The organism is Actinoplanes sp. URMC 104 (genome assembly GCF_051386375.1).
In the GTDB taxonomy this organism is placed as follows: domain Bacteria; phylum Actinomycetota; class Actinomycetes; order Mycobacteriales; family Micromonosporaceae; genus Actinoplanes.
In genome coordinates, this window is record NZ_JBPQTO010000002.1 from 2,642,501 (window position 1) to 2,734,212 (window position 91,712).

Genomic DNA, 91,712 nt, shown 5'->3' on the forward strand with positions numbered 1-91,712 from the left:
ATAACGGGTTGATATTCCCGTACCCGCGAAGGAACGACCCAGACGAACCCTATTATGCTAACCGCCCAAAGCGCCGGCGACCTTCGGGTCAAGGGTGTGGAGCGCGGGATCCTGGTGGGTAGTAGTTTAGTGATGGGGTGACGCAGGAAGGTAGCTGGTCCCAGGCGGTGGTTGTCCTGGGGTAAGCGTGTAGCCCGGACTATAGGCAAATCCGTAGTCCATGTGGGTGAGACGTGATGCCGAGCCGTTTCAGGTGAAGTCAGTGATCCTATGCTGCCGAGAAAAGCCTCTAGCGATGTTCCGAGCGGCCCGTACCCTAAACCGACACAGGTGGTCAGGTAGAGAATACCGAGGCGACGGGTGAACTGTGGTTAAGGAACTCGGCAAATTGCCCCCGTAACTTAGGGAGAAGGGGGGCCGGACGCGTGAAGCCCCTTGCGGGTGGAGCGTGGTATGGCCGCAGAGAGCAGGGGGAAGCGACTGTTTACTAAAAACACAGGTCCATGCCAAGTCGTAAGACGATGTATATGGACTGACGCCTGCCCGGTGCTGGAACGTTAAGGGGACCTGTTAGCCCGCAAGGGCGAGGCGGAGAACTTAAGCGCCAGTAAACGGCGGTGGTAACTATAACCATCCTAAGGTAGCGAAATTCCTTGTCGGGTAAGTTCCGACCTGCACGAATGGCGTAACGACTTCCCCACTGTCTCAACCACAGGCCCGGCGAAATTGCAGTACGAGTAAAGATGCTCGTTACGCGCGGCAGGACGGAAAGACCCCGGGACCTTTACTATAGCTTGACATTGGTATCCGAATTTAATTGTGTAGGATAGGTGGGAGCCGGTGAAGCTCGGACGCCAGTTCGGGTGGAGGCAATCTTGAAATACCACTCTGTTGGGTTTGGGTATCTAACCTGCGGCCCTGATCGGGTCGAGGGACAGTGTCTGGTGGGTAGTTTAACTGGGGCGGTTGCCTCCTAAAGGGTAACGGAGGCGCCCAAAGGTTCCCTCAGCCTGGTTGGCAATCAGGTGTTGAGTGTAAGTGCACAAGGGAGCTTGACTGTGAGACTGACGGGTCGAGCAGGGACGAAAGTCGGGACTAGTGATCCGGCACTTGCGTGTGGAAGCGGTGTCGCTCAACGGATAAAAGGTACCCCGGGGATAACAGGCTGATCTTCCCCAAGAGTCCATATCGACGGGATGGTTTGGCACCTCGATGTCGGCTCGTCGCATCCTGGGGCTGTAGCAGGTCCCAAGGGTTGGGCTGTTCGCCCATTAAAGCGGTACGCGAGCTGGGTTTAGAACGTCGTGAGACAGTTCGGTCCCTATCCGCCGTGCGCGTTGGATACTTGAGAAGGGCTGTCCCTAGTACGAGAGGACCGGGACGGACGAACCTCTGGTGTGCCAGTTGTCCCGCCAGGGGCACGGCTGGTTGGCTACGTTCGGAAGGGATAACCGCTGAAAGCATCTAAGCGGGAAGCTCGCTTCGAGATGAGGTATCCCACCACCATCGAGTGGGTAAGGCTCCCAAGAGACTATTGGGTTGATAGGCCGGAGATGTAAGCCAGGTAACTGGTTCAGTCGACCGGTACTAATAGGCCGAGGGCTTAACCACCCAAAACTTGATCCTCAACGCGTCCACTGTGTGATTCACAGCAAACGAACAACCAGAACCCATGGCCGGCGACGGTCACAGTGTTCTGCTGGTTGTTCCGCTGAAAGCTGTTTCGGTGGTCATAGCGGAGGGGAAACGCCCGGTCTCATTCCGAACCCGGAAGCTAAGCCCTCCAGCGCCGATGGTACTGCACTCGGGAGGGTGTGGGAGAGTAGGACGCCGCCGGACTCAACGTGAAACAGTAGGCCCACCCCGATCGGGGTGGGCCTACTGTCGTTTGTCGTTTCTGGGCTGTGTCGATCGCACAGCAAAGATTCAGCCGGGCGCAACCCGTACGCCAGCTCCGTCCGGAAGCGTGTCCAACCATGCGCCGTACCGCTGGGATCGTTGCCCTCGTCGCCCTGAGCACCGCCGTCGCCGCGCCGGCGCAGGCCGGTGGGAAACCGGGCGACGGAGTGCCGCAGGAGGTCACCGCCACCGTCGAGACGCCCGCGCTCTTCGACGACGAGGCCGGCGGAGATGCGGACGCCGACGACCCCGCGATCTGGGTCAACCGGGCGGACAAGGCCCGCAGCCGGGTCATCGGGACGGCCAAGAACGGCGGGCTGCGGGTCTACGACCTGGCGGGGCGTGAGGTGCAGTCGATCCTGCCGCCCGAGGGTGGGCGGTTCAACAACGTCGACCTGGTGACCGGCTTCGGGGCGGGGCGCCGCGACTACGCGGTGGTCACCGACCGCGGGCTCGACAAGCTGCGCATCTTCCGCATCGAGGCGTCCGGCAGGCTCACCGACGTGACGGCCGCCGACGTGCCGCTGCTGTTCTCGCGCGACCAGGCCGAGGTCGAGGAGCAGGCAACCGGCTACGGCCTCGCGACGTACGGGCGCTATGCCGTGGTCAGCCGCCGGCACAGCACGACGCTGGGGATCTTCCGGCTCGAGGAGCGGAAGAACGCGGTGAGCTACCGGGTCACCGACAAGCTCGACCTGCCCAAGCAGTTCCGGCTCTCCACCGGCGCGACCTGGACGCCGTGCCTCGAGCCGGGCGAGGACCCGCAGATCGAGGGCATGGTCGTCGACGCGGACGCGGGTGTGCTCTACGCCGCGCAGGAGGACGTCGCGCTGTGGAAGATCCGGCTCGACCGCGACCGGTTCGTGGGTGTGCCGCGGATCGTCGAGCGGGTGGCCGAGTTCGGCGCGCCGGGCACGTACGACCCGGAGGCCGAGGAGTGCGAGCTCGGGGAGCCCGCCGCGGAGGCCGGCCGCATCGCCGCCGACGTCGAGGGGGCCACGATCTATGCGACGGGCAAGCGCGACGGCTTCCTGATCGTGTCGAGCCAGGGCGACAGCAAGTTCTACGTGTACGACCGCCGCACCAACCGGCCGGTGAGCAGCTTCCAGGTGGTCGACGGCGCCCGCACCGACGGAGTTCAGCACTCGGACGGCGCGGCCGCCACGTCGGTGCCGCTGCCCGGATATCCGAAGGGCCTGCTCGTGCTGCACGACGGCGAGAACACGCCCGACGGGGGCCGGGTGAGCACCGACTTCAAGTACGTGGACGTGCGATCGCTCGGGCTGCGGTAGCGGCAGTCGTCAGAAGCGTTCGACGGTGACGGTTCCGACGCCCGACGTGGCGTCGATGTCGTAGCGGGCGGTGGCGCGGTCCCAGCCGTCCTGCACCCAGGTCGACCCGCCGGCGACACCGGTGCGCAGCTGCCCGTCGACGGTCACGCTGCCCGCGCCGCCTCGGGCCGACACCCGCGCCGGACCCTGACCTCCCAGCCGTACGGACAACAGGCTCGCACCGCCGCCGAGCACCACCCGTTGCGTGCCGTCGGCGGCCGGCAAGACAACCGCCGCGCGTTCGGTGCCGGCGCTGAAGTCGACGTCGCCGCCCCGCCCGCCGCTCAGGTCGACGGACTCGTCCTTGGCGCCGCCCGCGAGCCGGATCTGCCAGCGCACGTCGTCGCTGAGCACCACGGACAGCACCGCGGGGCCGCTCTTGCCGGTGTCGCGCAGCCCGGCCACCAGGTCGAGCCCCTCGAACGTCGCCGTGGGCGCCACCTCGGAGTCGTCCGGTGTGGACAGCTCGTAGAGGTCGCCGCCCAGATCGCCGACCCGTACGCGCACCACGTCGGCGCCGTCGACCAGCAGGAACCTCGACACGTCGCCGTCGCCGCGCAGCTGGTGCCGGACGGCGCCCTCGCGATCGCCCAGGACGTACCCGGGCCGGTTCTCGGGGTTGCGGTCGCGGCCGTCACCACCGGACCAGTCGCACCCGCCGAGCAGGCCGACCGCCAGCACCAGAGCCACCGTCCGGGAACGCACGAGGCACGGATACCCGCGGCGTGCTTCTCCTAGTCGTTCGACCAGCGTTTGAGATCCGGCCACGACAGCGAAGGTGTGCCGGACATCGACGGAAGCCCATCGTGGCTGCATGCGAGTCGCTCTGGTCACGGAGTCGTTCCTCCCCGATGTGAACGGCGTCGCCAACTCGGTGGTGCGTACGGCCGAACACCTGCTGCGCCGGGGGCACGAGCCGATGGTGATCGCGCCGCAGCCGCCTCCCGCGCTGCGTGACAACCCGGTCGCCGTGCCCTATCCGGTGGTCCGCATCCCGTCGCTGCCCATGCCGGGATATCCGCAGATCCGGCTGGGCCTGCCCACCCCCACGCTCACCGGGGCGCTGCGCGCGTTCGGTGCCGACCTCGTGCACCTGGCCAGCCCGTTCGTGCTCGGCGCCTGGGGCATGCTGGCCGCCCGCACGCTGCGGCTGCCCACGGTCGCGGTCTATCAGACGGACGTGGCCGCGTACGCCCGTGCCTACAAGGTCGGCATGACCGAGGGCGCTGCCTGGAGGTGGATCAGGACCGTCCACAACCTCGCTTCGCGCACGCTGGTGCCGTCGTCGGAGTCGGCCTTCGCCCTGAACGCGCACGGCGTCGAACGCGTCCACCTGTGGCGGCGCGGCGTCGACGACGAGCTGTTCCATCCGGGCCGGCGCAGCGAGGCGGTCCGCCGCCGGCTGGCGCCGGACGACGAGGTGGTGGTCGGGTTCGTCGGACGGCTGGCGGTCGAGAAGCAGGTGGATCTGCTCGCCGACGTGAGCCGCCTGCCCGGCGTACGCCTGGTGATCGTGGGAGACGGTCCCGCGGCGCCGCAGCTGCGCAAGGCTCTCCCGGCCGCGACGTTCCTCGGGGTGCGGCGCGGGCAGGAGCTCGCCGAGCTGTACGCGAGCTTCGACATCTTCGCCCACACCGGCCCGTACGAGACGTTCGGCCAGGCCGTGCAGGAGGCCATGGCAAGCGGCCTGCCGGTCGTCGCGCCCCGTGCCGGCGGGCCGGTCGACCTGGTCGCGCACGAGCGCACCGGCTACCTCGTGCCGCCGTTCGAGGCCGAGGGTTTCACCGCGGCCGTTCGTGATCTGGTGGCCGATCCCGCCCGCCGGGTGACCTTCGGGGTCGCCGGGCGCCAGGCGATCGAGGGCCGCAGCTGGTACGCCGTCGGTGAGGAGCTGCTGGGCCACTACGGCGCGGCGTGCGACGCCGGCGTTCTCGAGCGAGGGGCGGTCGCTGCGTGAGGATCGTCCGGGTGGCGAACTTCGTGACCCCCCGATCGGGAGGGCTCCGCACCGCGCTGCGCCACCTGGGCGCCGGATACCAAGCTGCCGGGCACGAGTCCGTGCTGGTGATCCCGGGCCCCGGCGAGACCGACCGGATGACGGACCAGGGGCGGGTCGTCACGCTGCCCGGCCCGCTGGTTCCCGGCATGGGCGGCTATCGCGTGCTGCTCGACCGCGGCCGGCTGAGCTCGGCGCTGCGCGGCCTGCGACCCGACCGCATCGAGGTCTCGGACCGCACGACGCTGCGCTGGCTGGGACGCTGGGCCCGGCGTCACGACGTGCCGTCGATGATGGTGTCGCACGAGAGCCTCGACGGGTTGCTGCGGCTGTTCGGCCCCGGCCCGAGCCGTCGCGCCGGCGACCTGCTCAATGCGCGTACGGCCGCCGAGCACGACCGCGTCGTCTGCACGACGCGGTGGGCCGCGGCGGAGTTCGAGCGCATCGGCGTACGGAATCTGGCGCGCGTCCCGCTCGGCGTCGACCTCGACCGGTTCACTCCGGCCAACCACGACCCGCGGATGCGTACGCTCTGGTCCGCGCCCGGCGACGTCCTGCTGCTGCACTGCGGCCGGCTCTCGCCCGAGAAGAAACCGCGCCGCTCGCTCGAGGCGCTGGCCGCGCTGCGCAGGTCGGGCGTGCCCGCCGTGCTGGTCGTGGCCGGCGGTGGCCCGCTGCGCAGCGCGCTGCAGTCCGAGGCCGCCGACCGCGGCCTGCCCGTGCGGTTCGTCGGCCACCTGACCGACCAGGCCAGGCTCGCGGCGCTGCTGGCCACAGTGGACGTGGCGCTGGCTCCCGGGCCGATCGAGACGTTCGGCCTCGCGGCCCTCGAGACCCTCGCCAGCGGCACTCCGGTGGTGGTCAGCTCCGAGAGCGCCCTGCCCGAGGTGATCGGCGACGCGGGACCGGCCGTACCGGGTGACGGCCCCGCCTACGCCGAGGCCGTGCGGACGCTGCTCGCCCGCCCGGAGTCCGCTCGCCGGGCCGCGGCCCGGACGCAGGCGGAACGCTTCCCCTGGGCGAACTCGGTGGCCGGGTTCCTCGAGGCGCACCGGGCTCCGATCGTCTCGGAGCCCGTCACCCGACCGCTGTAGCCGCTATTCGACCGGCTCGCTCAGGGCGGCCTCGGCCTCGACGGCCTGCCGGTAGAGCGCCGCCCAGGTGGCGGCCTGCGTGGAGGCGTTCAGCCGCTCGGCCTCCCACTCCTCGCGGGTGGCCTGCGACGACCCGGCGATCGTCTCCCAGTTCGTGCTGGTCGCCGTGTTCGCCGCCAGGAACACCTGGAGCCACGTCTCGGCCTGGCGCAGCGCCACCTGCTCGGCGTCGGCCCACGCCACGCGCGCCGGGCCGGTCTGGGCGCCGACCGCCGCCCAGGCGCGTGCCGCCGCGGCGCGCATCTGGGCCTGCGCCTCGCCGGCGGTCTCGCGGGCGGCCTTCTCGGCGGCCTGCGCCTCGGCCACCAGCCGCTGCGACTGCACCAGCCAGCGGCGGTTCTCGTCGGCGATCCGGTTGCGGAACGTCTGCATGTCCAGCTGGGACGCGCTGACCCAGCCGTACCGGAAGAACTCGACGACGTCGGCGTCGGTGGTGCCCGGCGCGACGGCGCGTCCGGCCCACGCGCGCACCTGGGCGCCCGGGTCCTCGGTGCTCAGCACGGTGATGTAGTCACGGTCCTGCTGGCGTACGAGGTCGGCCGCCTGCTCGTCGTCGTCGATGTCCTTCTGGTCGGCCGCCAGCGCCACCGCGTAGTCGGTGTTGACCCAGCGCTCGAGGACGTCGTCGGTGCCGTTGAGCAGCGCGCGCCGGCCCGACGCGTTGACCCGCGGGTAGTACTGGGCAGGGTGCGTGTTCACCATGCGGGTGATGAAGTTGATGTTGCGGGTCTTGTTCTGCGCCGCGCGGGCGATCGCGGCGTCCCACCCGGTGTTGATGAAGTCGGTGATCGCGGCGTCGCCCCGGCTCGACAGCAGGGCGCTGCGGGCGGCGCTGCGCACCGCCGAGCGCGGGTCGTCGGTGGAGATCCACCGCACGAACAGACGGTTGGCCTCGGCCTCGTTCCACTCGTCGGCGGCCGACACCATGGCGTGCGGCACCGCCGCGAAGGACGCGGCCGGAACGGCCACGACGCCCAAGGCGGCGACGAGCGCGAGCGCTGCTCCACGCATACGCATATTCAGTTTCCCCCGTTGGTGACCTGCGTGAGTTCCGTCCACATCGGATGCGGCGCGCATCGATACATCGAGATGCGGTGGCGACATCTAAGCACGAAACCGGGTGGCGCGGGGGGCCGGTCCAACGACGTTGGTCACAGCGTCGCGGCCTTGTGCCCGAGGGTGACGGGCGGCTAACCTACCCGCCGACATCGATCTGTATGCCTCCGCCCCGTCCGCCGGACGGCTCGAAGCCGCAGGTGACGGCGTATGGGCGGCGTGTGCAGCATTCGTATCGACCACGGGGACTAATTTCATGACATCGATGAACCGTGCCGCCTGGGCGCGGCCGCTGCTGGCTGCCGGGGTGGCCGTCGCGGCACTCACCGCCACGACGACGGGAGTCGCGCAGGCCGCGCCCCTTCCCTCCGCTCAGCCGCTCACGCGCGCCGCCCTGGCCGACGAGAGCATCGCCGACTACAACCAGAAGCTCGCGGTGGCGGTGAAGTTCGGCCTCGGCGCCGACAGCGCCCTGCTCGAGAAGGCCGACCGCGACTTCGTCGTCGGCATCTGGAACCACGTCAAGGACGACCCGGCGCACGCCGAGGTGCGGCTCGCGGCCGAGGCCGCGTTCAGCACCGAGCCGGAGCAGGAGGACTCGGTCGACCAGGCGTGCTACCAGTTCATCATCGACGGGGTGTTCGCGGCGTTCGACCGCGACGTCGCCCGGGTGAAGCGGGAGGCCGACGCGAAGCGGGCCAGCGACGTCGCCCGCAGCGCGGCCGCGGCCAGCATCGACGTCGTCGCCGACGACGCCCTGCTCAACGGCACCGACGCGGACTTCGTACGCCTGATCTGGGAGCGGGTCGCCGAGGACGCCAAGTGGCCGAAGGTCAAGGCGGCCGCCCGTGCCGCCCGCGACGGCAGCGACGAGGACCGGACGGCGTTCATCGCCGCCGGCATGGCCGAGGCCGCCGCCCAGGACGTCGACGACCGGATCGCTGCGGACGAGGCCAAGACCGAGGCCGAGAAGGCGGCCGAGCGGGCCCGCGCCGCGAAGAAGCTCGCCGCGAACCGAATCGGCCTGACCGTCACCGACGAGCTGCTCGCGCTGCCGGACCGCGACTTCGTCACCACGGTCTGGAACTTCGCGCCCGACGGCTCCGAGGTGCAGGCCGCCGCGGTCGCCGCCGCGCGCAGCCTCGACCCCGCGGTGTGGAAGGCGTTCATCGAGACGGGCATCCACACGGCCAAGGACAACGACATCCGGATCGCCCTGGAGCGCAAGGAGGCCGAGGACCGGCGCCTCGTGCAGGGCATCCTCGACCGTGCCACCGCCGCCAAGCAGCGGGGACTCGCCACCGCCGCCCGCGCCGCCCTGGCCGGCGACGCGACCGCGGTCGCCGACTTCCTGCGCGTCGGGCAGTACAAGATCGGCCCGGACGTCGTGCAGTTCGCGGTGACCACCACCCGGCTCGGCATGCTGACCGCGGACGGCACCGCGTACGTCAAGGAGGGTGGCCTCGACGCCCCCTGGGTGAAGGAATACACCAACGTCAAGCAGATCGCGCTCACCGGCAACCGGATCGGCGTGCTCACCAACGCCGGCGTGGCGCTGGTCAAGGAGGGCGGCCTCAGCGCCGGCTGGGTCCAGGAGCAGACCGGCGTCAAGCAGCTCGTGCTGACCGCCGACCGGATCGGCATCGTGCGCACCGACAACATCGCCTGGGGCAAGCAGGGCAGCCTCAGCGCCGGCTGGGTCAAGATCTACGACACCGCGGTGACGCAGCTGGCGATGTCGGGCACCCGCATCGGCGTCCTGCGCCCGGACAAGGTCGCGCTGGTCAAGGACGGCACCACCGCCTCGCAGAACTGGGTGGTCGAGCACGGCGCGGTCAAGCAGCTCGTGCTCTCGGGCACCCGGATCGGCGTGCTGCGCACCGACAACATCGCCTGGGTCAAGGAGGGTGCGCTCAACGCGAGCTGGGTGAACGAGCACAACGCCGTCGCCCAGCTGGCGCTCGCCGGCACCCGCATCGGCACCGTGCACACCGACGGCATCGTCCGGGTCAAGGAGGGCGGCCTGTCCGCCTCGTGGACCCAGGTGCGTACCGGCTCGTACGCGCTGGCCCTGGAGACCAACCGCATCGCCGTGATCGCCAACGACGGCGTCGGCTACGTCAACACCGGCGCGGTCGCGGCGCCGTTCACCACCTTCCGCACCTCGGCGAACCCGGCGTGAAAGGCATCGACCAGATGAACACCCTCCAACGTGCTGTGCTGGCCTCCGGGCTGGCGGTATCGGTCCTGATCCCGGCCCTGCCGGGCGCCGCGTTCGCCGCGCCCACCCCGGGCCCGGCGGTCGTGGCGGCGCTCGCCGCGTCCGAGGCGACCTACGACCAGAAGCTGGCCGTGGCGGTCAAGTTCGGCCGCGGCGGCGACTCCGCGCTGCTCGAGAAGGCCGACCGCGACTTCGTCATCGGCATCTGGGACGGCGTCAAGGACGATCCGGACCACATCGAGGTGCGGGTGGCCGCGGAGGCCGCCTTCGCCGCGGCGCCCGACGACACCGACCAGGCCTCCTACGACTTCATCGTCACGGAGGTGTTCGCCGCCTTCGACCGCGACGTGGAGCGCGAGCGGCTGGAGGCGGAGGCGAAGCGGACCAGCGATCTCGCCCGTAGCGCGGCCGCGGCCAGCATCGACGTCGTCGCCGACGACGCCCTGCTCGACGGCACCGACGCGGAGTTCGTACGCCTGATCTGGGAGCGGGTCGCGGACGACGCGAAGTGGCCGAAGGTCAAGGCGGCCGCCCGTGCCGCCCGCGACGGCAGCGACGAGGACCGCGCGGCGTTCATCGCGGCGGGCATGGCCGAGGCCGCCGCCCAGGACGTCGACGACCGGATCGCCGCGGACGAGGCCAAGACGGAAGCCGAGAAGGCCGCCGAGCGGGCCCGCGCCGCGAAGAAGCTCGCCGCGAACCGGATCGGCCTGACCGTCACCGACGAGCTGCTCGCGCTGCCGGACCGCGACTTCGTCATCACGGTCTGGAACTTCGCACCGGGCGGCTCCGAGGTGCAGGCCGCCGCCGTGGCTGCCGCGCGCAGCCTCGACCCCGCGGTGTGGAAGGCGTTCATCGACACCGGCATCCACACGGCCAAGGACCGCGACATCCAGATCGCGCTCGACCGCAAGTACGCCGCCGACAAGACCGCCGCCGAGGCGATCAAGACGACGGCCACGAAGAACAAGGACTTCAACCTCGTCTACTGGACCAACAAGGCGCTGGCCGGCACCCCGACCCAGCTCGACGACTTCCTGCGCGTCGGCCAGTACGACCTCGACCTGATCACCAGCTTCGACTCGGGTCAGGTCGACGTCAGCTGGTCGAACACGGCCGCCTGGACCAACGCCGTCACGAACGTGAAGGGCATCTGCTGCAGCCTCACCGGTCCCGAACTCGGTGTGCGCAACGAGGCGGGCCACACCGGCGCGAAGTCGCTGATGTACGCCGGCCTGGACGGCAGCGGCACCGCCTCGGGCAAGTCGTACGCCTACCTGAAGTCGCTGGCGCTGAGCCGCATCACGGTCAAGCCGACCACCAAGCTCAGCTACTGGATCTTCCCGCAGGCCAACACGGTGCGTCCCGAGGTCAAGCCCGCCAACAGCACCTGCGTGGCGATCGACCTGCTGTTCAGCGACGGCAAGAACCTGCGCGACAGCGGCGTCAAGGACACGAAGGGCAACCGCGCCCACCCGCTCTACCAGTGCAACAAGATCAAGGCCGGCCAGTGGAACGAGGTCGTCGTGCCGCTCGGCCCGACCCTGAACGGCAAGAAGATCTCCACCCTGGTCGTCGGCTACGACCAGCCCGCCGGCACCGGCGGCTACCGCGGCCTGATCGACGACATCAAGATCGCCGACTGACCCACCCGTAGTCAGCAGACGCGGCGCCCGGCTCCGGCCGGGCGCCGCTGTTTCTTACCGGTCCGCGATCGGTCTGCTAGTTCCGGTGTCGACCGGATGGACGCCGGCGCCGGAGGCACCTGGGTCAGCGAGCGAGCCGTCGGGGCCTTGGTGATCGCCAACCTGGTCGCCGCACCTGCCGGTTCCGACACGACGATTCCCCTCGGGTTGGCAGTTCAGGAGGACTGTCGCCGCTGTCGAAAGCTGGCGCACAAGAAACGATCGAGGCGTGGATCAAGGCGCCGCGGGAGGCATTGAGCGCCATGACCGGTGCCCGACCTCCGCTTCGTAGGCCGGCCGGACGTCGACGGTGTCGTACACGATGTGCAGGCTTCGGATCTGGCCATCAGCGTCGAGGCACGCGACATCGACCACGTCGAAGGGTGCAGCTCGTCCGGAGGGCAGTCGCCAGTCGAAGTGGAACCAGAAGCTCACCGTCCGCGCACCGGTGCTGTCCGTACCGGACATGACGGACTTCAGCACGAGGTTGGCCTGGCTCGTGTCAGCGAAGAGGGCGGGATAGAAATCCTCGGCCGGTTGTGGACCGTAGAGCGGAGAGTGAACGACGCCGTCGTCGCTGAACAGGCTGACCGCCAATGCGACGTTTCCGGTCCTGAGTGCTTGCAGATACTTTTCCGCCAGGTCATCAGCCGAAGTAGTCACACAGCAAGGCTACCCATGATCGTGGAGAGGCGTCCGTCGAAGCCTGCAACACGCGTCCTCCGGCCGCGAACCGGAGTCCTAAGCATCCGCTCATGCCGCTGACAAGACGTGCCCTGTCTCAGGCGCCCGTCACCGTGCGTGAACGGCAAGGTCGGCCGACGACGGGTGAGCGGATATCGCTGGGGGTGGGGCTCAGACCCGCGAACATCGATGTAGGGGAGATCTCGGTGGTGCCGAAACTCAGCGACATGTGGGACCCGAACTCGCGAACAAAAGCGCGTACCAGCGGTCTGACCCCTGACGGTCAGGCTCCGTTGTGCTCGCGCCAGGCGGTGAAGGTGCGGGCCAGGGAGGCCCGGGCCTCGCGGTCGACCTCGGGGGCCAGCGGCTCGGCGAGCAGCTCGTCGGCCGAGCGGCGCAGCACGGCGATGAACGACTCGCCCTCGGGGGTCAGGGCGCCCGACTCCTCGATGGCGGTGAGGCCCCGGTCGACCTGCAGGCGCGCCTCGGCGAAGCGGGCCGTCGCGACGCCGACCGCGCCGCGCAGGGCGCGCCAGGTGTCGGCTACGCCGACGAAGGCGTACACGCCCTGCAGCAGGCCGGCGAGCGGCCGCGGGTCGGTGCGCCACGGGGCGAAGTAGCGGCGGTCGTCGGCCGGGTCGGTGAGCCGGGCGAGGTCGAGCAGCGCGCTCAGCTTCGAATGCTGGAACTCGTGCACGAGCGTGACGGCGAAGTCGTGCGGGGTCGCCGGACGGGTCAGGCCGAACACCCCGAAGGCGTGGCGCAGGGTGGCGCTGCGTGCCGAGCCGTCGTCGGAGTGCGCCAGCGGCACGAGCGTCTCGAGGCCGGCAACCAGCTCGACGGCCCGCTGCGGCAGGTGCACGGCGAGCAGCTCCCAGGCCTGCTCGAACAGCGTCTGCCACCGGTCCACCTCGGCGGCGGGCAGGCGGTTGGCGGGCGGCACGTGGTAGCCGTGCCGGTAGGGGTGCAGGTCGTCCAGCCCCAGCCGGATCGACAGGCCGGCGGACGAGGCGGTCAGGGAGCGCACGGGCAGCCACGCGGGCGTCTGCTCCGCGGGAGGCACCTCGAGGACGCCGGTGCCGGTCGTGACCAGCAGCCGGCCGCCGGTGGAGGTCGCCGTCACCGAGGCGGCGCCCGGCGCGAGGAGCACGGCGCCCAGCCCGGGCAGCACGGCGCGGCCGTCGTGGACGGGGATCCGGACGGAACCGTCGACGCCCGCGGCGGCCGCGGCCACGATGGCGACGGCGGCCAGGTGGTCGCGGTCGGCGTCGGCGAGCACGTCCTGGGTCGCGGCGCGGCCGGCGATCGCGGTCCAGCCGCCCACCAGGGGGCCGCCGACGATCGCGCGGAAGCGGTCGGGCGCCGCCACGCGGGAGCGCTCGAGCAGGTCGCCCAGCGCGGCCCCGCCGTCGGGGAACTGGTCGAGCACGAAGCGGATCAGCAGCAGGTGCTTGCTGACCTGAGCGTCCTGCAGCTCGCGGATCGCCTCGGCGCCGCCGTAGCCGGTGGCGAGCCGGTCGAACGTCGCGCGGCTGAGCTGGTGGACGTCGATCATGGCCGGCTCCCGGTGAGCGAGAAGAGGTCCGCGGCGATGCGGTCGTAGACGTGGCGGATGAACACCCGCAGATCCGCGCAGTGCACGGACGGCGCGCGGAACCCCACGTCACGCCGGTAGCGGTGGGCGTAGTGGCCGCCCCCGCAGAAGGCGACGGCCGGGCACGTCAGGCACTCGTCGCAGAGCGCGGCCAGGCCGATCTGACGGGCCACGATGCCGGGATGCTCCAGGGCGGCGTCGAAGTCGTCGCGCAGCACGCTCAGCCCGGTGGCGCAGGCGCCCTGGTAGGCGCTCTTCAACGCGTCCACCTGCTCGATCGCGCCGTCCGACTCGACGACCAGCACGCCGGACGGGCTGAGCCCCACCTGTTCGCTGCGGCTGGCGCCGCCCAGCACCAGGCTCATCGTGTCGTCGAAGAGCCGGATCCGCACGGGCGACCGGTCGGCGTACCACCGGTCGAAGAAGGCGATGAGCCAATCGGCGTACGGCGTGGCGATCCCCGCGGGGCGTGCGGGCGGCTGCTCCCAGTTCGCGTGCGGGAGCAGCAGGTCGACGGCAGGCGGGTCGAAGCTCAGCAGCTGCTCGTAGCAGGCGATCGGGTCGGTGTCCGCGGCGACCGTGCACAGCAGCCCGGCGTACGCCCCCCGGTTCTCCGGCCGGCGCAACAGCTCGAGGCCCCGGGCCACCGCGGCGAAGCTACCCCGCCCGTTCGGCATGCGGCGGTGCCGGTCGTGGTCGGCCTGCCTGCCGTCGACGCTCACCCCGGCGCTGATGCCGTGCTCGACCAGCGTCGCGACCGTGGCCTCGGTCAGCAGGACGCCGTTGGTCTGCATGCCGAACTCGACCGTGCACCCCGCCGGGAAGACCGCGCGCGCCGCCGTGACCAGCTCGGCCAGCCGGGCAGCGCCGTAGAGCAGCGGCTCGCCGCCGTGCAGCACGATGCGCACGCGGGTGAGCCCGTGGCGCCGCGCGTGCTCGGCGAACCGGGCCAGGGCCGCGTCGCGCACCTCGTCGGGCATGGTGCGCGGTCGTTCCCGCCAGCTCTGGTCGGCGTGCTCGTAGACGTAGCAGTAGTCGCAGGCCAGGTTGCACCGCTGATGGATCTTGAGAACAAGCTCGCGGAACGGGACCGGCCGGTGGCCCGCGGCCCGCAGCCCGGCGACGTCGAGATCCACGTACGGCCAGGGGGCCGCCCGTACGTGTGCCGCCCTGACGTCGTCGGCGAGGGTCATCAGGACCCGGAGACGAACGACCCGAACGAGCTGATCACGCCGTCGCGGTCGTGCAGGCTGCGCAGCACCCGGCGCAACGCCTGGTCGACGAGCGGGGAGCCCTCGGCGATCGGGCGGTCGAGCGGAACCTGCGAGAGGTCGACGAGCGGGGCCCACGCCTCGCCTGGGGATGCTTCGTGGATCGATTCAACCTTCACTTTGACCTCCCCCGGGCCGCACCCGACCGGGAGCGGGGCCTGAACAACGACGTGGACGCAGGAAACCCACGTTAGGGGCAGAGTCAACAGCTCGTACCGGGAGCCACCCAGGGCTTGACAAAATTTGTCGCGCGGGTCAGGCCGACGGGACCTCGATGTCGACGACGGCCCGGGACCCGTCCGCCACCTGCGTCACCAGGCTGTGCCCCGGGCCGAAGCGCCGGCGCAGCGCGGCCAGCACCTCGTCGAGGCTGGGCGCGGTGTCGTCCTCCTCGTTGCGCGCGGCCCGGTCGGCGGCGAACCCGGCGGCCGCCAGCAGCGTGTCGAGGTGGTCCGGGCCGAACACCTCACGCGCCAGCGCGTACGCCCGGCTCGACCACGACCACGCCGACACGGGGTCGACCATAGCCACGGCGGTCGCCCTGTTGATCATGGCGAGCACGGTGAACGGGTGCCGTTCGCCGAACTGCCCGGCCAGCTCGTCGTACGCCTCGTCGAGCAGCACCTCCGCCTCGTCGACCTGCCCCTGGGCCAGGTGCACCGCGGCGGTGTTGACCTGCGCCGCCCGGACGAGCGGGTTGCGCTCGTCGAGGGCCGCGGCGTAGCCCTTGACTGCCTGCAGGCAGTAGTGCAGCGCGGTGTCGTACTGGCCGAGCGCCCGCAGCGCGTTGCCGTAGCTCATGCAGACCGCCAGCGTGAGCTCCCGGCGCGCGCCCGGCTGGTTGAGGCAGGCGTGGTAGCAGACGCCGAGCTGTTCGACGGCCGGCACCAGCTGGCCCAGCCGGCGGAACGCGACGCCCGTCATGCGCCGTGCCCGCTGCAGCTCCCGCCCGTTGGCCGACTCCACCAGCGGGGCCAGCAGGTCCACCACCTCCTCGTGGCGCCCGAGCCCGTACAGGTCCTCGGCCAGCGCGTTGGCGAGCCGGGACCGGCGGCGGTCGTCGCCGCTGCGGTCGCCGCTCAGCCGGTCGAGGTCGGCCCGGTCGGCGTCCGCGGCCTCCCGATATCTGCCCAGGAAGCGCCGGCTGACCGAGAGGTTGTAGCGGCTGGCGAGCAGCCGCAGGTCATCCTCGGCGGCGAACACCCGGGCGTGCCGCGCGTGGGTGAGCTCGTCGAGCTCGTACGCCTCCCGGTAGCGGCCCATGAGGCGCAGGTCGTGGCCGCGGCTGCGGGCGAGGTCGAGCGCGATCACGTGGTCGGGCAGGTAGGCCGGGTCCTCGTCGATCGACGCCATCGCCTCCCCGGTCAGCCGGTACGCCTCGGGATACCGGCCGTCGGCGCGCAGCGCGTTGGCCAGATCGCGCCGGATCTGCAGCACGAGCTCGTCGGTCGGCGCCAGCATCTTCTGCCGTCGTAGCGCCTCCTCCGCGTCGCTGCCGAGCCGCTGCGCCGAGCGCAGGTCTCCGGCCAGGAACAGGAAGCGGATCTGGTGGTGCAGGGTCCGGTACGCCGACGGACGCAACGACTCGACAAGCGCGGCGGGCTGCAGGTGGGGCGTGATCGCGCGGTGCCGCGCCGCGGTCTTGCGGTCCTCGGGGTGCGCGGGGTCCGCCCGGATGAGGATCTGCACGACGTCGCGCCGGTTCACCTCGCCCCACGAGCCGGGCACCAGCTCGCGCAGCACCAGCCGCACGATTGCCGGGATCGCGACCCAGTCCGCCTCGCCGCGGGCGAAGCCGATGCTGACCAGCGTGTAGAGCGTCCGCTTGAGCGCGCTCGCGTCGCTGAGGACGTGCCGGGCGGCCGCCGAGACGTCGGTGTCCGCGCCCGCCTGCAGCATCCAGAGCCAGACCGGGCTGGGCCCGAAGCCGAGCAGCAGGGTGAGCAGCGGCAGCAGTTCGGGCTCGGCGGAGAGCCGGCCGCGCAGGATCGACCGCACCTGCTCGATCTCGTCCCGCGCCGGGCGCCGGGGATCGGTGAGCACCCGGCTGCCCGGGGCGGCGAGGCGGTCGGCCACGTCCTCCCACGAGGTCGCGCGCTCCTCGTAGAGCCGGCAGGCCTCCACGAGGCCGAGCGGGGAGCGCCCGGTCACGGCCGTCACGTGCGAGATCTGCGACCGGGTCATGTGCGCGTCCTGCTTGCGCAGCAGCTGCGCCGCCTCGCCCTCGTCGAGGTCGGGCACCTCGAACCGGTCGTGCAGGCTCTCGTGGGCCCACCCGGTGTTGCGCGTCGTCACGAGCACCGTGCCGCCCCGCATGCGGATCAGCGCGCGGATGTCGCCGCTCACCACGCCGTCGAAGACCAGCAGGTACGGTCCCGACCGGGCGAGCGCGACGAGCAGCTCGTCGAACGGGCGTTGCCCGGCGACGCCGAGCCGGTCGGCGAGCCGCAGCAGCGAGTCGCGTGCCGCCTCGAGGCTGCCGGCCCGCACCCACCAGGTGATCGCGTAGTCGTCGCGGTGCTGGCGGACGTACTCGGCGGCGAGCTGCGTCTTTCCCGCGCCGATCGGGCCGTGGAGCACCAGCGGCGTCTCGGGCGAGCGGCGCAGCCGGTCCTCGATCTCGTCGAGCACGTGCTCGCGTCCGGTGAACAACGCCGCGCGGGCCGGCAGCTCCCCGTGCACGCGGATCCGGGCGACCGGCCCGGGTGGGCGAAAGGGCGGAGGCAGCTCGGCGGACGGCGGCCGGCCCACGAGCTGCGGGCGCGGCGCCCGCTCGTCCACGCTCTCGGGCAGGGAGGTCGCGCGGATCCACGTCGCATTGAGTTCGACGAGCTTCTGCCGTACGTCGACGTCCTGCTCCGACATGCTGCAGAGCGCCACGATGATCGACTTCAGTTTGGCCCAGCTGGGCACCGATTTGGCGCGCAGAACGGAATTGATCGTCTCGTGCGAAACCGTTTCGAGATCGGCCCGCTCGTCGTTGTTGCGCAGACCCGCGATGCGCAACATGGTGATGCGTTTGCTGATGATCCGGGTCGCCGGCTTGCCCGCCCGGCCGTAAAGATCGTGCAGGTGCACCACGAGGTCGCGTCGGGGGCCCGCCGGCGCCGCGTCCGGGCCTGGCAATGCGATGGGCACGCCGCACGCTCCGAACCGCGTCGCAGATCCACAATGTCAGACCACTAAGGATTCCATGCGGGCACGGCTCGAACAACGACAGATCGTGTCAGGCCGTGTCCGACAGGAACGGCCTTTTGTCATTCTGTTTCCGCGCGCGACCATTACGCCCGGTGCCACTCCCCGGTGCCGGGCTCGCGCTCGGCGACGGGCTCGAGCGAGGCGTCCTGCACGATGGTGTCACCCCCTGTCTCGTACGTGCCCTCGCCGCCCACCTCCGGGTGGGCCATGCGCAGGTGGCCGTCCATCTCGGCGTCGGGCACGTCCCGGCTTCCGGGCGGGCACAGGTTGCAGGTCGCCATCGTCGTCGCCTCTTCCGTCGGCCCGTGGTCGTAAGCCCCAGCTTGCCGCCCCGGCGCGGCGTGCGCACCGGCACGTCCGCCTCGCCGGCGCTCCGGGTCCAACAGTACGAGCCGTGAGCTTGACAGCGCGTAGCCGGTCCATCAGGGCTGCGATGCGCCGTCGCTCACAGCCGCGTTTGCTCGTCGCCGACCCTTTGACCAGTTGGCAGCGGCAGTTCGCAGAGCAGCAGATCCATTGATGGCCCCCAGGACAGCTTCGTCTCGCCGACCTCGATCCAGCCGGCCCGTCGGTAGATGCCCCGCGCGGCTGAACGCGGATCAGATGCCAACGTGGCGAAACGCTCAGGACGGTGCTCAAGCAGTTGACGGATCAAAATCTTGCCGATGCCCTCGCCGCGACGCTGAGGTGTCACGATCCATTCCATGACGGCGAACTTCGCAACCCCAAAGATCTCGGCAGGGGCCGGTCGGCTCGCGTTGGACCACCACGTTCCAGCAGACATGGTCCACCCGTAGGAGGCTCCGATCAGCGTGTCGCCCTCCCTGGCGGTGATCAGCGTGAAACCGGGACGCGCTGATTCCTCGAAGATGCCAGCACGGAATCGATCGACCTGCTCCGGACCCTCGTTGTACGGCGGTTCGGCGTAGACGACTGCGTAAAGATCGACCAACGGCGCCGCGGCAGTCCGTGAAATGGGACCCTCATGCCGCGCGTGGGTGATCACAGCAGAATGCTAGGCGACGACGCGTTCGCGCCGACGGTGCGCGGATGGGGCGGTCCGGCGACACCGTGGCAGGTATCCCCTGGTGATGGCTGAGTTCAACGTCCTGACCATCCCCGCTTGTCGGTTGGGCTACTTGTCGCAATCGGCGTGGCGACCGTACTGAAGGGCCTTTTCCTGCGCGACGCGACGAGGTCGGAAAGCGGCCAGCGCAAGGGCGAGCAGGCCCGCAGGAATGAGAGCGAACCACAGAACGGCTTGCTCATCGAGGAGGCCCATCTGCTCGGAAGCCTCAACCACCCCGCCGGTCAGCAACGCCACCCCGAGCAGCAGGCAGAACTTCACCGCATCAGATTGCTTGCGCGAAGCTCGCCGACCGCTTCCCAGCACAAGACGACGACCGGGTAGCAGCGCCCACAGCCCGAGACCGCTGAAGAACAGACCAAGCGCCATCAGGACGACGTAGACGGTGCCCATGGTTTCGAAGACTACGACGGGCGTCGGCGGAACTTCATCCACCGTCAAGTGGTGCAGTTTCGCCGGTTGGCCCTTCGCGTCGAGCTGTCAGCCTCGATCGAGCGCAGCCGCGGCGGTCGCCTTGTGAGCGTGTTGTTACGGGCCTCGCCGTTCACGAACCGGCCTGCTGTCGTCATCGTGGGCGTAGCTGATGTCGATGTCAGGCAGCTCGTTCTGGAGATCGTAGGCCAGCTGGTTCACGCTCCCCACGACCTGCCCCCGTTCGCATCGATCACCCCGTGCCACCGACGCCGGATACGCCGTCCATCCCGCGTTACGCCCCCGCCGCTGGACGGAGCGCGGGAGCTCGGCGTGGCCAGCCAAGCGGCCGACTTGCCACAGGACGCCGGCAAGGGGCCCCGCTGGGAGCATGTCCGGGGCGACCTCGCGCAACGCGCGGATATGCGAGTGCGCCAGGCCGGGAGGTGTGAGCCGTGAATCGTATTTCCGGCCTTAGGCCGGTGTGGTGAGAGGTGTCGCCAGGCCTGAGCCTGCGCGCGCGAGCATGGCGCGTACGGCGGCAATCCGTTCGGTGACCGGTTGATCGGGCTGCCAGTAGTGGACGGCCGTGCCGAGCGCGGCGACGGCGACATTGATGATCAGCATGATCTCCGGCTCGGCGAGGTGCGGGTGCCGCTCCCGTGCCCAGTCGCGCAGGTCGGCCACGAGTCGTTCGGTCATCGGTCGGCCGGAGCGGGACAGCGTGGGCGAGCCTGCCTTGAGACGCAGATGCACGACGATCTGTGCCTCGAACTCGTCGAGATACCCCAGGATGATCTCCGTCAGGGACTCCCACAGTGGCTCCCCGTCCGGCCGCTGCTGCATCAGGCGGCGCTGGAACTCCTTCTCGTGGGGGCCGTAGGTGACGACCAACTCCTCCTTGTTGTCGAAGTAGTTGAAGAACGTCCCACGGGCGACGTTCGCCGCAGCGGCGATCTGGTCGACGCTGACGGCGTCGAACCCGTGCTCCTCGAACAGGGACAGCGCCGCGGCGTGAATGGCCAGCCAGGTCTGCTCCCTCTTGCGAACACGCAGTCCCGCCGCGCGCGGGCCGCCGGTGTCGGTAGACATGGAGCTAGTCTATTCACCATCCCGCTCGCTTGTACTCAAGCCAATATTGAACCTAGTACAACATTCCTCTAGGCTGCCGTCATGCGAACGATCGAAGCGGTAATCGACATCGCGGCCACGCCCCAGCAGGTCTGGGACGTACTGATCGACTTCCCGGCGTATCCGCAGTGGACCATGTACATCCAGCAGCTCGAAGGCCGACCTGAGGCCGGGAACCGGATCAAGGTGGTCTTGGGGCCGCCGGACCGGCGGCCGTACGTGGTCCACACGCCGGTCCTCGAAGCCACGCCCGGCGTGCGGCTGGCATGGGCTGCGGTCATTCCCGGCGCGGGCTGGCTACCGCACGCCATCTACACCGGCGCGCACGAATTCTTGCTGACCGCCCTTGCCGACGGCACGACCCGGCTCACCCACCGCGAACACTTCAGCGGGTTGATCGCCCGGCTCACCAAAGAAGGACCGCGCGGAGGCGACGAGGGTTTTGACGCCTTCAACAAAGCCCTCCAGGGCCGGGTCGAATCCCTGACAGCCGATCGGCACTGAGTTCTCAGCCTCGATCCCACCCGTACGGGCACGTCAGCTCCACCGAGACGGCCGGGAGAGTCCGTCACATCTCACACCGCAGCCACCTCCCGATCTGCAAGGAGTCAGCCATGGATCACCGGATCCCTCACGACCCAGTCGGTGCGAAGCCGTCGGCCGGCACCTCCCTGCTGGCCGTCAACGGTGGCCGCATCGCGTATGGAGTAGCCGGCCGCGGACCGCTGGTCGTTCTTGCCCACGGTATGGGTCACAGCCGTGAGGCGTACCGCTTCGTGACGCCGCGTCTGATCGCCGCCGGATACCGGGTGGCCACGCCGGACCTGCGCGGTTGCGGTGAGTCGAGCGCGCAGTGGCCTTCCTACACGCGTACCGACATCGCCGCTGACCTGCTCGCGCTGGTCCGGCACCTGGGCGGCCCGGCCGTCCTGGTCGGTCACTCCATCTCCGGCGGCGCGGGCACGATCGCAGCCGCTCGAGAACCCGGCCTGATCGCTGGCCTCGTCGAAATTGCCCCTTTCACCCGCGCCCAAGCCATCAGGCTCGGCGATATGCGCGTCAAGTCGTACCGCAGGGGTGCCTATCACTTGACAGGGGCGATGTTCGGCAGCGTGTCTCATTGGCTCGGATACCTGGAGCACGCCTATCCCGGCACCAAGCCAGCCGACTGGAACCAACGACAGAAACACATCGAGGCCAATCTCCGTGAGCCCGGCCGCATGAAAGCACTCACGTCGATGCTCAGGTCCTCACCGGCCGACGCTGGAGCTCAGCTCGGCAACGTGCGCTGCCCCACTTTGATCATCGAGGGTTCGCTTGACCCCGACTGGGCCGACCCGCATGCCGAAGGCCAGGCGGTGGTCGCGGCACTACCTGCGGGCGTGGGCGAGCTCCAGATGATCGAGGGCGCCGGCCACTACCCTCACGACCAGTTCCCGGAACAGACCGCAGCGCTGGTGCTGTCGTTCTTGCGGGCGAATATCAACGCTTGAGTCCGCCGGCGCTTAGGTCTGCGGCTCGGTCATCTGGCCAGGGTGCCGATCCACTCTCTGAGCAGCGCGGCCTCGGCCGGGCTGAATCCGGCTCCCACCACGGGATCGCCGCCACGGCCGTCACCGAGCGCTGCCAGCAGGGCCAGAGCCCGCCCGGCGATGGTCGTCTCGTCACCGGCCGGTCCGGGATCGCTGACGATCGAGGCGATCACCGTGTCGCACAGGCCGGCCAGCAAGGCCGGGTCACGTTCACCCTCGGGTTGCGACAGGAGCAGCAGCACGGCGCCGGTCGTGGATGCCTCGATGTGCCGGGCGGCGGTCTCGACCGGGACGCGTAGCCGACCCTGCTGGCGGGCCCGCTCGAGCAGGTGGCGAAGGATCTGCCCGTTCTCCTGCGCGGCGGCCGGGCGCCGGCCGGGGCGCAGGTTGCCGTACATCAACGCGTAGAACGCCGGGTTCCGCAGCCCGAACTCGACGTGGATGTCCCACCCGCGGCGGATGTCGGCGATCGCGTCCGCGCTGGGTTCCAGGGCCCGCTTCTCGGCCAGGTAGCTCTCGAAGACGTAGCTGGCCAGCGCGTCGAGCAAGCCGTCCTTGTCGCCGAAGAGGCGGTACAACGCCGGCGTCTGCACCCCGGCCGCGGTGGCGACCGCCCGGGTCGAGATGGCGGCGGGGCCTTGCTCCTGAAGCAGGTGCGCGGCGGACTCCAGGATGCGCGCGCTTTGCCCGCCGCGGTCGGCGGTGAGGGTGGTCTCGGGTCTGACAGCTGGCATGTGTCGATGGTAACGCCATTTCGTTGACGTTGACATTGACGCTGTCAACGTCATAACGTTTCCATCGTCAACAGGTGGCCAGGCTTGAACCCATCGCCGTCCAGGTAGCCGGCGACCGGTACCCGGACATGACCGAGACCTCGTCCGCGCGCGAAAGCCGCTGAACCAGAACACGAACGGAACATTCATGCCCCAGATCTCCGTCGCCATCGCCTACACCTCCGGCTATGGCCACACCCGCGAATTCGCCAACAGCGTTGCCGAAGGTGCCCGTTCGGTGGCCGAGACGAGCGTCGACCTCGTCGACGTCGCCACCATCACCGACGCCGGCTGGAGCACACTCGGCAACGCCGACGCCATCATCTTCGGCACCCCGACCTACATGGGCAGCGCGTCAGGCGCCTTCCACGCTTTCGCCGAGGCCTCCTCCAAGACCTGGATGCAGCGATCCTGGCAGGACAAACTCGCCGCCGGATTCACCAACTCCGGATCAATGAGCGGTGACAAGCTGCACACCTTGCAATACCTGTCGCTGCTCGCCGCGCAGCACGGCATGCATTGGATCAGCCTCGGCCTTCTGCCCGGCTGGAACACCACGACCGCGAGCGAGCACGACGACAACCGCCTCGGCTTCTATCTGGGAGCAGGCGCCCAGTCCTGGAACGACCAGGGCCCCGACGCTGCGCACAAAGCCGACCTGAACACCGCCCGCCACCTTGGCCGGCGTGTTGCCACAGTGGGCCATACCTTCGCCGCAGGAAACTTCGTTGCGACGGCCTGACGACGACGGAGCCGCCCTTGCCCGATCGTCGAAGCAACCCATCCGGGAGACCCGGGCGAGCCGCCGAGGGTGACGTCCTGCCGATGATCCGGAGACGCTCGTGATACCTACCAGTTGGTAAGGTAAGTCATGGCGACACGACTGCAGGCCAAGGGGGCGGACACCCGCCGACGAATTCTCGACGCGGCGACGGAAGAATTCGCCGCCTACGGCATCGCCGGCGCCCGGGTCGACCGCATCGTTGCCGTGGCCCGTACCAACAAGGCGCAGATGTACAGCTATTTCGGCAACAAGGACCAGTTGTTCGACGTCGTCTTCAACCTTCATGTCGACCGGATCGTCAATGCCGTACCCGTTGACGGGGCCGACCTCCCGGGCTACGCGGTTCGCCTCTACGACGCCTATTTGGAGCATCCGGAGCTGGTGCGCCTGGTGACATGGGCGCGGCTGGAGCGCAACCCGACCGGCGACCTGTTCGGCGACGGCCGGGATCATGACGCTGGGAAGCTGGCCAACATCGAGAAGGCTCAGCAGGCCGGGCTCGTCACTGACGGTATGGCGCCAGTAGATGTGCTCGCGTTGGTGACTGCCATGTCGATGACCTGGTCGCCGGCCAGTGCGCTGATCGCCGCAGGTCCGGACGACACCGAAGAGCTGCATGACCGGCGTCGGCGGGCGCTGGCGGAGGCGGTTCGCCGAGCCTTTGAGCCCGTCCGCCATTAGGAGTCAGGGCGGCTGCGGTGGTCCTGGTGCCGGTGCCGGTGGTGGCAGTGATAGGGCGCGAGTAAATACCTACTAGTTGGTTGCAGTCGGCTCGGCATGGTGTTAGCGTCGAGCTACCAACTAGTAGGTATTACTGGAGGATTCATGTCTCTGACCGTTCTCATCACCGGGGCCGGCAGTGGATTCGGCAGGCTGACGGCCTTCGACCTGGCGCGCGCCGGTCATCGGGTCATCGCCGGCGTGCAGATCTGGCCCCAGGCCTGGGAGCTGCGCCAAGCCGCCGAGCGCGAGGGCCTGCAGCTCGAGGTCATCAAGCTCGACCTGCTCAACGAGATCGACGTGGCCCACGCGCTGACCTACGAGATCGACGTGCTGTTCAACAACGCCGGTGTGGCGCACAGCGGCACGTTGACGGACATCCCGATGTCGCTGGTACGTGCGAACTTCGAGACCAATGTGTTTGCCGCGCTGGAGCTCACGAAGCGCTTCCTGCCGGCGATGGTCGCCCGGGGAAGTGGCAGGGTCGTCTTCAACTCGTCCGACGCCGGACTGCAGACGCCGCCTTTCGGGGGCGCCTACAGCGCCACGAAGTATGCGATCGAGGCGATCGCCGCCACCATGCGTGAAGAACTGAAGCCCAAGGGCATCGCGGTGGCCACCGTCCAGCCCGGCTTCTACCTGACCGGCTTCAACGACACCGCGCTGGAGGCATCGACCTACTGGTACGACCCGGAGAAAGCGCTGCTGCCGGGCTGGGAGCCGCCGTACACCCTGCAGGGTCAGGAAGATCCGCAGGTCATGGTGGATGTCATCGTCACGGTGCTGACCGGAGAGAACCCGAAGTACCGCAACGTCTACCCGCCGGCGATGGAAAAAGAGGTTCGCGAGGCCCAGGAAGCCGAGTGGAACGTCACGGTCTGATGCACGCCGAGGTGGGCGTTCCTCGACGGCCTCGCCGGGGGAGGCCCACCCTGATCCCGGGAGACAGCATGAACGAGAAGGTTCGCCAGGCGCTGGCCATCACCCCGGCGTCGACGGCGAGGCAGCGGACAGTCGACGTCACCACCATCGGTCGACGATCAGGGCGACCGCACCGCTTCGAGACGTGGTTCTACCGCACCGATGACCGCATTTTCCTCAGTGGATTGCCCGGTCGTCGCGACTGGTACGCCAACGTGCAGGCGAATCCTCGCCTGATCTTCCACCTCAAACACGGTGTACGAGCGGACCTGCCGGCGTCGGCACGGATCGTCACCGATCCGGCCGAGCGGCGTCGCGCCTTCACACACTTCGTCGCGGACATGAACCAGCCACACAATCCCGCACGCATCGTTCAGCCGACCCATGTTGACGAGTGGATGGCGGGCAGTCCCCTCGTGGAAGTCCTCTTCGACGAAGGTCACGTCCACCGAAGTGGTGTGTGACCCGAACATTCCCGGCAATGAGAGGCCGGGGTATCGCAGATCCTTCGGACGGCCGCGCAGCGTCATCTCGGCGGTGATGACACTGCCGGCCACACGGCATCCGCGTCGCATCGGCGTACAGGGCTGGCATGCACTCATCCACGGATGAGTCATCCATGGATAAGTACGACCTTCATCCGCAGCTCCGATTCAGGCCATGCTGGGCCTGTCGAACAGGGATGCCTGCACCCAGCGACGAGGCTCGCGGCGACGCCGAGCAGCTGGCCCACCTCGTGTCGCTGGTCGACCGGGGCGAGCTGCGCGTCGAGATCGCCCGCCGGATGCAGCGGGTGGACCTACCCGTCCTGCACGCCGAAGCCGCCGCGGGCACGCTGCCCAGCGGAAAGATCATCATTACAACCAACGACTGAAGGAGATCGCACGATGATTCCCGACGACGATCCGACCCGCTCGCTGACCGTGGCGAACCCGGACGACCCGAGCACGACGTACGTCTCGCTGGTCGGCAACACCTACGCCATGCTCATCACCGGCGAGCAGACCGGCGGCCGCTACTGCCTGATCGACATGCGCGTGCCCGACGGCGGCGGCCCGCCCCCGCACCGGCACGACTTCGAGGAGATGTTCACGATCCTCGAAGGCGAGATCGAGTTCATGTTCCGCGGCGAGAAGCACACCGTACGGGCCGGGTCGACCATCAACATCCCGGCGAACGCGCCGCACAACTTCCGCAACGTCTCGGGCGCGCCGGCCCGCATGCTGTGCATGTGCACCCCGGCCGGCCAGGACGAGTACTTCCTGCGCATCGGCGACGTCATCGCCGGCAAAGACGCGCCGCCGCCGCAGCTGACCCCGGACGAGATGGCCGAGCGCCGCCGCCGCGCGGCCGAGCTCGCCGACACCTACCGCAGCGAGTTCCTGTAGGGGCCGGACGGATGGGCTGTGACTTCGGTGCACGCTGTAGCTAGGGCGCTTCGGAGGCGAGCACGCCCGTGATGAACAGCTGCACGAGTTGGGCGGCCTTGTAGCGCTGGTCGGCCGCCGCGCCGATGCAGAGGTTGCCGACGCCTTTGAGCACGTTGTACGCATCGGTGGGTAGGGCGCCGTGCTCTGTCGCCGCGCGGGCGGCGTCGAGGAGCGAACCACACACAGGGACGAGGCGGTCGACGAAGTAGGTGTGCAAGGCATCCGAACCCGAATGCTCGCCATGCAATGCGTCGGCCAGCCCGTGCTTGGTGACCAGAAAGTCCACGAACAGAGCCACCCACGCCCGCAACGCCGCCTCGGCGGTGGGACTCTCCGCCAGCAGCCGAGGGCCGGCATCCGCACACGCCTCGACCTGATGACGGTAGACCGCCACGACGAGTTCCGGGCGGGTCGGGAAGTGCCGGTAGATGGTCCCCATCCCGACCCCTGCCTTCGCCGCGATCTCGCGCACTGGGGCGTCGACGCCGGACGTGACGAATACGGCGGCCGCCGCGTCGAGGAGGGCTTGCTTGCTCCGCCGGGGACGGCCCATCTGCTTCGTTTGCGCAGCATATGGCTGCTCTTCTTCATGATCCACCATGTGACTCTCCCCATGTTGCCGCGCACTTACGTACCGGAGCATCGCTCCGTATATAGTTACGGAACGACGCTCCGAAACTTAGTATGAAGACGGAGCCCTCAGAAGGGAACATTCCATGGATTCATCAATGGTCGACGCTCTGGACGGCATCGTCGGCTCCGGCGTTCCGGTCGTCTCCGTTGCTCCGGTGGAGCTGTCCGCTCCGGGCCGCCCGGCGCCGCTGCAGGTGCGGGTCTCCGCCCCGGCGGTCGGCGCGAACCTGCCCATCGTGCTCTTCTCGCACGGCAACGGATGGCACCTGGACGGCTACGCGCCCCTCACGGCGTTCTGGGCCTCCCGCAGGTTCGTCGTGATCCAGCCGACGCACCTGGACTCGCGTCGCAACGGCTTCGGGTTCGACCACCCGGTGTTCCCGACCATCTGGACTGAACGAATCACCGACCTCAAGCGGATCCTCGACCAGCTCGACACCATCGAAGCCGCCGTGCCCGGCCTCGCCGGCCGGGTTGATCGCAGCCGCGTCGCAGCCACTGGTCATTCCTGGGGTGGCCAAACCGCCCAATCGCTGCTCGGCGCCCGGGTTCTCGACAGGGATGGCGAAGTCGGCGAGGACTTCTCCGACAGCCGCGTCACCGCCGGCATCCTGTTCGCCGCCACCGGTATGGGCGGTGAACACCTGCACCCCTTCGCGAAGGCGAACTTCCCGTTCATGTACCCCTCGTTCAAGGAGCTGACCGCACCGACGCTGGTCGTCGCCGGCGACCACGACCAGTCCAAGATGTCCAGCCGCGGACCCGACTGGTTCACCGACGCATACACGTACAGCCCAGGCGCCACCGACCTGGTCACCTTCCACGGCGCCGAACACTCGCTCGGCGGCATCGTTGGCTACGAGGTCGCGGAGACCACCGATGAAAGCCCGGAACGCGTCGCCGTCATCCAGCGCTTGAGCACCGCATACCTGCGCACCGCGCTCCACGTCGACGAAGGCAGTTGGAAGGCCGCCCGTGCCGCGTTCAGCGACGACACAGATCCGATCGGCCGCATCGACAGCAAGTAAGGCGCAACGACGAACCCCCGCCTGAGGAAGGCGGGGTTCTTGCCGGCTGATGGCCGATGCGTGAGCGGCATGATCCCTGGCGTGATGTTCGCGGCCAGTATGGGTCGCCCAAGCGACGGCGATGCCGAGTCCTGCTGCCCACCGAACCCCGGCGTCTGACAAGGGGAACTGACCTGATGCGCAGTGCTTGGACCGCGTTGCCCGAAGCCGTGACCAACGTGATTGCTGAGCGAGTCGGCGGCACCGACGTCACTCCGGCCTCGGGCGGCGACCACGCGGAGATCGCCGCCCGCGTGACCGGGATCCACGAGACGGTGTTCGTCAAGGCCGCCTCGAGCGATCTGGCAGTCCGGTCACTGCGCTACGAACTGCAGGCGAGTAGGGCCGTCACCGTGCCGTACTCGCCCGCGGTCGCGTGGGACTTCGAGACGGACGGCTGGCTGGTGGCCGCCTTCGAGTACTGCCCCGGCCCACACGCTGACCTGTCGCCAGGCAGCCCCGACCTTGGCCTGCTTCGCGCTGCCCTAAACCACCTTGGCGAGCTCCAAGCGCCGGGGCACGTGCCCTGGTTCAGCCCGGTGGCCCGGCTCGGGTTCACCGACCCGGCGATGGACGGCGACACGCTCGTGCACACCGACCTCAACCCTGCCAACCTGATCGTCACACCGGCCGGCCTACGCATCGTCGACTGGGCCTACACCACCAGAGCCGCCGCATGGCTCGAGCCGGCCCTGCTCGCCCCCTGGCTGATCGGCAGCGGCCACACCCCCGAACAAGCAGAGATTTGGCTCGCCCAAACACCGGCCTGGAGCACGACCACACCGGAAGTCCTTGATCGCTTCGCGTCGGCGAACGCCGCGAAGTGGGCGGCCAAGGCACAGCAGCTCACCGCCGCCTGGGTGCACGACCTCGCGGCATGGACCGGCCGCTGGGCAGCGCACCGCAGCACCAAGCCGGCGAGCCGTTGACGACGCCTGACGGTAACCATGCTGACCCCTCACGCTTCAGGTCAGACCCGCGAGCGGCGAGCCAGGCAGATCCATCTCTGACGGGAATGGGCATTGACCTGGGAGTCACACGTGCGCTCTGGGGTGCCCGACTGGTCCAGCCCAGCCTCCCGGGTACTCTAAGATCGCGGGCCGCTAGCTCAATGGCAGAGCTGAGGACTTTTAATCCACAGCAACGCTCCCTGACTTACTCAACGCAGGCCCTTTTAGCTGACAAAACTCCGTCGCTGTGTGTCGACTGTGGAACTTGGTCGCTCCTGTGCAGATCGCATGTTGCCTAAGCGATGTCTCGTAACTCGATACAGACGTTGCGGGTAACGGCTCTGGGGTCAGCCAGCCAGGGCGATGTTGTGGAGGTAAGCGATTCCGGCTGCGGTGACCGCGAGGGTCGAGCCGGCGCGGCGGTAGTCGCGCAGGATTTTGTAGGTCTTGAGGCGGGCCAGGGCGTGTTCGACTCGGGCGCGGAGTTTGCGGTGCCCGCTGTTGTAGTCCTGTTTCCAGGCTGCGAGTTGACTGCCGTCGCGGGGTTTGCGGTACGGGATGATCACTTGGGGGTTGCCGCGGTAGGCGCCGTCGGCCATCACCTCACGTCCGGCCAGTTGCTGGTTGATGCCGCTGCTGCGGTAGACGATGGTGTCGTTGCGTTTGCCGGGTTGCGGGTCGCCCAGGGCGATGATCATGCGGGTATCCGCGTCGATCGCGACTTGCAGGTTCGCCGAGTAGCGGTAGTTCTTGCTCTGCGCGGCGAGGCGGTGGTCGCGGGTTGGGATCAGGGTGCCGTCGACGATCGCGACCTGGCCTTTCAGTCGGCGGCGTGCCGGTGCCAGCGCGAGTAGCGGTCCGAGATTGTCGATGATCCGGTGAGCGGCGGAGTGCGAGACGCCGAACAGCGGGCCGATCTGGCGCATGGTCAGGTTCGTGCGCCAGTACACGGCCACCAGCAGAACCCGATCGGGCAGGGTGAGCGCCCACGGCCGTCCGGGCCTGCCGTCGGCGACGGCTACACCGCCACGCCGGGCGACCAAGCGCACCAGCCGGCGAAACTGGACCGGATGCAGACCGGTGAACGGGTGGATCAACTCCGGCCGGGAGCCTGACAACAACTGCACCCAACAATGATCGGCTACGGCCTGCCGCGAGTCAGCTTCGCTATGGAAGACATCACTTCAGCACGCTCCACCGACGACGGACCCACGGAGCTGAGCAACACGTCGCCACGGCCAGGTGCAACACTGCTTCGGTGACTACGGTCGGAACCGTCCGGGAATGGCACGCCGACGAGGGCTGGGGAGTCATCGACTCCGACGCCACCCCCGGCGGATGCTGGGCCGGCTTCAGCAGCGTCTTGATGAGCGGCTACCGCTTTCTCATCCCTGGGCAGACGGTCTCATTCGAGTTCGAGACTGGCTGGCAGGACGGATACGACTACCGCGCCGTCGCCGTCTGGACCGGCAATGACCGCCCAGCGGCACCCGCCCTTCAGCAACCGTCGGCGGCCTACCACAGCATCTTGCGCCTGGAGTTCGACGCACCAACAGACGGCGACGCTACGAACCGAGCAGATCAACCGCGGTAAGACTTGCCCAGGGTTCCACCGCATGGTGCGCTGCAGCCGATCGCGTAAACGCTGCAGGAGTTACGAGACATCCCTTAGATGTCGATGGCATCCGCGCCCGCCCGGAGATTAGGTGCACGTCGGAGGGCTGCCCGGAACTAGAGGATGCCCGCAGCCACCGTCGCGAACCCCGGCCTTCCGATCACTTCGGAGGCGGCTGGCGGCTCGACGGTCACCGGTACGCCGAAGTCCGAGAATTGGATCACGAACATGTCATCGGCGGACTCCCCGAATCCGCTGCTCACACGCGTTAGCCGACCGGCCGCGTCGAGTTCCGCCGCGAAGTAGCCGTCCTCGGCTTTCGCTTGCCGGACCATGGTGCCCACAAACGAGCGTTCACCAACTCGGACGACTTTCGTGCACTCGATGTTGTACGCCGTCTGCTTGATCCACTTGTTGAGCTCCTTGGGGTGGAACACCTTGTAGGGAGGCATCCGCAGGACCTTGACCCAGACGTCGTCCCGAGGCGCCGAACCACGGATCCCTCCGAGCTCGTCTCGTAAATGCCGGTGGCTGCGTCCACCGCCCCGGTCAGCCTCATCGCGCACGGCACGCCACGGGCCAGCGTGAATGTGATCCGCACGGATCCGGCGATTCGTGCGACTGCTTGTGCGTGGGGTCGCAGAAACACTGCATTGTTCGTGAACTTAATCAGCTGAGCGTTGGCGACATCGAGTCCAGTTATGGCCTGCACGTCTTCAAACGCTGCGTGCAGTCGCTCGACAAACGCTGCGTGCAGTCGCTCGACCGTGATCCGCCACGACGCGGTGAAGTACCGCTTGTCATCCCTTGAGGATAGCAATGCGGTGGGCAAGGCCCTGGGCGCCTTCGTCGTGCGGATGCGGCTAGCCAGCAACAGAAATCGAACGACGATTTGTTCCGGCGCCTGCCCTCACGAGAGCAGCGGCAGCCCGGCTTGGAGACCCTTCACCAGCAGCCCGGCACCGAGCGCGGTGACGACCAGCGCGCTGATCGCGGGCAGAATCTTCGTGCATCGCTGAGCAGCCCCTTCGAAGCGGCTGATCAGGGCGCGGGAGCGGACCAGCATGACACCCACGCCCATCAATACAGCGGCGAGGCCGAGGCTGAAGGACAGGATCAGGCCGAGGCCGAACACGGTGCGATTGACACCGACCGCGACGACCATGACGCCGAGAGCTTCGGGGCAGGGCACGAGACCGCCGGAGATGCCCATGGCGATGAGGCTGCGCGGGGTGATGCCGCCGGCGGGTAGGGCGTGGGTGTGCGGTCGGCCGCCGTGCTCATGTACGTGGCTGTGGTCGTCATGGGGGTGGCTGTGCTCGGCTCCGACGACGACCGGGTCGCGGTCGTGCACGTGAACGCGGTGCGCGACTCCGGCACGCCGGCGGCGCCGGATCAGCCGCACGCCGATGGCCAGTACCAGGACGCCAGAAATGATTTCCAGGGCTGGCACGAGCACGCCCGGTATGAGGAACCGGCTGGCGAACAAGGCAATGAGCCCGATGACGATGACCGATGCCGTGTGAGTGAAGGTGACGACCGCGCCGAGCGCCAGGGCGTTGCGGGTAGTGCCGCCGCTGCCGACCAGGTACGCCGCCATCAGGGTCTTGGCGTGCCCCGGGGTGAGGGCGTGCAGGGCGCCGAGCAGGAGCGCCATGGCCAGCGCGAACAGCACGAGGGTCATGGACAACGATGACGAGCCGAGAAGGCCCGCAAGTCGGCCGGTCGGCGCGCTTTTCGCTTCAGTCGGTGGAGGGGCGTCAACCGCCACGGCGTCGATGCGGTAGTCGATGCGGCTCTGCCGCTGTGCCTTGTCGCGGTGCTGCTTGCCCACGGACACTGACGGCTTCTTGCCGATGAGCCCGTTGACCTGATAAGTGGCGCCCTGCGGCGCGAAGTCGTTGCGAAAGACCACATTGTGGCTGCCCACGGTGGCAGGCGCGCCGGACGCTTGCGCCTGGATGCGCACCGTCCCGTACCCGGCTTGAACGGCCAGATACGACGGCACGTCGACCTTCGTGATAGTCAGCGCCAGCGTCCGATCGTCGGCGCTCACGGATACGTGCTGAAAGACCCGGCCGGCGTACGCGTCCGCCTCGGCCTGGGTGATGTGCCGGTCGTGATCGGTGTCCAGATCGGCCAGCGCAGCAGGTGCGACGAGCACGCCGGGGGTCATGGCGAGTTCGATCGCGATCGTGGACGGCGCAGGGGTGATGTACGCGGCCTGCAGATAGACGTCGAGGGGGTGCGCTGCAGCCGGCTGGGCCGGCAGCAGCGCGATGAAGAGCGGGACGATCAGCAGGAGGAGGCGGTTCACGAGCAGACCGTGCCGCCGTAGTCGTTGGTCGGGTCGCGGTAGATGCCGTGGATGTGGTCGGCGGCGTCGCCGCCCATCGACTGCGGCGAGTACTCGATGACCAGGTGCGGGCCGGTGACCCGGAAGTACGACGAACTGCCCGCCGTGGTGGGGCCGTACCAGGCGAAATAGGTCTTGGGCAGATCGGTCTTGAGCTGCGCGAGCCGGTCGGCGGCCTTTTGATCGTTGGCCAGCGAGCCGTACTCGTCGATCAACTCCAGGAATGCGGCTTGCTGGTCGGCGGACATGTCGGCGCCGGCCAGACCCTCGGACGGGATGGTCTTGCAGTCCTCACCGGGGCCTAGCACCAGATCGATGTACCTGTCACCGAGGACGGCCTTCTTCTTGTCGCCCGCGTCCAACGAGTTCACCAGCGCGGTCGCCTCGTCGATGATGTCGCCAAGCGGCCGGACCTCAGTGCCGTCGGCGGTGTACGTGCCAGGCTGGGCGCCGATGAAGCTTGGTGTCATCGACACGTCGTCGCCCTTGACCGTGGCATTGACCGTCACGTGGTGGCCGCCGAACTGCCACTGCCACGCCTCGGTGTCCGACGGCTCGCCGATGATGGCCATCCAGTAGTACTGCTTGCCGTACTGCATGCCGCCGGTACCCGCGCCCGGTGCTGCCCCGCTCTGCCCCGTGCCGGGGTTTGCCCCGCTGCGATCCGCGCCGTTCGGCGGGCCGCCAGAACCGCCCGGGAAGCCACCGCTGGGCCGCCCGCCGGACCCGCCGGGAAATCCGCCGCTGGGCGGCCCGCCTGAACCGTTATTGGCTCCTCCGCTCGCTGTCCCTTGACCGCTGCTGTCCGTGGCGGCGAGCGCGTCGTCGGCTGCCCATTCCGCCATGACGCGGTTGTAGCCCTCGGTGCTCATCGTGGTCCGCATAAGCGTCAGGAAGGCGTCGACTTTGCTCTGATCGAGGTTGCCGACCATCAGACCCTGCCGGGTGAACAACCCTTCCGGGAAGTTTGACCAGCGCTGCTGCTGCTCCTTGTCGCCACGGTCGAACAACACACTGTCCTTTTCCGCGCTGCTCAATGTGCCCAGGAACGCATTCGCCGCCGCCACAATGCCCTTGGTATCCGACCCATACGAGGCGGCCGAGCTCGACGAACTACTCGAAGGTGAGGATGCCTCGTCATTGCCGCAGGCCGCCAGGCTGGCCGCGACAAGACCGGCCGCAGCGATTCGGCTCATACGGGCGGCTGCGCCGGGCAATTGAGGAGGAAAGAGCCACATGACACGGAGCTTAAGGCAGACATCTGTCACACGCGCCTCTTTCGCACCTATGCATCTGCTATGAATCGAATGATGAACAGATAGCCCATAGCGCATCGGGGTGTACTTGGCGGATCATGACGCCGGGCTTTTGGATAATGTGGCACCTTCGGCCGACGGGTGCCGAGTAGGTGATCGTGGAGCCGTCGCTGCCCGAGCAGGGTGAACGTGACAGCAGCTCATGATGTATCTGCCGTGGCAAATCTTTGTATCGGTGACTCCGTCGATGGCAGCGCGACGGCGTCTGGGTGTGCTGTCCACGCCCAATCCTCGCGCGCCGCGCTCCGCGGGAGCGTTGTCGGAAGAGCTTGTTGAAGTGTTGGACCGGCGGAGCGTAGGGACAACCGCGTGATCTGCAGAGCCGGGACAGTCGTGAGAAGACCTCCCGGAGTAAGGCGGGGCATGGGGTCAGACATCGCGGAGGCGGAACACCGCGTGGCTGGCCAGGCTGATTCCGGCGGCCGCCAGTGTCAGGATGACGAGCCCGGCCACCGGAGCGACCATGCCGTCGACCGGGACAACCGTGTAGGCCGCTTGGCCGGCGGTGATGGGCCAGAGCCGCCCGAACAGCTCCCCGAGGACGCCGGGCAGGTTCGGACCGAGCGCCGGCACAAGTAGCAGGCCTCCGACGAGAACAGCGAGACTGGTGGTGGCCGATCGGGCCAGCACGCCTACCGCGAGGCCGAGCAGGGCGATGAGTGTCAGATAGAGCGTGGCGCCGAGCAGAGCTCCGGCGACACCGGGATCGGCGAGGCCGGCCGCGGGCAGGCCTGCGCCGTTGAGCATCAGCTGCACCACGGCGAAGCTAAGCACGGTGGTGACCAGCCCGACCATCAGCCCGATTCCGGCCACCACGACCGCCTTGGCGGCCAGCAGGCGCGAACGCGACGGGACGAAAACCATGCTGGTGCCGACCATTCCGGTGCCGAACTCGGGCGTCATGCTCAGTGCGCCCAGCATTCCGATGATCAACTGCGCGAAGAGAAAGCCCTTGAGGCTCATCGCCGTGGGATCCCACCCGCCGGGAAGGTCGGATGCTGACGCGTTGAGCACATCCGTCGCGCCCAGAACGCTGAGCGCCACCCCGGAGACCACCGCGCTGACCGCCGCAATCCAGGTGCTGCGGACACTGCGCATCTTGGTCCATTCCGAACGGATCAAATTCATGACGGGTGACCTCCGTACTCCGTGGCGTCGTGAGTGAGTCGCAGGAAGACGTCCTCGAGCGATTCGCGCACCGGGGTGAGCTCGCCCAGGGCGATGTCGTCCGCGGCCGCGATCTTGCCGATGTCCCAGGCGTCCGTGCCGGAGACCAGCAGGGACGAGTCGGGTTGCACGGCGAAGATCACCCCGGCCTCGCCGAGCGCCCGAGCAAGTGCGTCCGGCGACGCGGCGCGCACCGTGACCGCCTGGGAGGTGTTGCCCTCGACGAACTCTTGCAGGGAGGACTCGGCGATGAGCCGGCCCTGCCCGACCACGATGACGTCGTCCGCGGTGAGTTCGAGCTCCGACATCAGATGACTGGAGAACAGGATCGTCCGGCCCTCATGAGCCAGATCGCGCATCAGGGTGCGCATCCATCGGATTCCCTCCGGATCCAGACCGTTGAGCGGCTCGTCGAGCACCAACACCCCGGGATCGCCGAGCAAAGCGGTCGCGATCCCGAGTCGTTGCTGCATGCCTAGGGAGAACTCTCCCGCCCGGCGTGCGCCAGCGCTCGTCAGCCCTACCAGGTCCAGCACCTCGCCGACCCGGCTGCGATCAAGGCCGGCGGCATGGGCGAAGGCGAGCAGGTGGTCTGCCGCCGTGCGGTGCGGGTGCACCGAACGGGCATCGAGCAAGGCGCCGACGGTGCGTGCGGCGTCGTGCAGTTCCCCGATCCGCCGGCCACCGATCGTGATCGTGCCGGCGGTCGGCCTGGACAGTCCGAACAGCATGCGCATCGTCGTGCTCTTACCCGCCCCGTTCGGTCCGAGAAATCCGGTCACGACGCCCGGCCTCGCGGTGAAGGACAAGTTATCCACAGCCAGCTTCGCGCCGTACCTCTTGGTCAAACCTCTGGCTTGAACCTCAACGCCCTCCGGCGGGTGGCTTCCCAACTTCGTCATGCCCTAAAAGTACACCGACTAGTGCACTTAGATAAGGGGAGATGTCCGTTGAGTCAGGTGAAGTAGGCTTCTGCCGTGCCGAGGATCGATGCGGAGCTTCAAACTCCAGGCCGCCGCCTGCGCTCGGAGGGAAAGAAGACCGCCATCCTCGATGCGGCCGAAAGCCTGTTCGTCTCGGACGGGTACGAACGGACTACCGTGGACGCCGTCGCAGCGCGCGCCCACGTCTCCAAGCGGACCCTCTACAACCACTTCAGCGACAAGGAGATCCTCTTCCTGAGGGCACTGAGTCGCGTGAACGAGGCGCTGCTGAGCACCATCCGCGCCGCCATCGACGAAGAGCTGACCACGGGGCGCGACCTGCGCGAGGCGTTGACAGCCTTCGCCCACCGCATCGTCGATCGGGCTTTCGGATCCTCCGACTACCTGACCTTCCGTCGGTTGGTCGCCCAACATCAATCGGTACCCCGCCTGCCCGACGCGATACGTGACCGTCCGCTGGGGATGCTCGAGCAGCGATTCGCCGAGCTGGCGGCAGACGGCACGATACGAGCTCCCCGTCCCCGTCTCGCGGCACGGCACTTTACGGCGCTGACCATCAGCCTCGCTCAGGAAGCTCTTTCGGACTACGAAAAGCAAAAGGACGCCGCACCGCCGGACCTCGAGGCCATCATCGCCGACGGCGTAGACGCATTTCTGCGCGCATACCGGTGACGGATGGTGGTCAGCGTTGACCCAGGCCGCATGACGGTGTGACCTCTGCTCGGCGTCCCCGGCTCAGTGGTCGGCCGCGGCCCGCAGGCGTGCGTTCCGCATGTCGAGGTCCGCCTGAGTGGCCGGCACCACGAGGTCCCCACCTGGTCCGGCACTGGCCTGCGCGCGCGTGACGTGCGGCCGCTGGTTGTCCTCGTAGTCGCGGAACGCTGCCGCGAGGTCCGTCGGATGCGCGCGCAGCGCCTGGGCGAGGAACCAGGTGCCGGTGATCGCCAGCGAGGCGCCGCGCCCGGACAGCCCGGAGGCGCAGTGCGCGGCGTCGCCGACGAGCACGACCCGGCCCTGGTGCCAGCCCGGCATGTGGATCTGGCTGACCGAGTCGAAGTACAGCTCGGGATCGTCGCGGACCGCGTCGAGGATGGCCGGCACCTGCCATTCGTGGTGGCCGGCGAACGCGTCGAGCAGAATCTGCTTCTGCGCCTCGAGATCGTGGTAGTCGTAGTCGATCCAGCCGGACCGGAAGTTCATGACGCCGAGGGCGACGTCGCGGTAGCGGGTGATACCGATCATGTGACCGGGCCAGTTCAGGATCGGGTTGCCGGGCTCACCGCCGCGCTCGGCAGGCAGGTTCGTCAGTGCGACGTAGAACCCGAGGTGCCGGAGATACTCGCGTTCCGGACCGAAGATCAGCCGTCGGGTCAGCGAGTGCATGCCGTCCGCCCCGACGACCATGTCGAAGTGATCCTCGCGGCCGGAGAGGAAAGTGACGGCGACGCCGTCGCCGTCGTCGTGCAGCTCCTGGATGGATTCACCGAAGATCAGCAAGGTCGCCGGGTCGAGTGCCGCGTGCAGAATGTGGGCGAGGTCCTCGCGGGGGATCTCGATGTCGTCTTCGGAGTCGCCGACCTCGTCACCGGGGAGTTCGGCGAGGACGGTGCCGGCCGCGTCGACGAACCGGGTTCGCGCGGTCATGGTGACCCGGCGTTGCCGGATCTGGTCGAGGATTCTCATCCGGCCGGCGACGTCGATGGCGTCGCCGCGGATGTCGATGGGTGATCCGTTGACGCGCAGGTGGCCGGCGCGTTCGACGATGGTGACGTGGTGGCCGAGGGCGCCGAGGTTGATGCCGGCGCTGAGACCGGCCATGCCGGCGCCGGAGACGAGGATGCGCATACTGGACTGCTCTCTCTCGGATCGGATCTATCGGGTGGCGGTTTGCAGCGCCGGCGCGGCCGAGGCGGACGGGCTTTTCGGTGCGGACCGGGGCAACAGGAACGACAGCGGAACGCCGAGGGCGGCGAGTCCGGTCGCCCACCAGAAGGCGGTGCGGAAACCCTCGACGAGGCCTGGCAGGCTTTCGGCGGTGATGGCTCCGGTGAGGATCACGGCGAGGACGGCGACGCCGAACGAGCCGCCGATCTGACTCGCGATGCGGCTGATGGTGCTGCCGTGCGGGACGTCGGCGCGCGCCATCCCGACGAACGCGACAGACATCAGCGGGATGGTGACCGCGCCGAGGCCGAACCCGCGCACGAGCAGTGCCGTCATCAAGATCCCTTCGTTCGTGGATGGGCCGGTCAGGGCGAACGGGACGGTGCCGGCTGCGACGATGGCGAACCCGCCGACGCAGAGCCAGCGGGCACCGAGGCGATCGGCGAGCTTCCCGGCGGTGGAGCGGCTGAGTACGGTGCCGACGCCCTGAGGGATCAGGAGCAACCCGGCGCCGAGCGCGTCGGCGCCGCGCAGCTGCTGCCAGTAGAGCGGCAGCAGCAGCATCGCGCCGTAGAGGGCGATGCCGGACAGGAACAGCAGCGTTGAGGACGTCGCGAGCGGACGGTGGGCGAGCAGGTGAACGTCGATCAGTGCGGTGCCGCGGTGTCGCAGCGCCCAGGCGGTGAAGCCGGCGAGCAGTGCCAGGCCGCCGACGAACGGGACAAGGACATCGGTGCGGCCGAAGCCGCCGTCGCGGGTCACGTTCGACAGTCCGTACAGCAGGCCCGCGATTGCCGGTGACACCAGCAGTAGCCCGACGAGGTCGAGCTTGGGCCGCTTCGGCGCTGGGGTGTCGCCCGGGACCAGGTACCAGGCCAGGACCAGGCCGGCCGCGCAGAACGGCGCGTTGACCCAGAACAGCCAGTGCCAGCTGAGGTCGGCAAGGATCAGGCCGCCCACGACGGGGCCGAGGATCGGGCCGAGTGCCGTCGGCAGGCTCATGGTCGCCATGACCCGGCCGAGATTGCGGCCGTGCGCGGCCTGGATGACCAGCGTCGTCATCAGCGGCAACATCGCCCCACCGCCGAGGCCCTGCAGCACCCGGAACGCGATGAGCGACGGGGCGTTCCAGGCCAGGCTGCACAGTACCGAGGCGATCAAGAAAACCGCCAGGCACAGCAGCCACAGCCGCTTGCCGCCGAGCCGGGCCTGGGCCCAGGCCACGAGCGGGATCGCGACGCCGAGCGCGAGCAGATAACCGGTGCTGACCCACTGGATCACGTCGACCGAGGTATGCAGATCGACCGCGAGCGTGCGCAGAGAGACACCGACGATCGTGGTGTCGAAGACGACCGCCAGCACCCCGACGACCACCGCGACGATGGTTCGCCGCAGTTCCCGGTCGAGCCTGCCATCGTGAATCGCCATCCCGGCCTCCCTAAGAAACTTCTCGTATCTTATTCGTATGGGATCATGGTTCGGCAAGGACAGCGTGAAGGCAGGATGTAGTGACGCAGGACACACCGGTCCGACGCCGGCGTGGAGCCGCCTTGAAGCAGGCGTTGCTCGACGCCGCCTGGGCGGAGATCTCGGAACGTGGCTACGAAGCCCTCAACTTCGACAGCGTCGCGGCCCGGGCCGGCACGAGCAAACCCGTCGTCTACCGCCGCTGGCCGAGCAGGGCCGAGCTCGCCCGCGCGGCGTTCCGGCACGTCATCGGGCGAGACCCGATCGCCGTGCCGGACACCGGCAATCTGCGCGACGACGTGGTCGCGCTGCTCCGGCAGGTCAACGAACGCCGGGTCGGCATCGCCACCGTTCTGGTCGCCCAATTAGGCGATCTCTACCGGGCCACCGGCACCAGCATCGAGGATCTTCGGACATCACTGGCCACCGGCCAGGAGACGGCGATGGAGCAGATCGTCGGCCGGGCCGTCCAGCGCGGCGAGATCAACCCGGCGAACCTGACCGAGCGGATCATCCGGCTTCCGGTCGACCTCTTCCGGCACCAGTTGCTGATGACCGCCCGGGCCGTCCCCGACGCCGACATCATCGAGATTGTCGACACCATCTTCACGCCCGTCGTCACGCGCACGACACTCACCGACGCCTGAGGCGGTTCCCCGGCTTGCTCATCCGCCACCGCATGTGGTGAGCCGGCGCAGTACAGTCGCGCCTCGAACGCCGCGACGGAGCGGCTGGCTCCTGGTCCGCCCCGGCCGCGGGCAATCAGCTCGAGGAAACGATGTGCACGCCGACGCGCATGGAAGAGTCGAGGCCTTCCTCATCTGCGAGCAGGTCGAACACGCGCTGATGCGGCTCGTCGTGCACGGGGTCGGAGTAGTGGCGGTCGAAGGACTCCTGGTCGCGGTAAAACTCGAAGGCCCACATCACGTCGGCATTGGCGTCGTCGCGGGAGACTACCCAGTCCACGGGGCCGTCCGGGTCGCCGGTGTGGTGCAGATCGGTGATGAGCTTGAAAAGCTCGTCCCCCTTGCCGGGCTTGGCCTGAAAACGCAGTACGACTCCGGGCTGATTCCTGAACATGACCGCCTTCTCTCTCGCGGTTTATGGAACGTTGTTCCAACTACTAGATTGGAACAGCGTTCCATGCCTGTCAAGATGAGCGAGTGGACAGCGACTCGCAGGACAGACTGAACCGGCGGCGGCGAAACAATCCCCTCACGGCTTCCAGGATCATCGAGACGGCCATCATGATCCTTGATGCGGACGGAGAGGAGGCCCTGACGGCGCGATCGCTGGCGCGTGCCCTGACCACCGGTGCCGGCGCCATCTACAACCACGTAGGAAGTAAGCAGCAGATCCTGGCCGCGGCCGCCGCGCAGCTGGTAACCCGAGCCGTGTCCGCCGAACCGCGAAGCGTCGACGCCGCCAGCAACCTCCGGCAGCTGATGCTGACCCTCTTCGATGTGATCGACGAGCACCCATGGGTAGGCGCACAGCTGACCGATCAACCCGGCCAACCCGCGCTGCTGGAAATGTTCGAGAGCATCGGCCAGCATCTCGACGCCCTGAGAACCAGCGAAGCGCAACGCTTCCATGCGGCATCGGCATTGATGAACTACGTCCTGGGCGTAGCCAGTCAATATGCCGCTGCGGCCCGCCGCGCCCGCCAAACGGACCGAGGCACGTTCTTGGCCGACATCGCCAGCGACTGGCGCAGCGGTCAACGCGCCTCCACGCACCCGTTCGCTTACCGCAACGCGCCCCAGCTGGCCGAACACGACGAGCGCCAGCAATACCTCGCAGGCGTCAACTTCCTGCTCATTGGCATTCTCAACGCTCCACCGTCCACCGGCGATCCCGTGCCATCCGATCCAACAATCTGAGAGCGGCGCCATGTGCGCCGATCAAGGCGTGGATCCGGAAAGCTGTATGAACGAGGCCGTCCGACTCGACGCCGCCGCGCGGTGTAGGCCACATCGCCGGCGGCGATGCTGTCAAACTTGTCATCCCGGCTCCCCGGCGACACCTTGATCATCAAGAGGATTGACCGGCTCGGCCGAACCCTCCCAACCTGGGACGACATCGTCGCCGCTTTGAAGCCCGGGGGCCGGCGGCAACTCGCTGACCAACGGCACCGTCGACACCACCACCGTGCATGGAAAGCCGCCCTCGGCGGGTTCGCCCTCGTGGCCCAAAGTACGAAGCCGCCCACACCAAGAAGGCACCTCGTTGGCTAGTCGCCGCATGCGCCCGAGGCCGCACCGGCCAACTCCAATTCATTGGCGGAGCTATGCCTCGTACGCGGCGTTGTCCGGCTTGGTGAGCAAGCTCTGTGCGTGGCATCTCGGTTGTCGAACGGTGCCTTCAGGGTGTTCTCCTCGGTCGCCGTCCGCGACCGCCGAATCAGACGGTGACCACGTCGACCGCAACGAGGAGGCTCATCGTGACCCGAACGCTCCGCCGCGCCGCCCTTACCGCCGCGATCATCGCAGCACCCGTGCTCACCGTCGCCGGCCCAGTTCTCGCGGCATCCGCGGCACAGCCAGTCACGGCCGGTGTCGTTCTCGACTCGGGCCACCCGCACGGACAGCAGGACCAGCGCAGCGACAGGTGGAACCGAAAGCCGAACACTCGTCCCACTCGGCCGGCGTACCCCTTCGCATCCCGGCCGACCAGCAACCCCGTGCCGAGCACCTCGACCAAGCCGGCCGATCCGACGGCGACACCCGTCCCAGGATCGTCGCCGGCCGTGGCGCCGGTGTCCTCCAATGACATGGAGACGCAGGTGGTCACGCTCACGAACGTTGAACGGGCCAAGAACGGCTGCGGCGCGCTGCACATCGACAGCCGCCTGGTCGCCGCCGCTCGGGCGCACAGCGCCGACATGGTCACCAACAACTTCTTCGACCACACCGGGTCAGACGGCAGCAACTTTGTCGTCCGCGAGGCTCGAGCCGGCTACACCACCGGCGCATCTGCGGAGAACATCGCCTGGGGCTACCCTACGCCGCAGGCAGTGGTCACCGGCTGGATGAACAGCGCCGGCCACCGCGCCAACATCCTCAACTGCTCCAGCGTCGCCGTGGGAGTGGGCGTGGCCTATGCGGCCGACGGTTCCATTTACTGGACCCAGAATTTCGGGCGAATTTGACCACCGCCGCGCAAGTATCTGAGCCATCAGCGGTCGAGCAGCGCCACGTACGAAGGCGTGGCGCTGCTCGCGGCTGTCGCGTCGGGTCATTCTTCTGCGAAGTAGCTGCCTTCGGCGTGCAGTGAAGGCCCAGTTGTTTTCGCACAAGTCGCGGAGTGGTGTTGCTCCCGAGTTCGGCACCAAATGTCGCTGAGTTCCGGCGCCGGTCAGCACGTCATTCACGCAGGGTGGCTGGCGGGCTGTCGGCACTTTTCTAGCTTGGTTTGCGGGCGCTGACCAGGTGGGTCGAAAGCCAGGGACCGCTCCACCACAATCGCCAGCCCAGATTGCGCCGGCTCACGTCGAGCATGCCGAGGTGCCGCAGTCGTTGCTGATACTGACGGGTGCCACCCAGGTCGGCGATCAGCAGTCGTCCTCCGGGCCGCAGCACCCGCGCCGCCTCGTCGATCGCGCGGTCCCGGTCCTTCTGCGCCTTCAGGTTGTGCATCGCCACATTGGAGACCACGACGTCGAACGATTCATCGGCCAGCGGCAGCTCGAGCAAGTTGCCGGTATGGAGCTCGACGCGGTCCGTCACTCCCGCGGCGGCCGCGTTCCGCATCGTCGCGTCCGGGCTGTTGCCCGACTGATCGGCCCGCCACAGGTCGACGCCGACCGCTCGTCCGGTCGGAACCCGCTGCGCTGCGGAGATCAGCAACGCGCCGCGACCGCACCCGAGATCCACGATGTTCTCGTTGCCGCGCAGGTTCAGCCCATCGAGCAGCCGCCCCCAGACGACGAACTTCCCGACGCGGGAGGCATAGAGGGCCAGTACGCAACAGGCCAGGATCAGCGCGACGCCGACCAGCGGCCAGAACGTCCGCTGGACGACAGCCTGGGTGATACTGCCGACGATCAGCACCGCGGGCACGATCAGAAGCCGGGGAGCGTCGATCCCGTAGTCGCCCGCCGGCCGAGCCGTCGGCGTGCCTGCAGCTCGATCTTGATTCACGTCGGAGTACGTTAGCCACTACCCACGGGGCTCGCTGCCCCGCCGAACGACCACAGCGTCGACCCGACGACCCCCGGCGGTAGCCGTCTCGCATGGCGCGACGCACGGATCCCGGCGGATCCGCATACTCATGCCCCGAGTGGTCTCCTAATGGCTTCACGACGGCAAACGTCTCGACTCAATGATCTCGGGCAGAGGCTGGCCGGCTCGCGCGCCGGCGTGGCGCAACTGCCGTTCGACGGCAACCACAAATCCATGCTGCGCTGCGCGATCAGGCACTTATGCGGCCAAAGCCGCGGGCCGAAACCGGGTGCTCCGTCCCGCCAATCGCCGGAGGACTTACAGCTGGCAACGGACCAGCACGAGCCTCCTGCCCTCCACACAACCCCACCCTCTGAAGACGGCGCCCTACGTCGATAGTCCGCGGAGTTTCTCGCTGTATGGAAACAGGGAGAGCCGACCAGCGGCGACTCGACGGCGTGGACAGGAAGCTCCATCAGCTTGCGCTGAGGAAGGCCGGGTTCGGCTGCAGAAGACCTCGTTTTATGGTGCCACGAGCTTGTCGAATTGAAGTAGGTCCTGGTCGGCGTCCTAGCGCTCACCATTGGTTGTATAACCGCGACACGAAAACTTCCGGCGTAGTAAGCACGGTCGCAGCGACTTCGAATGATGCAGGTACGTCCAAGAAAGCAGGCTTCCTGCCTCGCCTATGACTGGGGCGCTAACTTCTACGCCGTGCCTTGCGGATGCGTCGTTGTCATCCTCAAGACGGTCAACGGACGCAGGGTAATCTGCGAAGCAGACACGACGTCCTAAAGACGGGGTCGTTGGTGCCGACTTGGCAGTCATGACTCGCCGGATGCTTTGGTTGTATGTCGCCTCGGCCGGGATTACTGCTGCGGCGGCGGGTGTGACGTCCGGGCGCCCGTCCGGCAATCTGGTGTACTTCAGCGCGTACCTGAGCATCGTGGTTCTTGTCTGCTGGACCGCAGTGGGCCGGCGCCGCAGCGGAGATCGCACACCCTGGGTGTACGTTGCGCTAGGGCAGGCCGCCTGGCTCGCAGGCGACGCCGTCTACCCGATCAGTACGTTGCTGCAGCGCAGCAACAACGAGTCAGCGTCGGCGGCGCTGTGGACCCTCGGCTACTTCGCCTATGGTGCGGCACTGTTCGCGATGGCGCGACGCCGCGCCGGCCGGCGGCTACGACCCGCCGTGCTCGACATGCTGACCCTGACCGTCGCGTCCTCGATCGTGATCTGGGTGGTCTTCGTCTCGCCGTACCTGGCGGAACTGGCCACTGACCCTCTCGAGGGCTACCTGTACGTGATGAGTCCGCTGGGTGACATCGGCATCCTGGCCGGGGTACTGCTGCTGGTGCTGTCACCTGGCCGGCGAACCGGTGCAACCCGGCTGCTGTTGCTGTCGGCGATCTTGCGGATCGTCGCCGACCTCGGTATGAGCTTCATCCCCTCGCTGGAGTTGGCGATGGCGGTCGGCACCGGTGTGATTCTGCTGAGCAACTCACTGCTCGCCGCCTCCGCCCTGCACGTCAACAGCAGCGAGCTGACCGTCGCAGCCCACCAGGCACCCACCTTGCATCTCGCCCGGGTCTGGTTCCTCGGAGTAGGTTTGCTGACCGCGCCGGCGGCCCTGTTCGCCCGCCGCGACTACGCCGAAGCCGAGCGGGTCCTGCTGTTCGCCGCCACGGTGGCCACCGCCGCACTCATTCTGGCCCGGTTTGCCACCGCGCTGCGCTCACTGGAACAGGCCGAACGCACGCTCAGCTACCGCAGTCGTCACGATGCGCTGACCGGGCTGCTGAACCGGGCCGCGCTCGGCGAGGAACTCGACGCGTGTCCACCTGGCTCCACCGTGCTCTACCTCGACCTCGACGGCTTCAAAACGGTCAACGACACCGCCGGACACGCCGCCGGTGACACGATCCTTCAGGCTGTGTCCCAGCGGCTGAAAGCTGCCGTGCGTGACTGTGACCTGGTCGCTCGGCTGGGCGGCGATGAGTTCGCTGTGGTCCTGACCGGCCTCGGCAGCACCGACGGCGTCCGGGTCGCCGACCGCATCCTGCGCGACGTGGCAGTGCCGGTCGACCACGAGGGAGTCTGGTACACCGTCGGCGCCAGCATCGGCATCGCGTGTCCCGCAGACACCGACGCCCCATGGCGACCCGCAGCCCTGCTAAGCGCCGCCGATACCGCCATGTATCAGGCCAAACGACTCGGCCGTGGCCAGTGGATCCTCGCCGACGTGCCTGCCTAACTCCTTATACACACAAGGAGCACTACCGCCGGCCTGAGGCAGGTGAACACCGCATTCATCGAAGCGGGGGGTTGCCTTCCCGGCGAAGCGACGACTGCGTCGATTGACGTCGCCGTGTGGCCGGCGAAGGAAACATCATGCCTTGGTCCTTCGACTGGCGGGCGATCTGCCGATAGGCAGGATGACCTGCTACCAAGGAGCCCATGGTGCACACCGCTCACCCGGCGATGCCGGCGCCTCCGGCCACTGCCATCGACGCGGTACTGACGGGGCGGCTCGTCAACCCGACATACCAGCCGATCGTGGACTTGTCCACCGGGGCCACGGTGGGGCTGGAGGCGCTCGCGCGTGGGCCGGCCGGCACCGACCTCGAGTTCCCCGACCGGTTGTTCGCCGCCGCACATGAGGCGGCGCGGCTCGGGGAGCTCGATATGTTGTGCTGCGAGCGTGCGATCGAGAACGCCATCGCGACGCCGATCCCGCCGCCATTGCTGTTCATCAACGCTGAACCGGGCGTGCTCAACCAGCCACTGTCGCCGCGTCTGCTGGAATTGTTGCACGAAGGTTTACCGTTCCGAGTGGCGCTGGAGTTCACCGAACGCGCACTCCCGGCTGTGCCGGGCAGTCTGCTGCGTCTCGCCGCGCAGGTGCAGCAGTGGGGCAACAGCCTGGCGCTCGACGATGTCGGGGTCGACCCGATGTCGCTGATCTTCCTGCCGATCATCGAGCCGGAGGTGATAAAGCTCGACATGAGCCTCGTTCGCAACCCCCACGCCGCGCACACCCGGCTGGTGTGCGCCGCGGTGGGAGCGGAAGCGCGGCGCACCGAAGCTGTAGTAATCGCCGAAGGCATCGAAACTCCCGAAGACCTTCGCGCCGCGCGCGAACTCGGCGCGCACTGGGGTCAAGGCTGGCTGTTCGGCCGGCCAGGCCGCCTCAGCTCACTCGAACAGGTCTACCAGCCGGGCGCTGCGGAGCTCCTGCGGAGGCCTCGGCCCAATTTTCATCAGCCAGTCGGCACTCCTTTTGAGACTGCGGCGAGCCGCGCTTCGGTAATTGCCGGCACGGCCGACGAGATGGCCGCGGCGCTGACACGCCTGCGTGACATCGCTGCGGACGACGACACTTCCGTCGTAATTATCTCCGATTCCGGCGGTGTCCCGAGCCGAACGGCGGCGCTGCAAGAGCTAGCCCGCAACTCTCGGCCGGTCATCCTGCTCGACCATGCTGTACCGGACGAGTGCACCGTGGCGGTGCTGCGCGCCGGCTGCGGTTGGGCGGTAAGCGCGCGCGACTCCCGTACGGGACTGGACCTGGTGACCTTGGACCACCTGCCGGACGTGGCGACCGTCGCCCGTGTCATGCTCAGCCGGCACATCTGAGCGTTGCCCGCCGGGCGGTGAAGGCCAGTTCTTGCGTATCAGACCCGCGATTATCGGACCTGGCCACCGGGCTGTCGCGGCGAGCGGACCGTACGGTGGCAGTCGTCCGCGGGGCATGAATCCCCGGTCAAAGATCGGCGGAATCGGACGGCTCAGCCTCACTGCGGACGTGGACGGTTTCACCAGTTCGGCGCAGATCCTCGGTGACCTGCTTCTCGGTCACGGCGACCAGATGCGAGTCGACGGTCGCCTCGGCCGCGAGCCGGTTGTAGGTGGCGTGCACGCGTTCCTCGAGTTCCGTGCGGTCGACGTCGGGGAACCGCTGGCCGAGCGTCTCGAGCACGCGTTGGAGGGCAAGCTGCGGGTTGTCGACACCGTCGGGGGCGGCTGGTTCGGTCATCGCGCACCTCGTTCGTCGTCTGCGGTCGGGTAGCCGGGTGGTGCCCCGCGCCGGGGCCACGTACACGGTCGTTCGCTCAATGTTCAGCTTGTTCGACCTGCCGCGTGTCGCGTGCCGACGGAGGCTCAGCAGTGCGGTGCCTACGACTCGGGGTGGATGTGATGAGCGTTCTGGTGGTGGTGATGGTGGCCCTGCTGGGTGCAACGACATGGGTCGTGCAGGACCAGCCGTGGGCCGCCCGGCCCGCGCTCCAGCGCCGTCTGGCAGAGGCGGGGCTCACCTTGAGCGTGCTGGTCGTCGTCGTCGTCACCGCGGCGGCGGTCGTGACCTCCCAGTGACCTGGTGAACTTTTCTTGCGGCTGTCGACCCGCCACCTCGGCTGCCTCTAACCTGGCCTTGCGGCAAACGCCAGGTGACGGAGGTACTGCGATGACCGGCGCCTTGGTCGAGGTCGACTTCTGGGCCGACGGCACCCTGGTCGTGCATCCTCGGGGGCTGCTCGACGCGGGCGACGCCGTCGACCTGCGCCGCACACTCGTGCAGGCGATCCGGCATGACCGGCCGCTGCGGCTGGTCCTCGACCTCAGCGAGATCCACGGGCTCGACGCCATCAACCTCGGCACGCTCGCGGCCGCCTGCCACCTCGGCGACGACCACCATGTCGCGGTCTTCCTGGACCACCCGTCGATCGCGCTCGCCGACCAGCTGCTGGCCGCCGGCGTGCCGGCACACCGGCTTCGCCATGTCGGCGCCAAACCGCACCAGCTGCACGGTGAACAACTCCACGTCGAGCGCCCCGAAGCCTCACCGGCCAGCGCTTCCGAGCTCCCGTGACTTGATCTCGCGAAGTTCTAGCAGCTCGTAACCCACCGCGCATACGGTGTATGGCAGGCGTCGTAACGGTGACGCGGACGTGACCAGCGTCTGCGGCTGCGCGCCGGTGGTTCACGGCTGAGGAGGTCGCCATGGCGAAGAAAGCCAAGAAGGACAAGAAAGACAAGAAGAACAAGAAGTCGAAGGCCAAGAAGAAGTAGCTCGCCGGTCGTCCCGGGTCCGCGAGCAGCGCCCCGGGACGACCGTGGCCGACGCCATGTCGTTCGGATCCCGGAGGCGGAATGCACGCGGAAGTTGTCACGGCCTTGGACATCCACCTCGCCGAACTCCACGAACTACGCAGGCGGCTCACCGGCCCACGCGCGATCGAGCCGGGTGAGCGTTTCGACGTCGTCATGAAGGTCGCGGCGAGCGCGGAACGCCTGGCATATGCCGTCTACGCCCATCAGCTGTCAGACGCATCTGCCTCGCCGGCCACCTGCTGACCGGCGATCGTCCGTATCCGCTATCGGATGGCCGACTTGCCAGCGGGCTACGACCGAACGGGTCGCCGCCGCCCACGAACTGACCTGCAGGTCACCAGCCCACCGGACCAGCGGCGTCGAGAAAGCTGCCGTTGGAGCCGTCGGCAGGCAGCGTGGCGGGACGTTATCTCATGGGCTGATGTGCAGTACGTTGGCGAGATCGACGATATGAAGCACATTCTTCACCAATGGCTGGACGTTCTCCATTCGGACATCGGCGTGCCGTGCGACGGCATATCGACGTATTGCAACTAACGCTGTGATGCCAGCGGCGTCAAGAAAAGGCATGGCGGCCACATCAATCACCACATGCTTGGGTGCCTGGCGGTCGATGGCGCCGGTGACTGTTGCCTGTAGTTGTGAGGCAGTGGCCATGTCAACCTCGCCCCTGACGGCTACTCCCAGCGTCGCATCACCTTGTCGCGTCACCTCGACGGTGAACATTGACTGGGTGTTCCGTTCGAAGTCGTACACAACAGACCACTTCCAACGTCGACGTGCCGGCCGTGGCCATGTGAAGTAGTGCCATTTCCTCGGCGCGGAGGCTGACGAATTGTCGAGAGGGCCGCACGCCCGGGAGCCAACGCCCAAGTTTACGTCATAAACCGCGTGCGACGCGAGGTGCGGAGGGGTTGCCGTGAATGAACTTTCGAGGTCCTTGACGGGTACCCTCGGCAGCGGTCCGTTCCTGCCGTACGGCGAGGTGCTGCGCAGTGTCCTCGAAGGGACCTGAGCTCAGCTCAACGGGGCGGCACAGCCGTCAGGGCCGTACGATCATGCGCCGCTGCGGGCCTCAGGCCCTTGCCCATCGGCGACGCAGCCGAAGCGCTCGTCGGCCGGGCCGCTGACCGGTTCGGCTTTGGGCTGTACGACGTTATCGCGTTGCATCGGCAAGCCATGTTCGCTGCTTTCCGATGCGGCATGAGGCGCCACTCGCTGGGCACAGGTATGTCATGCAGGATCCCGACGCACCGCAGACGCGCGGCGAGGTCGCCGCAGTGATCCCCGCCGGCGCCCCCGGCTCCGGGCGCAGCGGACTGGACCAACGGCGCATCCTCGGCGCGGCGGTCCAGTTCATCGACGAGAAGGGCCTGCGCGCCCTGACCATGCAACGCCTCGGCGCCTACCTCGGCGTCGACGGCATGGCCCTGTACCGCTACGTCCCCGGCCGGGAGGCGCTGCTCGACGGGGTGGTCGAGGTCGTCGTCGACGAGCTGTTCGGGGATCCGGACGTGCATCTGGAGGCCCATGCCGGCTGGGTCGACTACCTGCAGCGCCTGGCGCACGGTCTGCGCCGCATTGCCCTGGCTCATCCCGAGGTGTTCCCGCTGGTGGCCACCCGGCCACCGTCGGCGCCGTGGGTCCGCCCGCCGCTGCGCAGCTTGCGCTGGATCGAATCACTGCTTGAGGTGATGACCGGATCCGGCTTCTCCGACGAGGATGCCGCCGCGGCCTACCGGGCGTTCAGCAGCTTCCTGCTCGGCTACCTGCTGCTGGAAGTGTCAGCCCGCGGCGTGGAGACCGGCCCGGTCGAGGAACCCGACGTCTCCCCGACCGACGACCTCAGCCAGTACCCGATCCTGCAACGCCTCGAACCTCACCTGTCGGTCGACGTCGCCGCCCAGGACTTCGAAGAAGCCCTGGAAGCGTTGCTCGATCGGATCGCCCTGCTGCTGCCACGTCGGCGTCGGCCGCACCGGCTAACCGAACATCAATAATGCGCCTGCGGCTTGTTGAACTCTTTTCCACGGTGGTCACTCAACCGGATCGGTGAGGACCTCTCGGCGGCCTGCTTGCTCGGCGTCGTCCGCGGTGGACCCGAACTCATCCCTGGCTCTGGTTGGGTGGCACGTTAGCCTCGGTCTTTCACTTGAGCGTCGCCCCATAGCCTTTGTTCGATGAATACGATTTGGGTTTTTGTCGCTGTTTTGTTGGCATGCCGAATGCCCGGCGCGGGGCCGGGTTTCTCCGTGTTGCTGGTTGAGGAGTGAGCTGCGGGGTCAGCCGGTGGGGCGGGGTAGTGCCGCGAGGTTGCTGAATGCGCTGGTCAGTGCATTTGCCCAAGGCCAGTCGGCGGCGATGGCGAGGCGGGTCCGCCGGGCGGTGGGGGTGATCCGGGCCGCGACGTGCAGCAGCCGGTAACGCAGTTTCTTGGGTTCGGCTTTGGCGAGGTCGCCGTCCAGGAGCAGGGTCTGAGTCCAGGCGAGCAGGTCGATGCCGGTCAACGCGAGTTGGAGCCAGGCCTGGTTGATCGCGAAGACGCGAGACGGGAACCGTCCGAAGCCGGTGGTCTTGCCGGTTCGGATCTTGTCCTCCACCCTGGCGTGAGCCCGATGTCGGGCTTCCAGGAACTGGATGCTGCCGGTGCCGGGCGGGGTGTCGGTGGCCACGATCTGGTGCCGCCAGCCCTCGATGGTGTCGAACAGGCTCAGTTGGGCGCCGGGATGCGGGCGTTCCCGACGGACCAGGAACCGGGTCCCTTCGGGCCAGCCGGTCGCCTCGAACAAGCCGGTGATCTCGCAGACCTCGGCGTGTTCACGCAGATCACCGCCAGTGTCGAGGGCGGGGACCCAGCCGGTCGCGGCCCGGACCGCTTCCCGGACCGCTTCGGTGATCGCGGCGCCGACACTGAATCGGATGTCGAGGTGCCGCTGGCGCCAGGACCGGATGTGGGCGAGGAAACCGTGACTGGATCCGGCCGAATCCGAGCGGAGCGGAGCAGGATCGGGGTCCCGTGTCGGTGGGCGTCGGGGATCTGGGCGAGGGCCTGGTCGAGGACGGTGATGTGGTCGGTGGTGGTGTTCGAGCCGGCCCGGCCCTCGCGCAGCACACCGGCGAGGGCCTCGCCGGTGTTGTCCAGGAAACACAGCAGCGGGTGGAACCCGAAGGTCTTCTTCCAGGTGCGGGTCGCGGACTCCTTCTCGGAGTGGCAGATCACGATGGTCGCGTCGATGTCCAGGACCAGGCCGTCCACCTTCTGACCAGCCACCATCGATTGCGGCAGGTCGCCACGGACCTCGGCGTGCTGGGCCCAGGCGACCTCACGGGCTTGGGCCCGGGCGTCCTGCAGCTCAGCCAGCATCGTGGCGTCGAGCTGCGACAACAGCCGCCACGCGGTCGGGTCGGACGCGACCGTCCCGAACAGGGCCTGCTGATTTCGCAGTACTGCCAGGTCAGCGATGGCCTCGCCGCCGTCGGCGAGCATCACGGCGAGATCGACCGCGACCCGACCCGGATCATGCCCGCCCTGCCGCTGCCGCAAGCCTGCCAATGCCTGGCCGAATGCGCTGGTCAAACCGGTCGCATCCGCCAGGTCGGCGAGCAGTCGGGCACCGGCATGACCGACCACGCCCCGCCCGTCCCCGGCCACCATGATCTTCGGACGTGTTCGGGTAATCTTCACCCAGCAAGTGCCTTCCGTGACGGGTTGATTAGGACTCTGGACAAGCCCTATTTTCCCTGATCAGAAGGCACTTCTTCGCTTCCGGTCCACTCCTTGGACAGCCCTTAACGAAGGGCCGAGGCCTAGTCCTGCACGGTCGAGTTCGGGTGAAGGAGAAGTAGATGGATCACAGCACCGCCTCTGATTCCTTTGATGGGGCACATATCGTTCTTCGGCGGGCGGCGGAATTGGCGATGGAGTACCTGCGGGATCTGCCGGACCGACATGTGGACGCGATTACCGGCTACGACGAGGTCCTGGACCTTCTCAGCGGCCCGGTCCCGGAGCACGCGACGGATGCAGTGGCAGTGGTCCAACGGCTGGCCGCGATCCTCGGCCCGGCCACCATCGCCAGCGCCGGTCCCCGCTACTTCGGGCTCGTCGTCGGCGGGTCCCTTCCCGCCGCGCTGGCTGCCGACTGGTTGGTGTCCACCTGGGACCAGACCGCCTACAGCCGGATGTCCTCGCCGGCAGGTGCCGCGGTCGATGCCGTCACTGAACAGTGGATCCTGCAGGTGCTAGGTCTGCCGACTGAAGCGACGGTCGGGTTCGTCACCGGCGCCACGGCCGGCAACACCGTCGGTCTGCTCGCCGCACGCCACGTCCTATTGCAACGGCAGGGCTGGGACGTTGAGGCCGATGGGCTCACTCAGGCCCCCCGCGTCCGCGTGATCGCCGGCGACGAGGTCCACCCGTCGGTGCTGCAGGCAATCCAGATGATCGGCCTGGGAGCGCGCCTCGTCGAACGCGTCGCCGTCGACGACCAAGGAGCGATGCGCGCCGACGCGCTCGCCGACGCCCTCGCCGCCGACCCAACTCCCGCCATCGTGTGCGCACAAGTCGGCAACGTGAACTCCGGCGCCTGCGACCCCATGGCACAGATCGTCGACCTGACCCGCGAACACGGCGGATGGGTCCACGTCGACGGCGCATTCGGACTGTGGGCACAGGCATCACCACGACTGTCGGAACTCGTCGCCGGGGTCGAGCGAGCCGATTCCTGGTCGACCGATGCCCACAAATGGCTCAACGTCCCATACGACTGCGGCCTGTCCATCGTCAATCACCCCGACGCCGCTCGCGCCGCGCTCGGCGCAACCACCAGCTACCTGCCCACCAGCACCGCCCGTGAACCCGGCGTCCTCGTCCCCGAGATGTCCCGCCGATCTCGCGCCGTGCCCGTGTACGCGGCACTGGCATCGTTGGGCCGCCCCGGCGTCCAGGCCCTGATCGAACGCTGCTGTGATCACGCCCGCCGCCTGGCTGACGCCGTCCGCGATGACGCCGGCTTCATCGTCTGCAACGACGTCGTGCTCAACCAGGTCCTCGTCCGGGTCGACGACGACGAGACCACCTGGCAGGTGTGCGAGCACGTACGCCACAGCGGCGAGGCCTGGGTCGCCGGAACCGTATGGCACAGTCGAGCAGCGGTGCGGGTGTCCTTCTCGAACTGGGCCACCACAGACGATGACGTCGATCGACTCGCCAACGCACTGCGAGACGCCGCAACGGCGCTGCGCACAGGCGGATGACACGACGCCCGAGCGTCATCTCCCAGCGCTGATCATCTCCAGCGCGCCGGGCGGCGTGGCGAGCGAGAGGACCTGGCTCAGCGACAACAGTCGCCACGCCGTGGGGTCCGAGGCGACCCACCCGAACAGGCCGGCCCCGTTACGCCGCACCGCCAGATCGGCGATGGCCTCACCCCCGTCGGCGAGCATCACCGCCACATCGACCGTGATCCGGCCCGGATCGTGGCCGCGCCGCCGCTGCCGCAACCCGGCCAAAGCCTGACTGAAACCGCTGGTCAAGCCGGTAGTGTCGGCCAGGTCAGCGAGCAGCCGGGCGCCGGCGTGACCGACCACGCCCGGACCGTCCCCGGCCGCCGTGATCTTCGGACGTGTTGCGGTAACCTTCACCCTGCAAGTGCCTTCCGTGGCGGGACAACAGGACTCTCGACAAGCCCTATTTCCCCTGATCGGAAGGCACTTTTCTATTTCAGCCGAGCCCTTGGACAACCCTTAACGAAGGGCCCAGGTTAGAACACCGGTTCATTCATCGCCCCACTATCGACGATTCCTTTGGGAAGTCTGGAGCTTGGCTCGTCTGCGCCATTTGGCGCTGGTACAGTTCAGCCCCGTCGATCCTCGGAAAATGGAGCACCGATGCGTCTGCTGCGGCTGACCGCTGTCCTGCTGATCATCGGCACCTCGACCGGGGGGGTGCGCCGACCGCACCGACGCGGCAACGCCTCAGATAGGGGCCTCGGGTCGCAGCTTTAGCCCGGCTCCTCGCACCCCGCACGATCCCTGCGACGGCTTCTTGACCTGGGTGACGCGGTATCCAGGCGACAAACGCCAGGCTGCAGTCCGTGAGTATGACCAGATGACGCGCAATCCGGACGCATATTCGGTCCAGCAGCAGATCGCCTTACGTCAAGCCTTCTACGCCCACCACGAGAAGTTGATGCGGCATCTGGCGGGGACGGCAGATGAACCCCAGGTTCGCAAGGCCTTCTTGTCCTTCGCCGACGGGCTGGCGGAATACGCAGCCAATGGCAGCGAAGCTGGGCCACCGAGTGTCATGCCGGACCGCGATCTGATTGGGAAAGCTTGCGGCTTCCAGGGCAGACTCGAGACTGAGCCAGTTCGATAGGCCGATCCGACAGTAAACGGGCGCGGTCGGCGGTTTTCGACTGTACTACGACACCCGAGCCGAGCAGTCAGTCGCACGGAGGCCGCGATGCCGGTCAGGCGCACATGTTAAGCAAGCTTTGCAAGGCCGTGAATGGGCTATCGAGGTCGTTGATCGTTGTTAGGTGAGGCGGCAGTGCCGTCAAACTCTGAAGTTGTCCACCGCCGCGCGCAGCCGGCCGGCCAGCGTGTGCACGTCGCCCGCCGCCCGGGTGGCCTCGGCCACTGCGTCCCGGCTCGACGCGGTCGCCGATGCTACGGCCGTGATGCTGCGCGCGATCTCACTGGCGCCGTCGGCTGCCTCGCTCACCCCACGGTTCATCTCGCTGGTGGTGGCGCTCTGCTGCTCGACCGCCGAGGCGATCGTGGTCTGGTAGTCGCTGATCTGCTGGATGATCTGGCTGATCCCGTCGATCGCCGCGACCGCCTCGCCGGTGTCCTGCTGAATCGCGCTGATCCGCTGGGAGATCTCCTCAGTGGCTCGAGCTGTCTCCTGGGCGAGGTCCTTGACCTCGCTGGCCACCACCGCGAAGCCCTTGCCGAGCTCGCCGGCGCGGGCCGCCTCGATGGTCGCGTTCAGCGCCAGCAGGTTGGTCTGCGCGGCGATCGCCTGAATCGTGCTGATAACACTGCCGATCTCGGCCGAGGACTCACCGAGCCGGTTCACGGTGGCGCTGGTGTCGCGAGCGGCGGCCACCGCGCCGGCGGCCACGCCAGCGGCGTCCGCGGCGTTGCGCGAGATCTCCGAGATGGAGGAGCCCATCTGCTCGGCGCCCGCCGCCACGGTCTGCACGTTGCCGGAAACTCCACCAGCCGTGCCGGAGACCACGTTGGCTTGCTCATATGCGCTGCTCACCGACCCGTCGATCTGCCCGCTCACCTGGTACAGGGTGTCCGCCGCGGTGGCGAGTTCGCGCGTGTCGGCGCTGATTGCGGCCACCGCCGTCCGCAGGCTGTCCGCGGCCGTGTCCACCGCGCGGGCCATGTCGCCCATCTCGTCGGGAGCGGTGTCGCTGACCCGGACCGCCAGGTCGCCGCCGGCCAAAGCGCGCAGCGCCCCGACCACCCGGGTCGCCGGCCGCGACACGCTGCGGGTGACCAGCACGGTCAGCAGCACGGCGACGATCGTGGCCAGCAGGAAGCCGATGATCATGCTGGTCCGGGCGATGACCGCGGCGCGGCGCGCCGCGGCCGTCGCCGCCGCGCTGCGCCCGGTCACCGAAGTGATCAGCGCGTCGGTCGACTCCACGATTTGAAAGTAGATCTCGTAGCCGGGCCCCAGGATGAGCCGGTTGCCCTCGTCCACGCGGCCGGCACGGAAGGCGGCGACGATCCGCTCGTCGGCCGCGAAGTACTGGTCCCACAGGTTGGTCAGCTTGTCGAACCGCTCGCGCTCGGCCGCGGTCATCAGCTCGGTGCGAGTGTCCTTCAGCAGAGCCCGCAGCTTCTCTGCATCGGCCAGGAAGCCGGCCCGGTTGCCCGACTGCGGGTCGACGGCCTTGCGCGGACTCAGCCGGTACACGTCCCAGGCGTACGCCACCTGCCAGCCAGAAATGTCGCCGTCGTAGTACTTCTGCTCGTCGACCTGGTGCATCAGTTCTTGGAGGCCGCTCAGCCGCTCGGCCGTCGCGGACTGCCGGTCCAACGCGACCGCCCCGATCGCCACCACCACGCCGAGCAGAACCAGCACCACGGTGAAGGATGCGGCCAGCCGGGCACTCAGTCGCAGTCGCCGTACGAAAGTCATGGTTCGCCTCCTTCCGCCCCGTTCGGCACGTTGCGGCGATACCTGAGCGCGGCTGCCCCTCGGGGCGCGCGGCGCTCGGAAGGATCAGGAAAATGCGGGTCGCCCCACAGGACTTCGGCGAAGCACGCCGGGATGACGACCGACCGATTCGAGGCCGTCAGGGGTACTTGGTCCGTCCGACTCGACCTCGGCGGGTCTTTGAAGCCGTTGACGCGGCGTGTCCCACTGGCTGTCGTTGATGACTTTGAGCCGGTCGAGGTCAAGCATGGCGATGACGGTAGGGCCGCCGAGGCGTTTCTAGCCGGCTTAGGCCTGCTCCACAACGCGGTGCCAGACGCGTCGATTCGGCAGCCCAGTCAGCGCATCAAAATTCTCCCGCTGAGCTGCTCGCCACTCACATACCACCGAAGCCCGCGCGTCACCGCATGCCGGTCCATGGGCGGGCGTAGGTAGAGCACTTGTCGGGCGACGTTGTCCGGTCCGATGCATCCGCTCAGTGGTTGCTGACCGGTTGCCGATCTTCTCTTCGCAAGGGTCGGGCCGCGAGTGGCATGGCTGTGAAGGTCCTGCTCGAGAACTGAGTGAGAAGGAGCCAAGTTGAGCCAGACAGACGCCACGGCGAGGCCGGCAGCAGGACGCCGACTAGGGTGGTTCGCTGACCTCAGCATCAACGTCAAGATTCTGAGTACGCTGGCGTTGGCTGCACTGGTGGCCATGGTGGTCGGCATCGTCAGTCTGCAGGGGCTACGTGCGGCCAGCGGGACAGCGCAGGATCTGTACAGCCACAACGTGATCAGCATTCAAGCTCTCGGGAACCTTCGCTCCGCCGTTCTGCAGGCCCAGCTGACCGTGGCCAATCATGCGGTTTCGCAGGACAAAGCCACCATGGGCAAGTACGAGCAGGCGCTTGCTGGTGACCTGCAGACGATCGAGCAGGCGTTCGCCACGTACCGCAACAGCCGGCCGGCTACCGACCCGGCGGCTATCGATGAGCTGTTCGCCGACTACCAGGCCTACTCACAACTGGCCAAGGACAAGCTCCTGCCCGCCAGCCGCCGCAACGACATCGTGACGTGGCAGCGCATCCGTGACACCGAGCTCACCCCGCTCATGACCGAAGCGATGCAAGACATCACCAGGATGAACGCCATCGAAGCGGACGCCGCGGCCATGAACGCCGCCGCCGCGAAGTCGTCGTACGAATCCCGCCGCACCACGTCCCTCATCCTGCTGGTGGCGGGTCTGCTGCTGGCCATGGGAGCGGGAACATATGTCGCCCGTAGCATCGTCACCTCACTGAAGAAGGTGCAGTCGGTGTGCGTCAGCCTCGCCGAGGGAGACCTGACCCGCACGGCCGGCCTCGACGGGCGCGATGAGCCGGCGCGCATGGGGCAGGCCTTAGACATTGCCGTCAGCCACCTGCGCCACACCGTGACCACGATTGGGGCGTCGGCAGTTGCCCTCGCCGGCGCCGCCCAGCAGTTGACGACGGTCAGCGCCGAGCTGCAATCCGGGGCAACAGACGCCGCAACCCGCGCCAACGCCGCGTCACACGGCTCCGAGCAGGTCAACACGGGCGTACAGAGAATCGCCACCGGCGCGGAGGAGATGAACGCTTCGATCACCGAGATCGCCAGCAACGCCGGGCGAGCCGCGCAGGTCGCCCAACGGGCCATGTCCGTCGCCCAGCGCACCACCGACGAGGTGGCTCAGCTCGGCTCTGCCAGCGCCGAGGTCGGCGACGTGGTCCAACTCATCACCAGCATCGCCGAGCAGACCAACCTGCTGGCACTCAACGCCACCATCGAGTCGGCGCGCGCCGGCGAACTCGGCAAAGGTTTCGCCGTCGTTGCCGGCGAGGTCAAGGAGCTGGCTCAGCAGACCGCACGAGCCACCGAAGAGATCACCGCACGGATCGGGGCGATCCAGGCCTCCAGCGGCAATGCCGCCCACGCGATCGAGGAGATCACCGAAGTCATCCAGCAGATCAGCGACTACACCACCACGATCGCCTCAGCCGTCGAGGAACAGACGGCTACCACCGCCGAAATGAGCCGCTCGGTCGCCGATGCCGCCGCCAACAGCGGCGAGGTCGCCGGCACCGTCTCCGGCGTGGCCGAGGTGGCCACCGCCACCGCCACCGGCGCGAACACCACCCAGCGGGCCGCAGCCGATCTGACACGGCTGTCCAACGAACTGACGAGTCTGGTCAGCGGATTCCGTCACTGACCACAGACCAGCACGCGAGTCCATCGGAGGGTTACTGGTGAGTCCCGATTCCGACGTCACCGACGACCATATCCAGAAGCTGATCACAGTCTTGCTCGACCGGGCGATCGTCGCCTCCTATACACAGGCCCTGCTGCGCACCCTCGCCGACACCCACCCCGACGACGACTCGTCGGCACATGCCGACATCGCCCAAGCCATCACAACGATGCAGCATGTGTGCGCCACACTGATCCGCGATGCCGACCGTCTCGGCCAACTGCCACGCTCCGCACAGGCGCGGCCGTAGTTACGCGCGCTACTTGCAGCGGCATGCTCACCGATGTCTCAGCCAACCAGGCTCGGGCCGGCCGGCTGATCTCACAAGATCGGTCCTGACCATCAACAGATGCCCCACTCGGACAGAATGCCACCGGTACCCATTGGAATGCCGATCTGACGGTCTGGCGTGGCGCCACTAGTGCGGTGGATCGGTCAGCGCGTCAAATGCCTGGGCCTGCTGGCCGGTGCCACCCTCGACACGGGATCCGCGCAAGCGGCGCCTCCTACCGGCCAGGCCAGGCGGTCACCGGCAACTCCGCCGGGCAGCAGCAGAACCACCGCCACGACGACGAGATCGTCGGCTTCTACCGCAACATCTTCGCGTGCGAGCGGGCCGGCCGGATCGGCGAGCGGTTCGGCGCTTACCTCGCGGGCAACAGCTCCTCGGCGGGCGTGCCGGCCGACGAGATCTGCGCGTTCGAGATGGCGGACAAGGCGCTGGCGACCTCGTCGTGGAAGGCGGGGAAAGCATCGGGGATAGATTGTTTGTTGCTCGAGTAGCTATTCGCCCTCAGTCTTGAAACGGCCTTGATACGGCTGCGCCGCCCGCTGGAAGCATGCTCCCGACACCCGGCTGCGCACGGTGCGGACGTGCTGGAAGCCGAGGCCGCGATAGTAGGCGTGCAGTCGTTCGTTGGTTGTCCAAGCGTCGAAGCGCAGCCATGTCAGTCCCGCGTCGTAGGCGCGGCCACCGGCCCAATCCAGCAGCTCTGGACCGAGGCCCTGCCCGGCTCGAGCTAGCGGCAGCATCATTTTGGCGGAGTAGAGGGCGTCGGCCGGGTCGTCCTCCGGATACCAGAGCGCCTCTGGGTCGCGGTCGGGCTTCCACAGGCCATCGACGTCCACGTACGCAGTCAGGGTGATGGTGGCGGCTGGGTCGTGGTCGTCCCACAGCATCCACGTCTGGCCGGCGGAGACAGTAGCGGCGACGGCGGAGCGCGGCAGAGGGATCGACCATTGGTCTTCGCCTCGCGACTTCAACCAGGCGACGCGTTCGCGGCGCCAGCTCATGATGGTGTCGACGTCAGCCCGGGTGGCTCGGGTGATGATCATCAGTGGCTCCGAAACTTACGAATGATCTCGGGGTCGCCGAGATGGTAAAGCACTCGGTTGATGGGTCCGCTGAAGATCGTGACTGACAGACGAACGGCGCGGTCCCGGCTGAATCCGGTGCGCAACATTCGCAGCACCGGAGTGCCCGGCTGCAGCTCCAGCAGCCGGGCTTCCTCCGGCGTCGGCATCGCGGCAGAGACATCGTCCTCGAGGGCAGGCTGCGACAAGCCGCGTTCGGCGAGCAGACGGGTAGTTCCTTGCTTGATGTCGCCGGGTTGCAGCAGCTCAGGGACCTGCTGGCACAAGTCCATCGGGTACCAAGTGTTCTGCAGTGACGATGGACGGCCGTTAACTCTACGGACGCAGCGACGCACAGCGGCGCTACTGTCCGCCTCGACTCCGAGGCGTTCGGCGTACTCAGCAGGCAGCGTGTCGATGGTGACCGAGAAGTCCTGGCTTGGCTGTTGACCTTGGCGCTGCACCTCGTTGAACCAGGCGTCTGACTCGGGCCACAGCCCAGGGATCACCTCGGCTTCAGAGGCGTGGAAGGTCAGGGTGAGCTGCTCTCGGACTTCCATGCCACCGGAGCGGCCGGGCACGCGCTCGATCAGTCCTTCGTTCACGAGTACGGCGGTCGCTGCGCGGGCGGTGTTGCGGGACACGCCGAACGTATCCATCAGCTGAGTCTCGGTCGGAAGCCGGTCGCCAGGGCGGAGTACGCCAGTGACGATCTGGGTCCTCAGATCGTCGGCGATGTTCCGGTACTTCGGCAAGGTCACTGCCGATCCTCCTAGAAATGGTTGGAACCAATCTAGCGTGCGGTCTTGACGACCACATCGGACTCGTGAATGGTTGGTACCAATCCAACCAATACTGACGGTGCGGTCGAGATCACCAGGGGTTCGCGTGGACAACGATGAGATGGCTCGAGAGTTGGAGATCGTTTGCCGCGCCCTCGGTGCAGCAGGCGTTCACCTCGCAGGCCAAGACCAAGCTGAGAGCGCCCGGCAGCAACACGCCAACGTCCTGTACTCCCCGCTGCGCACCTTGGTTGAGCACGCACAGAGCTCAGCCGAGCGGGTCATGACCGTTCTGCGCAACGCGGCCTAGGAGTCGACGGGGCAGTTACCGGCTTCTCCTCTGTCCTCGTTGCACCGCCTCTACCTGTCTTGCAAACACTGCCCGGGCACACAGCTTCTCGGAAGGAAGGCGCCGACGTGACAACGCTCGACCAGCGCGCGCTCGACGCCGCCAAGAACATCTTGTTGCGGCATCTGCCACGCGCAGACGTGCCGGGCTACTGCGCGAATTGCGGCAGCCGGTGGCGACCCGCTGGCATGGGTAGCCGTTACGCCGGGTGCGCCAGCCGACGGTTCGTCCTACACATGCTCGCGTCGGCGGACGTCCTTACCCGTCGCCAGGCTCAGCAGCTTGCGGTGATGTCGGCAAGCGGAGTCCGGCGATGATCGTCATCGGCGATGGCGGGCAACAGTACGCCAGTAGTCCCGGCGATCTAGCCGGGGTGGACCGCATCAGCAGCGCGCGTTACGCCGCCGGCGTCCACCTGCTCGATGAACACAGCGAACTTACCAATGACAACCGGTGCGTGCGGTGCAAGACCGTGATGCCGTGCCCGCCTCGGCGTGACGGCGAATGGCTGACAGAGCTGTACGCCGAACACCACGACCGTGTCCAGCCGGCCTTCCTACAGGCACCGCACAATGCCCACCTCGCGGGTGACGGTGCCGACTTCTCGCCTCAGGAGTGAGTAACCATGGCCTACGACCCTGGCCGCCCGTACCCCGCGACAGGCGGAGGTCTCCGCGAGCCCACCGAGATCTATCCGACAGTTGTTGGCGGCCGTTGGGCTCGGCCCGGAGACGCGACCATGCACGAGTGGGCTGACCCGCCCAGCCGCGACGCGTACGTGCCGCGCGAGCCGCACCGGGAGCAGACGGTGCGTTGGTCGATGTTGGCCAACGAGCTGTTCCTGACCGTGCACGAGGACAACGGCAGGCTGCGGCTGCACCGGGACGTGGCCCGGGCCGGGCTGGCGGCTGCCACCATTGCCGAGTTGATGCTGATGGGCCACGCCGGCATCGAGCACGGCAACCTCATCGCCGCTACCGGCGCGCAGCCGATCGACCCGCTCGCTGCAATCTTGAAGCAGCGTATTCGCGCTGAGAGGGCGTACGCGCCGGTGCGGGTGTGGCTGCAGCTGCTGGCCACCGAAACGCCGGCCGACGGTGACGTCTATGACCGGGTTGCTGCGCGGATGGAACGGGCCGGCGTGGTCCGGCGGCGCGAGACCGGCTTGATCCGCCGTACGACGCGGTGGATGCCCTGCAGCATGAACGACGCCGCGTGGCCGGCGGCGCGCTTGTCGACGGCGCTGTACCAAGGCAAACGGCTAGACGTGTTCGACAAGGTCCTCGGCGGGTTGCTGCTCGCGCTCGAGCTGCACTCCACGGTGCTCACCGGCGACAGCGACGTCCTTGAGGCGCTGCTACGCGCCCACCTCGAGGTCATCGACGACTCGTACGGCGAGCTGTTCTACCAGACCGAGACCCTGATCGCCGCCAGCGCGATCACCGGCTAACCCCCAGCTTGCTTCCCAACCTTTGCGCAAGGAGCACGTCCAATGTCGCGTCACTCGCCTGCGCCCCCACCGCTGACGATCGAATCCAGGCTGGCCGCGTCCAAGCTGGGGATCTGGCCGCTGGTGCTCGTCGTCATGGCTGCCGCCGCGCCTCTGACGGTGGTCAACGGCGGCGCCACCGCCGGGTTCGCCGTCACCGGCATCATCGGCATCCCCCTGGCTTACCTCGTCGTCGGGGGCATCCTGGCCCTGTTCACCGTCGGATACGTCGCCATGTCGAGCACCATCGTCAACGCCGGCGCGTTCTACGCCTACATCGCCCGCGGCCTCGGCCGTCCCGCCGGGGTGGCCGCCGCGTACGTCGCGATCGTCGCCTACGGCGCCACTATGCAGGTTGGCCTGTTCGGCGGCTTCGGAGAGGCCCTGGCGTCGTTCGCGTCCGAAGAGCTCGGCGTGACGATGCCGTGGTGGGGGTGGGCGAGCATCGCCTGCTTGCTGCTGGCTGGGCTCGGCGGGCGCCGGATTGATCTCAACAGCATCGTGCTGACCGTGCTGCTGATCGCGGAGATCGCCGTCGCCCTGGTCTTCGCCGCGGTGCACCTGACCCATCCAGAGAACGGGGAGGTCAGCTTCGCCACCGTGTCGCCCGGCAACCTGCTCGCCGCCGGTGTCGGGGCGGCCCTGGCGATTGCGATCGCCGGGTCGGTCGGGTTCGAAGGTACGGCGGTGTTCAGCAAGGAGACCCGGCAGCCGCGCCGCACCGTACCCCGCGCCACCTACCTCGCGGTCGGGTTCATCGCGGCGCTGTACGCGTTCTGCTCCTGGGCGATGTCGGTCGCCACCGGCCCTGACCGGATCGTGCAGCGGGCCACCGCCGACGGTTCCGAGCTCAGCTTCAACCTGGCCGCCCCGTTCGTGCCGGACGCGCTAATAATCCTCGGGCACCTGCTGTACGTCACCAGTCTGTTCGCGGCGCTGCTGGCCTTCCAGAACACCGCCGCCCGCTACTTCTTCGCCCTTGGCCGTGAAGGTGTCCTGCCGCGCTGGCTGGGCCGCACCGACCCGAGAACGAAGGCACCGAAGTACGGGTCGTGGCTGCAGTCGGCCATCGCGTTCACCGGGATCGGCGTCTACGCCGCACAGAGCTGGGACCCGTTCACGCACATGTTCTTCTGGCTGACCGTGCTCGGCGGGTTCGGCGTGCTGATCCTCATGACCGCCACCTCGCTGGCCGTTGTTTTCTACTTCTCTAACCCCCAACAGCGCAACCGTGTCGGTGCCGTCCGTGGCATCGTCGCGCCGGCGCTGGCTTTCACCGCGCTCAGTGGGGTGCTGTGGGTGACCTTGCGGCAGTTCGCCACCCTGCTCGGCGTCCACCCAGCCTCCCCGGTGCGCTGGCAACTACCTGCCGTCTACGCGGCCGCGGCCGTGCTCGGCGTCGGCTGGGCGCTGATCTTGCGCGCCGCCAAGCCGGACGTCTATACGCAGATCGGTCTCGGCGCGACCCGCACAATCCCCGCTACCGCCCGGCCGGTGGTGAGCAGATGACCGACCTCGACTCGACCCCTCGTGACGTGCGCCCGGCCCGCCTGTCCGAGGCCGACGCTGTCGTCGCAGTGCTCGCCGACGCCTTCCTCGACGGCGACCTCGCCGATTGGCTGGTCCCGGACCGCCACGTGCGCAAACGCGTCTACCCGGACTACTTCCGGATGATCGCCGGGCACGCCTTCCAGCACGGCCAGGTGGAGATCACCGACGACCAGCATGGTGTTGCCCTCTGGTACGCGGCCGACCAGAGCGGCCTCATCCCGGCCATCGCCGGCTACGACCAGCGCCTCACCCTGATCACCGGCGAGCACGCACCGCGTTTTCTTGAACTGAACACCGCGATGCAACGCCGCCACCCGGACGGCGTGCACCACTACCTTGCCTACCTGGCGGTCCATCCCGACCGGCAAGGACACGGCTACGGCACCCGGCTGCTGCGGCACCATACCGCTCAGCTCGACCAACGTCCCACTCACGCCTACTTGGAAGCCACCGGCGGTCGCAACCTCAATCTCTACCTCGCCCACGGCTTCCGGCGGCTGCCACCCTCCGAACCGATCACCGACGACGGCTGCCCGCTGATCTACCCGATGTGGCGCGAGCCGGTCGTATGCACCCACCCGTAAGACCGCCGCGGTGAGACCGACCCGCGCGAGTGTGGCCGTCGAGGATGCCCGCACCAAGCGGCGCGCCCGTCCCGGATCCGACTACTGCAGGACGTGGAGGTGACCCGTGAAGCATTACCCGCCAGCTCGCATCATCCACGAGCTCGCCTGCAGGAGCGCACCACCCGGCCTGCCCATCCTGCCCATGGCCGCGTTCCGCGACTCCCACGACATCGCCCACGACTGCGTCACCCGCGCGACCGCCCTCAACAACCGGCCAGTCGTAGCCGAACCCGCCGACTACGGCCCCCACGTGTACAGCCCGTCGGGCGAGAGGCCGGCGGACGCGACCCGCGCCTTGTGCGCGGTGTGCCACGGCACCCACACACCGTGACCGCATCGACCTGTCCCTGGCCCGGCGCCTCGCGTATCCGAATGTGGCGGGCTCGAGCAATTGGCGGCGTGTGCCGCGCACGGCTACGACCCCCGGAGGACCGATGTCTCTCAGGACGCTGTTCGACGACAAGACCGTCGCGGACATGATGACGAGCTGGCCCACCCAGCCCGCTATCCACGACCTACCCGCCGGCAGCTGCCTTCCCGGCATCGTCAACGCTCCGCTGCTCAACGCCTACCTCGAGTCCGGCACGGCACCGGTCGACAACATCATCCTCATCAAAGGCGGTGCCGCCCTGCACCCCCGCGCTTACACCACAGCTGGGGACCTCGACCCGGGGAAGATCACGAAGTGGCGTGGCCGGGGCTACACCGTGCAGTTGCGTAACCTCAACCGCTGGCAGCCGGCCCTGCATACCGTCTGTGCGGCGATCCAGCAGCAGACTGGGTACGGCTGTTACGCCACCGGTTTCATCACGCCTGCCGGGGCGCAAGGCCTTGGCTGCCACTGGGACCAGAACATGGGTTTCATCTACCAGATCGCCGGCCGCAAGAGCTGGCAGATCTGGGAGCCGGTCGTCGACCAGCCACACCGTGACCATCTGGCCTGCAACACCGCGCCGTGCAGCAGTCTGCTCAACCGGCTGAAGACCACCCTGCCGGACGAGGAGTTCGACCTGCAGCCAGGCCAGGTGCTCGTCCTGCCGCGCGGCTACGCGCACAACGTCCACGCCCGCGCCCAGCAGCACGACAGCGTTCACCTGACCTTCGTGGTCCGCGAACGCACCGGCTTCTGGATCGGCGAAAAGCTCACCGCGGCCGCCACCGCCTCGACCGAGTTTCGCCGGGCAATCCCACCCGCTCACCTGGCCGACCGCGGCGCCTTCGCCGAGCACGTCGACCAGGCACGCAAAAACCTGATCGATTGGCTGGCTCAAGCCGACGAGCAGGCCCTGGCCGCCCACTTGATCGACGCGGCCCGCACCGAACGCGACGTGGACTACCTCTGACCCCTCCCCACTAGCGACGCCATGTGCTTGATCCGTTCGTCCGGGATTACACCGACGCATCAGCGCCGGCGATCCATACATCTCCCCGAGGAGCAGCTGTGACTCTCACGAACCTCACGCCGGCTATGACCGGCAAAGACCCCCAATCCCTGATCGACCCGCGCACCTTTGACAAGCTCGCCCGGTTCTTCGCCGCCCGGCAGGAAGTCACCCTGCCCTACGCCGAGCGGGCGCTCGGGCAGTTCCTGATCTTCCTCAAGGCGCACGCTGACGGGATCCGCAACGATCCGCAGTTCGGGATGCTGCTACCGACCGGCGAGTCCTACCGGGTCGTGCCGACCGCCCCGGTCGACGCCGTCTGGCACGCCTGCCTGCAGAACACCGAACCGTACGCCGCCGCCTGCCAGCAGGTCGCCGGCGGCTTCGTGCACCACCGCCCGATCCTGACCAAGGCCATGCAGGACGGCACCGCCAAGCGGTACACGATGAAGGCTCTCGCCGGCACCGGCTACGCCATCGACCTGGCGTTCTGGGATGGCGAGGCCGAGTCCTGCTGCCCGCCGAACCCCGGCGTCTGACAAGGGGAACTGACCTGATGCGCAGTGTCTGGACCGCTTTGCCCGAAGCCGTGACGAAACAAATCGCTGAGCGAGTCGGCGGCACCGACGTCACTCCGGTCTCGGGCGGCGACCACGCGGAGATCGCCGCCAGGGTGGCGGGAAGACACGAGATGGTATTCGTCAAGGCCGCCTCAAGCGATTCGGGAGTCCGGTCACTGCGCTACGAACTGCAGGTGAGTAGAGCCGTCACCGTGCCCTACTCGCCCGCGGTCGCCTGGGACTTCCAGACGGACGGCTGGTTGGTTGCCGCCTTCGAGTACTGCCCCGGTCCCCACGCCGATCTGTCGCCGGGCAGCCCCGACCTCGACCTGCTCAGCGCCGCTGTGAAGGACCTCGGTGAGACGCCCGCGCCGGAGCGCGTGTCCTTGTTCGGGCCCGCGGCCCGGCTCGGATTCACTGACCCGGCGATGGACGGCGACATGCTGGTGCACACCGACCTGAACCCTGCCAACCTGATCGTCACCCCCGCCGGGCTGCGCATCGTCGACTGGGCGTACACCACCAGAGCCGCCGCATGGCTCGAGCCGGCCCTGCTGACCCCCTGGCTGATCGGCAGCGGCCACACCCCCGAACAAGCAGAGACTTGGCTCGCCCAAACACCGGCCTGGAGCACAACCACACCGGAGGTCCTTGATCGTTTCGCGTCGGCGAACGCCGTGAAATGGGCGGCCAAGGCCCAGCAGAACACCGCCACCTGGGTGCACGACCTCGCGGCATGGACCGGCCGCTGGGCAGCGCACCGCAGCACCAAGCCGGCGACCTCACGCTCCTGAACCATTCCCCGCCGACACGAACCGGCCAGATACCAGCGGAAGACAGATGGACGAGCAGCCCTTCGACACCAGCCGGCCGCACCCCGCGCGCCGCTACGACTACTGGCTCGGCGGTAAGGACAACTTCGCCGCCGACCGCGCCTCCGCCGACCTGGTCGCCGACGCCTTCCCCACGATCAGACTCGCCGCCCGACACAACCGGGCCTTCCTGCGCCGCAGCGTGGCCTATCTCGCCGAACAAGGCATCGAGCAGTTCCTCGACATCGGCGCCGGCCTCCCCACCGCCGACAACACCCACCAAGTCGCCCAACGCATCAACCCCGCCGCCCGCGTCGTCTATGTCGACAACGACCCCATCGTGTTGGCTCACGGGCGGGCGCTGCTCACGTCCGCCACCGACGAGGGCACCACCACCATCGTGCAAGGAGACCTGCGTAGCCCGGCCACCATCCTCACCGACCCCGCCCTGCGCGCCAGCCTGGACTTCGACAAGCCGGTCGGGCTGCTGATGATCGCTGTCTTGCACTTCCTCGACCCCGGCGATCAGCCACACGCCCTCGTGAGCCGGCTACTCGATGCACTCCCGGCGGGCAGTTGGCTCGCCCTGACGCACGCCAGCGCCGATCTGCTGCCACCCGAGCTCGCGGAACACTCCGAATCGATCATCGCCAAGTCGAACATTCCCATGACCCTGCGCAGCCGCGACGAGATCGTCGCGTTCTTCCACACCCTCGACATCGCCGAACCCGGTCTCGTACCCATCCACCGATGGCGCCCCACCGAACCCGCCAACCAGCTACCCACCGACACCGACATCGGCGTCTACGGCGCCGTCGCCCGCAAAACCCAGTAGCACCTCGCTTCCGGTAGGCCGCCATCCTGCACGCTCCGTGCATTGCGCTGTCCGCAGACCGGCGGGTCGCGCCGCAGCCCATAAGCGTCGAACCTCCCCACGCCTGCCTCGGAGTTTTCCGTTCCTGAGCAGAGGCCGGCTGACGGTCAGGTGCCTGAAGCGCCAGAAGGGGCGCCGGTAGCGGAGACGGCAGCCGCATGTTGCGGGCGTCGGCACGGGAGACTGCGTCCGAATAGAGCTCCTTCACCGCGGGGTCGGGTTCAGTGGGGCGCAACGGGCAGGACACGCAGTGCGGCACCTTCCACCCCTGACCTGCTGGCACACGGCAGTACGGTGCGGTCGATGAAGCCGCTGCTCGTCGGGCTACTGCTACGGCGCCCCGGATGGACTTTCGACGATGTCTGGTCTTGCTACGGTGCTGGCTATGGCGAGGCGACGACGGTGGGGCAAGGCGGCAGCCGACGGGCTGTCGCCGGAGGAACGTCAGCAGCTGGAGCAAGACACTCAGCTGGCGATCTATCGCTTCCAAAGCGATGCGTACCGGAATCTGCGGCACAGCATCGCCGCCGCGGTCATCATCTTCGGCCTGTTCGTCGGCTCCGATGTGTTCCTCAGCAACACTGACGGTGCTGGCCTGTGGCCCCGGCTGGTCTTGCTGCTGTCCGCCGTGCTGGGCGCCGGCTACTTCGCCACGACGAACTCCCGCCCTCGCCTGGGGATACAACTGCTGCTGGCCGCAGTCATCGTCGCCGTCATTGGCATAGCTCTGCTCATCCTGCTCCGCTCCGGAACCGGCTCATGACGCTCACCGTCGAGCCAGGCGCCCTCACCGGATACGCGCAGCAGCTCGGCCGGGCCACCGACGACGCCACCGCGATCAAGCGCTACATCGACGCACACGCCAAGCAAGTCACTGGCGGCGAACTGATCCAAATCGCCTCAGGCAGCCACCACCAAGCCCGGACCTCGATCACCGCCACGATGACCAAGCTCGACACGATCCTGCGAAGCTCAGGCCCGGAACTGACCGCCGCCGCCGACTACTACCTCGGCACCGACCGGCAGGCCGCGGCCACGATCGACCGCTCGTTTCCTGCGAACCTGCGGCAATGCGCGACACCGTTGGAGTACGAGTTCAACACGATCGTCTGCAAGCCTGTCTCGTTCGGTGACCCTCGGCACGTGACCGACCGGCTGACCGCACCGCCGGAACCGGAGAACCCACCGAACGCGCTCGGGTTCATGGATTACCTCAGCCCCACCTCGTGGGCCATGAAGGGCTTCGACATCGTCCTGGGCTTCGACCCGGTCAGCTGGATCCAGGAACGCTTCTCCGGTGACTGGGAAGCCGTCGCCACCATGGCCCCAGTGTTGACCAACGCCGGCGCCGCCCTGCACGACCTGGGCCTCAACGTGCAATCCGGCGCCACCACCCTGTACCCGCTGTGGCAGGGCAACGCCGGCGACGCCGCCAACGACTACTTCACCGACCTGGCAACCGGCATCGCGGCCCTGCAGGCCCCGCTGCAAACCATGGCCACGGAGTACCACGCGCTGGCCGACGCGGTCTGGTCCTCCGGCGAAGCCATCGGCGGACTCATCAAAGGCATGATCGACGCCGCCATCATCGCCGGGATCGCCGCTGCCGGCGGCACCGCCACCTCATGGACCGGCGTCGGCGCAGTCGCCGGATACGGCGTCGCCGCGATCGAAGTCGCCACCATCCTCAACATGTGGGGTAAAGCCACCGAGCTCTACCAGTTCGCCAGCGCAGCCGCTCTCGCCTTCCGCTCCAAACTCGGCTCCGCGCTCAACGACCTCGACACCATCAAACTGCCCGCACTGCCCGGCGGCGCCAGCTACCAGCACCCACTCGCCCAGGTCGGCGCACGATGAGCCAAGAACTGCTCGACATGGCCGGCGGCGATACCTACCGCGCCCGCGCCATCCACCAGCTGCTCACCAAACTCGCCGACGGACCGGACCCGGCCCTGCGCGAAATGGCCAAGGGCATCCTTGAGGGCAACCTCTACCTACGCGACGCCGCAGCCAGCGACATCTACAGCACCGCCATCGCACACCGTTTCGACACCTTCTGGCAGCACCACCAAAGCCTCACCGACGACGAGCGTCAGGCGCTGCTCGCCGACGGATACCGGTACATCGAGCAACCCGAGCAGCCGTAGCCGCCCAGGTGACCTGGCACAGGTGACCAGATAGCGGCATGAGCGGACGTCACGAGAAGCCGCGACAGACTCCCCGCCGGTCAGCGCTGGCTACCGCGTCGGCCCGATGGTCAACGAGTAGATCTACTTGGGGGGAGCATGGCTGGCCGTATATCACTGCCGCGAAGGCATGGCGATCACGAAGGCCGCGAGTACGTGTGGCCGGCGCGGCGCATGCACGCCACCGCGGCGACGCGGGAAGCCCGCCATGCGTGTGCGTCCGCGGCTCGGCTTTGGGTTGGCGTGCCGTAGACCTTGGCGACTATCCCGTCGTAGCCCAGTACGGCAGAAGTTCGTCGGCCTGCCGGACGATCGAGGGTTCGCGCGTGCGCACCGGTTCGTCCGGCATCATCGGCCCATGGCGCTGGGGCCTTTTGCCGACGAGCAGGCGTTCTGGGTATGGGCGATGGACCCGTACGCGGCAATCTGGGATCAGGACGAGGATCTGCTGCTGCACGAGGTAGAGCTGTTCGACCTGCTCCTCGCGGTGGTCGACCGGCCGCATTGCCCCAAGTTGCTTTGCTTGATTGCGCTGGACGATTTCGCGCTGGAGATAGTGCTCGGCGGCTTCGAACCCCACGTCTCGGCGCTGTCGGAGGCTGCAGGGCGGGCGCGCCGGGGAAAGTACCCGCCGGTTCGCGCCTGGGCGGCGTATGTGGATCGGCTGTTCGAGTACTGCCTGTTCAGGGGGCCGGTGAACCGGGCTCGAGCGGCGGCGATGGCCGCGGATCTGTTCGCCGGGCCTGTCGCGCAGAGAAGACGCCGGGGCGTCGACTGGGTGACCGTCCGCAGCGCCGCCCAGGGGCGGCTGTGGGAGTGCACAGCGCAGCACGAGGCCTGGCACCTGTACATCAACCGCCGTAGCGGGGCTTGGCGTAAAGCGCATCCCAGCCGGATGACCGCGCACGACCTTGCCATCCTGTAATCCGTACGCGGCGCGGGTTCCGCACGGGCTGGCGGGGTCTGCGGTCGTGAATAGCTTCGCGAGGGTGCGGTTCGAGCTACGCGCGACCGCGCTGCGGCTGGTCGTGTGAGGGCTCGGTCCAGGGTGGGCGCGCGGCGGGCGGGATGTCCGCGCGCAGGGACGCGAGCAGGGCGGCCACCCGGGGATCTTCGAGAGCGCCGGGACGGTGCACGGCGTGGAAGGTGACCGGCGGCAGATCGGTGATCGGCCGGGCCACGAGCCCAGCAGCGGGCTGCACGCATCCGGCGACGACGGCCAGCCCGACACCCAGCGCGGCGAAGTCAAGCGTCATCGGCAGACCCTCGGCTTCCACCGCGATCGTCCACGGCACCCCGGCCTCGGAAAGTGCCCGTTCCAGGTTCATGCGGTGCGGACGGGCCGGTGGCGGCACGATCAGCTCGCAGCCGGCCAAGTCCCGTAGCCGCAGGCGTCGCCGTTTCGCCAGGCGGTGCTGCCGTGGCAGCAACAGCACCTGCGGATAGGTAGCGACGGGAACGGTGACCAGATCTGTCGGCAGCACGTGCAAGCTGAACACCCCGAGGTGGGCGCGGCCGGTGCGCAGCGCGGTCTGCATCTGCTGCCGGTTGGTGTGCAGCGGCCGCACGCTACCGGGCCGCTCGGCCAGCATCCGCCGGATCGTGGCGCCGAGCAGGTACAGGTAGGCGGTGTGCCCGGCTGCGGTCACCACCGGGCTGATCTCCGGCACCCCGCGCAGCTCGCTGAGGAAACCTTCGAGGCGCTGCTGACTGTCGCGGGCGAAGCGGGCCACCCGTTCACCGTCTGCGGTCAACTGGAGCCGGTTACCGACCCGCTGATACAGCGGCCGGTCGAGTTCACGAGACAGCGTGGCCAGTTTCGAGTGCAGCGACGGCTGGCTGATGTGCAGCTCGCCGGCCGCGCGGGTCATGTTCAAGTGATCGGCGAAGACCACGAACGCGGCTAGCGCATCGGATGACACCCGCACCCCGGCCATAGACAGACCCTATAGCCGTCGGGGCAGAAAATAGTTCCCGCGAATGTCCGCCGTGCAGATCATGAAGTCATGACAACGAACGCCAGGAACCACTCTCGTGTCTCTGCGGCACAGCTACGGGTCATGCCGCTGCACGCCATCACCGAGGTCTACGGCGAGCCGGGCCTGCAACGCCGCCTGGCGGCCGAACTCGACCAGCTGGCCGGGCCGGGCCGCAACGCTGTCGCCGACGCGGCCGGCTGGGCGGGTGAGCTGCACGCCCGGCAGCGCCGCACCCGCGAACCGTACGTCAACCATGTCCTACGGGTCACCTTGCGGATGCTGTGCCACTACCGAGTGGACGACCCCGACGTGCTGGTCGCCGGGCTGCTGCACGACGCGGTGGAGGACCAGCCATGGGCGGTCACGGGCATCACCCGGCACGGGCCTCCCCCGACCGCGCAGGCCCTCGAGGCCATCGCAGCCCGGTACAACCAGCGGGTCGCCGACCTGGTCGCGGCGGTGACCACGCCGCCACGGCCAGAAGGCGCCGACCGGATCGGTCACTACACCGGCCATCTTGCCGCAGCACTCGACGCGCAGCCTTGGGCGCGGGTCATCAAGCTGTCCGACTTCACCGACAACGGCGTCGGCATCATCCATGCCGTCGGGCCGCTGCTTGCGCGGTCCGCCCGCAAGTACGACGCCGTCATCCCGCTGCTGCGCGAGCTGCTCGACCGGCCGGACACGCCCCTGCAACCGGCGGTGAAAGACCACATCCGCCGGCAACTCGACCGAGCCCAGCAACGCTTCGACGCCATCCTGGCCGCCTGACCAACGCCGTAGCCACACCACGACGGAAGGGGTCCACGACTGCACTGACACCCTGACGGCGGCGCGGCCTCAACGACGGCCACCTCCCGGCCATCCTGTCAAGCACGGTCTCCCTACGCGGCACCGCCGGCGTCGCCAAGGTCCAACTCATGAGGCCGACAGGACCGTCCTGGCGACCGCGACCAGCAGCTCGATCGTGTGGACGGTCAACAGCGCCCGGTTGGCCGAGGCCCGCACGTTCTGAATCATCAAGGCGACCGACAAGCTCGACAACACAGCGATGACCACCCAGCAGGTCACCACCGCCTGAACCGCACCGAAAAGTCCCCGCACCCGATTGATCGGTGCGGGGACTTCGTCGTGCCGCGAAGAGGGAGACGCGGCCTCGAGGGTCGGCCGCGCCGGGCGTGCAGGCGATTACGAGGTGGTGGACTGCTGCGCGCGGGTGACCAGGTCGGTGAACCAGGCCGCCTCGGCGACCGGCACGAACTCGGTGCCGGCCCAGAACGTCTTTGCCGCCGCCGTTGCCGGTTCGTCCAGGTCCGGCGCGCCGGTGACGTTGCCGGAAAACGACACGCTCACGTGGCCGAACGCCGGCTGCGCGCCCGGGACGGTCGTGCTGGGCCGCACGCAGACCTGGGTGCAACTGCCGTCCTTCGCCGCGGTGAACACCGCCACGGCCGACAGTTTCTGCGTCCCGAACTGGTAGGTGTCGGCGACCTGCGCCCCGGTGCCGCCCGCGTTCATCCGCAGCAGGTCCGGTGGCCGATTCTTGGGCACGTAGGAGAAGTTCTTCTCCCCGGCCGTGCGGTAGGCGTTGATATCCAGGACGTCCTGCAGCAGCTTGGCGTCCGGGACGGCCGGGTTGACCGGTGGGCCGACCGGGATCGCGGCGGGAGCTTCTCGTTCGGTGTCGCGCTGCTGCCACACGATGCCGGCGACCGCGGCGACGATGATCACCACGGCAGCGATGATCAGCGTCCGGGCTCGTTTCATGGTTGTCCCACCTTCCCACATCTGCTCATATCGGAGAACCAGTGGCGCGGGTTCTGCGTGGTGACCCGGCGCCCGGTGGAGCCCACGGGCCACGTCGCGGCAAGCGTTCCGGGCGCGGACATGTCTTTGGCCCCGGCGATCACACACACGACCGGTTTCGGGCGGTGCACGCTGGCGTGCCTGCCCTGGCACGGTGTCGCCGCGGCCAGCACCCTGTGGATCGGGTCGTGATCGGCGGTGCCGGGAACGCCCGGGTAGGCCTGGCAGTACTCGTCGGTGTAGGCGACGAACGCCGGGCTGACGTCGTACTCGCCGATGCGCATCCACAACGCGTCGGACAGGTCACCGGCTTTTTGGTCGTCGACCGTCGCCGCGGCCGGTTTCCAGCCCAGCGGCGCTGCCGGGTTGATCGCGGCGGTCACCAGCGCACTGGCCACGTCGAAGCCGGTGACCGGGACGCTGCGCTGGCTCACCGGTGTCGCTTTGGCGACGTACCGGTCGATGAGCTGCCCGGCGCGGGTTTTCGCCTGAGTGACGGTGCGGCAGCCGCTGCACTGCGCGGCCAGCGACGTCCACAACTGGTCGGCGCGGGCGGTAACCACGGTCTGGTTCGCGGTGCCGGGTGCGGCGGCGGGCCTGACCAGCACAGCGGTGCCGATGAGATCGTCAACGTAGGAGTACCGGACCGCGCCGAACGACAGCGCGGCCATGTCGATGCGAGCGAGACGTTCCTGTGATCTGATCTCAGTGAGCACAGCCCGGTACGTGTCGCGGTTCCAGCCGTAGCGGCCCTGGCCCCACGGGCACTGCAAAGCGGTCGGCTGCGCGGTGCCGGTGGTCCAGTTCTGCCGGACGGCGGTGTAGAACTGCTTTGAGCTGGCCTGGCACGCCGGGTCGGTGACGCCGTCGACCCAGGGTTCCTCGATCAGCAGCAGCGCTTTGCCGTCGGCGAAGGCGCCGATGTCGGTGCGGAACTGCTGTTGGTAGCCGGGTCCGAGCACGCTGGACAGGCTGATGCCGGGCCCGCCGACGTCGACCAGCAGAGCATCGCCGGTGCTGGTCTGCCCGCTCAGGTAGTACCGGTAGGCGCGGCCGGCGACGTTAATCTGCCGGCAGCCGTCGACCGGGGCGTCCTTGCACAGCGACGCCGGCGCCTCGGACGTTGCGGCGGCCGGGGTGGTGCGGGCCGGGCCGGCCGTCACCTTCTGCGAGCATCCTGCCGACAGCAGCGCGGTCAGCACGGCGGCAGCAGCCACCACGGCGCGGATCGTTGTTCTCGTTCTCACCACGTTCTTCTTTCACCGCCGTGCCGGTGAGCACCCCGCGAAGGGTGCCCACCGGCTGAAGTCCCGGAACCGGCTCAGCTCACCAGCCGGTGTCGGTCCACTTGATGTCGGCGGTCACGCCCGAGTGCGCCCAGTCGGAGAACGTCGCCCAGATGTAGTCCGCGAACTGCGGCGTGTAGCCCTCGTTGACCCGGTAGGTCGACAGCGCCTCGACGGCCTGCTGGTCGCTGGTGTGCCCGTCCCAGTCCGCGCCCATCTCCAGCGACGAGCTGCGGCTGGTGATGCCCTTCACCTTCGAGCAGTTGCTCGTCGGGATCGAGATGCTCGCACCACCGTAGGAGAAGCCGATGCTGGCGCCGCTGCCGCACGTGTTCGCCGAGCCGACCGGCGCGTAGTCGATCATGTTCTTGAAGTTGCCGGACGTGCCACCCCACGGACGCGACCGGACGGTCAGGTCGTCGAGGTTCTTGCCGGTGCCCTTGGCGTCGGCGATCCCGCGGCGGGCGTACGCCCAGAAGTCCGCCCCGGATCGCTGCGAGTCGGTGAACGCCGGCTTCTCCCCGGCCTCGGGCAGCACGTACTTCCAGAACTCGCTACGCAGGTACTGCACGTCGTACTTGAAGTTGATCGCCGAGTTCACCGACGTGGTGATCGTGATGCCGCCGGAGTTTGACAGCTGATAACCGCTGTAGCTCGGCGCACCGGCGAAGCCGATGACCGGTCCGGCCGCAGTCGTCGTGGCGGTGCCGGCTTCGTGGGTGATGAGCCCGGCCGCGGCCGCCTGGCCGTAGCCGCCGGCGTACCGGCCGACGTTGAGACCGTCGATGACAGTGCCGACGCTGCTGGAGGCGATGACCGACCCGGTCGGGTCGGCGACGGTTTCGACCTTCTTGGAGTCCAGGGTGCGTCCCTGACGGGCACTCCAGGTCACGTAGTCCGACTTCGACGCCGTCATCGACTGGCCGAGGACGGTGTCAGCGGACGCGGAGAACCGCAGACTGGCGCGTCCGTACTTGGTCACCGTGGCCGTGGGTTCGGCCGGTGCGGCCGACGCCGGCGCGGAGACGGCGACAGCCATACCCGCCGACAGAACCGCCGCGCAGGCAGCAGCCAGCGGAATCGTTTTGCGCATGAAAAGTGTCCCTTCGCAGCTGCCCGGCCCCGTGCCGGAGCAGCTCCGACGACGATCTTGGTCATCGGTGGAGCTGACTGTAGATTCGCCATGACGATCTTGGATATAGCCGCAAACCGTTGCCCACGATGATCTATGTCTCAGGCTTGACAGTGAGACAGGGACACTGCAAAACCGCTGGTGGTGCTACAGAAACCGCGCGAGCGGGCACAGAAATCGTGGGCACGCTCCCAGGACCGTAGAGCGCGCGCGTACCAACGACAACGCGTCTACCGGTGACGGTCTCGCCGCAGCGGACGGTCAGAACATCGCGAAAAAACGGGCCGACGGGCGCGCAGAAATGTTCGGTTTCGGATCCGCGCGCCCGGCGGCAGATCCGCGCGCCGGTCCGGGCCAGCCTCAGGGTTTCTCCGAGGGCGGCGGCCAGGGAGGCGAGGCTGCAGCTGGCGGCCGCGGCCCACAGGGTGAGCCGGGCATAGCGCTGCAGCTGCGTTTTAAGACTGTTGCGGATGGCCGCGCTCCTCAAGAGAGGCCACGAGCCGTTCGCGCCACCACCCGCCGCGTCAGGCCCCCGGGCACGAGAACGAATGTACTCATGCAGCTCCTATCCGTTTCGCGGTTCTCGCACTTTTCACCCCGGCAGGTAAGGGAGCGAGTCCTTCCTTGTCCGGGTTGAATCTAAATGGACGCCACCTAACTTTACAAAGGGGCACTCAAAGTTCCAGAGTTGATTTTGTGATCACATCCCCGATTGTCTGACCGGCTCATTCGAGTTCGCTGATCGGCCCACTTCCTATGCCGCACGCATTGAGATACGTTCGTGGAAATTGGTCCTTCGAGGGAGCTGTCATGGGTAACGCATCCCCCACCGTCGTCGCCACCGATACTGAGGTCCTGGTCGCCAAGATGCGGCGGCGCGTCAGCGCCCTGCAGGCGCTCATCCACCGCTCCAAGGAGAGCAAGAATTTCTCCGACGAGCTCGTCGGCCGTCTCGACACGGCGTTCGCCGCTGCGCTCACGCTGTTCGACCAGATTGAGGCGGACAAGCTTTCCGCGTTCGATGCCGAGGTCGAGATCGGCTCTTTCGCCGAGACCGCGTTCGCTCAGTTCGACGATTGCCAGAACGGCAATCTCGAGATTTCCCGGTCGTTCCTGTTCGGCATCACGCCGCAGATCGTCGAGCTCCGCAAGAAGTAACCGTCGCGCGTCGGGTGTGGCGTCTCCCAGGCTGGGTGGCGCCATTCTCGTTGTTCTGGAGGCGATCGTGACCGAGGCCGGCATTCACCTGACCGCCTACCGGGAAGCTCAGCGCATGGAATTGGCGCTCGGCGACCCGAATGTCGCCGCAAACAGCGTCTCGTTCGCGGCGGCGCTCGGGGCCGACGAGGCGGAGCGCCTGCCGGTTGAGGGGTTGGCCGCGCTCCGCTCCCTGGGGTGGCGTCCCCATCTGGTTCCGGCCGCCGTGGGTGGTCGTCTGCGCCACTGCGAAGAGTTGCTCATGCTTGCCCGGGTCCTGGCGCGCCGTGACATGGCCGTGGCGGTGAGCGAAAGCACCCAGCTGTGGGCGCTGCCCGTCTGGATCGCCGGAGACGACGCGCAGAAGAGCGCGCTGGCCGACGCAATGGTGGCCGGCGAGGTCGTTCCCAGCCTGGCCTATTCCGAGGAATCCCACGGGGCGGACCTGGGCGCCAACGAACTGACCGCAGAGGCCGACGGCGACGACGCCTACCTGCTGACCGGACGCAAGTGGCCGATCAACCACGGAGCCACGTCCACCCACGTCGTGCTGCTGGCCCGCACCGGGCGGCCCGGCAATCCGTTGGGGCATTCGCTGTTCCTGGTGGACAAGGCCCAGGTGGAGCCGCATCGGCTGAACGCCCTGCCCCGGGCCGCGACTCACGGGCTCCGCGGATGCGACATCAGCGGTGTCGCCTTCAACGGCGCCCGGATTCCGGCTGGCGCGCTGCTGGGTCCGCGGGGGCGCGGTCTCGAGCTGGCCCTCCGGGGACTGATGCTGACCCGTACGTTCTGCACCGGGCTCTCGCTTGGCGTGGCCGACACGCAACTGCGGATTACGACCGGTTATCTGACCCGCCGCCGGCTCTACGGCGGGGTCGCATCCGACATCCCGCAGGTCCGGGAGACGCTGGCTAACGCGTACCTCAGCCTGCTCATCGCCGAGTGCGCCTCCATCACCGCCATGCGGGCCATGCACCTGTACCCCGAGCAGGCAAGCAGCTGGTCCAGCCTAGTCAAGATCGGAGTAACCCGGCTCGTCGACCACAGCGGTCAGGCGCTCGCCGGGATTCTCGGGGCCCGCTCCTACCTCCGGGCTCAAGAGCATCAAGGTGTCTTCCAGAAGATGCAGCGCGACGGTGCCGTGGTCACGATGTTCGACGGCAGCGAACCCGTCTGCCTGAACAGCCTGGCGACGCAGCTGCCCTCCCTGGCCCGCGCCGGGACCGGCTCGGCCGACGACGATTGGACGCTCCTGTACGACCTGCGCGCGGTACTCGACGACTTCCGGCCCGAGCGGGTGCAAGCCTTCCACCGGGGACGGAACGCCGTGCTGGCCAGCCTGCCGGCCCTGCGCCACCGGCTGGACGCGATGCGTCCCGACGCCGGCTGCGACGCCGAGCGTCTCGACCACCTCCGCACACTCGTCCACGAGTTGGAGAAGCGGCTCGGCGCCCTGCTCGACGAGGCTCGCGAACTGACCGAGGGCATGCCGCGCATCCCCGGCAAGAACACCCCGACGCGTCTGCTCGCCCTCGCCGGCCTGTGCAGCAGCCTGCACGCAGCGGTCACGTGCCTCGGCCTGTGGCTGCACAACCGGGACCACCTAGGCCCCTTCTTCGCCGGCGGGGCCTGGCTGGAAGCCGTCCTCGCGCGTCCGCCCGGGCACCGCTTCGACCTCGGCGATCTGACCCCGGCCGCGACCGACGTCCTCTACGACCAGCTGACCTTCCAGCACGCCGAGTCGCGCTATTTCTCCATTCTTCCCCTGGCGCAGGCTGCTCCGGGGTCCCGCCAGCAGAGCCCGGCATGACCGGCCACAGGAAGATCACGGCGCGCGGGCTGACCTTCGACGTCCACGAGGGCGGTCCCACCGGCGGCGAGCCGGTGCTGCTCCTGCACGGCTTCCCCCAGGACCATCGCGAGTTCGATCTGATCCAGCCCCGGCTGCACGAGGCGGGCCTGCGCACCTTCGCCGTGGACCAGCGTGGCTACTCACCGGGCGCACGCCCGGCCGGTGTCGCCGCCTACCGTCTCTCTGAGCCGGTCGCCGATGTCGTCGCGGTCATGGACGAGCTCGGTGTCCATTCGGCGCACGTGCTCGGCCACGACTGGGGCGCGCAGGTGTCCTGGCTGCTCGCCGCGCACCATCCAGAGCGGGTGCGCACGCTGACCGCGATATCGGTGCCGCACCCGAAGGCGTTACGTTCAGCCGTACGGGCAGAGGCGTCACAGCGGGCCCAGCTCGCCTACCAGCGGGTGTTCCGGTCGCCGGACGCCGAGCGGTTGCTACTGTCCGACGATGCGGCGCGGCTGACCGAGATGATGCGGCCGATCGGCTCGCGGCGCGAGCTTTACGGCAAGGCGATGCGCGAGCCCGGCCGGCTGACCGCTTGCCTGAACTGGTACCGGGCGCCCGCCGACCCGGCGGCCGACATCGGGGCGATCACCGTGCCGGCCACGCTCGTCTGGAGCGACGAGGATCCGGTCTTCGGCCCGGTCGCCGCACGGCACACCGCAGACTTCGTGGAGGCCGACTATCGCCTGGTCACGCTGACCGGCGTCGGCCATTGGGTGCCCGAGGAGGCGCCGGACGCGTTGGCACGGGCGGCGCTGGCGCGCATACATTCATGACATGCTCAGGACAACGGTATGTGCGGCAGTGCGTCGATAAACTGGATGAGCGCGAGCGCCGAGCCGCCGAACCGTTCGCGGACCCGCCGCTGGACGGCGCGCACGTCGTGGCCGGGCAAGAACTCGCGATCGGACTCCCCACCGCACCCACACGCGCACGGACGGAGAACGAGAGGCCGCTCTTCGGGCAGATCGCGGTAGCCGACCGGGTTGTGGCTGCCGGTGGTGACCGGGTCAGGCTGCGCGAGATACGCCTCGCGAAGGGGATGGTCGGCCGCCACCAGCCGGCCCTTCACGGCGATCCGGGTGCCGGCCGGGGTGTCGTGCTCGGTCAGCCCGATAATCTCAGCAATTGCCCGGACGACGCCCTCGCCGACGACCAACGCGAAGCGTTGCCGCCCGATCCGGTCTTTGTTCACTTTCCACATGCCCCGTCCGGATTCCCACGCTTCCTCCTGGGTCATTCGCGGAAAGTAGCCGACGTGCTCCCGGCCGAGAGGGTCGCCGACCACAGTGCGATAGCTCCCGAGTTTGAACCGGACCGCCATGTAGCTACCTCACTAAATCACGAGAGCTTCCATTCTGCAGCGATAGACCGGCATCACGTCCAGACAGATCAGCGGGGTTCTTACTTACCTAGCGGGGCATCAGAAGTAGACAGTATCTCGCCTCCGGGCCCTTTCGGCACCTCGCCGAATGACCTCTTCCCAGAGCTGCCGGTCTTGAGGTACTTTCCGGAAAACGACGTTCACCGAGGGAGCCGCAATGGCCATTGTGGACAATTCCGCGCCATTTCTGCTGCGAACTGGGGAAGAGTAGTCGTCGCGCTGCGCGCCGGCCGCGGATTTGTGCTCCTGACGACCGGTTTCGGCATATCTCAGCTGGGTGACGCCATTTTCGGTGTTGGGCTCGTGGTCGCGGTCTACACCTTCTCCCAATCCACCCTGCTGGCCGGCGCGGTCACGGTCGCGCGGGTGGCGCCGGCGTTGCTCGCCGCCCCGCTCGCCGGGATTCTGGCCGACCGCCACTGCCGGTTCCGGCTGCTGCTGGGAGCCGATCTGATCCAGGCCGCACTGATGATGCTCTGCGCGGTCACCGCTTACACCAGCCGGTCCGCGGTCGGGCTTCTGATCCTGGCCGCGGTATCACAGGCGGTCGGCGCGGTCCGTCCACCGTCGCTCGTCGCGTCCCTGCCCGGTCTGCTGAGCGCCGACCGGCTGGGCTGGGCCAACGGGGTCCGGGCCTTTCTCACCGAGTCCGCGTTTATCGTCGGCCCTCTGCTCGCCGCCGCGCTCCTGGCCGCCGGACCGCCCGGCGCCATCTTCGTCGCAAACGCGACTACCTTCCTGCTCTCCGCTGTAACCCTGGTCGCCATCCGAGATCGCACCGCCTTCCGGCCGGAGAAGCAGGTCGTCGATCACCCATCGGAGCTTCCGCTGCGAAGCGCGTTCACGGCCATTCGCCAACGACCGGGCGTACGCGGCTGGGTGGTCGCCGATGTGCTGGCCACCATGGTCTACGGAGCCCTGACGGTCCTGCTGCTCACCCTCCCGGGCAGCGAATACGGCCTAGCCTTCGGAGCCATGGGTGTCGGCGGGATGATCGGCGCAATCTTCGGCTGGCGCCGCATCGGCGGGCCGGTCGAGGCCGCGATCGTGCTGGTGCTTCTCGCCGCCCTGCTCCCAGTCGCCGCCTGGTCCCTGCGCGACGGCCTGACACTGGCATTGCTGGTCGTGATGGCCGCCCTTGGTGCTCTCAGCACGACGATCGAGGTGCGCACGGACACGGCCATGCAGCAAGGCCTCCCGGCCGCGATGCTCGGCACCGCAACGGCGCTGGTCCTGGTGACCGACGGCGCGGCCGCGATCGTCGGCGCTCAGGCCGTGGCTGCCACCCTCGGCACGACTTCTGCCGTCGCCGTGCTCGCCTGTCTAGTCGCCGTCGGCAGCCTGCTAGTGGCACTGCCGTTGATCAAGAGAGGTCAGCGGTGACCACCGGCTCGGGGCGGCCAGTCAAGACGGGAACTCGGGGAAGATCTCCATTGCTCCGAAGCGAGCAACTGCGCGGCGAACACCAGCGGAAATTCACCCAGCAGATCGCCGCGGTGCTGGCCACGCCGCGCACCACGGCCGGTCATCCCGCGCAGCCGCGGCCGCCGCGGTCCTGCCGCCCGACCCACCTGACAGGCACACACCGCACCTTCGACCGTCACCGGAGATTCGTGATACGTACGGGACCGAACGCGCTCATCGGCAGAGGCGGACGTCCGATCATGCTGCTCTCACTGAGTGATCGGGTGAACCTCCGAGTAAGGGAGTGGGGTCACATGGCCGGTGCGGGGACCAGCCGGGTGCTGCTGCGCCGGCCGGCCAGGACCCCGGCCGGCAGCAGGTGGCGAAGTTCGGCGGCGCGGGTGGCGGCTTCCCCGGCCGTACGGCGCAGGCCGCGGGCAGCCCGGTCCGCAGCCCCCGCGTCGCGCCAGGCATCCTGCTCGGCCCGGGCGGACAGCTCGTAGCGCCGGCGCCGGTAGTCCGCCGCGGCCCGGTGGACGATCAGCTGCTGCTCGAGCGGGTGCAGGCGGGCGTCCCAGCCCCCGCGGCCGGCGAGGGCGTCGGCCAGCGCGGCGGCCGGCAGGTCACCGCGCTGGACCGCGCCGGCCACCGCCTGGTGCAGGAAGCGCTCGCGGGCCGCGTACTCCTCGCAGGTCGGCACCGACCACGGCGTGCGGAACGCGGCCGCCGCCCGGCTGTCGCGCAGCCGCGCGTCGGCGTCGAGCGACGCCTGCCAGTCCGCGGCCTGCTGGGCGTCGGCGTCCTGCCACCGCTGCCGCCACTGGCCGGCCGCGACGCCCGCCCGGTCGGCGGCGGCCCGCACCTCCGCCGCGAACCGCACCGCCTCGACGGCCTCCTGCGACGAGGGTCCCGCCGGCTTGCTCCGGCGCAGCGCGGCGAACAGCTCCCGCACCGCGCGCCCCGGCTCCCGCAGGACCTCGGGGTTGCCCAGCAGCAGCACCGCCGGCACGGTCAGCACCAGCAGCGTCCCCCAGATGACCAGCGGGGTCGGCTCGGTCAGCAGCATTTCCGCAACCACGTTCATGACAGCAATCCATCCGCGCGTCGACGAACGCCGACGCAGGGATCGCGGCGGCGTGCTGGGACCGCCGCGGCGCTATGGTGCGCGGACGGTCAGACGGCAGCCGCGGGCGGCGCGCGGGAACTGCGGACAACCGGGGAGAACTGGTCGGACAGGGGCGTCGAGCGGTCGGCGACGCCGGGCTCGGCAGGTTGGGGAGAGTCGGTCGCATCCAGTTCGGTCTCCGCGGACGCGGTAGCGGACGACGCTACGGCGTGATGCGCGGCTGTGGCCGCGGAACTGCGCGGGGGAACCGGTGACACCGGGAACGGCCAGGCCCTTACAAGCGCCGAACAGCGCCAGGACCATGACCAGGAGAACAGGCAACGCCCGCAGCACACTGCGCCGGGGTCCGTTTGCCATGCCCAAAATGTACCAGTCAGTCGATCTTGGACGTGCTCAACACAACGCTCGCACTTCCGAGCTTTGCGCAGCCGGCGACTGCCTTCGTCACCGGCACCATCCTGAGCAGCCCAACCTTCAATATCGTCCTGCCGGAACCTGACGCCATGCACCTCGCTTAGGCGCCCCGACACAGCTATGAGCGCTCCCGCACCCACGAGACCCCATCTGCGAGACACGCCCAGACGGCGGCGGGCCGTCAACTCGGTCACGCTCACGGAACGCGCGGCGCCGTGGCCATGAAGCTCTACAGTGGCGGCGTGGCTAGATGGTCGGGGACCCGGCCGGTGGGTGCGGATGGCTATCCAGTTAAGCCGCATTGCTGCCGCCAGCCGGGATCCCCGTCAACATCGACATTGCCGTTCGAGCAGGTCAGCGGCAAGGCGATTCGGGTAAGTACAGACTTGTAGTTCACCCGTAAATGCCGGTTCGATACCGACTTCGCCCTCACCATCCGAGTTGCTTTTTTCGTACATGCGTTCTAATTTCGCGGGATGGCGGAGCGGATCGAACACCACTTCAACCGCAGGTACCACGCCGCCCGGCGCGACATTTACCTGATCCGCACCGAGACCGGATGGCAGGTCGTCGGCCGCATCGGCGGCGTCGACGGCAAGGAAGCCGCCCACTACTACGACGACGAGGCAGACGCCCGCCGCATGGTCGAACGCATGCGCCGGACGGCGCCACCCGGAGAAGACAATTGGGCGCTGATGCCCCAGCCGCCGAGCCGCTAACGGCGAAGGCTCAACGAGACGGTAACCACGCCCGGGCCTCTGACCCAGTCCAGGTGCCCCTCGAGCGGCAAGCTGGGCAGCCCGGCAGATCGAATCTCCGACTGAAACGGTTACTGACCTGGAGTCACGCGCGCGCCTGTAGTACCCGACCGCTCCAGCTGAGCCTCCCAGGTACTCTATGATCGCGGGCCGCTAGCTCAATGGCAGAGCTGAGGACTTTTAATCCTTAGGTTCGGGGTTCGAGTCCCCGGCGGCCCACCTCTCTGAGCTGCGGAAACGCTGCTTCTTCATCGACCGTTGCTGCTTCTGGTCGCTCCATTTTGAAGGTGATGGAGCGACCAGAGGCGACTTAGCTGGCCCGGCGAATGGTGCGGGGTACTAGGGCGGCGGCGGCTTCGGCCTTGGCTCGTTCGGTCTCCAGTTCGTGGATGACGGACGTGTAGGTGTCCGAGGTGATGGTGATGGTCGAGTGTCCAAGCATCTCTTTGATGTCTTGAAGGTCGGCGCCGGAGGCTTTGAGGAAGGTAGCGGCGCAGTGGCGTAGGTCGTGCAGCCGAATGGGCGGTAGGCCTGACCGTTTAACGAGCTTGTCGAACCGCTTGGTGACGGCGTCGGGGTGCCACGGTGATCCGTCGGGCTGGACGAACACTAGGCCGGTGCGGGTCCAGGTAGGGCCGTTGACTAGTTGCCATGTGGCGCGGCGGGCGAGGTGGGTGCGGGTGATCGCGCTGGTGGTCTGGTCGAACATGATGGTGCGGTCGCCGGCTTCGGTTTTGACCTTCTTGGTGATCGGCTGGTATCCGTCGGTGGTGATCTGCTGGCTGATGACTGCGGTGCCGAGCTCGAGGTCCACGTCGAGGTCGCGCAGGCCGATGGCTTCGCCGCGGCGCAGACCGCGGTGGAGCATGAGCGCGTACAGCGGGTAGAGCAAGATGTCGTGGTCTTCGGCGTAGTCGAGGAATTGTCCGGCCTGCTCGGGGGTCCACACCATGACCGGGCTGGGCTTGTGTCCGGTGGCCTTCCAGTGCTTGACAGCTGCCGTGGTCCATACTCGGGCCTTGGGTCGCTTGCCGGACGGTAGTTCAACGTGAGCGGCGGGGTTGAAGTCGATGAGCCGGTGAACGCGGATGGCGTCGTTGAGCGCCTTGCGCAGGGTGGCGCGGATGCGGTGCATGCTGGCAGGGCCGGTGGTGCGGTGCCCTTTGACGCTAGTCCGAACGCTGGGGTCGTCGCTGTCGCGAGCTGTTTCGATCGCGATGTTGCGGTCGGTGATCGCGGTGAACATGGCCTTGATGTGGCCGACGCTGAGCTTCTCCAAAGGGATGTGCCCAAGGTGAGGCTCGAGGTGGTTGCGGAGGTGGCCGTCGTAGGAGCGGGTCGTTCCTGCTGCGATGCTGCGGCCGGTGAGCCATTCCCGCAGATAGTCACCGAGCAGGACGGCGGTGGTAACAGGGATGCCGGCTTTGACCCGGCGGGCGATCATGTTCCGGTCGGGCAGGGGATCGGCGGGCTTGACCTGCTCGAGGAGGTCGCCGATCTCGATGGTGAGATCACGGTTGTCGCCGGCAAGGGCGAGCAGGTTCAGTGCGCTGTCGCGTTCCTTAGCTGCGGCGTCGCGGTTGTCGAATCGGTAGCGGCGCATCTGACGCCGCCGCCCGTCGAGGCTCTTGGGCAGTTCGAGTTGGTAGGCCCAGCGGCCGTGGGTGGGGTGCCAGGCGCCGCCGCGGCGGCGCAGGTTCGGACAGCGACTGCCGAGTCGTCTGCCGTCGTTGTCTTTACAGGCACAGTGTTTGAAGACGGAGCCTTCTGCCATGGTGATCCTCCAATGGCGTGCACGCTGCAACGCGGCGGGGCCGAGCTGCGGATTCCTCGGGATAGATCCACGCTCGGCGCCCCGCGGCTGATCAAGTCGTTCCGTGGCATTCGTCGGCGCGATCCGCCGGTGGTAGGCGTAGCGCTGCGATGATCGGCGCGGTGGGTATCCGGTAGCGGGATCCGAATCGCAGCACGGGCACCGGGAACTCGTCCCGTTGCACGAGCTCGTACGCGGTGGATCTGCTGATCCCGAAGATCGATGCAGCGGTCGGCACATCCGTGACCGGGCCGAGCCCGCGGATGCTCTCCTCGGTCCACACCTTCTCGTCCGAGTTCGCCGTCACGCGACCACGTCCCTGACGCCGGCCGTTCCCGGCATCGGGGGCGCCTGAAATACGAGAACGTCCTCGTGCGCGATCAGATGCATCGGCGTGCCCGCTCGGCGGGCCTTACGGACCGCCTGGAGCTGGAAGAAGCTGGGACGGGCGACCAGATGGTCGTCGCGGACAGCCGCGAGCAGAGCCACGCACCGGTCGACCGGGATCAACCCCGCCCGCAGGCCGGCGCCAATGACTGCGGACGGCAGGTCGACCAGCTGGCCCTTCTTGCGCCATGGCCGGGCGGTCACCACGACCATCCCGCCAGGACGCAAGAGCGTCGCACAGCCGGCAAGAATCTGCGCGAACCCGTCGGCCAAGCCGGTCAGGTCGCGGTAAGCAAGATTCCCGCGATCGGTGCCGTCGTTGTAGGCGTTGTCGAATTTGTGGACGCCGTCGTCGCCGGGATGGACCAGACCGTGCACGGTCGGCCCGTACGGCGGACTGGTGACGACCAGGGCGACCTGCCCGGTCAAAGCAGCGGGGACCAACGAATGGATCTGTGTGGCGTCGCCGCGGATGACCCCGGCCCGGCCGGTTGCTCCGTGAGTGTGGGCGTGCTTGATGTTGGCGTCGGCGATGTCCGACCAGCGCGATTCGTACTCGATGCCGAACGCATCGCGGCCGGCGTGCACAGCTTCGACGAGGGTGGTGCCAATGCCGCACATCGGGTCGAGCACGAGGTCGCCGGGCTGGGTGTAGCGGGTGATGGCGTGCGCAGCGATGGCGGGCAGCATTCTGGCGGGGTGCTTGACCGACTCGGCCACGTAGCGGCCTTTGCGCTGTACTGGCCCGGTCAATTGGGCGGTGGCCCACACTGACAGGTCGTCCGGCTCAGCGGTGCGGTGCCGGCCGTCATATCCGGTGTGCCTGCCGGCGGGTGTGCCGGCTGTAGCGGGGCCGGGTTCGGGGGTGGTTGTGCGCGGCTCAGCCACGGTGACCACCGCCGTGCTGGATGCCGCTGTGGTTACCGCGGCCGGTGGTCGGCTGCGGGATCTGGCTGAACACCAGCAGGTCCGCGTGCACCCGCAGGTGCGTGGCCTGCCAGTCGCCGGTGGCACCGGTGAGGGCGAGAAGTTCCTCGTCGGTGGACAGGTGGTAGATGAACGCGTCGCCGTCGGTATCGGCGGCGACCGCGACGATGTGCTGCAGGTAGCCCAGGCGCATGCCCGCGGCGGCCTGCACCACATCGGAGAAGTCCTCCGGCGCCGACCGGGTGCCGGTCGCGGCGGCGACGACGAGGAGCAGGCAGCCGCCAGGGCGCAGCAGCTGCGCGCACGCCGTCAGTAGCCAGCCGAGCCGGACTCGATTGCCGGCCGCGCCGGTCGTGTCGAGCGGCCAGCAGGCGACCACCAGGCTGGTGACTCCGTGCAACGACCCATCGGCGCGCATGTCGATCGGGGTGCCGGCCGGGTGCAGGGCCTGGTCGGTGAGGTCGTTGCCGAACCAGGCGGTCAGCTCCGGCGGATCCTGCCGGTCGTCGGTGGTCTCGAGCGGGCCGTCGTCGGCAGGCAGCGGACTGGCCGGGCCGATGATCATGCTATCGGCGTCGGCGAACCAGGCCGGGTGGTGCTCGCGGCCACCGATCCCGCAGACGTGGGTGAGGACGTGCCCGTCGGTGAGGTCGACGACGATCTCACCGGGGCGGGAGTAGGCGGCGATCAGCCGGGCGGCGAGGCGGGCGCCGATGCCGCGGTCGGCGTCGGCCTCGGTGCGGGCAGTGCGCCACACGGTGATCGGGACCGGCGGGTCGCCGGCCACCAGGTCGGTCTGTGCCGTGTCGATCGCGGGCCGGTCGGTGGGGTCGGTTGTTGCGGGATGGGATGTCGGGGTGTGCTCGCTCATGAGGTGGTCGGCTCCGCGCCGCACCGTGATGCGCTGACCCCCTCACAACGGTTGTTGTGCGTTGTGGCGAACACTCGTCGATCTGTCAGCGGTCCACCAGAGGCCTGACAGCAGGGCGCTGTCGGAACCCTCGTGATGCCGGCGCAGCGCTCGCAGCCGCGTGTCACGGCCGGTGTCAGAGGGCTGTGAGACGCCGGCGCAGGGCTCGTTGGCGGCTGGCAGGTCCGGAGAGGGGGCGTCCAGGCGTTGTGTCGCAGCCCCCTACAGGCCAGTTCAGCGCCGTTTGTCGGAGACGGTGCCAGGTCCCGTGAGCCGTCCGGCGCCAACCCCACCCGGTTAAGCCAGACGGCTGACACCGGCATTGACCTGGGCTGTCGGTATCTCGTCGGACCGTTATGGCGCACTCGGTGGCGCACTATGCGCGGCGCCCCGGTCATCGGGAGCTGTCGCCGACCTGCCGCCTCGATCATGGAGTTTTCTCGATGACCGCCACTAACTGGCCCGACTCGCCGCTGGACGCCGTCGACGCCGCGTTCACCGCCCTGAGCAGCGAACCGAACCCACTGGGGCTCGACCTGGACCCAGTCCGCGACGGCACCGACCTGCCCGCAGGGTGGATCACCCTGCGGGCGCTGGACCGATGGCTGCTCAAGCACCCCCGCTCGTACGCGGCGCGGGACGCGGTGTGGCGGGAACTGATCCGCCGTGCCCGCCTCGACGGCCCGGCCTGGGTGATCGCCGCGACCGCGCTGGCTCTGCCCGCCCTGCGCCGCTACGCCGGCCAGCTCGCCCGCGGCTGGCTGCATGACAGCCACGACCTCGACGCCGAGATCCTCACCGGGTTCCTGGCCGCGCTGCGCGACCGGGTCGACCTCATCCGGCCGGCCCCGTACGCAGCGCTGTGCAAAGCGGCGTGGCGCGCCGGCTACGAGCTACGCGAGCGGGACGGCGCCGAAGCCATCCCGCTGCCAGACGACATCCTCGAGCAGGTGACCGGACCCCGCACCCCCAGACGGCCATGGGGGCATCCGGACCTGCTGGTGCGGCGGGCAGTGCAGCTGGGCATCGTCGACGCGTGCGACGAACAGCCGTACATCGATCTGCGCCTGGGACACCGCGCGATCGAACCCATCGCTGCCCGTCTCGGCCTGCACGTCGATGCGCTGCGCCGCCGCGCCGAGCGCATCGACGCGCGTATCGCCGAGGCGGTCAGCGACGGCTCCCTCACCGAGACCACGTCCCCTCAGCTGCAGGCGCACTGGGCGCAGAAGGCGCAGCAACGCCAGCGCATCCGAGCCGGGCGCCGCACCCCCACACCGTTGCGCGTCGCATGAACCAGCGAATGCCAACCTCATGTGGGCCCGACAAAGCTGTCGGGGCCGCCGTTGTGCCGCCTGCCCCTAGCCTCGTTCGTGAGTTTGA

General features: G+C 68.2%; 90 protein-coding genes, 1 tRNA gene, 2 rRNA genes and 2 pseudogenes (1 of these 95 cut by a window edge). 54 read left to right on the forward strand and 41 right to left on the reverse strand.

Annotated elements, in window-relative coordinates; translation table 11 throughout:
* The 3 genes from ACSNN8_RS13330 to ACSNN8_RS13340 form a co-directional block, all read left to right on the forward strand.
* A 23S ribosomal RNA gene (locus ACSNN8_RS13330) occupies positions 1 to 1,611 on the forward strand (it extends 1,501 nt beyond the left edge of the window).
* A gap of 111 nt (positions 1,612 to 1,722) precedes the next feature.
* A 5S ribosomal RNA gene (gene rrf, locus ACSNN8_RS13335) occupies positions 1,723 to 1,839 on the forward strand.
* 137 nt (positions 1,840 to 1,976) lie between these two features.
* The gene (locus ACSNN8_RS13340; RefSeq protein WP_436649190.1) at positions 1,977 to 3,191 is read left to right on the forward strand and encodes a phytase; all 1,215 of its coding nucleotides are present in this window, start codon (positions 1,977 to 1,979) and stop codon (positions 3,189 to 3,191) included.
* Between the two features lie 9 nt (positions 3,192 to 3,200).
* On the opposite strand, the gene ACSNN8_RS13345 is transcribed toward ACSNN8_RS13340, so the two are convergent.
* The gene (locus tag ACSNN8_RS13345) at positions 3,201 to 3,935 is read right to left on the reverse strand and encodes a hypothetical protein (RefSeq protein ID WP_436649192.1); all 735 of its coding nucleotides are present in this window, start codon (positions 3,933 to 3,935) and stop codon (positions 3,201 to 3,203) included.
* A 109-nt stretch (positions 3,936 to 4,044) separates the two neighbouring features.
* Between ACSNN8_RS13345 and ACSNN8_RS13350 the strand changes: the two genes are divergently transcribed.
* Positions 4,045 to 5,187: a glycosyltransferase family 4 protein gene (locus ACSNN8_RS13350; RefSeq protein ID WP_436649194.1), complete on the forward strand. Its 1,143-nt coding sequence runs from the start codon at positions 4,045 to 4,047 to the stop codon at positions 5,185 to 5,187.
* Positions 5,184 to 6,320, forward strand: coding sequence for a glycosyltransferase (locus ACSNN8_RS13355; protein ID WP_436649196.1), 1,137 nt, complete (start codon positions 5,184 to 5,186; stop codon positions 6,318 to 6,320). The genes ACSNN8_RS13350 and ACSNN8_RS13355 overlap by 4 nt, the downstream gene beginning before the upstream one ends.
* A 3-nt stretch (positions 6,321 to 6,323) precedes the next feature.
* Here the strand turns inward: ACSNN8_RS13355 and ACSNN8_RS13360 are convergent, their stop codons facing one another.
* Positions 6,324 to 7,391, reverse strand: coding sequence for a hypothetical protein (locus tag ACSNN8_RS13360; protein WP_436649197.1), 1,068 nt, complete (start codon positions 7,389 to 7,391; stop codon positions 6,324 to 6,326).
* A 310-nt stretch (positions 7,392 to 7,701) separates the two neighbouring features.
* On the opposite strand from ACSNN8_RS13360, the gene ACSNN8_RS13365 reads away from it, so the two are divergent.
* Both ACSNN8_RS13365 and ACSNN8_RS13370 read left to right on the forward strand, forming a co-directional pair.
* Positions 7,702 to 9,618, forward strand: a complete 1,917-nt coding sequence (locus ACSNN8_RS13365) for a hypothetical protein (protein WP_436649198.1) — start codon at positions 7,702 to 7,704, stop codon at positions 9,616 to 9,618.
* Between the two features lie 14 nt (positions 9,619 to 9,632).
* Positions 9,633 to 11,303: a hypothetical protein gene (locus tag ACSNN8_RS13370; protein ID WP_436649199.1), complete on the forward strand. Its 1,671-nt coding sequence runs from the start codon at positions 9,633 to 9,635 to the stop codon at positions 11,301 to 11,303.
* Positions 11,304 to 11,576: 273 nt separating this feature from the next.
* Here the strand turns inward: ACSNN8_RS13370 and ACSNN8_RS13375 are convergent, their stop codons facing one another.
* The 9 genes from ACSNN8_RS13375 to ACSNN8_RS13415 form a co-directional block, all read right to left on the reverse strand.
* On the reverse strand, positions 11,577 to 12,005 hold the full coding sequence (locus ACSNN8_RS13375) for a nuclear transport factor 2 family protein (RefSeq protein ID WP_436649200.1): 429 nt from the start codon (positions 12,003 to 12,005) through the stop codon (positions 11,577 to 11,579).
* Positions 12,006 to 12,309: 304 nt separating this feature from the next.
* Entirely contained in the window at positions 12,310 to 13,581 is a 1,272-nt protein-coding gene (locus ACSNN8_RS13380) for an HEXXH motif domain-containing protein (RefSeq protein ID WP_436649201.1), read from the reverse strand.
* Entirely contained in the window at positions 13,578 to 14,813 is a 1,236-nt protein-coding gene (locus tag ACSNN8_RS13385) for an FxsB family cyclophane-forming radical SAM/SPASM peptide maturase (RefSeq protein WP_436649203.1), read from the reverse strand. Before ACSNN8_RS13385 ends, ACSNN8_RS13380 begins: the two co-directional genes overlap by 4 nt.
* The gene (locus ACSNN8_RS13390; protein ID WP_436649205.1) at positions 14,813 to 15,010 is read right to left on the reverse strand and encodes a hypothetical protein; all 198 of its coding nucleotides are present in this window, start codon (positions 15,008 to 15,010) and stop codon (positions 14,813 to 14,815) included. Before ACSNN8_RS13390 ends, ACSNN8_RS13385 begins: the two co-directional genes overlap by 1 nt.
* Before the next feature lie 136 nt (positions 15,011 to 15,146).
* A complete protein-coding gene (gene fxsT / locus ACSNN8_RS13395; RefSeq protein ID WP_436649207.1) occupies positions 15,147 to 18,029 on the reverse strand; it encodes an FxSxx-COOH system tetratricopeptide repeat protein in 2,883 nt (960 codons plus the stop codon).
* Positions 18,030 to 18,172: 143 nt separating this feature from the next.
* A complete protein-coding gene (locus tag ACSNN8_RS13400) occupies positions 18,173 to 18,370 on the reverse strand; it encodes a hypothetical protein (RefSeq protein WP_436649208.1) in 198 nt (65 codons plus the stop codon).
* A 164-nt stretch (positions 18,371 to 18,534) separates the two neighbouring features.
* Positions 18,535 to 19,095 carry an N-acetyltransferase family protein gene (locus ACSNN8_RS13405; protein ID WP_436649210.1) on the reverse strand — a complete coding sequence of 187 codons (561 nt, stop codon included), beginning with the start codon at positions 19,093 to 19,095 and terminating at the stop codon, positions 18,535 to 18,537.
* A 129-nt stretch (positions 19,096 to 19,224) separates the two neighbouring features.
* Entirely contained in the window at positions 19,225 to 19,569 is a 345-nt protein-coding gene (locus ACSNN8_RS13410) for a hypothetical protein (protein WP_436649212.1), read from the reverse strand.
* Between the two features lie 492 nt (positions 19,570 to 20,061).
* Positions 20,062 to 20,679, reverse strand: a complete 618-nt coding sequence (locus ACSNN8_RS13415) for a TetR/AcrR family transcriptional regulator (protein WP_436649214.1) — start codon at positions 20,677 to 20,679, stop codon at positions 20,062 to 20,064.
* 81 nt (positions 20,680 to 20,760) lie between these two features.
* Between ACSNN8_RS13415 and ACSNN8_RS13420 the strand changes: the two genes are divergently transcribed.
* Together ACSNN8_RS13420 and ACSNN8_RS13425 are read left to right on the forward strand one after the other, a co-directional pair.
* The gene (locus ACSNN8_RS13420; RefSeq protein ID WP_436649216.1) at positions 20,761 to 21,222 is read left to right on the forward strand and encodes an SRPBCC family protein; all 462 of its coding nucleotides are present in this window, start codon (positions 20,761 to 20,763) and stop codon (positions 21,220 to 21,222) included.
* 110 nt (positions 21,223 to 21,332) lie between these two features.
* On the forward strand, positions 21,333 to 22,211 hold the full coding sequence (locus ACSNN8_RS13425) for an alpha/beta fold hydrolase (protein ID WP_436649218.1): 879 nt from the start codon (positions 21,333 to 21,335) through the stop codon (positions 22,209 to 22,211).
* A 29-nt stretch (positions 22,212 to 22,240) separates the two neighbouring features.
* On the opposite strand, the gene ACSNN8_RS13430 is transcribed toward ACSNN8_RS13425, so the two are convergent.
* Positions 22,241 to 22,984 carry a TetR/AcrR family transcriptional regulator gene (locus ACSNN8_RS13430; protein WP_436649220.1) on the reverse strand — a complete coding sequence of 248 codons (744 nt, stop codon included), beginning with the start codon at positions 22,982 to 22,984 and terminating at the stop codon, positions 22,241 to 22,243.
* A 187-nt stretch (positions 22,985 to 23,171) separates the two neighbouring features.
* On the opposite strand from ACSNN8_RS13430, the gene ACSNN8_RS13435 reads away from it, so the two are divergent.
* From ACSNN8_RS13435 to ACSNN8_RS13460, 6 genes are all read left to right on the forward strand, one after another.
* Positions 23,172 to 23,765: a flavodoxin family protein gene (locus ACSNN8_RS13435; RefSeq protein ID WP_436649222.1), complete on the forward strand. Its 594-nt coding sequence runs from the start codon at positions 23,172 to 23,174 to the stop codon at positions 23,763 to 23,765.
* A gap of 129 nt (positions 23,766 to 23,894) precedes the next feature.
* Positions 23,895 to 24,488 (forward strand): TetR family transcriptional regulator, encoded by a 594-nt coding sequence (locus ACSNN8_RS13440; RefSeq protein WP_436649224.1) that lies wholly within the window; start codon positions 23,895 to 23,897, stop codon positions 24,486 to 24,488.
* Between the two features lie 144 nt (positions 24,489 to 24,632).
* Positions 24,633 to 25,409, forward strand: coding sequence for an SDR family oxidoreductase (locus ACSNN8_RS13445; protein WP_436649226.1), 777 nt, complete (start codon positions 24,633 to 24,635; stop codon positions 25,407 to 25,409).
* Positions 25,410 to 25,477: 68 nt separating this feature from the next.
* Positions 25,478 to 25,912, forward strand: a complete 435-nt coding sequence (locus tag ACSNN8_RS13450; protein ID WP_436649228.1) for a nitroreductase/quinone reductase family protein — start codon at positions 25,478 to 25,480, stop codon at positions 25,910 to 25,912.
* A gap of 218 nt (positions 25,913 to 26,130) precedes the next feature.
* The gene (locus ACSNN8_RS13455; protein WP_436649229.1) at positions 26,131 to 26,322 is read left to right on the forward strand and encodes a hypothetical protein; all 192 of its coding nucleotides are present in this window, start codon (positions 26,131 to 26,133) and stop codon (positions 26,320 to 26,322) included.
* A 13-nt stretch (positions 26,323 to 26,335) separates the two neighbouring features.
* Entirely contained in the window at positions 26,336 to 26,836 is a 501-nt protein-coding gene (locus tag ACSNN8_RS13460; protein WP_436649230.1) for a cupin domain-containing protein, read from the forward strand.
* Positions 26,837 to 26,876: 40 nt separating this feature from the next.
* On the opposite strand, the gene ACSNN8_RS13465 is transcribed toward ACSNN8_RS13460, so the two are convergent.
* Positions 26,877 to 27,479, reverse strand: a complete 603-nt coding sequence (locus ACSNN8_RS13465) for a TetR/AcrR family transcriptional regulator (RefSeq protein ID WP_436649231.1) — start codon at positions 27,477 to 27,479, stop codon at positions 26,877 to 26,879.
* 127 nt (positions 27,480 to 27,606) lie between these two features.
* On the opposite strand from ACSNN8_RS13465, the gene ACSNN8_RS13470 reads away from it, so the two are divergent.
* Complete coding sequence (locus ACSNN8_RS13470) at positions 27,607 to 28,539, forward strand: alpha/beta hydrolase family protein (protein WP_436649233.1); 933 nt, start codon at positions 27,607 to 27,609, stop codon at positions 28,537 to 28,539.
* 209 nt (positions 28,540 to 28,748) lie between these two features.
* Positions 28,749 to 29,507: an aminoglycoside phosphotransferase gene (locus ACSNN8_RS13475; RefSeq protein ID WP_436649235.1), complete on the forward strand. Its 759-nt coding sequence runs from the start codon at positions 28,749 to 28,751 to the stop codon at positions 29,505 to 29,507.
* Between the two features lie 368 nt (positions 29,508 to 29,875).
* Here ACSNN8_RS13475 and ACSNN8_RS13480 read toward each other — a convergent pair whose 3' ends face one another.
* Positions 29,876 to 30,655 (reverse strand): transposase family protein, encoded by a 780-nt coding sequence (locus tag ACSNN8_RS13480; RefSeq protein ID WP_436649236.1) that lies wholly within the window; start codon positions 30,653 to 30,655, stop codon positions 29,876 to 29,878.
* A 131-nt stretch (positions 30,656 to 30,786) separates the two neighbouring features.
* Here ACSNN8_RS13480 and ACSNN8_RS13485 point away from each other — a divergent pair, with 131 nt between their 5' ends.
* Positions 30,787 to 31,122, forward strand: a complete 336-nt coding sequence (locus ACSNN8_RS13485) for a cold-shock protein (RefSeq protein WP_436649238.1) — start codon at positions 30,787 to 30,789, stop codon at positions 31,120 to 31,122.
* 137 nt (positions 31,123 to 31,259) lie between these two features.
* Here ACSNN8_RS13485 and ACSNN8_RS13490 read toward each other — a convergent pair whose 3' ends face one another.
* The 5 genes from ACSNN8_RS13490 to ACSNN8_RS13510 all read right to left on the reverse strand — a co-directional run bounded on the left by ACSNN8_RS13490 (position 31,260) and on the right by ACSNN8_RS13510 (position 36,884).
* Positions 31,260 to 31,595 (reverse strand): hypothetical protein, encoded by a 336-nt coding sequence (locus ACSNN8_RS13490; RefSeq protein ID WP_436649240.1) that lies wholly within the window; start codon positions 31,593 to 31,595, stop codon positions 31,260 to 31,262.
* Positions 31,596 to 32,053: 458 nt separating this feature from the next.
* Positions 32,054 to 33,460 carry a nickel/cobalt transporter gene (locus ACSNN8_RS13495; protein WP_436649242.1) on the reverse strand — a complete coding sequence of 469 codons (1,407 nt, stop codon included), beginning with the start codon at positions 33,458 to 33,460 and terminating at the stop codon, positions 32,054 to 32,056.
* Positions 33,457 to 34,737: a DUF3500 domain-containing protein gene (locus tag ACSNN8_RS13500; RefSeq protein WP_436649244.1), complete on the reverse strand. Its 1,281-nt coding sequence runs from the start codon at positions 34,735 to 34,737 to the stop codon at positions 33,457 to 33,459. The genes ACSNN8_RS13495 and ACSNN8_RS13500 overlap by 4 nt, the downstream gene beginning before the upstream one ends.
* Positions 34,738 to 35,184: 447 nt before the next feature.
* Positions 35,185 to 35,943, reverse strand: coding sequence for an ABC transporter permease (locus tag ACSNN8_RS13505; protein WP_436649246.1), 759 nt, complete (start codon positions 35,941 to 35,943; stop codon positions 35,185 to 35,187).
* Positions 35,940 to 36,884: an ABC transporter ATP-binding protein gene (locus tag ACSNN8_RS13510; protein WP_436649248.1), complete on the reverse strand. Its 945-nt coding sequence runs from the start codon at positions 36,882 to 36,884 to the stop codon at positions 35,940 to 35,942. The genes ACSNN8_RS13505 and ACSNN8_RS13510 overlap by 4 nt, the downstream gene beginning before the upstream one ends.
* Before the next feature lie 75 nt (positions 36,885 to 36,959).
* Here ACSNN8_RS13510 and ACSNN8_RS13515 point away from each other — a divergent pair, with 75 nt between their 5' ends.
* Positions 36,960 to 37,598: a TetR/AcrR family transcriptional regulator gene (locus tag ACSNN8_RS13515; RefSeq protein ID WP_436649250.1), complete on the forward strand. Its 639-nt coding sequence runs from the start codon at positions 36,960 to 36,962 to the stop codon at positions 37,596 to 37,598.
* Positions 37,599 to 37,661: 63 nt separating this feature from the next.
* Here ACSNN8_RS13515 and ACSNN8_RS13520 read toward each other — a convergent pair whose 3' ends face one another.
* Positions 37,662 to 38,771 (reverse strand): FAD-dependent monooxygenase, encoded by a 1,110-nt coding sequence (locus tag ACSNN8_RS13520; RefSeq protein WP_436649252.1) that lies wholly within the window; start codon positions 38,769 to 38,771, stop codon positions 37,662 to 37,664.
* 27 nt (positions 38,772 to 38,798) lie between these two features.
* Positions 38,799 to 40,238, reverse strand: coding sequence for an MDR family MFS transporter (locus ACSNN8_RS13525; RefSeq protein WP_436649254.1), 1,440 nt, complete (start codon positions 40,236 to 40,238; stop codon positions 38,799 to 38,801).
* Between the two features lie 122 nt (positions 40,239 to 40,360).
* Between ACSNN8_RS13525 and ACSNN8_RS13530 the strand changes: the two genes are divergently transcribed.
* Entirely contained in the window at positions 40,361 to 40,924 is a 564-nt protein-coding gene (locus tag ACSNN8_RS13530; protein WP_436649256.1) for a TetR/AcrR family transcriptional regulator, read from the forward strand.
* A 115-nt stretch (positions 40,925 to 41,039) separates the two neighbouring features.
* On the opposite strand, the gene ACSNN8_RS13535 is transcribed toward ACSNN8_RS13530, so the two are convergent.
* Positions 41,040 to 41,357: a putative quinol monooxygenase gene (locus ACSNN8_RS13535; RefSeq protein WP_436649258.1), complete on the reverse strand. Its 318-nt coding sequence runs from the start codon at positions 41,355 to 41,357 to the stop codon at positions 41,040 to 41,042.
* Positions 41,358 to 41,440: 83 nt separating this feature from the next.
* Between ACSNN8_RS13535 and ACSNN8_RS13540 the strand changes: the two genes are divergently transcribed.
* Together ACSNN8_RS13540 and ACSNN8_RS13545 are read left to right on the forward strand one after the other, a co-directional pair.
* Entirely contained in the window at positions 41,441 to 42,160 is a 720-nt protein-coding gene (locus ACSNN8_RS13540; protein ID WP_436649260.1) for a TetR/AcrR family transcriptional regulator, read from the forward strand.
* A 560-nt stretch (positions 42,161 to 42,720) separates the two neighbouring features.
* On the forward strand, positions 42,721 to 43,428 hold the full coding sequence (locus tag ACSNN8_RS13545) for a CAP domain-containing protein (RefSeq protein WP_436649262.1): 708 nt from the start codon (positions 42,721 to 42,723) through the stop codon (positions 43,426 to 43,428).
* Positions 43,429 to 43,681: 253 nt separating this feature from the next.
* Here ACSNN8_RS13545 and ACSNN8_RS13550 read toward each other — a convergent pair whose 3' ends face one another.
* The gene (locus ACSNN8_RS13550; RefSeq protein WP_436649264.1) at positions 43,682 to 44,419 is read right to left on the reverse strand and encodes a class I SAM-dependent methyltransferase; all 738 of its coding nucleotides are present in this window, start codon (positions 44,417 to 44,419) and stop codon (positions 43,682 to 43,684) included.
* A gap of 847 nt (positions 44,420 to 45,266) precedes the next feature.
* Between ACSNN8_RS13550 and ACSNN8_RS13555 the strand changes: the two genes are divergently transcribed.
* Positions 45,267 to 46,694 carry a diguanylate cyclase domain-containing protein gene (locus ACSNN8_RS13555; RefSeq protein ID WP_436649567.1) on the forward strand — a complete coding sequence of 476 codons (1,428 nt, stop codon included), beginning with the start codon at positions 45,267 to 45,269 and terminating at the stop codon, positions 46,692 to 46,694.
* Positions 46,695 to 46,897: 203 nt separating this feature from the next.
* The gene (locus tag ACSNN8_RS13560) at positions 46,898 to 48,076 is read left to right on the forward strand and encodes an EAL domain-containing protein (RefSeq protein ID WP_436649266.1); all 1,179 of its coding nucleotides are present in this window, start codon (positions 46,898 to 46,900) and stop codon (positions 48,074 to 48,076) included.
* 127 nt (positions 48,077 to 48,203) lie between these two features.
* Here the strand turns inward: ACSNN8_RS13560 and ACSNN8_RS13565 are convergent, their stop codons facing one another.
* Positions 48,204 to 48,476, reverse strand: a complete 273-nt coding sequence (locus ACSNN8_RS13565; RefSeq protein WP_436649268.1) for a three-helix bundle dimerization domain-containing protein — start codon at positions 48,474 to 48,476, stop codon at positions 48,204 to 48,206.
* Between the two features lie 161 nt (positions 48,477 to 48,637).
* Here ACSNN8_RS13565 and ACSNN8_RS13570 point away from each other — a divergent pair, with 161 nt between their 5' ends.
* The 3 genes from ACSNN8_RS13570 to ACSNN8_RS13580 all read left to right on the forward strand — a co-directional run bounded on the left by ACSNN8_RS13570 (position 48,638) and on the right by ACSNN8_RS13580 (position 49,795).
* Positions 48,638 to 48,814: a hypothetical protein gene (locus ACSNN8_RS13570; protein ID WP_436649270.1), complete on the forward strand. Its 177-nt coding sequence runs from the start codon at positions 48,638 to 48,640 to the stop codon at positions 48,812 to 48,814.
* 91 nt (positions 48,815 to 48,905) lie between these two features.
* Positions 48,906 to 49,310, forward strand: coding sequence for an STAS domain-containing protein (locus ACSNN8_RS13575; RefSeq protein ID WP_436649272.1), 405 nt, complete (start codon positions 48,906 to 48,908; stop codon positions 49,308 to 49,310).
* Between the two features lie 305 nt (positions 49,311 to 49,615).
* Positions 49,616 to 49,795 carry a hypothetical protein gene (locus ACSNN8_RS13580; RefSeq protein WP_436649273.1) on the forward strand — a complete coding sequence of 60 codons (180 nt, stop codon included), beginning with the start codon at positions 49,616 to 49,618 and terminating at the stop codon, positions 49,793 to 49,795.
* 168 nt (positions 49,796 to 49,963) lie between these two features.
* Here the strand turns inward: ACSNN8_RS13580 and ACSNN8_RS13585 are convergent, their stop codons facing one another.
* Entirely contained in the window at positions 49,964 to 50,308 is a 345-nt protein-coding gene (locus tag ACSNN8_RS13585; protein WP_436649275.1) for an STAS domain-containing protein, read from the reverse strand.
* A 479-nt stretch (positions 50,309 to 50,787) separates the two neighbouring features.
* On the opposite strand from ACSNN8_RS13585, the gene ACSNN8_RS13590 reads away from it, so the two are divergent.
* Complete coding sequence (locus tag ACSNN8_RS13590) at positions 50,788 to 51,552, forward strand: TetR/AcrR family transcriptional regulator (RefSeq protein ID WP_436649277.1); 765 nt, start codon at positions 50,788 to 50,790, stop codon at positions 51,550 to 51,552.
* Positions 51,553 to 51,834: 282 nt separating this feature from the next.
* On the opposite strand, the pseudogene ACSNN8_RS13595 reads toward ACSNN8_RS13590, so the two are convergent.
* Positions 51,835 to 53,207, reverse strand: a pseudogene (locus tag ACSNN8_RS13595) (IS1380 family transposase).
* Between the two features lie 191 nt (positions 53,208 to 53,398).
* Here ACSNN8_RS13595 and ACSNN8_RS13600 point away from each other — a divergent pair.
* Positions 53,399 to 54,808: a pyridoxal phosphate-dependent decarboxylase family protein gene (locus ACSNN8_RS13600; RefSeq protein WP_436649279.1), complete on the forward strand. Its 1,410-nt coding sequence runs from the start codon at positions 53,399 to 53,401 to the stop codon at positions 54,806 to 54,808.
* Between the two features lie 57 nt (positions 54,809 to 54,865).
* Here ACSNN8_RS13600 and ACSNN8_RS13605 read toward each other — a convergent pair.
* Positions 54,866 to 55,195 (reverse strand): annotated as a pseudogene (locus ACSNN8_RS13605) (IS1380 family transposase); the annotation flags it as partial.
* A 466-nt stretch (positions 55,196 to 55,661) separates the two neighbouring features.
* Here ACSNN8_RS13605 and ACSNN8_RS13610 point away from each other — a divergent pair.
* Entirely contained in the window at positions 55,662 to 55,931 is a 270-nt protein-coding gene (locus ACSNN8_RS13610) for a hypothetical protein (protein ID WP_436649281.1), read from the forward strand.
* Between the two features lie 180 nt (positions 55,932 to 56,111).
* On the opposite strand, the gene ACSNN8_RS13615 is transcribed toward ACSNN8_RS13610, so the two are convergent.
* Both ACSNN8_RS13615 and ACSNN8_RS13620 read right to left on the reverse strand, forming a co-directional pair.
* Entirely contained in the window at positions 56,112 to 57,716 is a 1,605-nt protein-coding gene (locus tag ACSNN8_RS13615; protein ID WP_436649283.1) for a methyl-accepting chemotaxis protein, read from the reverse strand.
* Between the two features lie 84 nt (positions 57,717 to 57,800).
* Positions 57,801 to 57,983, reverse strand: coding sequence for a hypothetical protein (locus ACSNN8_RS13620; RefSeq protein WP_436649285.1), 183 nt, complete (start codon positions 57,981 to 57,983; stop codon positions 57,801 to 57,803).
* A gap of 330 nt (positions 57,984 to 58,313) precedes the next feature.
* On the opposite strand from ACSNN8_RS13620, the gene ACSNN8_RS13625 reads away from it, so the two are divergent.
* The 3 genes from ACSNN8_RS13625 to ACSNN8_RS13635 all read left to right on the forward strand — a co-directional run bounded on the left by ACSNN8_RS13625 (position 58,314) and on the right by ACSNN8_RS13635 (position 60,767).
* Positions 58,314 to 59,945, forward strand: a complete 1,632-nt coding sequence (locus ACSNN8_RS13625; RefSeq protein WP_436649286.1) for a methyl-accepting chemotaxis protein — start codon at positions 58,314 to 58,316, stop codon at positions 59,943 to 59,945.
* A gap of 37 nt (positions 59,946 to 59,982) precedes the next feature.
* Entirely contained in the window at positions 59,983 to 60,234 is a 252-nt protein-coding gene (locus ACSNN8_RS13630) for a hypothetical protein (protein WP_436649288.1), read from the forward strand.
* A 197-nt stretch (positions 60,235 to 60,431) separates the two neighbouring features.
* Positions 60,432 to 60,767 carry a hypothetical protein gene (locus ACSNN8_RS13635; RefSeq protein WP_436649290.1) on the forward strand — a complete coding sequence of 112 codons (336 nt, stop codon included), beginning with the start codon at positions 60,432 to 60,434 and terminating at the stop codon, positions 60,765 to 60,767.
* Here the strand turns inward: ACSNN8_RS13635 and ACSNN8_RS13640 are convergent, their stop codons facing one another.
* Both ACSNN8_RS13640 and ACSNN8_RS13645 read right to left on the reverse strand, forming a co-directional pair.
* The gene (locus ACSNN8_RS13640) at positions 60,768 to 61,319 is read right to left on the reverse strand and encodes a GNAT family N-acetyltransferase (protein ID WP_436649292.1); all 552 of its coding nucleotides are present in this window, start codon (positions 61,317 to 61,319) and stop codon (positions 60,768 to 60,770) included. It lies immediately after the preceding gene.
* Positions 61,319 to 62,098 carry a GntR family transcriptional regulator gene (locus ACSNN8_RS13645; protein WP_436649294.1) on the reverse strand — a complete coding sequence of 260 codons (780 nt, stop codon included), beginning with the start codon at positions 62,096 to 62,098 and terminating at the stop codon, positions 61,319 to 61,321. The genes ACSNN8_RS13640 and ACSNN8_RS13645 overlap by 1 nt, the downstream gene beginning before the upstream one ends.
* 683 nt (positions 62,099 to 62,781) lie before the next feature.
* Here ACSNN8_RS13645 and ACSNN8_RS13650 point away from each other — a divergent pair.
* The 13 genes from ACSNN8_RS13650 (at position 62,782) to ACSNN8_RS13710 (ending at position 72,873) form a co-directional block, all read left to right on the forward strand.
* A complete protein-coding gene (locus ACSNN8_RS13650; RefSeq protein ID WP_436649296.1) occupies positions 62,782 to 63,087 on the forward strand; it encodes a hypothetical protein in 306 nt (101 codons plus the stop codon).
* Between the two features lie 159 nt (positions 63,088 to 63,246).
* Positions 63,247 to 63,918, forward strand: a complete 672-nt coding sequence (locus ACSNN8_RS13655; RefSeq protein ID WP_436649298.1) for a GOLPH3/VPS74 family protein — start codon at positions 63,247 to 63,249, stop codon at positions 63,916 to 63,918.
* Between the two features lie 42 nt (positions 63,919 to 63,960).
* Positions 63,961 to 65,466, forward strand: coding sequence for an APC family permease (locus tag ACSNN8_RS13660; RefSeq protein WP_436649300.1), 1,506 nt, complete (start codon positions 63,961 to 63,963; stop codon positions 65,464 to 65,466).
* The gene (locus ACSNN8_RS13665) at positions 65,463 to 66,092 is read left to right on the forward strand and encodes a GNAT family N-acetyltransferase (protein WP_436649301.1); all 630 of its coding nucleotides are present in this window, start codon (positions 65,463 to 65,465) and stop codon (positions 66,090 to 66,092) included. The genes ACSNN8_RS13660 and ACSNN8_RS13665 overlap by 4 nt, the downstream gene beginning before the upstream one ends.
* A gap of 106 nt (positions 66,093 to 66,198) precedes the next feature.
* Entirely contained in the window at positions 66,199 to 66,465 is a 267-nt protein-coding gene (locus ACSNN8_RS13670; protein WP_436649303.1) for a hypothetical protein, read from the forward strand.
* 103 nt (positions 66,466 to 66,568) lie between these two features.
* Complete coding sequence (locus tag ACSNN8_RS13675) at positions 66,569 to 67,477, forward strand: JmjC domain-containing protein (RefSeq protein WP_436649305.1); 909 nt, start codon at positions 66,569 to 66,571, stop codon at positions 67,475 to 67,477.
* 98 nt (positions 67,478 to 67,575) lie between these two features.
* Positions 67,576 to 68,055, forward strand: a complete 480-nt coding sequence (locus ACSNN8_RS13680) for a hypothetical protein (protein WP_436649307.1) — start codon at positions 67,576 to 67,578, stop codon at positions 68,053 to 68,055.
* Between the two features lie 17 nt (positions 68,056 to 68,072).
* Positions 68,073 to 68,870, forward strand: a complete 798-nt coding sequence (locus ACSNN8_RS13685) for an aminoglycoside phosphotransferase (RefSeq protein WP_436649310.1) — start codon at positions 68,073 to 68,075, stop codon at positions 68,868 to 68,870.
* 46 nt (positions 68,871 to 68,916) lie between these two features.
* Positions 68,917 to 69,723 carry an SAM-dependent methyltransferase gene (locus ACSNN8_RS13690; protein WP_436649311.1) on the forward strand — a complete coding sequence of 269 codons (807 nt, stop codon included), beginning with the start codon at positions 68,917 to 68,919 and terminating at the stop codon, positions 69,721 to 69,723.
* Positions 69,724 to 70,147: 424 nt separating this feature from the next.
* Positions 70,148 to 70,525 carry a hypothetical protein gene (locus ACSNN8_RS13695; protein ID WP_436649312.1) on the forward strand — a complete coding sequence of 126 codons (378 nt, stop codon included), beginning with the start codon at positions 70,148 to 70,150 and terminating at the stop codon, positions 70,523 to 70,525.
* Positions 70,522 to 71,619: a WXG100 family type VII secretion target gene (locus ACSNN8_RS13700; RefSeq protein WP_436649314.1), complete on the forward strand. Its 1,098-nt coding sequence runs from the start codon at positions 70,522 to 70,524 to the stop codon at positions 71,617 to 71,619. The genes ACSNN8_RS13695 and ACSNN8_RS13700 overlap by 4 nt, the downstream gene beginning before the upstream one ends.
* Positions 71,616 to 71,909, forward strand: a complete 294-nt coding sequence (locus ACSNN8_RS13705) for a hypothetical protein (RefSeq protein WP_436649315.1) — start codon at positions 71,616 to 71,618, stop codon at positions 71,907 to 71,909. The genes ACSNN8_RS13700 and ACSNN8_RS13705 overlap by 4 nt, the downstream gene beginning before the upstream one ends.
* A 397-nt stretch (positions 71,910 to 72,306) precedes the next feature.
* Entirely contained in the window at positions 72,307 to 72,873 is a 567-nt protein-coding gene (locus ACSNN8_RS13710; protein WP_436649317.1) for a hypothetical protein, read from the forward strand.
* A 76-nt stretch (positions 72,874 to 72,949) separates the two neighbouring features.
* On the opposite strand, the gene ACSNN8_RS13715 is transcribed toward ACSNN8_RS13710, so the two are convergent.
* Positions 72,950 to 73,885, reverse strand: a complete 936-nt coding sequence (locus ACSNN8_RS13715; protein ID WP_436649318.1) for a LysR family transcriptional regulator — start codon at positions 73,883 to 73,885, stop codon at positions 72,950 to 72,952.
* Positions 73,886 to 74,008: 123 nt separating this feature from the next.
* On the opposite strand from ACSNN8_RS13715, the gene ACSNN8_RS13720 reads away from it, so the two are divergent.
* A complete protein-coding gene (locus ACSNN8_RS13720) occupies positions 74,009 to 74,698 on the forward strand; it encodes an HD domain-containing protein (RefSeq protein ID WP_436649321.1) in 690 nt (229 codons plus the stop codon).
* Between the two features lie 417 nt (positions 74,699 to 75,115).
* On the opposite strand, the gene ACSNN8_RS13725 is transcribed toward ACSNN8_RS13720, so the two are convergent.
* From ACSNN8_RS13725 to ACSNN8_RS13735, 3 genes are all read right to left on the reverse strand, one after another.
* A complete protein-coding gene (locus tag ACSNN8_RS13725) occupies positions 75,116 to 75,694 on the reverse strand; it encodes a hypothetical protein (protein ID WP_436649322.1) in 579 nt (192 codons plus the stop codon).
* Positions 75,691 to 76,980, reverse strand: coding sequence for a hypothetical protein (locus ACSNN8_RS13730; protein WP_436649324.1), 1,290 nt, complete (start codon positions 76,978 to 76,980; stop codon positions 75,691 to 75,693). The genes ACSNN8_RS13725 and ACSNN8_RS13730 overlap by 4 nt, the downstream gene beginning before the upstream one ends.
* 79 nt (positions 76,981 to 77,059) lie before the next feature.
* A complete protein-coding gene (locus ACSNN8_RS13735; protein WP_436649326.1) occupies positions 77,060 to 78,112 on the reverse strand; it encodes a hypothetical protein in 1,053 nt (350 codons plus the stop codon).
* An 849-nt stretch (positions 78,113 to 78,961) separates the two neighbouring features.
* Here ACSNN8_RS13735 and ACSNN8_RS13740 point away from each other — a divergent pair.
* The 3 genes from ACSNN8_RS13740 (at position 78,962) to ACSNN8_RS13750 (ending at position 81,982) form a co-directional block, all read left to right on the forward strand.
* Positions 78,962 to 79,309 (forward strand): hypothetical protein, encoded by a 348-nt coding sequence (locus ACSNN8_RS13740; protein WP_436649328.1) that lies wholly within the window; start codon positions 78,962 to 78,964, stop codon positions 79,307 to 79,309.
* A gap of 67 nt (positions 79,310 to 79,376) precedes the next feature.
* The gene (locus ACSNN8_RS13745) at positions 79,377 to 81,161 is read left to right on the forward strand and encodes an acyl-CoA dehydrogenase family protein (RefSeq protein WP_436649330.1); all 1,785 of its coding nucleotides are present in this window, start codon (positions 79,377 to 79,379) and stop codon (positions 81,159 to 81,161) included.
* On the forward strand, positions 81,158 to 81,982 hold the full coding sequence (locus ACSNN8_RS13750) for an alpha/beta fold hydrolase (RefSeq protein ID WP_436649332.1): 825 nt from the start codon (positions 81,158 to 81,160) through the stop codon (positions 81,980 to 81,982). Before ACSNN8_RS13745 ends, ACSNN8_RS13750 begins: the two co-directional genes overlap by 4 nt.
* A gap of 5 nt (positions 81,983 to 81,987) precedes the next feature.
* Here the strand turns inward: ACSNN8_RS13750 and ACSNN8_RS13755 are convergent, their stop codons facing one another.
* The gene (locus tag ACSNN8_RS13755; RefSeq protein WP_436649334.1) at positions 81,988 to 82,446 is read right to left on the reverse strand and encodes a hypothetical protein; all 459 of its coding nucleotides are present in this window, start codon (positions 82,444 to 82,446) and stop codon (positions 81,988 to 81,990) included.
* A gap of 258 nt (positions 82,447 to 82,704) precedes the next feature.
* On the opposite strand from ACSNN8_RS13755, the gene ACSNN8_RS13760 reads away from it, so the two are divergent.
* Positions 82,705 to 83,973, forward strand: a complete 1,269-nt coding sequence (locus ACSNN8_RS13760) for an MFS transporter (RefSeq protein ID WP_436649336.1) — start codon at positions 82,705 to 82,707, stop codon at positions 83,971 to 83,973.
* A 331-nt stretch (positions 83,974 to 84,304) separates the two neighbouring features.
* Here the strand turns inward: ACSNN8_RS13760 and ACSNN8_RS13765 are convergent, their stop codons facing one another.
* Entirely contained in the window at positions 84,305 to 85,078 is a 774-nt protein-coding gene (locus ACSNN8_RS13765) for a hypothetical protein (RefSeq protein ID WP_436649338.1), read from the reverse strand.
* Positions 85,079 to 86,010: 932 nt separating this feature from the next.
* Between ACSNN8_RS13765 and ACSNN8_RS13770 the strand changes: the two genes are divergently transcribed.
* Together ACSNN8_RS13770 and ACSNN8_RS13775 are read left to right on the forward strand one after the other, a co-directional pair.
* Positions 86,011 to 86,253 (forward strand): hypothetical protein, encoded by a 243-nt coding sequence (locus tag ACSNN8_RS13770; RefSeq protein WP_436649340.1) that lies wholly within the window; start codon positions 86,011 to 86,013, stop codon positions 86,251 to 86,253.
* A 186-nt stretch (positions 86,254 to 86,439) separates the two neighbouring features.
* Positions 86,440 to 86,511, forward strand: a tRNA-Lys gene (locus ACSNN8_RS13775).
* 91 nt (positions 86,512 to 86,602) lie between these two features.
* Here ACSNN8_RS13775 and ACSNN8_RS13780 read toward each other — a convergent pair.
* The 4 genes from ACSNN8_RS13780 to ACSNN8_RS13795 form a co-directional block, all read right to left on the reverse strand.
* A complete protein-coding gene (locus tag ACSNN8_RS13780; RefSeq protein WP_436649342.1) occupies positions 86,603 to 88,066 on the reverse strand; it encodes a site-specific integrase in 1,464 nt (487 codons plus the stop codon).
* A gap of 91 nt (positions 88,067 to 88,157) precedes the next feature.
* Positions 88,158 to 88,412: a helix-turn-helix transcriptional regulator gene (locus tag ACSNN8_RS13785; RefSeq protein WP_436649344.1), complete on the reverse strand. Its 255-nt coding sequence runs from the start codon at positions 88,410 to 88,412 to the stop codon at positions 88,158 to 88,160.
* A complete protein-coding gene (locus tag ACSNN8_RS13790; protein WP_436649346.1) occupies positions 88,409 to 89,389 on the reverse strand; it encodes a TRM11 family SAM-dependent methyltransferase in 981 nt (326 codons plus the stop codon). The genes ACSNN8_RS13785 and ACSNN8_RS13790 overlap by 4 nt, the downstream gene beginning before the upstream one ends.
* Entirely contained in the window at positions 89,373 to 90,290 is a 918-nt protein-coding gene (locus ACSNN8_RS13795) for a hypothetical protein (protein WP_436649348.1), read from the reverse strand. Before ACSNN8_RS13795 ends, ACSNN8_RS13790 begins: the two co-directional genes overlap by 17 nt.
* Before the next feature lie 482 nt (positions 90,291 to 90,772).
* On the opposite strand from ACSNN8_RS13795, the gene ACSNN8_RS13800 reads away from it, so the two are divergent.
* Positions 90,773 to 91,624 (forward strand): hypothetical protein, encoded by an 852-nt coding sequence (locus ACSNN8_RS13800; protein ID WP_436649350.1) that lies wholly within the window; start codon positions 90,773 to 90,775, stop codon positions 91,622 to 91,624.
* Positions 91,625 to 91,712 lie beyond the last annotated feature (88 nt).

What these genes read in the sequence shown, in the direction of transcription:
- ACSNN8_RS13600 (WP_436649279.1), top strand. Translation starts at nt 53,399, where the DNA reads ATGGATCACAGCACCGCCTCTGATTCCTTTGATGGGGCACATATCGTT.
- ACSNN8_RS13400 (WP_436649208.1), bottom strand. Translation starts at nt 18,370, where the DNA reads ATGGCGACCTGCAACCTGTGCCCGCCCGGAAGCCGGGACGTGCCCGAC.
- ACSNN8_RS13340 (WP_436649190.1), top strand. Translation starts at nt 1,977, where the DNA reads ATGCGCCGTACCGCTGGGATCGTTGCCCTCGTCGCCCTGAGCACCGCC.
- ACSNN8_RS13535 (WP_436649258.1), bottom strand. Translation starts at nt 41,357, where the DNA reads ATGTTCAGGAATCAGCCCGGAGTCGTACTGCGTTTTCAGGCCAAGCCC.
- ACSNN8_RS13740 (WP_436649328.1), top strand. Translation starts at nt 78,962, where the DNA reads ATGGGTAACGCATCCCCCACCGTCGTCGCCACCGATACTGAGGTCCTG.
- ACSNN8_RS13660 (WP_436649300.1), top strand. Translation starts at nt 63,961, where the DNA reads ATGTCGCGTCACTCGCCTGCGCCCCCACCGCTGACGATCGAATCCAGG.
- ACSNN8_RS13560 (WP_436649266.1), top strand. Translation starts at nt 46,898, where the DNA reads ATGGTGCACACCGCTCACCCGGCGATGCCGGCGCCTCCGGCCACTGCC.
- ACSNN8_RS13435 (WP_436649222.1), top strand. Translation starts at nt 23,172, where the DNA reads ATGCCCCAGATCTCCGTCGCCATCGCCTACACCTCCGGCTATGGCCAC.
- ACSNN8_RS13445 (WP_436649226.1), top strand. Translation starts at nt 24,633, where the DNA reads ATGTCTCTGACCGTTCTCATCACCGGGGCCGGCAGTGGATTCGGCAGG.
- ACSNN8_RS13510 (WP_436649248.1), bottom strand. Translation starts at nt 36,884, where the DNA reads ATGACGAAGTTGGGAAGCCACCCGCCGGAGGGCGTTGAGGTTCAAGCC.
- ACSNN8_RS13490 (WP_436649240.1), bottom strand. Translation starts at nt 31,595, where the DNA reads ATGCCTCCCTACAAGGTGTTCCACCCCAAGGAGCTCAACAAGTGGATC.
- ACSNN8_RS13750 (WP_436649332.1), top strand. Translation starts at nt 81,158, where the DNA reads ATGACCGGCCACAGGAAGATCACGGCGCGCGGGCTGACCTTCGACGTC.
- ACSNN8_RS13555 (WP_436649567.1), top strand. Translation starts at nt 45,267, where the DNA reads ATGACTCGCCGGATGCTTTGGTTGTATGTCGCCTCGGCCGGGATTACT.
- ACSNN8_RS13700 (WP_436649314.1), top strand. Translation starts at nt 70,522, where the DNA reads ATGACGCTCACCGTCGAGCCAGGCGCCCTCACCGGATACGCGCAGCAG.
- ACSNN8_RS13755 (WP_436649334.1), bottom strand. Translation starts at nt 82,446, where the DNA reads ATGACCCAGGAGGAAGCGTGGGAATCCGGACGGGGCATGTGGAAAGTG.
- ACSNN8_RS13470 (WP_436649233.1), top strand. Translation starts at nt 27,607, where the DNA reads ATGGTCGACGCTCTGGACGGCATCGTCGGCTCCGGCGTTCCGGTCGTC.
- ACSNN8_RS13620 (WP_436649285.1), bottom strand. Translation starts at nt 57,983, where the DNA reads ATGCTTGACCTCGACCGGCTCAAAGTCATCAACGACAGCCAGTGGGAC.
- ACSNN8_RS13525 (WP_436649254.1), bottom strand. Translation starts at nt 40,238, where the DNA reads ATGGCGATTCACGATGGCAGGCTCGACCGGGAACTGCGGCGAACCATC.
- ACSNN8_RS13575 (WP_436649272.1), top strand. Translation starts at nt 48,906, where the DNA reads ATGACCGGCGCCTTGGTCGAGGTCGACTTCTGGGCCGACGGCACCCTG.
- ACSNN8_RS13675 (WP_436649305.1), top strand. Translation starts at nt 66,569, where the DNA reads ATGTCTCTCAGGACGCTGTTCGACGACAAGACCGTCGCGGACATGATG.
- ACSNN8_RS13615 (WP_436649283.1), bottom strand. Translation starts at nt 57,716, where the DNA reads ATGACTTTCGTACGGCGACTGCGACTGAGTGCCCGGCTGGCCGCATCC.
- ACSNN8_RS13690 (WP_436649311.1), top strand. Translation starts at nt 68,917, where the DNA reads ATGGACGAGCAGCCCTTCGACACCAGCCGGCCGCACCCCGCGCGCCGC.
- ACSNN8_RS13735 (WP_436649326.1), bottom strand. Translation starts at nt 78,112, where the DNA reads ATGCGCAAAACGATTCCGCTGGCTGCTGCCTGCGCGGCGGTTCTGTCG.
- ACSNN8_RS13455 (WP_436649229.1), top strand. Translation starts at nt 26,131, where the DNA reads ATGCCTGCACCCAGCGACGAGGCTCGCGGCGACGCCGAGCAGCTGGCC.
- ACSNN8_RS13685 (WP_436649310.1), top strand. Translation starts at nt 68,073, where the DNA reads ATGCGCAGTGTCTGGACCGCTTTGCCCGAAGCCGTGACGAAACAAATC.
- ACSNN8_RS13425 (WP_436649218.1), top strand. Translation starts at nt 21,333, where the DNA reads ATGGATCACCGGATCCCTCACGACCCAGTCGGTGCGAAGCCGTCGGCC.
- ACSNN8_RS13590 (WP_436649277.1), top strand. Translation starts at nt 50,788, where the DNA reads ATGCAGGATCCCGACGCACCGCAGACGCGCGGCGAGGTCGCCGCAGTG.
- ACSNN8_RS13710 (WP_436649317.1), top strand. Translation starts at nt 72,307, where the DNA reads ATGGCGCTGGGGCCTTTTGCCGACGAGCAGGCGTTCTGGGTATGGGCG.
- ACSNN8_RS13350 (WP_436649194.1), top strand. Translation starts at nt 4,045, where the DNA reads ATGCGAGTCGCTCTGGTCACGGAGTCGTTCCTCCCCGATGTGAACGGC.
- ACSNN8_RS13360 (WP_436649197.1), bottom strand. Translation starts at nt 7,391, where the DNA reads ATGCGTGGAGCAGCGCTCGCGCTCGTCGCCGCCTTGGGCGTCGTGGCC.
- ACSNN8_RS13650 (WP_436649296.1), top strand. Translation starts at nt 62,782, where the DNA reads ATGATCGTCATCGGCGATGGCGGGCAACAGTACGCCAGTAGTCCCGGC.
- ACSNN8_RS13415 (WP_436649214.1), bottom strand. Translation starts at nt 20,679, where the DNA reads ATGTCTACCGACACCGGCGGCCCGCGCGCGGCGGGACTGCGTGTTCGC.
- ACSNN8_RS13635 (WP_436649290.1), top strand. Translation starts at nt 60,432, where the DNA reads ATGCCTGGGCCTGCTGGCCGGTGCCACCCTCGACACGGGATCCGCGCA.
- ACSNN8_RS13565 (WP_436649268.1), bottom strand. Translation starts at nt 48,476, where the DNA reads ATGACCGAACCAGCCGCCCCCGACGGTGTCGACAACCCGCAGCTTGCC.
- ACSNN8_RS13380 (WP_436649201.1), bottom strand. Translation starts at nt 13,581, where the DNA reads ATGATCGACGTCCACCAGCTCAGCCGCGCGACGTTCGACCGGCTCGCC.
- ACSNN8_RS13460 (WP_436649230.1), top strand. Translation starts at nt 26,336, where the DNA reads ATGATTCCCGACGACGATCCGACCCGCTCGCTGACCGTGGCGAACCCG.
- ACSNN8_RS13410 (WP_436649212.1), bottom strand. Translation starts at nt 19,569, where the DNA reads ATGGGCACCGTCTACGTCGTCCTGATGGCGCTTGGTCTGTTCTTCAGC.
- ACSNN8_RS13385 (WP_436649203.1), bottom strand. Translation starts at nt 14,813, where the DNA reads ATGACCCTCGCCGACGACGTCAGGGCGGCACACGTACGGGCGGCCCCC.
- ACSNN8_RS13505 (WP_436649246.1), bottom strand. Translation starts at nt 35,943, where the DNA reads ATGAATTTGATCCGTTCGGAATGGACCAAGATGCGCAGTGTCCGCAGC.
- ACSNN8_RS13705 (WP_436649315.1), top strand. Translation starts at nt 71,616, where the DNA reads ATGAGCCAAGAACTGCTCGACATGGCCGGCGGCGATACCTACCGCGCC.
- ACSNN8_RS13570 (WP_436649270.1), top strand. Translation starts at nt 48,638, where the DNA reads ATGAGCGTTCTGGTGGTGGTGATGGTGGCCCTGCTGGGTGCAACGACA.
- ACSNN8_RS13640 (WP_436649292.1), bottom strand. Translation starts at nt 61,319, where the DNA reads ATGATCATCACCCGAGCCACCCGGGCTGACGTCGACACCATCATGAGC.
- ACSNN8_RS13800 (WP_436649350.1), top strand. Translation starts at nt 90,773, where the DNA reads ATGACCGCCACTAACTGGCCCGACTCGCCGCTGGACGCCGTCGACGCC.
- ACSNN8_RS13795 (WP_436649348.1), bottom strand. Translation starts at nt 90,290, where the DNA reads ATGAGCGAGCACACCCCGACATCCCATCCCGCAACAACCGACCCCACC.
- ACSNN8_RS13715 (WP_436649318.1), bottom strand. Translation starts at nt 73,885, where the DNA reads ATGGCCGGGGTGCGGGTGTCATCCGATGCGCTAGCCGCGTTCGTGGTC.
- ACSNN8_RS13465 (WP_436649231.1), bottom strand. Translation starts at nt 27,479, where the DNA reads ATGGTGGATCATGAAGAAGAGCAGCCATATGCTGCGCAAACGAAGCAG.
- ACSNN8_RS13765 (WP_436649338.1), bottom strand. Translation starts at nt 85,078, where the DNA reads ATGAACGTGGTTGCGGAAATGCTGCTGACCGAGCCGACCCCGCTGGTC.
- ACSNN8_RS13420 (WP_436649216.1), top strand. Translation starts at nt 20,761, where the DNA reads ATGCGAACGATCGAAGCGGTAATCGACATCGCGGCCACGCCCCAGCAG.
- ACSNN8_RS13500 (WP_436649244.1), bottom strand. Translation starts at nt 34,737, where the DNA reads ATGTGGCTCTTTCCTCCTCAATTGCCCGGCGCAGCCGCCCGTATGAGC.
- ACSNN8_RS13450 (WP_436649228.1), top strand. Translation starts at nt 25,478, where the DNA reads ATGAACGAGAAGGTTCGCCAGGCGCTGGCCATCACCCCGGCGTCGACG.
- ACSNN8_RS13440 (WP_436649224.1), top strand. Translation starts at nt 23,895, where the DNA reads ATGGCGACACGACTGCAGGCCAAGGGGGCGGACACCCGCCGACGAATT.
- ACSNN8_RS13770 (WP_436649340.1), top strand. Translation starts at nt 86,011, where the DNA reads ATGGCGGAGCGGATCGAACACCACTTCAACCGCAGGTACCACGCCGCC.
- ACSNN8_RS13370 (WP_436649199.1), top strand. Translation starts at nt 9,633, where the DNA reads ATGAACACCCTCCAACGTGCTGTGCTGGCCTCCGGGCTGGCGGTATCG.
- ACSNN8_RS13610 (WP_436649281.1), top strand. Translation starts at nt 55,662, where the DNA reads ATGACGCGCAATCCGGACGCATATTCGGTCCAGCAGCAGATCGCCTTA.
- ACSNN8_RS13520 (WP_436649252.1), bottom strand. Translation starts at nt 38,771, where the DNA reads ATGCGCATCCTCGTCTCCGGCGCCGGCATGGCCGGTCTCAGCGCCGGC.
- ACSNN8_RS13720 (WP_436649321.1), top strand. Translation starts at nt 74,009, where the DNA reads ATGCCGCTGCACGCCATCACCGAGGTCTACGGCGAGCCGGGCCTGCAA.
- ACSNN8_RS13695 (WP_436649312.1), top strand. Translation starts at nt 70,148, where the DNA reads ATGGCGAGGCGACGACGGTGGGGCAAGGCGGCAGCCGACGGGCTGTCG.
- ACSNN8_RS13430 (WP_436649220.1), bottom strand. Translation starts at nt 22,984, where the DNA reads ATGCCAGCTGTCAGACCCGAGACCACCCTCACCGCCGACCGCGGCGGG.
- ACSNN8_RS13725 (WP_436649322.1), bottom strand. Translation starts at nt 75,694, where the DNA reads ATGAAACGAGCCCGGACGCTGATCATCGCTGCCGTGGTGATCATCGTC.
- ACSNN8_RS13665 (WP_436649301.1), top strand. Translation starts at nt 65,463, where the DNA reads ATGACCGACCTCGACTCGACCCCTCGTGACGTGCGCCCGGCCCGCCTG.
- ACSNN8_RS13365 (WP_436649198.1), top strand. Translation starts at nt 7,702, where the DNA reads ATGAACCGTGCCGCCTGGGCGCGGCCGCTGCTGGCTGCCGGGGTGGCC.
- ACSNN8_RS13780 (WP_436649342.1), bottom strand. Translation starts at nt 88,066, where the DNA reads ATGGCAGAAGGCTCCGTCTTCAAACACTGTGCCTGTAAAGACAACGAC.